Below are 107,583 nucleotides of genomic sequence, written 5' to 3' on the forward strand. Positions count from 1 at the left end.
TCGGATGGCTTGCATGGGTTCGGTTTCTTGTATTTGTGTGGTGCAAACCAAGTTGCCGACTCATGCAGGCCTCTTCAATATTCCAACTTCTTGATTTTCTGTAAGAAAAATCGGGGATCCCTCAGGGTCTGTCCCCATTTATCCGTTTTTATCTTCGTCAATTGCCTCGCGCCGAAACGGGCGCAAAATCGGGACAGACCAAGTGCCTCAGAATACTTTATAAATGTGGCCTGTCCCGTTTTCATCAGTTCCTTAGAAGATTTTATAAACGTTGTCTATTACCGCTCCCCTTTAACCCTCAATCTTTCTCGCACCTAGTAACGAATCCACTTTCCGGTCGGGATTAATTCCGGGCCATCAGGATCAAGTAAGTAAAGCCATTCTGGATCGTGCCCTACCGTACCGATTAAAACACCTAGTGAATTTGGATGCTCGGGCATCGCACCTGAATGTATGGCACCTATATAACTGCCTTTACCATAAGGATTATGCAATTGAAAACGTAATGCACCATCAGCATTGTAGATCGCAGCATTGTGAGGAACCCCGAAGAACCAAGGTGTTTCAGAAAAGTCAAACCTAGATGGCTCTTCATTAAACACGACCAGCACTCCAGTCCGATCTGGCAGTATGCATGGGATGCCTGCAGCAGAAAACAAAACTTCCGAACCGTTATCAGAAACTATGTATCTTCTTATCTTTACAACCTTACTCACACGCACATATTTAACTTGCGCCATTTCAACTTCAAACTCAGTCCTACGCCCATGCCAATCGTAAAAACTCTCAAAAATTGTTCCATCAGCATGCACCACTTCATTTCTTATACGCGCAACTAGATCAATCATTTCAACAGCCTCAAACTATCAATATCAATATTATAAAACTCAGGATTTGTACGAGGGGTTTTATCCATAAAATTAACTTGATGTGCTCCACCAGCGAGACGCTTCTCTTGCTTGGCATCCCACATATCACCCGCAGTCCCTTCACGAACGCCTACACCCGGTTTCACCGTAAATTCGACCTTGTACAAATTCCCGGTTTTAAATTCGGTAGAAATAGCCAGTTTATTTCTAACGTCTTCCATTGAGTTCACTGGAGAATCTGTTGCCCATCCGCCTAAGAAAGATGCAGGATTTTGCTCCTTTAATTCACTACTCTTTATAGCGTCGTATTGCCTTTGATCGATTACCATGGTCATCGTTCGTGGCTGATCCAAAACCTTATCGGTGACGACTGTCCCCTCCTTCCACGCCGGTCGTTGCGTTCCCCAGTATGGAGGATCTATTCCACCTGACTGCTGTTTCAGAAGCAGATCATTCGCAGTCTTCTCACCATCGACACGCGGAAGACCATCACGGTCTGTCACCTGTCCTGCGTTGATGTTCTCCGCACGATGCTCCATTCCCGGAACAAAGTCACGCTGCGCAGACAACCCAAAACCCTCCGCATCGCGGGTAGCATTTAGTTCAACGTCAGAGACTTTCGAGGTGTTTCCAGTGAGGCCGCTCTCCTTCTTACCGCTCGAAACCAGAACCGAAGCCCCTGTCCCCTCAAAGTATTTCCCCGCCCCCTTCAGCAGTGCAATTTCCATTGCCGTCTTAGCGGCTTCCGTTCCGTAGTCGCGAAGCGGGTTCACGTCGCCGGGGTAGGTCGCGCTGCTAAAAGAGTCAAGTACTTTGCTTCCCTGGGTGTAGTCATAGGGCGCAAACAACTGCCCCGTGGCCTGCCACCCATCAGCGAACGATGCTGCACCTCCCAGCCCGGACAACGCCGGAATCGCGCATCCAACAGCGGTTACACAAGCCGGGCTTGACGCTATGGCGCCTCCAAACCCTGCGGCAGCCCCTATGGCGCCCAGTACCGCTCGACTGGCATTTGCCGAGTGCCGGAGGTCCTTGTCGTTGCGCAACAAGTCGTCGTTGACCTGGTCCCACTTAGAATACTCGTCGAAGGCCCCGGTAGCGAAAAGCGTACTTTGTGCATCCTTGAAACCTTTCCCGTCCGCCTCCAATGCTTTGATGAATTTGTAATTCGGATCATCGGGGGGTACCGAGTCACTGCAATGAACCAAGGCACAAGCCGCTGCTTTAAATTCATAGGCTTTATCAGGGTTCTCTTTTTGCAGCTTCTCCAGTGCCAAGGTTTCTTTTTGATGAAGCTGGCGGTTGTACTCGTCAGCCATCAAAGCAACCCACGATGCCTTGTTGACGTCTCCGCCGGCCAGTCCTGCAGCTGTCAAACCGACAATCTGGGAAAATGCCTGGCGTAGCTGAGGTTGGGTGTCGAACGTGGAGTTGAGCACACCTGCCATCGCTTGACTCGCACCTGCAGCCATCGCGCCGGTTTTGAAATCCCCACCAGTTGCACTGGAAATCGCTCCCCCCATCAACGCATGCAACGCAGTGCGAGCGACACCCCCTTCGGCCCACATCGCCATTCCGGTCGTATCACCCGCATTGTGTGCTGCCTGCCAGTGATCTTGGGCGTAGCCCCCGACAAAGTTGAACGCGGTGGCGGCGGCCACATTGCCTGCCTGAGAAATCAGCCCATCCTTCAGGTTCTCACTGTAACTCCCCCCGCCAATTACTGTTTTTATGGCCCCGCCTGCGAGTCCCTGCGCACCCGCATGAACAGCGAAACCACCGATACCTTGGAGAGTGTTTAGGTCAAATCCTTTTGTTAGGTTGTTGAACGGTACCGTGTGGCCGCCGAGTTGTGGATCGATCACGCCTTGTGTAAAGCCGGTCGTAACACCCGCGATCGCAGCATTCTTCAGGCTGTCCTTACTGAAGGTCTCCTTGACAGCGGCGCCGAGATTTCCTTTGTTATTAATAGTGCTGACTGCTGCAGTGCTGGCCAAGGACGTCAATACGGCAGAGGCCATTACATTGCCTAATCCGGCGGCGACGGTTGAACCGACAGCAGCACCACCTGCCACCGCCGAAGCGGTTGCCGTACCTGCTGCGGCCATGGCAGTCCCTGATCCCGCTGTCGCACCTGCGACGCTTCCCACAGCCGCACTCGCGGCTCCAGCTGTCAGCACAGTGATGATGATAATGATCACCAACATCGCGCCCTGACCGAGACTTGAGTTGCTGTATTTGAACGACTCGTGAACCTCCTTCACTCGCCGCCAGTCAACAACCCCGCGCGCCTCAGCATCCTTCAACCACGCCAGTTGCGGATCAGCCTTGACCATAGCGTCGATGGTCTGGCTCACGGACTCCTGATTGACATCCTTGATATCAATCTTCAGCCCATCAACGGCCTTGATCACGATGTTGCCCTTGGCAATCATCTGGGTCTGGCGCAGGGTTTCGTCGGTATTGCCACGGCCTTTGGCTGACACCCACGCGGCGTTGTTGTTGGTCTTGGTATGGCTCTCATCATGCAGATCCTTCACCCCCTCAAAGGTGATGGCGCCGCCGCTGTCGAGAACGATGTCCTTGCCGCTGTCGAGCTTGGCCACTTGATAGAGCTGGTCACCCTTGCTGACGAGCGAAAGGTTGCCACCGGTCTTGATCTCGCTACCCACGTGGGTGACCTGGGTGACTTCGTCGCGCTTGAGTTTCAGGCTGCCGAAGCCGCCCTTCTCTTTCATGTCATAGAGGGTGTAGTCCTTGTTCTGCGCGGCCAGCAGGTTCAAATCATTGCCGGCGTAGACGTAGGCTTCATTGCCTGCGCTGATCTTGCTTGCGACCAGCGTGGTGTCGCGTCCGGAACTGGTTTTCACGTCGCCGCCCGCGATGAACTCGGCGGCGTTCTGGACGGTGTGGTTGTCTTCTTCGTGGACGCGTTTCTTGCCGTCCTTGCTGTGGGTTTCGACGTTGTTTTCGTCGCCGGCCGAGGACATGTAAATGTCGCGCTTGGCGTCAACGTTGAGGTTACCTTTGGCTTCGGCGGTGCTGGCGACGACGTTGATGTCGCGGCCGGCGTCGAGCTTCAAGTTGCCGCCGCTTTTCACCGTTGACGCAAGGTTTTCCACGGTGGTGGTGACGACCGAGCGATGGCCGCCATTGAACACTTCGTGGAGTTCGTTTTCGTTGCGCGTCGCCAGCAAGTTGATGTCACGGGTGGCGCTCAGGCTGGCGTCGCCGCCGCTGCTGATGGATGACGAGTTGACCAGATCCTGGCCGGACTTGATGGTCAGGCTGTCGCGCGCGGTGATGTTGCCGCCGTCATCGACCAGCGTGCGCATCCCGTTGCCGTCACGCACAGCGACAGCGGTTCGATCGTTGACGATGTCGCCCTTGAGGCTGGTGAGGCTGACCTGATTGCCGCGAATCTCGCCGGCCAAGGCATTGCGAATGCTGTCGGTGGCCATGAGCGTGATGCGCTCATTGGCTTCGACCAGACCGCCCTGATAGAGGCTGCCCTTGACGTCGACGGAGACGTCTTTGCTGGCGCTCAAGGTTCCGACGTTGACCAGGTCATTGCCGGCGAGCAGTTCCAGATCGCGGCCCTGAATCAGGCTGCCGCCGCGCACGTTGCGCGATTCGGCCTGTGCCAGATAGAGCACCGGCACCAGCACTTTCTGGCCGTCGACGATGCGTTCTTCCATCCAGACGATGTCGTGGGTCAGTGCGGCAACCTGCGCGGAGGTCAGGCTGACGCCGACCGACAGGTTCAGTTCGTTCTTGCTGGCGAGTGCGTTATCCATCAGATAACGGAATTGCTCGTAGTCGTTTTCCAGGCCGCCAGCGAGGAAACGCTGGCCCGTCTGGGCCATGACTGCGTCGCTGATCAAGCGCGATTCGTAGCGACCGTCGCCGAGGCGACGAGCTGCTTCATCTGTGCTGAAGTTGAGTTTGCCGAGCAGATAGTCGGAACTCATGAACGCCGCGGTCTGGGTCAGCTCCGGGTTGGTTTCGATCAGGTAACGGCTCTGCGGATTCGTGCTCTGCACGAACATGCCATATGGGCCTTTCGGCAGACGGAACGTCGAGGAAGCCGTCGGATCGACCGCCGCAAAAGGTACACCCTTAAAGTCGACCGGGACGAAGCTGATCTGCTTCACGCCGTCGGCATCGACACGTTCGATGCGGGTTACATTTTTCGCTGCCTGGGTGCTGGCGTCAGTGCTGTGCTTACCCAGATTGATGTTGATACCACCGACCACGGAGGTCTGATCGCTGGACAATGACCCGGTCAGTTGCCCATAGGTGTTTTCGTACAGCGTACCGTTCTGAATGCTGTTGGTGACATCCAGTTTGACTTTGCCACCAGCCTGAAGCACCGCCGAGTAGACGTTGTTGCCGTTTTCATTCCAGGTGGTGACGTCGCTGGTCTGAGCGAATCGGGAGTCGCTGGAGCGACTGACCAATTCTTCGAAACGCGCCTCGTCGAAATTGCCTGCCGCTGTGGCGGCATTGAACGCCGGGATGTCCATGAACTCCATCTGATCCCAGAGGCTGTTATCGATGTGTCCCGGCGTGCCGATCTGCACCACCCGATGGCCCGAGCGCGAGACCGCGCCCTGATTCAACAGGCTGTCGGCAGTCACCGTCAGGTCGCCGTTGGCCGCCAGCAGGCTGTAGCGGTTTTCCACTTGATTGGCGTGGATGTTGAAGTTTTTTCCGGCGACGAATCGTGCCGCGCGCGAGTCCTTGAGGACTTGATCGTTGAAGTCAGTGGTAATGGTGATATAGCCGCGTTTCCAGCCGTCATGGCCACCGCAATGCTGGGCGCACACCCAGCTCAAGCTGCCAGATGATTGCCCCGAGGTCATCTCGAATTCTGCCTTGGCGTTTTCCACCGAGACAGCATTGATGTCGATATCACCCTCACCTTCGACGGTGCCCGACAGGTTGCTGAACAACGCGGCACGACCGCCGCCCACAGCGTCGAAGCTCAGGTTGCCGCGGCTGTAGATGTCACCGTAGAAATTGTTGAGGCTGTTGCCGTGCAGCTTCATCGTGCCGCCGCTGAACAGCAGGGTGTCGGCGTCGTTGTAGATGCCGTTGGCAGCGGTGAACTCAAGATTGCCTTGGGCGCCGAGGGTGCCTTTGTTGTTGATGCGTGCTGCCGTCACCGTGAGGTTCTGGTTGGCGATCAGACGACCGAGGTTGTCGAGCGTGCCGCGCAGGGTCAGTGCGGTATCGCCCCCGCTGACCAGTCGCCCGTCCTGTTGAATCAAGTCGTTGGCGCTGATGGTGAGCTTCTTTTGCGCCGATACCCGACCACTGTTGAGCAGATTGCCCGTCAGGGTCAGCGTCAGATCGCCGTCGCTGAGCAGTTGTCCGGCGTTGGTCAGGTTGGCGACCTGAAGGCTCATTGCCGAAGCACTGGCGATGCGGTCACTGGCATTGAGGTTCAGATCCTGAGCGCTGGTGTAGGTCAGGCCGCCGTTGAGTTGCCAGGTGCCGACACCATTGACCGAACCGACATCCCACACGCCTTTGCCCAGTCCGGTGAGGCTGCCCTGGGTGCCGGTCAGATTGCTCAGATCCAGATCGAAGACACCCTGCGCGGCGTGACGCACGCTGCCGCTGAGGTTATTGAGTTGGCCGCCGGCGAGTGTCAGATCCTGGCTGCCGATCTCTATAACGCCGCTCTGGTTGTTCAGGTTGCCGGTCAGTTTGATCTGACTGGAGGCGCCGCCGAGTGCGCGAATCTGGCCGCCGGCACTGTTGTTCAACTGGCCGCTGGCGAGTTGCAGATGGGTCGCCGATTCGATCAGGCCACCCTGGTTGAGAATCTGGCTGACCGCTTCGAGCGCCAATCGATTGCCGCTGATCTCGCCGCCGGTGTTGTCCAGACTGTCGCCAACGAATACCAACTGATCCTTGGCGAACATCTTGCCGGCCCGGTTGGTCAGGCGAGTGACGGTCAATTTCAGATCACCCAACAGGCTGGAGATCAATCCGGCCTTGCCGTTAACCGCGCTGTTATCGAGGTCGGCGCTGGTGATCTCCAATGTGTCGGCTTGCAGCGTGCCGCCCTGGTTCTGAAGGGTTCCGCTACCCAGAGCCAGTTCGGCATGACTGCCATTGGCGAAGATCACGCCTTGCTGGTTCAGCAGGGTTTTGCCGGTAATTTTCAGGCCATCACTGCCCGCGATGATCTGGCCGGCAGCGTTGTTGTTGATCGAGATGCTGGTGATGTCCAGTCGCTTGCCGCGCAGGGTGCCGCCACGGTTATCCAGCTCGGTGAGCTGATCGAGCAGCAGACGCTGTTCAGCGGCATCGACCACGCCAGTGACGTTGCTGAAGACACCACTGATTTTCAGTGCGACATCACCGCCGTTGCCGACAATGCCACCGTTGTCATTGTTGTTCAGTTGCGTGGCAGTCACGTCGATGGCTTGGCCAAGCAGGACGCCGGCGCTGTTGTCGACGGCATCACTTTCGATGTGCAGGTCGGCATCGCTCTGGATCCGGCCTTTGACGTTGAGCAGTTGCGACTGGCCAGGAGCAGCTCGTTTGAGGATCAACCGCGCACCGTCAACACCTGCTGCCAACAGACCGTTATCGCTGTTATCGAGGCTGGCCGCGTGCAGGTCCAGACCATCACTGATCATGCGCCCGCCACGGTTGTCGACGTGGCCGTTTTCAGCCATCACCAGCAATTGCTGTGCGGCGACGACACCGCCACGGTTATCGAGCGAAGCGGCATGAATAGCCACATCACCCTGGCTGGCTTGCAACCGACCCAACGCGTTGTTCAGGTGCTGCTGGACCATCAGCGTAAGCTTGCCGCTTTGCGCGCTGAGGGTGCCGTCGTTGTTGCCGGTGAGGTTGGCCAGTTGCGCGTCAACTACGCCGCCCAGCAATTTGCCGGCCGAGTTCTGCAAATCGCGAGCGGTAACGTTCAGGCGATCATTGCCCTGAATCAGCCCCTGACTGTTGTCCAGGTCTTCGCTGGTGACCACGCTGTCATCGGACGAAAGGGTGCCTTGGGTATTGTCGAGTGTGCCGCGACTGTTCACTTCGAGGGTTTGGCCGATCAGGCTGGCATTACGATTATTGATGCTCTGAGCCGCGACGGTCAGGCGACCCGATGCCTGAATTTTGCCGTCGTGGTTATCCAGATCCTGCTCCAGTGTCAGCTCGGCAGCACCGTTTTCAGCACTGACGACACCTTTTTCGCTGTTATCCAGTCGTGCGGCAGTGACCAGAATCCGGTCAGCCGCGAGCGTTCCGCCATGGTTGAGCAATTCGCCGCCGGACACCGCCAGCGTGGTCTTCGCCTGGATTTTGCCTTGTGCGTTGTCCAGCCGCTCTCGGGCGACAACCTTGGCATCGCTCTGACCGGCGCCGATCAGACCACGGGTGTTGTCAACTTGCCGGGCATCGATATCCAGGCGTCCGGCAACGATTTTGCCGTCAGCGTTCTGCACATCCCGGGCATTGAGCTTGAGACTGCCGCCAGCGATTTCGATACGGCCCAGACGGTTGTCGAGGCTGTCGACCGACAGCGTCGCAGCCTGACCATCGGCAAAGCGGATCAGGCCCTTGAGATTGACGATGGCCGGCGCGCTGAGTGCCAGACGGGTTTCACCATAAATACGCGCGTTGACGCCCTGATTCACCAGCCGGGCAGCGCTCACCGTGACGTTTTTCGCCTGGACGATGCCATTCTGGTTATCCAATACACCGGTGGCCGCAGCGCTCAGGGAACGACTGGCCAACAGGCTGCCAGTGTTGCTCACCGCAGCACCATTGACGGTCAGATCACCTGTGGTATTGCGAGTGTTGTCGGCGTTCACCCCGGCTTCGATCGCACCACTGTTGGTCAGTTTGCCGCCGCTGCTCAGGCGTACAGAATCGCGGGCGACAAGGCTTTGGCGGTTGACCAGTTGTTCAGCGGTCTGCACCGCCAGTTGCGTTCCAGCGTAAACCGGCCCTTGGGCATCAAGACCTCTGGACTTGATATCAATGGCACTGCTGGCAGTGACTTTGGCCATGCTCAACTGACCGTTGGCATCGATCTGGATGTCACCGGCGCTGGCGGCAAGATCGCCCGCCAGCTTCACACCTACGCCCTGCTCCGTGCCCACCAGTTTGATCGCGCCGGCATACATGCCACCGAGCGCAGAAGAGTCGATGGCCAGTTGCGGCTTGGCGCTGCCATCGTCAGCCCGCGCGGTGGCGTTGAGAGTGTCGGCATTGACGTCATTGCGGCCGGTGGTGATGTTCAGGCGTTTGGCATGAATCTGCGCATTAATCCGCGCACTGCGGGTGATGATTTCAAAGCTGTCGACGTTGCTCGCATCCAGACCGGTGCCGTCGATGGACACACTGCCCTGGTCCACCTGAAAACGATCCAGTCGACCGTTATCAAGCACCGGTTTGCCGGTGGTCAGGGTCACCCGCGGCGTGTTGATGAACCCACAGCCGTTGCAACTGATGCCGTAAGGGTTGGCGACGATGACACGCGCCGACTGCCCTGCCACTTCGGTGTAACCGCGCAGTTGACTCGGGCTGCCACCGTTGACTTCGTTGAGGATGGTTTGTGCGGCAGCCCCGCGCAAATTCGGGTTGCCTAGAATGATGCCGCCCATTTGCGTCAGTTGTGTGCGCGCCGTGGCGTTGTTGAGGATGACGCCTTCAGCACCGACGTTGTAATCATGAAACTGGTTGTGCGACAGCCCCGTCGCATTGGGCGCGGCGATATTGACGATGGGCACGCCGTTGCCGGCACGATCAAGGGTTGTGCCAGGCGCGTTGACTACGATCCCATCCGCCTGCGCCCAGATCGGTTGCCAGAACATGACGTTTGCCAACAGGAACGCGAGGCCGCGCTTGGGCATGCCCAGAAAGCGTTCGTGGTGTTTTACGGCAGCAGAAGGCTGACCGGCCAGGTAGGCCAATTGACGGATGTCCATGTCAGAATCTCGGGGCGGGCGAAAATTAAAGGAAAAAATCCAGGCGGAAATAGATCGGTGCTTCACGCTCGGTCAGCACATCGGGGCGTTCCAGCGAGTGCGCAAACGTCACGCTGGCGGCGACGTGCTCGCCACGGGCGAACAGTTCCAGCGAGTTGCTCGACATGCGCCCGTGCTGATTACCGTTGTAGCGATCGCCGCGGATCACGCCCTGGTCATAACCCAGACTGGTGCCGTATTCAGCGAACACCGGGCGCAACCATTCGGCGGTCACCGGACGTGCCCAGCGCAAATCGTTACGCCAGTAACCGCCGCTGTCGCCCGACAAGGATTGATCCTTGTAACCACGGATCGACGACGAGCCGCCAAGGCTGGTGCGCTGGGAGCTGAACAGCACGTCTTCGCTGCGCTGGCCGGTCATCAGGCTGCTGAACGTTAAGGACTCGCCCCACACTTTGAAGGGCTGCAAGTAGCTCAGGGTGGCGGTGTATTTGCGGTAGCGCGCGTTCGGTTCGCCGGGGCCTGGATCGTGGCTGCCCTGCGCATCGAACGCGCCGATGCCTTCCTGCATGCCGGCGTCGAAGTTGACGAACGCACTGCCGACACGGCGGCCGTGGTTGAAGCCGAACTGCGCTTCGCTGATGCGGTTGCTGCTCAGCTTGAGCTTGCTGTCTTCGATGTAGGCGTTGGTGCGCAGGTAGGACAAACCGGCGTTGAGCGAGGTCTTGCTGACAGCGTCGCGGTGGATCACTCGCTCGGCGCGGATCTGATGGTTTTCGCTGTCACCGGTCTGCTTGAAGTTGTAGCCGTTGGCGGCGATCTGCGAGCGGTATTCGCTCTGGCTGTAGGTGTAACTGAAGTTCCACCAGCCCCATGGCAGGTTGTAATTGAGCACGGCGTTTCTGGAGGTGTGCTGGTGATCGGTCATCGCATCGTGACCGCCGCGCAGGCTCAACTGATCGGCCAGGCCCAACGGGCTGTCCCAGTCCAACGTCGTGCCCCACTGCTGTTCGCCAGTGCTGCGCTGGCCGTCGTTATTGCGCGACAGCCCGACACGCCAGGGTTTCTGCGGGGTGTTGGTCACCAGCACCGTGCTGCCACCCACGTTCTTGCCTGGCGCCAGTTCCATTTTTGCCTGATTGGACGGCAGGCGATTGAGCTGATCGACCATCTGCTCGATCTCGCGCAGGTTGACCAGTTCGCCCGACTTGCCGGGGAATGCCATGGCCAGTTCGCGCTCCGACAGCTTGCTGTTCTCGGCGCCCTTCATGCCTTCGAGCTTGCCTTCGACCACCAGCACCTTCAGATGGCCGCCGGACAGATCCTGTTGCGGCAGGTACGCGCGGCTGGTGACCAGACCTTTCTCAATGTAATGGTCAGTGATGACTTTGAGCAGCTCGTTGAGCTGTGGCACACCGAGGCATTCGCCGATGTAGGGGTTGAGCAGGCGTGCCTTGTCGCGCTCGGACAGGCTGTCGGCGCCCTTGAGTTCGACATCCTTGATCGGGAAACAACGGGTGTCTGTGGGCGCTGCGGGTTGGGCAGGTTTGGCGTCCTTGCCGGGCAGATCCTTGAGTTCTTCGAGACGCCGCTGCTGCTCTTCGAGCAGACGGTTCTGGCGGTCGCGGATCAGGTCGGTTTCACCGGGTGTGGGGGCAGCAAAAGCGGTTTGGAGCGCGGACAGGCACAGCAAAGCTACGCACAACCTCGCCGCGAGGGCGGGTGGGTACATGTTCGATCCCTCGAGACGGAAAGTGATATCAAAATAGTGGCGAGATGTTAGATGGCCATCATTTTGACGTCAAACATAAGTTGAAACAATTTTTCGGAGCTTGTCGCCGATCTGTCGGATTCGATAATCGAGCACTTGCGTACAAGTCCCCCTTGAGCTTTACGCCGATAGTGAACGCTGCCATCACGGCATCCATTCGCCACGTAAGGAGTTCCCATGAGCACATTCACCACGCAAGACGGCACCGCGATCTATTACAAGGACTGGGGCAGCGGCAAGCCTGTTCTGTTCAGCCACGGCTGGCCGCTGGATGCCGACATGTGGGAATACCAGATGGAATACCTGAGCAGCCGCGGCTACCGCACCATCGCCTTCGACCGCCGCGGTTTTGGCCGCTCGGATCAGCCATGGACCGGTTACGACTACGACACCTTCGCCGATGACATCGCGCAATTGATCAATCACCTCGATCTGCGTGAAGTCACGCTGGTGGGCTTCTCCATGGGCGGTGGCGATGTCAGTCGCTACATCGCCCGTCACGGCAGCGAGCGTGTTGCCGGCCTGGTGCTGCTGGGCGCGGTGACGCCGCTGTTCGGCCAGAAAGCCGATTTCCCGCAGGGCGTCGACAAGTCGGTATTTGACGGTATCAAGGCGGGCCTGCTGCAAGATCGCGCGCAGTTCATCGCCGATTTCGCCGCACCGTTCTATGGCACCAATCAAGGTCAGAACGTCTCTGACGGCGTGCTCACGCAAACCCTGAATGTCGCCCTGCTGGCCTCGCTCAAAGGCACCCTGGATTGCGTCACGGCGTTCTCGGAAACCGACTTCCGCCCAGACATGGCCAAGATCGATGTACCGACCTTGGTGATCCATGGCGACGGTGATCAGATCGTGCCATTCGACATCACCGGCAAACAGTCTGCCGCGCAAATCAAGGGTGCCGAACTGAAGGTCTACAAGGGTGCGCCGCATGGCTTTGCGGTGACTCATGCGCAAGCGTTGAACGAGGATCTGTTGGCGTTCCTGGGCCGCTGAGAGCCGGCCCGTCTGCCTTTCGCCAAGGCGTAAAAAAGCCCGCCAGACTTTTGCCTGGCGGGCTTTCAGTTGATCAGCGAGCGCTGAGTTCGATCCACTGCGGCTCAGTCGCTTCCATCTGGCGTTTAGCGCGGTACGTCAACGCCGACATCACTATGAAACCAAGCAGTATCAGGACCGGATACGCCATCAACAATTCAGAAAGAGAGTACTTCCAGGCCAGCGGACGCCCGACCCCCAGCATGGCGGCATACATCCATGACACTGCCGAGAGCGAGCCGCAGAACAGTGCGAGCATTCTTGCGCTGAACCCGAGATGGAGCAGCGAGCCAGCCTTCTGTAACGCCGGCAGCACCAGGCGATGCAACAAGACGCCGTTGTAGCTCAACATCACAACGATGATCACTTTGGCTTGCAGCTTTGGATTCATAAAGTAATCCATGCCTTTATCCAGATAATCGATACCGACGACCGCCATACCGGTCAGCCACAAGCCTATGAGGGCAAACACCACCGACTTCTGCAGTTTCTCCATATGAGCATTGTCATGTTCAGAGGGTATTTTTTGTTTTAACAGGTCACTCACCATCGCAACATCACTGGTCAACACAAGCCCCATTGCCACACAACACGCCACCAAATGAACATATATGACACCCAGGCGCAGAAACTCCATGAATTCTTTTTGCTCAAACAGGCTCATCATTGTATTTATTGTCACGATCATACTCTCCAACTTAATCAGCTGTTCAGGTCAGCCACAAAACAGACTAAATTCTGCCAATAACTTTCTAACTTCGCTCACACCAAACCCTTAGAATCGGCGGCATCAATCACCTATTCACTCAACTTACGCACCAATAGAACAACAACTATGCATCCTGAATTTCAGATAAAAAACCCCCATTTGCACTGAATGTACATGAGGTTCGGAGTCCACTTTTTTTTCTGCGATTGCAGCGGCCGCCAAGGGTGACGTCCTGAATAATCTGAGGTTCATAATGCTTGAATGTTCAATTTTCGGGCGAACTACCGACAAACGGCAGCATCACTTAACGACTCATTAATCAACAACTTCCCTGTAATGCCCACGCCAGCTAGCCTGCTTTATTCACACGCAACTTCTCAGGTTTTATTGGATCCATTCAGTGTTAACTTGACGAGACAATAGCAAGACATTCCCATTTACAACACTAACCCAATGAAATGGTCATACTTTTGAAGCGCGCAAATGAGCAATTTACAGCTATAAAAACGCCCCGATCCTGGCGGGGCGCTCTTATTACATGAATGAATCAAACCACGCCGATAAAGTCACTCGCTGTCAGCGCAACATGCCCGACCAGATCGATCTGGAAGTCAGCACCGTTGCCATTGTTGACATTGCCCTCCACATAAGTGTGATCAACACCGCTGACACTGACGTAGTGGTATTTCAATTGCGCCTGGTTGTTGAACTCACTGCCCGCGCCATTCCACTCACCGAGGAACGTGAAATCCTGGTTTCCACCAGATCCGCCGCCGGAGGTACGCGCATCTATTTGTGACAGGTCGATGTGATCCTCTCCCTGGGTAAAGTCGGTAATGACATCTCGACTCGAGATGGACGTCCCTGAATCGCCCGTAGAGGTGAACACAAACATGTCGTTACCGGTCCCGCCGGTCAAGGTGTCACGGTTCGCGCCGCCCACCAGGGTGTCGTTGCCACCACCGCCAACGAGCGTGTCGTTACCTCCAAGCCCCATCAGCACGTTGTTTGCGTTATCACCGATCAGGCTGTTGGAGCCGCTGCTGCCTGCAACGCCACCTGTTCGCCACACGCCGCGCCAGTCTGGCCGGTGAAATGGACATCCTGCGTGAGTCACTCAATTCCGCCGACGCCCAGGTCAAAGGATTGCAACGCGTCTACAACGCCCGCTCATCACAGATCGGTTTCCTCAATCAGGAACTGGTGGGCGTGCGCCAACTCGCCGCCGAAGGCTATGTACCGCGCAATCGCATGCTGGAACTGGAGCGCACCGGTTCCGACCTGAACGCCTCACAGGCCGATAACCTGAACAACATCGCCCGCGCTCGAGGCCAGGCCGCCGACATCAAGTTGCGCATCTTTCAGCGCGAGTACGACTACCGCAAAGAAGTGCAGTCGCTGCTGGCCGATGTGCAGAAGGAGAACAGCGCCCTCACCGATCGCTTGCAAGCCTTGGATTATCAAGTGCAACACACGGTCATTCGCTCGCCCATCGACGGCGTGGTTCAGGGCCTGAACGTGTCGACGGTCGGCGGGGTGATTGCGTCAGGCTTCAAGATCATGGAAATCGTCCCCGCCCATGAGCCGCTGCAAATCGACGCGATGATTCCGGTGCAAGCCATCGACCGCATGAACCCGGGGCTGCCGGTGATGATTTCGTTTCCCGCGTTCAACCATGTGCAGACGCCCAACATCCCGGGGAAGATGCTGACCATTTCTGCCGACCGCTTGATGAGCAAAGACAACAAACAACCCTATTACCTGGCGCAGATCGAAGTGACGGAGGCCGGGATGGCCATGCTGGGCAGCAATCACATTCGTGCGGGCATGCCCGCCTCGGTGACCATCAAGACCGGCGAGCGCAATATGCTGAGTTACCTGCTCAAGCCATTGCTCGACCGCGTCAATAGCGCATTCAAGGAGCAATGAAGTGGACGGCATCGGGCGGGTGATCGGGGTTGCTGCGCTGCTAGGACTGGCGCAATCGGCAACGGCACTGGACCTGCGCGAGTCGTGGAATCTGATGCAGTTTCAGGGCCCGACCTTCCTGTCTGCCGGTCACGAAAGGGATGCCGCCCAGGAAAACCGCGCCATCGGCAAATCCGGCCTGCTGCCGAAAATCGGCATCACCGCGTTCGACAACCACATCAACGGCACGTAAAAACAGCCGGACTTTTACGGCAACAGCCACACCAACGATCTGAACTACGCCTCGCGCGGTGCCACCCTGCAACTGCGCCAGCCACTGTTCAACAAACAGAAAATGGCCGAGTACCGCCAGGGCCAGTATCAGGCCGACTATGGCAACGCGGTGTTCGACAGCAAGGCACAGGATTCGGCGGTGCGCCTGGCCGGGCGTTACTTCGACGTGCTGCTGGCCCATGAAACCGCCAAACTGGCCAATGCCAAACTCAGCGCACTGAATGAGCAAGTGGCCTCGACTCAGCGCCGACGGCAGTTGGGGGACGGCACCGTGACCGATGTCGATGACGCGGTGGCCAGACGTGATCTCGCTCAGGCCGAACTGATCGAGGCCGAGGACAGCCTGGTCGTCGCCAGGCGCCAGTTGCAAGAGTACGTCGGTGAAGCACCCGACCAGATCGCCACATTGCAGGAGACCTTCCCCACCCCGCCGCTGCAGCCGGACAACCTGCAGGCGTGGATCATCCGCGCCGGCACCGACAACCCGTCGATCCGCGCCCGGCGCTTGAACGTCAACACCGCCGATGAAGAAGTGGCCAAAGCCAAGGCCGGTCACTGGCCAACCCTCGATCTGGTGCTGGGCTACACCGCCGCCGACAGCGAAACCCTGTCCACCCAGAATCAGCGCAACCGCTACACCTCGGCCGGAGTAGAGCTCAACATTCCGCTGTACAGCGGCGGATACGTCAGTGCCCGGGCCCGGCAAAGCGTCGCCACGCGAGACCAGGCGCAAGAGGATCTGAATGCAACACGCGAAGAAATCATCTCCGGCACAACCCGGGAATTTCGCGGTGTGCAAAGCGGTGAAGCGCGCATTCATGCATTGGAAAAAGCCGTCAGCTCCAGCGAGCGCTCGCTGCTGTCGTCAAAGAAAGGCTTCCTGGCAGGCAGCAGCACCAACATCGACATTCTCAACGCCCAGGAACAGATTTTCACCGCTCGTCGCGACCTGTTCGAAGCCAAGCTGCGCTACCTGCTGGCCAAGCTGCGTCTGGCGGCTGACGTCGGCGCATTGGGCGACGACGACATCGAAAGCGCCAACGCCTACCTGGGGCCTCGGCTGTCGTTCTGAACAACCCACGCCAGCCCCCGCCGCCCTCTGTTTTCGGCTGGCCGACGATTAGGCGTGGCACCACTGTTTGAGCCAACACCCCGGCTATTGACTGCGTGGTCGAAACGGTACGCCGTGACGAAAAGGGGTCAATCACTCCCCCGCACGTACCACACCGCGCTCCTCCAACAAGCGTACAAACATACTCAAACTGCGCGACACGGTGCCCCGTCGCCACACCAGCCAAGTGGTCAGGTAGCGAAAATCCGAGGCCAGCGGCCAGACACTGACCGTCGCGCTACCGGGCATGCTTTGCAGCATTTTGCGCGGCATCAGGGCCAGGCCGGCGCCGGCGCTGACGCAGGCGAGCATGCCGTGATAGGACTCCATCTCGAAGATCTTGCCGGGCACGGCAGCGTCGGTGCTGAACCATTTTTCGAAGTGATGGCGATAGGAGCAGTTGGATCGGAAGGCATAGATGTTCTCGCCATTCACATCCGCTGCGCGTTCGACCGGGGGGTGATTGAGCGGCGCAATGATGACCATTTCTTCCTCGAACGCGGGCACACCCTCCAGCGCGGGATGCAACACAGGGCCGTCGACAAAAGCGGCGGCGAGTCGACCGGACAGCACGCCTTCAATCATCGTCCCGGACGGGCCGGTGGACAGGTCCAGGTCGACTTTCGGATGAAGCTGGTTGTAGGCCGCGAGCAGTTCGGGGATTCGTACGGCGGCGGTGCTTTCCAGTGAGCCCAAGGGGAAAGCGCCCTGCGGTTCCTCACCGGCGACGGTGGCCCGTGCCTCTTGAACCAAATCAAGAATGCGCCGCGCATATTCGAGAAAACTCCACCCGGCCGGTGACAGGCGCAAGCGGCTTTTCTCGCGAATGAACAGATCAACGCCCAGATCCTGCTCAAGCTGCTTGATCCGCGTGGTCAGGTTCGACGGCACGCGATGAATCTGCGCAGCGGCGGCGCTGATGCTGCCGTGTTCGGCAACGGCTTTGAAGATTTCCAGCTGCACCAGATCCACAGTCATTCTCCAATCGTGAAAGAAACGATCTTTATTATTCAGTTTCCAGAAAACAAACACCACCCTACTCTAGGCCCATCCACTGAACACGCAGGACAACGCCATGAGCCAGATTTCCAGCCAGACCCACGCTATCTCGATCAACCCCGCCACCGGCGAGCAGATCGGCCATTACGCCTTTGAGTCCGCAGAAGCACTCGACGCCGCACTGACCCGCGCCGCTTACGGCTTCGGCAAGTGGAAACGCAAGCCACTGCAAGATCGCTCTCGCGCCCTGACCGCCCTGGCCGCTGCGCTGCGTGAAGGCGCCGAAGCCATGGCGACCATGATCACCCTGGAAATGGGCAAGCCTATCACCCAGGCCCGCGGTGAAATTGAAAAGTGCGCCAAGCTCTGCGAGTGGTACGCCGAACACGGCCCGGCCATGCTCGACGCTGAACCGACCCAGGTAGAAGGCGGCAAAGCGCGTATCGAATATCGCCCGCTCGGCCCGATCCTGGCGGTGATGCCATGGAACTTCCCGATCTGGCAAGTGCTGCGCGGCGCGGTACCGGCGCTGATCGCCGGCAACACTTATGTGCTCAAACATGCGCCGAACGTGATGGGCAGCGCCTATCTGTTGCGCGACGCTTTCACCCGTGCCGGATTTGCCGACGGCGTGTTTGAAGTGATCAACGTCACCCCCGAAGGCGTTTCCACCGCGATCGCCGACCCACGCATTGCCGCCGTCACCCTGACCGGCAGCGTCCGCGCCGGCATGGCCATCGGTGCTCAGGCCGGGGCCGCGTTGAAAAAATGCGTACTGGAACTGGGCGGCTCCGACCCGTTCATCGTGCTCAACGATGCGGATCTGGACGAAGCCGTACAAGCCGCCGTCATCGGTCGCTACCAGAACTCCGGCCAGGTCTGCGCCGCCGCCAAACGGCTGATCATCGAAGAAGGCGTCGTTGAAGAATTCACCCGCAAATTCGTCGAAGCCACACGCACGTTGAAGGTGGGCGATCCGTTGGCGGCTGACACGTACATCGGCCCGATGGCGCGATTCGATCTGCGCGACGAACTGGATCAACAAGTACGCGACACTCTCGAAGAAGGCGCGACGTTGCTGCTGGGCGGCGGCAAGTCTGAGGGTGTGGGCAACTATTACCAGCCCACCGTGCTGGCGGATGTCACCGACCGCATGACCTCGTTCAAACAGGAACTGTTCGGCCCGGTCGCCTCGATCATCACCGCCCGCGATTGTGCCCACGCCGTCGCTTTGGCGAACGACAGCGAGTTCGGCCTGACCGCTACGATCTACACCGCCAACGTACAACTGGCCCAGCAACTGACCAGCGAACTGGACACCGGCGGCGTGTTCATCAACGGTTACTCCGCCAGTGATCCACGCGTGACCTTCGGCGGCGTGAAGAAGAGTGGTTTCGGTCGCGAGCTGTCGCACTTCGGCGTGCGCGAGTTCTGCAATGCGCAGACCGTGTGGCTGGATCGCAAATAACCCGCCCCCTGCGCCGCAGTAACCTGTGGGAGCGGGTTTGCTCGCGAAGAGGCCGGTAAAGTCAGCGTAATACGTTGCTATTACGCCGACTCGCGCACCAGCAACACCCGCGTCACTCGCCGTTCCTCAACAGCCTTGACGGTCATCTGCCAGCCTTCATATTCCAGGCGATCACCAATCATCGGCAGCCGATCCAGCAAGCTCATCACCAAACCGGCAACCGTCTGATAATCCTCGGTCGGTTCGGCACCGAAACCGGTGCGCTGGCGCACGCGCGCCAGGTTCAATGCACCACTGACGATGAAGCCACCCTGCTCTTCCACCACATCTGGCCCTTCGACTTCGCTGGCATCAGGCAGCTCGCCGGCAATCGACTCGAGAATGTCGGTCATGGTCAACACCCCCACAAAATCGCCGAATTCGTTGACCACAAAGGCAATGTGGGTCGACGCGGCGCGCATCTGTTCCAGCGCATTGAGGATCGAATAGCTGTCGAGCAGGTTGATGGTCTTGCGCGCCAGGTGTTCCAGGTTTGGCTCAGTACCGGCCAGGTACTCCTTGAGCAGCTCCTTCTTGTGCACGAAGCCCAGCGGCTCATCCACCACGCCATCGCGGATCAGCGGCAGGCGCGAGTAGGACGAGTGCATCAACTTCGTGCGAATCGCATCGGCATCGTCGGCCAAATCAATGGTGTCAACGTCGGCGCGCACGGTCATCAGGCCACGGATCGGCCGTTCGGCCAATTGCAGCACGCCGCTGATCATCACCCGTTCACGTCGGTCGAACAGCTCGGCGCCTGGTGCGTCGCCATCGTCCAGCAGGTCAGAGATTTCCTCGCCGACCTCCTCCACCGCCAATTTACGTCCACCCAGCAAACGCAATACTGCATGCGCGGTGCGCTCACGCATCGGACGCAGCCCCTGCATCGAACGCTTGCGGCGAGCCCGTGCGATCTGGTTGAACACCTCGATCAGGATCGAGAAGCCAATGGCGGCGTACAGGTAGCCTTTCGGGATGTGGAAGCCCAGACCTTCAGCGGTCAAGGCAAAACCGATCATCATCAGAAAGCCCAGACACAGCATGATCACCGTCGGGTGTGCGTTGACGAAGCGTGTCAGCGGCTTGCTCGCAACAATCATCAGGCCGATGGAAATGATCACCGCGATCATCATCACCGCCAGCTCATCGACCATGCCCACCGCGGTAATCACCGCGTCCAGAGAGAACACCGCGTCGAGCACGACGATCTGCGCAACGATCGGCCAGAACAGCGCATAAGCAGTATTCGTCGAACGTTCGCCGACATGGCCTTCAAGACGCTCGTGCAACTCCATCGTGGCTTTGAACAACAGGAACACGCCACCGAACAGCATGATCAAGTCACGGCCGGAGAAGCTCTTGTCAAACACCTCGAACAACGGCTGCGTGAGCGTGACCAGCCAGGAAATACTCGCCAGCAAGCCCAGGCGCATGATCAACGCCAACGACAGACCAATAATGCGTGCACGATCACGCTGATGCGGCGGCAGTTTGTCCGCAAGGATTGCGATGAACACCAGGTTGTCGATACCCAGCACCAGTTCCAGCACGATCAAAGTCAACAAGCCTAACCAGGCCGTGGGATCCGCTAACCATTCCATAAAACGTCTCTGTCTCTCTTCAGTGAATTCAGGCTGCCGGACACGGCAAGGCGCAACGCGAAAGCTCAATGGCTGCGTTATCAACGATAGTCGGGAGTCGGAAGACTGGATACTGCGAGTGCGTCAAGACCGCGCCGTGGCGCGAGGGGAAGCTGTAACTGGGAGGTTCCGAGAGGGTGTTCATGTAAATCCTGCATGAAAAAAGGATTTGGAGCGTACAGCCTGGAGTCACTTTTCTTACAGCCTGAAATCATTTCAAAATCTGTATTTCTTGAAAAATACGTCGTTTCGAACGGCCTCAATAACAACGACTTAGCGCCCGGCAAATCGCAGGCGCGACAACTCACGCAAATCCCCTTGGACGTAATAATCGTTAGCCCAACTGTCATCCACCGCCAACGGCCGCACCTGCTTCAATGCCAGTTTCTTCGCGAAATAACGAAACCGGTAATGCTCGTAGAACCGCAGCAACTCCAACCCATAACGATCCGCCAGATTGGTATCGCCGCGAATGATCAGGTAGTTTTCGTCATTGCCGTTGCTGGCCGAGGCGCTGAGGTTATGGCTGCCGCTGATGAGGGTCGGCATGTCAGTGGTGAAGTCAGTCAACACCACTTTGGTGTGCACCAACAGATTGCCCTTCTGGCCTTTCATGTTTTCGCGTAGCCAACCCTCCAGACCGGTGTTGAGTAACGCCGTGGCGGCGAATTCGGCGCTACGATCGGCATGGAACCCGGTGATGCGGCTGGTCGTGTTTTGCAGGCCGAAGCGCAGGATGTCGTCATGGGGTTGGCCAAGCAAGGCATTGAGGATCGCGTCAGGCAACGCGAAGGCGGTGACGAACAACACGTCCTTCTTCGCCGACTCGATGATCTCGACGAACTCGCTCAAATCCGCACCGCCCGTGCGCGGCGAGAAACCGGTGAACAGCGGCTGCGTGGCGTCCATCGGGTTGTGTTCGGTGATCCACGCACGGGTCGCGCCGACATCTGCCGGTGTCGCCCAGACTTCCTCGAAGGTTTGCAGATAGCGGGTGCTGACCGCCACCTCATCGAGCACATGCACAACATTGGCCTGACGATAAACACCGTTGGCGGTGAAATTGGTGCTGCCGCACAGCACTGCCTGCGGCTGGCGTTGACCCGCGGCATCGACACGGCTGAGGACGATGAATTTGTTGTGAAAGATATTGTGGGTGACCCGCCCACGTTTACTCGTCGCCGGCAGCTTCGCAAGACTCGCCTCGTTGAGAGTGGTGTCGTCGTCATCGGGGCGGGCGTGATACAGCACTCGCACCCGCACGCCCCGTTCGAACGCAGCGTTCACGGCATCGACGATGGCTTGCAGTTGGTATTCATAAATCGCGATGTCCAGCGCCCACTCACCATCGGTGGCGCGCGCGATAAACCCCAGCAAGCGCCCGAGCAAGCCGTTTTCCAGCCATTGCCGTGCCGCATCGGGCCAGGCTTCGATGGGCATGTTCTTGTTAGCGCTAAGTTGCGCATCGAGATCGGGAAACTTGCGCTGGAAGGCCTGACTGGCGGCCACCGCGCGGTTGAAAATCACACGCTGGTTGGCCGGATGACCGTCGTCTGAAGTAATGGTCAACTCCAGCGACTCGCCCAGTTGCGGCGCATCCGGCGTGCCATAAGCCAGGTGAACGCGATAGTGAATCGTCATCCCCGGATTGACCGCGTAATCGGCCCAGCGAAATTTTTGCAGCGGCGCCTTATCGCTGGGGGTGGCGTGAAACTGCGCAAACGTGTGGGCTTTGCCGGGGAAGGTCAGGCTGTTGAAGAGAAACAGCCAAGGCTTGTCGCCCTGCTGCTTTTCGATGGCAAACCCGAGCAGGCCTTGGCGACGTGGCTCGGCGAGGTCCATTGCCAGCAGCACGCCGTTGGTGCCGGCGTAAGCCTTGACACGAAAATCGTCCTCAGGATTGGTGACCAGCATTCGCATCGCTCACTCCTTGTGATTGGGCTGGGTTGGAGCATAGAGCAGTGGTTCGAATTATGTCGGCAGATCTGAAGCCGAGTGGCCTTGTCAGCCGCTGCAGGTTTCAGAGGTCATCGATATGCCGATACTCCGCCCCCAGCGTCCCTGCCAGATCCTTCGCCCGGCCCAAACGGATCGGTCCGCGCTCGATATCGATCAACAGCCCCGGACAGTCCAGCGCCGGCAACCCGGTCCACGCCTTCAAACGCCCATCCGTCACCACCAGCAAACGCTGTTGCTCGACAGGAAAGCGCTTGCGCCGCACTGTCAGCCACTGCTGCGCCTGCGTCAACGCCGCGAGCAACGGCGTCCCGCCCCCCGCGCCCAACCCATCCAGCCAGACACGCAAACCGCTTGAGGCCTTCAACCCTTGTACCTGCCATTTGGGCACCGCACCACTGGCGGTCAGCAACGCCAGCCGCGCACGCTGGCGATAGGCGTCGTCGAACAGTTGCGCGAGCAGGCCCTTGGCATCGCTCAGTGCGTTATGACGGCGGGTCGAGGCCGAGGCATCGACGATCACCAGCCACAATTCCTGGGGTAAACGGGTGCGCAGTTGAAACAGCAGATCTTCACGTTTTTGCGGACGACCATTGAGCAACGTGCCCGGCCAGTTGACCGAGCCACTGCGAGCCGCATGACATTTACCTTGGCGTCCGTTGTCGAGTTGTCCGGCGCGGGGTCTGGCATTCGCCCCCGCGTCGGATCGGGGGCGAATGCCTACATCTTTTTTGGCCAGCTCGGCACTTCGCGACGGCTGCCGGTGGCGAGCGCTGGTGCCGGCATGTCGCCCCACTGGCCCTGCCCTTCGTCCGGGTTGGCCTGCGCGTTTGACGGCGATTGCGCGGCTTGTTGCTGAGAACTCGACGGGGCTTGTTCACGACGACGGTGGCGCAAGGCAAATTCCGCCACCGCGTCGATGTCCTCCTCGGCGATGGCCGTGGCGCCGCGCCATGCGGCATGGGCCCGGGCTGCGCGCAACCACACGAGGTCGGCACGCAGACCATCGACGCCAGCGACAAAGCAGCGCTCGGTGATTTGCGCCAGTGCCGCATCATCCAGAGGAATGCCGGCCAAGGTGCTGCGGGCGGTTTCACAGCGCTCGCGAAGGGCTTGCTGCGCGGTTTCCCACAGAGCGCAGAACGCGTGTGGGTCGCTGTCGAAATCCAGTCGCCGACGGATGATCTGACCGCGCTCGGTCGGTGCGGTGTGGCCGCTAAGGGCAACGTTCAAGCCGAAGCGGTCGAGCAGTTGCGGGCGCAACTCACCCTCCTCCGGGTTCATGGTGCCAATCAGGACGAACTTCGCCGAATGCCGATGGGAGATGCCGTCGCGCTCGATCAGGTTGGTGCCGCTGGCCGCGACGTCGAGCAGCAGATCCACCAAATGATCGGGCAAAAGGTTCACTTCATCGACGTACAGCACGCCGCCGTCAGCCTTGGCCAGCACCCCGGGGGAAAACTGAGCCCGGCCATCGCTCAGGGCCGCGTCGAGATCGAGAGTACCGACCAGACGTTCTTCGGTGGCGCCCAGCGGAAGCGTGATGAACTGGCCGCTGGCGAGCAGATCCGCAAGGCCACGGGCCAGGGTGGACTTGGCCATGCCGCGTGGGCCTTCGATCAGCACACCACCGATTTTCGGGTCGATGGCGGTGAGGCACAGGGCGAGTTTCAAATCATCGGCGCCGACCACGGCGGAGAGTGGGAAATGCGGGGTGTCGGTCATTATCAGTACTCGGTCATGGTCGGTGAAATGCTTCCACATTTGAAATGAGCTGCATCAGGTGTCTTCTTCTATGTCCAGCAGCAGATTTTCGAGAGCCTCTTTATAGGCGCCCGGCGCCTGCCACATCCCCCGCTGTTGCGCTTCGAGCATGCGCTCGGTCATGTCGCGCAGTGCGTGGGGATTATGCTCGCGAACAAAATCCCGGGTGGCCGGATCAAGCAGATAAGCATCGGCCAGCAATGCGTATTGATGATCGTCGATCAATTGCGTCGTCGCGTCGAAGGCAAACAGGTTATCCACGGTCGCCGCCATTTCAAACGCGCCTTTATAGCCGTGGCGTTTGACCCCGTCGATCCATTTCGGGTTCGCTGCCCGCGAGCGGATCACCCGGTTGAGCTCCTCCTTCAAGGTGCGGATCTTCGGCAGATCCGGCTGACTATGATCACCGTGATAACTCGCCGCTGCTTCGCCGCGCAGGCTTTCCACGGCAGCGAGCATGCCGCCCTGGAACTGGTAATAATCGTTGGAATCGAGCAAGTCGTGCTCGCGGTTGTCCTGGTTCTGCAATACCGCTTGCACCTGACTCAAACGCTGAACGAATTGTTCGCGAGCTGCGGTGCCTTCGTCGGAGCCACCATAGGCATAAGCCCCCCAGTTCACATAAACCTCGGCCAGATCCTCGCGGGTCTGCCACAGACGACCGTCGATGGCGCCCTGCACGCCTGCGCCGTAAGCGCCGGGCTTGGCCCCGAAAATACGCCAACCGGCCTGGCGCCGTGCAGCGTCTTCATCGAGGCCCGATTGCAACAGGGCTTCGCGTTCGGCGCGCACTTTGGCCGCCAAAGGATTGAGATCGTCCGGTTCATCCAGCGCTGCCACCGCTTGCACCGCCGCGTCGAACAAGCGGATCAGGTTGGCAAACGCATCGCGGAAAAACCCGGACACCCGCAGTGTCACGTCAACCCGAGGGCGATCCAGCAGACTCAGCGGCAGGATCTCGAAATCATCGACCCGCTGACTGCCCGTGGCCCACACCGGCCGCACCCCCATCAGCGCCATGGCCTGGGCGATGTCGTCGCCACCGGTACGCATGGTCGCGGTGCCCCACACCGACAGGCCGAGCTGACGCAGGTGGTCACCGTGATCCTGCAAATGTCGTTCGAGAATCAGTGTCGCGGACTGGAACCCGATGCGCCACGCGGTGGTGGTCGGCAGGTTGCGCACATCGACCGAGTAGAAGTTGCGCCCGGTCGGCAGCACGTCGAGCCGGCCTCGACTTGGCGCGCCGCTCGGGCCGGCGGGGACGAAGCGCCCGCTCAAGGCATCGAGCAGGCCGCGCATTTCCGCCGGGCCGCAGGCGTCCAGGCGCGGAGCGACCACTTCGTGCAGCGCCTGGATAATCGCATTCACGTCAGACCCACCCGGTCCCTGTGGGAGCGAGCTTGCTCGCCAAAGCGGTGTGTCAGTGCAAGCAGTGTTGGCCGACACGACACCTTCGCGAGCAAGCCCGCTCCAACAGGCGATTTGCAGTGTTTGGGAGATCAGTTCTGTGGCCAACAGTTCGAGGCGTTCGCGGGTATCGCCGGCGGTGCGCCAGACGTCATTGCTGACCTGTTGCAGTTGCTCTGGACGCGGACCAACCCACGGATCGGCCAATGCACAGTCCAACGGATCAAAACCCAGTTCAAATGCCTTGGCCAACGCCCGGAGCAGGCTCGACTGCGCACCTTTGCCGTCACCGCGTGGAATGCGCAGCAGCGCCAACAACGTATCGATGCGCAAACGCCCGGTTGGCGACTCGCCGAAGATGTGCAGGCCATCGCGGATCTGCGATTCCTTCAGATCGCACAAATAAGTGTCCAGACGCGGCAGCCAGATTGCCGCGTCGGCATCGCTGTCCAGCGCCGTGTCCAGTTGCAGTTCGCGATCAATTTGCGTGTCGCGCACCAATTGCAGAATGTCGCGCTGCAACTCACGGGCACGACGCGGATCGAGCAGTTGCGCCTCGTAATATTCGTCCGCCAACAGCTCCAGATTACGCAGCGGGCCATAGGTTTCGGCGCGGGTCAGCGGTGGCATCAGATGATCGATGATCACCGCTTGTGTACGCCGTTTGGCTTGAGCGCCCTCGCCCGGGTCATTGACGATAAACGGATAGATATTCGGCAGTGGCCCGAGCAACGCGTCCGGCCAGCAATTCTCCGAGAGCCCGACGCCTTTGCCCGGCAACCATTCGAGGTTGCCGTGCTTGCCGACGTGAATCACGCCGTGGGCGCTGTACGTGTTGCGCAGCCAGAAATAGAAGGCCAGATAACCGTGTGGCGGCACCAGATCCGGGTCGTGGTACACCGCACTCGGATCAACCTGATACCCCCGCGCCGGCTGGATGCCGATGAAGGTCAGGCCAAAGCGCAGGCCGGCGATCATCATTCGCCCGTCACGGCACATCGGGTCTTTTTGCGGCGCCCCCCAACGCTCAACCACCGCGGCACGATTGGCTTCGGGCAGCGCGTTGAACATTGTCATGTAATCGTCCATCGCCAGACTTTGCAGGCATGGACGCTGGTCAATCGTGTCGAGGTCATTGCTGACTCCACCGAGCAACTGCTGGATCAACTCAGTGCCGCTGTCCGGCAGCTCGGCGGTTATCGGATAACCCTCAGCCTGCAACGCTCGAAGAATATTCAGCGCGGCTGCCGGCGTGTCGAGGCCAACGCCGTTACCGATACGCCCGTCGCGGGTCGGGTAGTTGGCGAGGATCAGCGCAATGCGTTTCTCGGTGTTCGGTACCCGCGCGAGATCAATCCAGCGGCGCGCCAGTTCGGCGACAAAATCCATGCGCTCGGGTTGCGCCCGGTAGCAGACCACATCGGATTGGCTACGCTCGCTGCGCCAGGCCAGATCCTTGAAACTGATCGGGCGGCTGATGATGCGTCCGTCGAGTTCCGGCAACGCAATGTGCATTGCCAGGTCCCGTGGCCCGAGGCCTTGCTCGCTGTCGCGCCAGCCTGGTTCGTTGTCCTGGGCGCAGATCGCCTGGATCACCGGGATGTTGCGACGAAACGGCCGCAGATGCGGCGCTTCCGGGTTCGACTGAGCGAAACCGGTGGTGTTGAGAATCACCCCTGCCTCAACTTCATCCAGCCAATCCTCGACCATCGACAGGCAGCCGGGTTCTTTCAGACTGGCCACCGCTATAGGCAGCGGATTGAGTCCCGCTGCCTGCAAGCGCTGACAGAAAACATCGATGAACGCGGTGTTCGCCGCTTGCAAATGCGAGCGGTAAAACAGCACCGCCGCAACCGGTTGATCGGCCAGCCAATCGGCTTGTTGCCAGTCACTCAGTGCGGCGGCGTTTTTATGCGGATGGTAAATCGCTGTGCGCGGCAGGGGTTGCGGCTCGGCCCAGGCGTAATCGCGTGCGAGCCAGCGGTTGGCCAGACAATGAAAGAAATCCAGCGCATTGCCCATGCCGCCCTGTCGCAAGAACTGCCAGAGCCGGTCGCGGTCGACCGCGCCGACGGTGCTCAGCTCACTGAGTTCCGGGTCGGGGCGATCGCAGCCCGGCACCATAATCACCTGCACACCACGCTCGGCCAGCTCGACCAGACGCTCGACACCGTAGCGCCAATAGGCAATGCCACCGTGCAGCGAGATCAGAATCACCTTGGCATGGCGCAACACTTCATCGACATACAGATCGACCGAGGCGTGATTCTGCACCTGCATCGGGTTGGCCAGGCGCAGGCTCGGATAATCCTCGGGCAATTGCTGCGCCGCTTCGGCGAGCAACGCCAGGCTGGAGTCGCCGCTGCACAGGATCACCAGTTCGGCGGGGGTTTGCCCAAGGTCGGCAATGTTGTCATCCGACACGAAACCGCCGGGCTGGGTCCTGAGCAGGTGCATGGCTTAAACGCTGAGTGCGGCGCGAAGTTGCGCTTCGAGTTGAGTGGCGTCGAGTTCCTGACCGATCAGTACCAGACGGGTGACGCGCGCTTCATCGGCGCCCCACTGCCGGTCGAAATGCTTGTCGAAACGCGTGCCCACGCCTTGAATCAGCAAACGCATCGGTTTGTTCGGTATCGCCGCGAAACCCTTGACGCGCAGGATACCGTGCTGGACCACCAGTTGCGTCAGCGCATCGAGCAGCAGGCTTTCGTCGGCTTGCGGCAGTTCGATGGAGATCGAATCGAAGGCGTCGTGATCGTGGTCATCGTGGTCGTCATAACCGTCGTGGTGATGATCGTGATGGCTGTGGCGGCTGTCGATATGCTCTTCAGAGCCTGCCCCCAGACCGATCAGCACGTCCAACGGCACGCGACCGTTGCTGGCCTCGATGATCTTCACCGCTGGCGGCAGCTCTTCGGCGACTTCGAGGCGCACCCGGGCCAGATCTTCAGGGCTGGTCTGGTCGGCCTTGTTGAGGATCACCAGATCGGCGCTGGCCAGTTGGTCGGCGAACAGTTCGTGCAAGGGCGACTCGTGATCCAGGTTCGGATCGAGTTTGCGCTGGGCATCGACCTGATCCGGGAACGCAGCAAAAGTGCCAGCGGCCACGGCCGGGCTGTCGACCACGGTGATCACCGCATCAACGGTGCAGGCGCTGCGGATTTCCGGCCACTGAAAGGCTTGTACCAGCGGTTTTGGCAGGGCCAGGCCCGAAGTTTCGATGAGAATGTGGTCGAGGTCGCCGCGGCGGGCCACCAGTTCGCGCATCACCGGGAAAAACTCTTCCTGCACCGTGCAGCACAGGCAACCGTTGGCCAGTTCATAAACGCGGCCGGTGGCTTCTTCTTCGGTGCAGCCGATGGTGCACTGTTTGAGGATTTCACCGTCGATGCCCAACTCACCGAATTCATTGACGATCACCGCGATGCGACGGCCCTGTGCGTTGTCGAGCATGTGTCGCAACAACGTGGTTTTACCCGAACCGAGGAAGCCGGTGACGATGGTGACGGGGAGTTTGGCCAGTGTTTTCATCGATATGCCCTTTGGCAAGGTGGCGGGCATACGGGACGAGAACCGGCAACGCGCGTGCGCGCCGGAAGCGTTCGCCACCGGATCACCCCGCCCGGTTGTAGTGAGAAACTGTGACGAGGCAGGTCTCCTGGCTGACGGCGTTCAGGCGCTGGGCCTGGCATTCACTGCGCCTTCCCGCTGGCGCCTTGTGCAAGGGCTGGCAGTGGCGTGGCAGTGAACTTCACCGTTCACAGTTGCGGGGGCAGCCGCGGCATTGACCGCGTTCCCTTCTTAGCTTCGGCCAGTGCCGAAGAACCTCGAAAGCACAAGGCTACGCATGGCTTGCTGATGGGTCAATGTTTGGATTGGGATTGGGTTTGAGGGCATATCCAACCCATCCAATTGACTCAAATCCCCCACCCATGCTCTCCTACACAACTTGTTACGGGTGCCCTTCACAGGGTGAAACGGGAAACCGGTGAATCATGTGCTTTACTCAAGCCCATGTCAGTCCGGTGCTGCCCCCGCAACGGTAAGCGAGCGAAGCATCAGATCCACTGTGCCGATACGGCATGGGAAGGAGATGCTTGCAGGTCGGGCCCAGCGCCAACCCCTCGTGAGCCCGGAGACCGGCCCGCAACACACAGCACGCATACCTTTTGTGTCGCTGAACATAACAAACCCGCGGTGGGCGGGCGCTGTTCGAACCCCTGCGTACTCGCACGCCGGGGCTTCATGCGCTCGACTGCCTCGCTGACATTCCAGAGGGAAGCGCCATGTCGATCATCAGCAGCACCGGCAGCAACACGGACAAAATCTCCAGCACCACCACCCTGAGCCAACGCCTGACCGCCGCTGTTTTCGCGTCGATTGTGGGTGCGGGCCTCGTCTACTTCGCCGGTTTCTCGCACATCGAAGCCGTGCACAACGCCGCCCACGATACCCGCCACAGCGCTGCGTTCCCGTGCCACTGAGGCCTGCCGACATGATCAAGCGAATTGCACAAACGGCAGGTTTCAGCGGTCTGCTGGCCGCCCTGCTTCTCACTCTGCTGCAAAGCTTCTGGGTTTCGCCGCTGATTCTGCAGGCAGAAACCTTCGAGAAATCCGAACCGGTGGCACAAGTCCACGAACACGCCGCCGGCTCTGCTGCGCACACCCACGATAGCGAAGCCTGGGAGCCGGAAGATGGCTGGCAGCGCGTGGTCTCGACCACCGGCGGCAATCTGGTGGTCGCCGTGGGATTCGCCCTGATGCTCGCGGGGCTCTACACCCTGCGTGCGCCGACCAAAACCTCGCAAGGTCTGCTTTGGGGGCTGGCCGGTTACGCAACGTTCGTACTCGCCCCCACCCTTGGCCTACCGCCTGAGCTGCCGGGCACCGCTGCCGCAGATCTGGCCTCACGGCAGACGTGGTGGATCGGCACTGCCGCCTCTACTGCGGTCGGCCTCGCCCTGATAGCGTTCAGCCGTCACTGGCTGATGAAGATCCTCGGTGTGGCGATCCTTGCGGTGCCACATGTGATCGGCGCGCCACAACCACAAGTGCATTCGATGCTGGCCCCTGAAGCATTGGAAGCTCAGTTCAAAATCGCTTCGCATCTGACCAACGTGGCGTTCTGGCTGGCCCTTGGCCTGATCAGTGCGTGGTTGTTCCGCCGCAAAAGCGATGGCCAATACCACGCATGACCCGAGACAGTGCAGCGCCGACCTTAGTGGTCGGCCTGGGCTGCCAGCGCGGCTGCCCTGCCAGCACGCTGCGCGCGTTACTCGATCAGGCCTTGCAAGCGCATCGCATCGAGCTTGGAGCGGTCAAAGCCTTGGCCAGTATCGATTTGAAACGCGATGAACCCGGGCTGCAGGAACTTGCTGCACAATTGGCCTTGCCATTGCGCTACTTCAGCCGCGAAGAATTGGCCAATTACCAGCAACGGCTCAGTCACCATTCACAGATCGCCTACGAACGCACCGGTTGCTATGGAGTGGCAGAGAGCGCGGCTTTGGCGCTGGCTGAACAGTTGATTCAGGCACCGGCAAAACTGCTGATATCCCGGCAGAAATACGCTCAGGCAACATTGGCATTGGCTGGCGCTGCGTAAAATCCCGATAATCCTCGTCTTTGATCATGAGCAATCTTCATCTGAAGCATTGCCCCGCCGCGCTTTTCACAGGATTCCTACATGACCGTCTACTTCATCGGTGCCGGCCCCGGCGACCCGGAACTGATCACCGTCAAAGGCCAACGGCTGATCCGCAATTGCCCGGTGATCATCTATGCAGGTTCGTTGGTACCGGCAGCGGTGCTGGAAGGTCATCAGGCGCAGACGCTGGTCAACAGCGCTGAATTGCATCTGGAGCAGATCATCGAACTGATCAAAACCGCGCACGCCAAGGGCCAGGATGTCGCACGCGTGCATTCGGGAGATCCGAGCCTGTATGGCGCCATTGGCGAGCAGATTCGTTATTTGCGCGAGCTGGATATTCCCTTCGAGATCATCCCCGGCGTGACGGCCACCGCAGCATGCGCCGCGTTGTTAGGCGCAGAACTGACCCTGCCTGACGTGTCGCAAAGCGTCATACTGACCCGTTATGCCGACAAGACCGCCATGCCCGCAGGCGAAGAACTTGGAAGCCTGGCGCAACATGGCGCGACCATGGCGATCCATCTGGGGGTCAATCATCTGGAGAAAATCCTTGCTGAACTATTGCCGCATTACGGCGAAGACTGCCCGATAGCGGTAATTCACCGGGCGACATGGCCGGATCAGGACTGGGTGGTGGGAACGCTGGGGGATATTGCCCAGAAGGTCGCCGCCAAAGGGTTTCGGCGCACGGCGTTGATTCTGGTTGGGCGGGTGCTGGGCAGTGAGGTATTCAGTGAGTCCTCGCTGTATCGCGCCGGGCATGCGCACTTGTATCGCCCCTGAAGACATTCTTGAACATCACGCATAAAAAACGGCGCTCACGGGGCGCCGTTTTTCATGCTCGCAGCGAACACCTTAGTAATAGGCGTTTTCTTTCTGCGTATGGTCGGTCACGTCACGAACGCCTTTGAGCTCTGGAATGCGCTCGAGCAAGGTGCGCTCAATGCCTTCCTTCAGGGTGACGTCCGCTTGACCGCAACCCTGACAACCACCACCGAACTGCAGCACGGCGATGCCGTCTTCGACTACATCGATCAGGCTGACCTGACCGCCGTGGCTGGCCAGCCCCGGGTTGATCTCGGTTTGCAGGTAGTAATTGATACGTTCGTTGACCGGGCTGTCGGCGTTGACCATCGGCACTTTGGCGTTTGGCGCCTTGATGGTCAGTTGACCACCCATGCGGTCGGTGGCGTAGTCGACGACCGCGTCGTCCAGGAACGCTTCGCTGAACGAATCGATATAAGCGGTGAAGCTTTTGAGCCCCAGCGCCGTGTCTTCCGGCTTTTCTTCGCCCGGCTTGCAGTAGGCAATGCACGTTTCGGCGTACTGGGTGCCAGGCTGGGTGATGAAGACGCGGATGCCGATTCCCGGGGTGTTCTGCTTGGAGAGCAGATCGGCCAGGTAATCGTGGGCGGCGTCAGTAATGGTAATAGCGGTCATGGAAACTCCTCGCAGGCTTGGGCGCAGTTTACGCCAATCGTTGCGCCGGACAAAGTCCTAGTATTTTTGTCGGGAAAGATTCTCGACAGACTGACCTTCTGTCCGTGCCTTGAGCCAACGGTAGCCACGTTTTCCCAACCATGGGTAACTCAACCAGGAGCCGACGCCGATTACCAAAACACAGACGACAAACATCCGACAGGCATTGCGCCGCCGCTGAAGGTTGTGACAGCAGGCCCTTCTCAAAGGCAGATCAGAGATTCTCGTATCGATTCATGTCCAGCACCCCCTCTTCAACCGGATCGGTTTCGTGGAGGTACTGGCTCAAGTCGTGAAAATAGAACCAGAACTGCGGATGACTGCGGCGAATACCCCAGCGTTCGACGATTTTTTCGAAGCGGTTGGCGTCTTTGGCGTTTTCCATTGCATCGACAAACTCAGGCACTTGCTCGGCGGGAATATTGAAGATGAAGTTCGGATAACTGCTGAGCACGCCCGGGTAAAGAGTGATCGTGTCGAGGCCCGGCTGATAACGCAGCGACTCACCGAGCAAGAACGCCACGTTGCTGTGCGCGCGATTGCGCAACAGGCTATAGACCTCGCGTTTGCCACTGGCAGTTTCAATACGCAACATCGTCGCTTCCGGCAACTGGTCGATCACCTTCAACCCGGCGGCGGGGCGCGATGTCAGGCGACTGAGCGCCTGTTCGGCGTTTTGCAGCGCCGGATCGATATTCGGGCGTGAGCAATAGGCGCCCTCGCAACGGTTGATCGGGTCAGGTTGGGCGTCGAGGTCGCCATAACGCGCCAGCAACTGCATGGCGAAATCGTGTTTCGGGTCTTTCTTGTTGAGTTTCAGCGCGGTCGGCTTGTCGTCGTCGATGGACTCGTAATCCAGCCACATCTTGAACTGGCCACTGCTCTGATACCAATCGTCGAGGTAATCCTCACGGGAGTCGGCGGGCATCAGGCGCAGGAAGTTTTGCTCGGCGCCGTTACGGATCAGATCGAAATACAGGCGGGTTTGCGCCTGATGCGAAACGTTGCCGAACACATCGAAGTTGACCGCCAACTGGTAATAGGTGCGCTCCAGCAACGGATAGTCGAACAACCACATCGTCTGCGGCACCTCGCCGATCAGGCCTTTGGTGACTGAGGCGCTGTCGAAGTGGCGGAAGATGCTCAGCAACGCATTGTCGTTGCCCGCCCACAGCGTCGACCAGCTCGGCGCCGGCTGGTCGGCGTAACTGTCACGGCGCAGGGCTTCGTATTCGTTACGTTTGTTGCGGTAGTCGCGCCAGAGGCTCAGGACGCTGCCGACATCGTCGTTTTGCCCGGGCATGGCCAGCAACGGTGTGGCCTGACCACGATAGTTGGGATCGGTGATGTACAAGTCATGTTCCGGAGCCTGGAACAGCGCCCAGAAGTTGTCGCGTATAACGTCGGTCGCGATCTGCCCTCGGCACACCGGGCCACGTATAAAGGTGCGGACGAAATACTCGGCGTTATCGAGCATGAACTGATAGCGCGCCTGCGCCGGAATGGCCTCGAACGTGGCGAACGGATTGGCCCGGCTCTGCGGCCCGTAACCCGGCAAGGCGTTGACCTGCCAGTTGCCGCTGTAGAACAGGCTTTTGACCCGCGCCATTTTTGCCGCGCTCAGCGGGTAGGTGATGTGCGTTTTGTGAACGATCACGCCTTGGACCGGCCACAAGCGGTAATACACCTGAGTCCCCGGATCGTCATTCGGGCGACGAGTGGCAATCAGGTCGATGGGTTGTCCGGTTGGCGTGCGCGAACGCACCCACTGAAAGTAGTGCCCTGGCTCACCGTCCTTGAAATAGATGTGCGCCAGGAACCAGTGTTCGTACAGCCAGCGCCCGACCAGACTCTCCCGGGCTCCGGGCGTGTTGAGCAGATTTTCCCACTGGACAATCTGCATCGCTTCTTTGCTGCTGGGCGCCAGACCCTGTTCGTCAATGGGTGCGCCAGACGCCAGCCAGCGTTGCAGCGCTTGGTATTGCTGATCAGTCAGACCGGTGACCGCCAGCGGCATGCCTTCTTTCGGATGGGCACCGGCGTACGCCTCGAACTCGGCAGGCATGGTGCACATGTTTTCCCGGTTCAGGCCCAGGGCGATTTCTTCTGGCAGTCTGGCGTTCGGCGTCAACGGGGTTTTGTGCCCCAGCTCCAACATGCGGGCCATCAAAGCCGCCTGACTGCCCTGTGCATCAAGTACCGAATAGAAACCCTTTTGCTGCCAGGCGCGCTTGCCGAAAGCGTCGTAGAACAACCGGGTAGTTGGCGCCGCCTGAGTGCGCTCGCCGTCGTAGACCGGCATTTTGCTCGCGCCACGCCCGGCGCCTTCGCCGCTGCCCAGGTTGAGCTGACAAGCGGAGTCGTAGCACGCATGGCAGGCCACGCACTTCTCGGTGAAAATCGGCTGGATATCACGGGTATAAGAAAGCGCGGGATCTTGCGCCGCAGCGCCCCAGCTCAAGAACAGCAAAACGATGCTGATGACGCGGTACGACATGTCCCTGATCCCGATCCTGAAGAAAAACGCTGAGATTCTACAGTATGACGGTCGTACCAACATGAGCGATATTCATGCAAAACCGCCACATGCTCTAAAAGCGCACAGGTTTGTTATGATCCCGCTCCTTCGTAATGGTCTTTCCGAGTAGTCCAAATGTCCGATCGCAGCGTCCGCCTTCAAGCTCTCAAGCACGCCCTCAAAGAGCGCATCCTGATACTCGACGGCGGTATGGGCACGATGATCCAGAGCTACAAGCTCGAAGAGCAGGATTATCGCGGTAAACGCTTCGCGGACTGGCCGAGTGACGTCAAGGGCAACAACGACCTCTTGGTGATCACCCGTCCGGACGTCATCGGCGGCATCGAAAAGGCTTATCTGGATGCCGGCGCCGACATTCTGGAAACCAACACCTTCAACGCCACCCGCATCTCCATGGCCGACTACGGCATGGAAGAGCTGGCGTACGAACTAAACGTAGAGGGCGCGCGCCTGGCGCGCAAAGTCGCCGACGCCAAGACCCTGGAGAACCCGGACAAGCCGCGCTTCGTCGCTGGCGTGCTCGGCCCCACCAGCCGCACCTGTTCGCTGTCGCCTGACGTCAACAACCCTGGCTACCGCAACGTCACCTTTGATGAGCTGGTGGAGAACTACACCGAGGCCACCAAAGGCCTGATCGAGGGCGGCGCCGACCTGATCCTGATCGAAACCATCTTCGACACCCTCAACGCCAAAGCGGCGATCTTCGCCGTGCAAGGAGTGTTCGAAGAGTTGCACCTCGAACTGCCTATCATGATTTCCGGGACCATCACCGACGCCTCCGGGCGGACCTTGTCGGGCCAGACCACCGAAGCGTTCTGGAACTCCGTGGCCCACGCCAAGCCGATTTCGGTGGGCCTGAACTGCGCCCTTGGCGCCAGCGAATTGCGTCCGTATCTGGAAGAACTGTCGAACAAGGCCAGCACCCACGTTTCCGCGCACCCGAACGCCGGCCTGCCGAACGAATTCGGTGAGTACGACGAACTGCCGTCGCAAACCGCCAAAGTCATTGAAGAATTCGCCCAAAGCGGCTTCCTCAATATTGTCGGCGGCTGCTGCGGCACCACTCCGGGCCACATCGAAGCCATTGCCAACGCCGTGGCCGGTTACGCGCCGCGACAAATCCCGGATATTCCCAAGGCCTGCCGCCTCTCGGGCCTGGAGCCGTTCACCATCGATCGCAGCTCGTTGTTCGTCAACGTCGGCGAGCGGACCAACATCACAGGTTCGGCCAAGTTCGCCCGTCTGATCCGCGAAGACAACTACACCGAAGCCCTGGAAGTTGCCCTGCAGCAGGTCGAGGCCGGCGCGCAGGTGATCGACATCAACATGGACGAAGGGATGCTCGATTCGAAGAAGGCCATGGTGACCTTCCTCAATCTGATTGCCGGCGAGCCGGACATCTCCCGCGTACCGATCATGATCGACTCCTCGAAATGGGAAGTGATCGAAGCCGGCCTGAAATGCATTCAGGGCAAGGGCATCGTCAACTCGATCAGCATGAAAGAAGGCGTCGAGCAGTTCATCCATCACGCCAGGCTGTGCAAGCGCTACGGCGCCGCCGTGGTGGTGATGGCGTTCGACGAAGCCGGCCAGGCCGACACCGAAGCGCGCAAGAAAGAAATCTGCAAGCGCTCCTACGACATTCTGGTCAACGAAGTCGGCTTCCCGCCGGAAGACATCATCTTCGACCCGAACATCTTCGCCGTGGCCACCGGCATCGAAGAACACAACAACTACGCTGTGGACTTCATCAATGCCTGTGCCTACATCCGCGACGAACTGCCGTATGCCCTGAGCTCCGGCGGCGTGTCCAACGTGTCGTTCTCGTTCCGCGGCAACAACCCGGTGCGTGAGGCGATTCACTCGGTGTTCCTGCTGTACGCGATCCGCGCCGGCCTGACCATGGGCATCGTCAACGCCGGTCAGCTGGAAATCTACGACCAGATCCCGCAGGAACTGCGCGACGCGGTCGAAGACGTGGTGCTCAACCGCACACCGGAAGGCACCGACGCCCTCCTCGCCATCGCTGACAAATACAAGGGCGACGGCAGCGTCAAGGAAGCCGAGACCGAAGAGTGGCGCAACTGGGACGTCAACAAGCGCCTGGAACACGCACTCGTCAAGGGCATCACCACACACATCGTTGAAGACACCGAACAATCGCGCCAGTCATTCGCCCGCCCGATCGAAGTGATCGAAGGCCCGCTGATGTCGGGCATGAATATCGTCGGCGACCTGTTCGGTGCCGGCAAAATGTTCCTGCCGCAGGTGGTCAAATCCGCCCGTGTAATGAAGCAGGCCGTAGCGCACCTGATCCCGTTCATCGAACTGGAAAAAGGTGACAAACCTGAGGCCAAGGGCAAGATCCTCATGGCCACGGTGAAAGGCGACGTCCACGACATCGGCAAGAACATCGTTGGCGTGGTGCTTGGCTGCAACGGCTACGACATCGTCGACCTCGGCGTCATGGTCCCGGCGGAAAAGATCCTGCAAGTGGCCAAGGAGCAGAAGTGCGACATCATCGGGCTGTCTGGCCTGATCACCCCGTCGCTGGATGAGATGGTTCACGTTGCCCGTGAAATGCAGCGTCAGGACTTCCACTTGCCGTTGATGATCGGTGGCGCGACCACATCCAAAGCGCATACTGCCGTTAAGATCGAGCCCAAGTACAGCAACGACGCCGTGGTTTACGTGACCGACGCCTCCCGCGCGGTCGGCGTGGCAACGCAGTTGCTGTCCAAGGAATTGAAGGCCGGTTTCGTTGAAAAAACCCGAGCCGAATACGTCGAAGTGCGCGAACGTACCGCCAACCGCAGTGCCCGCACCGAACGTCTGAGCTACGCCGCCGCCATCGCGAAGAAACCGCAGTTCGACTGGGCCAATTACCAGCCGGTCAAACCGACCTTCACCGGCAGCAAAGTGCTGGAGAACATCGACCTCAAGGTACTGGCCGAGTACATCGACTGGACGCCGTTCTTCATCTCCTGGGATCTGGCCGGCAAGTTCCCGCGCATCCTCGAAGACGAAGTGGTCGGTGAAGCCGCCACAGCGTTGTACAAAGACGCTCAGGAAATGCTCGCCAAACTGATCGACGAGAAACTGATCAGTGCCCGTGCGGTGTTCGGCTTCTGGCCAGCCAATCAGGTGCATGACGACGACATCGAGCTGTACGGCGATGACGGCAAGCCATTGGCCAAGCTGCATCATCTGCGTCAGCAGATCATCAAGACCGACGGCAAACCGAACTTCTCGCTGGCCGACTTCGTGGCGCCCAAGGACAGCGAAGTGATCGACTATGTCGGTGGCTTCATCACCACCGCCGGTATCGGCGCCGAAGAAGTGGCCAAGGCTTATCAGGATGCCGGCGACGACTACAACTCGATCATGGTCAAGGCACTCGCCGACCGTTTGGCCGAGGCGTGCGCTGAATGGCTGCACCAGCAGGTACGTAAAGAACACTGGGGCTATGCCCGGGATGAAGTGCTCGACAACGAAGCGCTGATCAAAGAGCAATACTCCGGCATTCGTCCTGCGCCGGGTTATCCGGCGTGCCCGGATCACACCGAGAAAGCTGCATTGTTCGCCCTGCTCGACCCAGAAGCCGCCGAAATGCGCGCCGGGCGCAGCGGTGTATTCCTCACCGAGCACTACGCGATGTTCCCGGCGGCAGCGGTCAGCGGCTGGTATTTCGCCCACCCGCAGGCGCAGTACTTCGCCGTGGGCAAGGTCGACAAGGATCAGGTGCAGAGCTACACCTCGCGCAAAGGTCAGGAACTGAGCGTGACGGAGCGCTGGCTGGCGCCGAATCTGGGTTACGACAACTAATCCAGCTTCAACGCAATACTCTGTGGGAGCGAGCGGGCTCCCACAGTGGTTTTTGCGGTGCCCTTGAAACGGTTGGCTATGCTTGTCTGACACACATGGCAGACGAGGGATTTATGGACGATCCAGTCGACAACAAACCGCCGAGTTTCTGGCAGATGCTGCACAGCGTGATGGCAGCGGCGTTCGGCGTGCAGAGCGGCAAGAACCGGGCAAGGGACTTCACCCACGGCAAACCCAGTCATTTCGTGATATTGGGGATTGTGTTCACCGCAGTGTTTGCGCTGACGCTGTTTGCCATCGTCAAACTGGTCGTGCATTTCGCCGGCGTCTGACGTGCTTCAGTGCATCAAGGCCTGGAAAGTGAACGGGTAGCGGTACGAGGCTGGCCGCCCTTTGGCCGAGAGTTTGCGAAATCTCACGCCGTAGTCAGGCGAACTTCCCATGGCCAGCATTCGCCGGGCATGAGCCTTATCGATCAGTTGCAGCAAAGGCACCTGACGATCGCGGCCGCCATGCTGATCCAGATCCACGCCCTGCTCGTGGTCATGCAGTTCCACCAGCGCCCAGCCGCCCAAAGTGAAGTGTCCGCCCAACAGCACGCTCAAGCGCCCATCGACCAGAGCCTGCAGCGCCGCCGGTGACGTATTGACCGCACTGAACAAGGCGTCTTGCCCCGGGATTTTGCCGGTCTCGGAAAACGCGCGCATCGCGCCAAAGGCCATTTCATCGTTGGCCGACCACACCAGTGACACCTTCGGATAGCGCGCGAACAACTGTTTGGCCTGTTCATAGGCGCGCTGCTGCGTCCAGCCGCTGTAGACACGTTGGCGCAAACGTACTTGCGGATGTTCGGCCAGTGCGCGCTGCATGCCGTGCTCACGCAACTGCGCCGACGGCGTGATTTTCAAACCGGAGAACGCCAGCAATTCGATCTCCTCACCCCCGCTCACGGGCCGATGCATTCGAATCAACGCCTTCATCATCAGGTAGCCGCCCTCCTCATCGTTCGGCACCAGGTTGCCGACCCGATCCGTGCGCTCGCCGACCAGAGCTTGCTGGTCGGGGGTCAGTGCAGCGTTAACGATGAACAACTTCACGCCACTGTCTTGAGCCAGACGCAGGATCTGTGGCGCCACGTATTGCTCGTTGACGAACATCAGGTAATCGGGACGATTCGGCCCCTGCAACGCAAGACGCGCCTGAGCGAGTGTCAGTTCGGGTCGACGCAGGGAATAGAGAATGCGCAGATCAATGCCAAGATCCCGGGCGGCTGCCTGCATGAATTGCGAATAACTGACCCAGAACGTTTCCTCGGTCGAGCCGGGATTGAGAAACAGCACGGACTCCGCCCGCGCGCTGGACGCGAAAACCGCGCCAAACAATAGAAAGCTGATGTGAAAAAACCTGAACATGAAACAGCCGGGCCCAAGGAAAAACAGCCGCGATTATAGCCTTCGAAAACCGGCTGCTGGCGCCTGATTCCGTTTTTTGTCCGACAATCGTCGGACACGGGCCCGGAGGGGTCGCTTACTGATGACTGACCCAGAATACCGCCGTTCCTACGACCAGAATGATCAGGAACACAATCGCCCAGGCATCGACACTGCTATCGCTTTTCCTTGCTTTGGTTGGGTTGCTCATTGCATCGCCTCTTGTCGGTTTTATCGGTGATTGCAGAAAGACTCGACCACAGTTAAGACGATGATTGTCCGCACGACAAATGTGGGTTAGTTGACAGCCATTCTCGTTAGGCGATTTGGTTCTTTACATATACTCAAACATCACTTTTGCGCATAACTGCAAACGGGTATATTGCCCCGGCTCCGTTAGAGAGTGCGCGGCCGTGCGCGCAGAATTGCAGAGGCAACCTCGGACTCCAGCAAGCGAAAACCCAGCGTTTTCCGAGTAGCCCAAGCCTGAGAACAGGACTTATATGTACGTATACGACGAGTACGATCAGCGGATCATCGAGGACCGCGTCAAGCAGTTCCGTGATCAGACCCGACGCTATCTGGCAGGTGAGCTGAGCGAGGAAGAATTCCGTCCCCTGCGCCTGCAAAATGGCCTCTACATCCAGCGTTTCGCGCCGATGTTGCGAGTGGCAGTGCCTTACGGCCAACTGACTTCGCGTCAGACCCGCATGATGGCCAGGATTGCCCGCGACTACGACAAGGGCTACGCCCACATCAGCACACGACAGAACGTGCAGTTCAACTGGCCGGCGGTTGAAGATATCCCGGACATCCTGGCGGAACTGGCCACGGTGCAGATGCACGCGATCCAGACCAGCGGCAACTGCCTGCGCAACGTCACCACCGACCAGTTTGCCGGCGTCGCTGCCGACGAAGTGATCGACCCGCGCCCGTGGTGCGAGATCGTGCGTCAGTGGACCACGTTCCACCCTGAATTCGCTTACCTGCCACGCAAATTCAAGATCGCCGTCAACGGTTCGACCGCTGACCGCGCAGCCATTGAAGTGCATGACATTGGCCTGGAGCCAGTGCACAACGAAGCTGGCGAACTGGGCTTTCGCGTGCTGGTCGGTGGCGGCCTCGGTCGTACGCCGGTCGTCGGCGCGTTCATCAATGAGTTTCTGCCCTGGCAGGACCTGTTGAGCTACCTCGACGCCATCCTGCGGGTCTACAACCGTTACGGCCGTCGCGACAACAAATACAAGGCGCGGATCAAGATCCTCGTCAAAGCGCTGACCCCTGAAGTATTTGCGCAGAAAGTCGATGCCGAAATGGAACACCTGCGCGGTGGCCAGACTACGCTGACCGAAGCCGAACTGCATCGCGTCGCCAAGCACTTCGTTGACCCGGACTACAAGGCGCTGGACAACCAGTCTGCCGAACTGGCCGCGCTGGACAAAGAACACCCCGGGTTCGCTCGCTGGCGCACCCGCAACACCCTCGCGCACAAAAAGCCGGGTTATGTGGCCGTGACCCTGTCGCTGAAACCGACCGGCGTTGCCCCGGGCGATATCACCGACAAGCAACTCGATGCCGTCGCCGATCTGGCCGAGCGCTACAGCTTCGGTCAACTGCGCACCTCCCACGAGCAGAACATCATTCTGGCCGACGTCGAGCAGAGCCAGTTGTTCACCCTGTGGGGCGAGCTGCGTGAAGGTGGTTTCGCCACGCCGAACATCGGCCTGCTGACCGACATCATTTGCTGCCCTGGCGGTGATTTCTGCTCGCTGGCCAACGCCAAGTCGATCCCGATTGCCGAATCGATCCAGCGCCGTTTCGACGACCTCGATTACCTGTTCGACATCGGTGAACTGGACCTGAACATCTCCGGCTGCATGAACGCCTGCGGTCACCACCACGTCGGCCACATCGGCATCCTCGGGGTGGACAAGAAAGGTGAGGAGTTCTATCAGGTTTCCCTCGGCGGCAGCGCAAGCCGGGATGCGAGCCTGGGCAAGATCCTCGGCCCGTCCTTCGCTCAGGAAGCCATGCCTGACGTCATCTCGAAGCTGATCGACGTTTACGTTGAACAACGTACCGAAGACGAGCGCTTCATCGACACCTATCAGCGTATTGGCATCGACCTCTTCAAGGAACGCGTCTATGCAGCGAATCATTAAGAACAACGAAGTCGTCGACGAAACCTGGCACCTGTTGCCGAAGGACTTCAACATCGACGAGATCAGCAACTGCGACGATCTGATCGTTCCACTGCAACTGTGGCGCGAACACAGCCGCATGCTCAAGGCACGCGACGGCGGCCTGGGTGTATGGCTTGATGCCGACGAAGAGGCCGAGGAAATAGGTCCTGACGTGGCCGAGTTCCAGGTGATCGCGCTTAACTTCCCGGCGTTCACCGACGGGCGCAACTACTCCAACGCACGCCTGCTGCGTGACCGTTACGGTTTCAAAGGCGAACTGCGGGCAATTGGCGATGTGTTGCGTGACCAGTTGTTCTACATGCACCGCTGCGGTTTCGACGCCTTTGCCATACGCCCGGACAAAGACCCGTACGAAGCGCTTGAAGGCCTCAAGGATTTTTCGGTGACCTATCAGGCGGCCACTGACGAACCCCTGCCGCTATTCCGTCGTCGCTAAACCTGCGGGTTTGCCGCGGACACAAAAACGCCGGTCAATGACCGGCGTTTTTTTATGCGCGACTGTTTTACCAGAAACGTTGCTGGGTCAGACGACTCCACCAGCTCAACAGCACGCGATCCACCGAACCGCTGGCCGCCATGCCGATACGCTCTTGCAGGCTTTTACGCTCGGCGTAGTGCAGGTGGTAGACCTCGGCCTGTCTGGCCTTCTGCGCAAGGTATTCGTCGCTGGTCTTGAGTTCATCAACCAGTTGCTTGTCCAGCGCTGCAACACCAAGCCAGACTTCACCTGTGGCCACTTCATCGATCGCCAGTTGCGGACGATAGCGAGCGACAAAGTTCTTGAACAACTGATGGGTGATGTCCAGGTCTTCCTGAAACTTCTCGCGGCCCTTCTCGGTGTTTTCGCCGAACACGGTCAGGGTGCGTTTGTACTCACCGGCGGTCAGCACTTCAAAGTCGATATCGTGCTTTTTCAGCAAGCGGTTGACGTTGGGCAACTGCGCGACCACGCCAATGGAGCCAAGGATGGCGAACGGCGCACTGATGATCTTGTCGCCGATGCACGCCATCATGTAGCCGCCGCTGGCCGCGACCTTGTCGATACACACGGTCAACGGCACGCCGGCTTCACGAATACGGGCCAGTTGCGAGGAGGCCAGACCGTAGCTGTGGACCATGCCGCCACCGCTTTCCAAACGCAGGACGACTTCGTCCTTGGGTGTGGCGAGTGTCAGCAGCGCGGTGATTTCATGACGCAGGCTTTCGGTGGCCGAAGCCTTGATATCGCCGTCGAAATCCAGCACGAACACCCGTGGTTTGGCTTCGGGCTTTTTCTTCTGCTTCTTCTCGCTTTTCTCGGACTTGGCCTCACCCTTGCGCAAAGCCTTGAGTTGATCCTTGTCGAGCAGCGTTTGCTCAAGGCGCTCACGCAGGCCTTTATAGAAATCATTGAGCTTGCTGACCTGCAACTGACCTGCCGACTTGCGCCGCCCCTTGCTGCGCAACGCGGCAAAACTGGCGAGCACTACCAGAATGGCGATCACCAGCGTGACGGTCTTGGCCAGGAAACTGGCGTATTCGGTGAAAAACTCCACAGAGACTCCTTAAAACAATGCGCGGACGTGAAACACACGCGGGATGGCGCCAGCATACCCATGCGCCGGCTCCTCGACCAGCCGTGAAACCTCTGGCAACACGCCTGTAACGGGCATTTCAAACAAGCGTATGTTTTTTCATTGACAGCACCCCATCATCCTCATAACCTCGCCAAACCTTCAACGTACCGGGATGACGCGGACGTGGGCAGTATCTATTTGATTCGACATGGCCAGGCCTCCTTTGGTGCAGACGACTATGACGTCCTGTCACCGACCGGCGTGCGCCAGGCAGAAGTCCTCGGCCAGCACCTCGCTGAACTGGGTATCCGCTTTGACCGCTGCCTCGCGGGTGACCTGCGTCGCCAACAGCACACGGCCACCAGCGCGCTGGAACAATTCACCGCGCAAGGCCTGTCGGTACCGATGCTGGAAACCGATTGTGCCTTCAACGAATTCGACGCCGACGCCGTGATCCGCGCCCTGCTCCCGGCCATGTTGCCGGACGAACCGGAAGCGCTCGACATCCTGCGCAATGCCGCGCAAAACCGCGGCGAGTTCCAGCGCATTTTCGCCTTGATCATTGAGCGGTGGCTGGCCGGCACTTACGACCCGCCGGGGCTGGAGAGCTGGCTGGGCTTTGTCGAACGGGTTCAGGCCGGATTGCACCGAATCCTCGAACAAGCTGAAAAAAATCAGAAAATCGCCGTGTTCACCTCCGGCGGCACCATCACCGCACTGCTCCACCTCATTACGCAAATGCCTGCGAAACAGGCCTTTGAATTGAACTGGCAAATCGTCAACACCTCGCTCAACCTGCTGAAATTCCGCGGTCGCGAGGTGGCTTTGGCTTCCTTCAACAGTCATGCACACCTGCAACTGTTGAAGGCCCCGGAACTCATCACCTTCCGCTGAGTCCGGATTACTGTGAACCTTGCTGTAATCAACCTGCTCTTATTACCCAAGAAAGGATCGAACCATGACCTCCGTAGCTGATGCCGTACAAGCAATGAAAGCCAAGTTCAACCCAGCCGCTGCTGCCGGTCTGGACCTGGTCTTCGGTTTCCGCATCGACGAAACCAAGAACTTCTCGCTGATCGTCAAGGACAGCACCTGCGAGCTGCAAGAAGGCGAAAACCCGGACGCCCAGGTCACTCTGGTGATGGACGGCGAAACCCTGGAAGGCATCGTCGACGGTTCGACCGACGGCATGCAAGCATTCATGGGCGGCAAACTGCGCGCTGAAGGCGACATGATGCTGGCGATGAAACTGTCTGAGCTGTTCCCGTCGTAAGACTACGATTCGGAAAAAACAAATCCCGCCTTGGTGGCGGGATTTGTCGTTTCAGGGTCAATGGATGCCGGCGGCGTCCAGCGCCTTGAAGACCTGCCGATCAGCGACCTGGGGCCCACTGTCGGGGTACATCAACTGGACGCCGCCTCCGGGGAGGATTTCACCGGTTTGCGCATCACGCGCGAAGGTGATGACATACCGCTCCCCCTGATACTTCAAGTAGATATTGTAATAATCCTGCGGCTGATCCGGTGCTGCGAAAGCACTGTAACGAATGAACGCAGTGTTCACATTCAACTACCAGCCCTTAACGGCGCAGGCTCTGAGTCTCGTCCAGTTCCTTGAATATCCGCACGTAATGCGCATCGGATTCTTGGTTCGGATAAATCAGTTTTGCACTGTTTTTATCGATCAGCTCTCCCGTTTGCGCATCTCGGCTGAAGGTGATGACAAACCGTTGATTTCCCAGATTCAGGAACAGGTTATAGAGATCGACTGGCTTGTCCGGCTTGTCGAACTTGCTGATCCAGTACCTGACACGCCCAGTCAGATCCGGTGGGTCGTTGATAAGCGAGTCGGTATTGACCTGGGGAAAGTCATACTCAAGCGCCACCCCTGCGATGGCGACGAGGTCATCGTTCATGTTCGCCGTAACCGGCAGAGGTTTATTGCGCAGCATGCTTTCGGCGCTTGCTTGGGCCGGGGTTCCCATGAGACGGCGGCTGTACATTCCGCTTGTAAACCAGCGAGTGGCGTCGAAACGATTATCGTCTGGACTCCAGATGCCGTAATACATCATTACTTTCGAGGACATTTCGTCTTCCTTGCCAACGAGATATAGACCCATCAAAACCGCGACGGCCAATAGCCCGATCGCACGAAAAACCGTTGTTTTTTTTATAGTTGAGGTCATTTGGCTGGTTTGTATTCGCACAGCTTTTTGGGAACGCCATCCGGTGTATTGCCAGATCGTACGCCATGGACAGCCCCTTCAGCGTCCAGGGGATATCCGAGTGTGTCGTTGTAATGTTCCCGTCCTTGAGCTTGTTTCAACAGCGCGGCATCTTTCTCGCTCAATGTTTTGACAGGCGGCACAGGCGCCCGCTCATTCGGCAACTGAGCGGCGGGATCTTTGCTGGTGGTGCGGTGGGCTGTCAACCGACGCTGGTAATCACTGAGATTCTTGCGGTAGGCACGGCTGGCGGCCTTGTCCGCTTCCTGCTTGGTCGGTGCCTGCTCCACCGCGGCACGATCTTCGTGGGTGCCATAGGTCTGGTCATACAGACTGCGCCGAGGAAATGCCCACACGGTTGTTCCAGTGGCATCAGCCATTATTTGCGCGAGACTGAGTTCAAAGTGCGGGTCTTCATTTTCCGCTACTTTCACGCTCGCGTTGATCCCTAATCCGGTTCGGCATGCGTAGGAATAGATCTTCGCGCCATAGGCGAACGCGTCAGGCGTAAACATGCGAGCCTGGGCATCACGTAATCGGTAGCTGTCACGTTTGTCCAGCTCGTACCCCAGTTCTATGCTGCCTACAACGCCGTGGGAAAAGAAATCCATTTGCTTGATTTCCCGACTTCTGCGTTTTCGACTCGCGACAAAATCAACCAACTGCGAAATTGAATCGTACTCGCGATACTCGGCACCATAACCCTCGGTCACGATCTTTTTGACTTCAGCCAACAGATTTGGGTCGTACTCATCCTTGAAGATCAGAAATGCCCGTTGAATAGAGTAACTCGGCGTAGACGGTGGATAGCTTTTGAGCTGACGTATGCCCTGGTTGATGAAGTTCATCATGTTGCCCCGCTGGCCACGAATATTCGCGATAAAACCCAGGTAGGACGCTCCCACTACCGTCACATAGTCCTGCGCCAGAGTCCCCTTCACTTGCGTCGTCGCGTGCTGATCGTTCGTCTGGCCCTGATTTTTTTTTGGAGTTGCCACGTAAAACCTTCCTTAGTAAGCGATACCCAGAGCATCCAGGTGGGCGGCGGCTTCCTTACCCCATTGCACGACAATGGAGGTCGGATCGGCAGTGAACACGCGTACGGCGTTGCCGTGGTTGTCAGTGTGGCCGACAAGGCGTTGGCCGTCTCCGGTTTCGATGCAATAGAGCATATCGGGAATCGCCTCGCCGGTGGTTTCATCAACCAGTTGGAAGCGTTCGCTGTGTTTGGGCACAGTCACGATAGGAGTGAAGGGTGCGGCGCCGACTTGAGTGCCCACGAACACGTCGCCAGAGCCGGTGATGATCATACCGCCATGGGCGGTGCCACTGCCGAGAAACGCAATGGGTTGGCCATTGATCAGGATGTTGCCGATTCCTTCGGTGACCGAATCACCGCACGCCGTTGTGTCTCCGACACGCAGCACCGGCATGCCGTTGATATTCACGTTGGGCGAACCGCTGGTGCTTGGGTTGGTACCGTGACCGGTCACCGGACAGGCATTGAGATCGCTGAGTCGAGCGGCTGGTTTTGCCATCGTCTACTTCCTTGTATTGGCTAGGGCGCGGGGAATGTACCGGATCTATACCAGGGATAAAAGTCTGTCGCCGCGTATAAAGGCCGAATCTGGCGTAGCGAAGGATGCCGCCAGCAACTCACGGGTATAGGGATGGGCCCGGCAATCGCGTCCGAACCTTAGATCCTCGAGCCGCCGCTGCTGAGGATTTCGTTACGCTCAATCACCGCCCCGGTCAACGCACTGCCATCGTCCAAAGTGAAATCACGTCGTTCAGCAGTATCGGTCACCAACTCCCCTGCATCCGGCAACCCGCCGTAACGCCGCCCGAGCAACCCGGCCAGCAGCACAATACCGAGCACACTCAAACTGCCGCTGATAAATCCACGACTGCTCGACGCCGCATTGAGGCTCTGCAGCAGACGGTTGCACGGCAACCAACGCAAAGTCGGATCGCACAGCAGGACCAGACTTGCGCCCATTTGTTCGATGACATGCGGATGCTAAGGATCGGCGGTACGCAAGACATCGAATGCAGCGCGCCAGGCTCACGAATGGGAGGCCGGTAGTGCCAGGCCCCGTAAAAAGAAGACGCTTCGTCGCCTCGCAAAAGATTGGCTGACAGAACGTTGACCTCGATCACTGGCGCACGGGTGAGACTGATTAATCTTCCGGCTCCATCGAAGGCCAGGGAAGGCTCACCGGGAGCCTGCGGCTGATCCCATTCAAGGAAGAACTCTCATGCGACCACTCAACATCATTCTGCTGTCGTCGGCATTCAACGGTTTGACTCAACGCGCCTGGCTGGAACTGCGTCAGGCCGGACATTCGCCCAGCGTCGTGGTGTTTACCGACGACGCTTCGGTGTGTGAACAGATCGAACGCAGCGGCGCGGATCTGGTGATCTGTCCGTTCCTCAAGGACCGCGTGCCGCCAGCGCTTTGGCGTAACACCGAACGTCCGGTGGTGATCATTCATCCGGGCATCGTCGGCGATCGTGGCGCCAGTGCGCTGGACTGGGCGATCACCCATGAGCTGTCGAGCTGGGGCGTGACCGCGTTGCAAGCGGTTGAAGAGATGGACGCCGGCCCGGTCTGGGCGACCTGCGAATTCAATCTGCCGTCGGGCTTGCGCAAGTCCGAGCTGTACAACGGTCGGGTCAGCGATGCGGCGATTCGTTGCATTCGCGAGGTAATCGAAAAATTCGTCGAAGGTTATGCGCCAGTGCCGCTGGATTACACCGACCCCAAAGTGCGTGGGCGTTTGCAGCCGAACATGAAACAGATCGACCGAAGCTTCAACTGGCACGACTGCGCGCGCTTCATCAAGCGCTGCATCGACGCGGCGGACGGCCAGCCCGGCGTACTGGCAAGCCTGGCGGGAGGTCAGTATTACGTGTACGACGCGCACCTGGATTCGCGCACGGGTCTGCCCGGCGAAATCCTCGCCGTGCAGGACGATGCCGTGCTGGTCGCGACCGGCGATCAGAGCCTGTGGATCGGCTCGCTGCGGCGCAAACCGCAGCCTGGCGAAGAAACTTTCAAGCAACCGGCGCGGCATGTGCTGGCCGGGCAATTGGCCGATGTGCCGACGCTCGACAGCTCGATTGCCACCCAGCCATTCAGCGACGCGGCCTATCAACCGATTCGGTACCGCGAATCCGGGCATGTCGGCGAACTGACCTTCGAGTTCTACAACGGTGCCATGAGCACCGAGCAATGCCAACGCTTGGTCCAAGCGCTGCGCTGGGCCAAGTCCCGCGACACTCAGGTGTTATTGATCAAGGGCGGACGCGGGAGTTTTTCCAACGGTGTGCATTTGAACGTGATTCAGGCCGCGCAGGATCCGGGGGCTGAAGCCTGGGCGAATATTCAGGCAATCGATGATGTCTGTGAGCAATTACTGACGGCGCGGCAACTGGTGGTCAGCGGCGTAACGGGCAGTGCTGGCGCCGGTGGCGTGATGCTCGCGTTGACGGCCGATATCGTCTTTGCCCGGGCCGATATCGTGCTCAATCCGCATTACAAAAGCATGGGGTTGTACGGCTCCGAATACTGGACTTACAGCCTGCCCCGCGCCGTTGGCCCGGCGATGGCCGAGCAACTGACTCAAGCCTGCCTGCCGGTCAGTGCCCACCAGGCCCTGCAACTGGGTATGGTTCAGGAGATCGGCCCGCGTTGCCCGGATGAGTTTTCGCTGTGGCTGCTGCAACGGGCCAACAGCGTTTTGAGCGACCCGACCTATGCCGCTGTGCGTGAACGCAAGGCCCGGGTTGATCAGGTGCTGATCCAGCAATGCCGTGAAAGCGAGCTGCAGGAGATGCAGGAAGACATGCTCTACAACCGCAGTGGTTTCGCCGAGAAATGCGCCCATTTTGTTTACAAGCGCAAGGCGTGTGGCACGCCGGCGCGGCTGATCGCGGATTGGGCACGGGGGCGTGAAGTTGAGTTGACGGACTGATCGTCACCGCCCGCCACGGCCTCATCGCCGGCAAGCGAGCGCTCACAGATATCAAACCGTGGCCGCGACCCTAATGGCGATTGAACGATGACGCAGTGTAGAGGCTGCACATACAATGCGCCCACCTCAAACACTGGCCCCCCCATGGACATCGACCTCGCCCGCACCTTTCTGGAAATCGTCCGCCACGGCAGCCTCGCCGCGGCGGCGCAGAAGCTGTTCGTCACACAAACGGCAATCACCGCCAGGGTGCAGAAACTCGAAAGCCAGTTGGGCAGCACCCTGTTCGTGCGTAATCGGGCCGGGGCGAAACTGACGCCCAACGGCGAGGCCTTTGTGGTCTACGCCAATCAACTGGTGCAGACCTGGGAGGCCGCGCGCCGCGACTTGCCGCTGCCCGAGGGTTATCACAACGTGCTGCACATCGGCGGAGAAGTCAGCCTGTGCAATCCGTTGATGCTCAGTTGGGCTGCCGAACTGCGCGAGAAAATTCCCGGGCATGCGTTGCGCATGGAAATCCGCGACGGCGAAAACCTGCTGCGCCAACTTGAACTCGGTGTGCTCGACGCGGCGCTGGTCTATCAGCCCGAATACTGGCCGGGGTTGCAGGTCGAGCAGGTGCTGGAAGAAAAGCTGATCCTGGTGCGCGCGCCTGATCGCCCGGATCCCTACGTCTACATCGACTGGGGCCCGGATTTTCGCCGCCAGCACGATGCCGCTCTGCCGGAAAAAGCCAAAGCCGCGCTGAGTTTCAACCTCGGCCCTCTGGCCCTGCAATACATCCTCGAACACGGTGGCAGCGGCTACTTCCGCACTCGCGTCGTGCGCACCTACCTGGAGAGCGGCGCCCTGGAGCCGGTGACCAAAGCCCCTGAATTCGGTTACCCGACCTATCTGGTGTACTCGCGCGATCGCGACTCGGCGACGCTGCAACAAGCCTTCAATCTGCTGCGCGAAGTGATTCGCAACGATGACGACTGGTCGCAACGCTGGAACCCACTGAGCTGAGGCGGCCGCTTTACAGCCGATCATGGCGCATGTGCCCCAAGGTCTGGCCTGCATAAACGAGCGGATCGGCTAATCTGCCGGGTATGACAACGATCCCCGCAGGTGACGCAGTGAGGCAGACCACCGAGGCATTTCGCAGTCGCTACCGTGCGGCGATCCATCCGCTTTACAACCCGTGGTTGCATGGCGCCTTCGTGCTGCTGTTCGGCGTACTGGCCATCGGCATGTTCTGGAGCAATGTGCAGCAGGTGCAACCGCTGCAATGGCTGACCGTGCCGCTGACCCTGCTGTTCTTCAATTTCGGCGTGTACAGCGTGCATCGCCATCTCGGCCACCATAAAAAAGCCTTCGCGAAAATGTTCTACGCCCGACATGCGGGCGATCATCACAGTTTCTTCACCCCCGGCCACATGACCTACGACAGTGCCCGCGACTGGCGGGTGATTCTGTTCCCGGCCTGGCTGATCGTCATTCACACGCTGTTCATCACCCTGCCGGGGTGGTGGCTGCTCGTGCAGGCCAATGTCAACGTTGCCGGGCTGTTCGGCGGCTGCATGGTGTTCGGTTATCTTGCCTACGAGGTGTTTCACGCCTGCGAGCATCTGCCGCCGGACAATCCGTTGACCCGGCTGCCGTGGATCCGCCAGATGCGTCGCCTGCACGAATTGCATCACCGCCGCGAGCGCATGCAGGAATGCAACTTCAACATTGTCTTGCCCTTGATGGACTACTTGTTCGGCACCCTTTACTGGGAGCCGGAAACCGCCCCTTTGAGCCATTCGAGAATGCCCATGACGCGCCTGCAACACCCGATCGATATCGCCGGTGAACCGATTGCCGTGCTGGCCTACGCTGCCAGCGTCAGCCGCTGGCCAGAGTGGCACCCGTCTTCGCTGAAAATCAACGGCCCACAGGGCCCCCTGCATGCGGGTTCGCACTTCGAGGAGGATATTCATGCGGGTGGGCGGCCAGGTCACTTGAGCTGGGAAGTCACGGAGTATCTGCCCGGTCGGCGCTGGTGCGCGCAGGCGCACGGTGATCACGGGTTGTCATTGTTGCTCACTTACGAATGCTCGACCGAAGGCAGCGGCACACGGTTTGTGCGCACCCTGGAGTATCGCTTCGAGGGTCTGGGCATGCGCATCGCCAATCAGTTGCTGCTCAAACGCCGTATTGGTCGCGAGTCGGCTGCGTCGATGCTCGCGTTACGCGACATGGCCACGCAATACATTGCATCGGCGAGGGCAAGCGCATGAAGTTGGGACATGGGTTGATGCTGCTGATCATTCTCGTTTTCGCGTTTTTGTTGCTGATGCCCACCCGGGTTGAGCCGGTTGCCTGGAAACCACAGGCCGCGCCATCGCTGACCAACGGAATCTACGCCGAAAACCAAAAACTCAAAGGCGTTGCACAGGTTGGCCCGAGTGACATCGAAGGGCCAGAGGCGCTGCTGCTGGAAGGTGACTTTTTGATCACTGGATTGCATGACGGTCGGCTGATTCGCAGCAGTCTCGACGGTCAGGAACGCCAAGTGCTCGCAGATACCGGCGGACGCCCCTTGGGTCTGGCCCGACATCCCAACGGTTTGCTGGTGATTGCCGACGGCGTCAAAGGTTTGCTCTCGCTCGATGCACAAGGGCGCTTGATTGCCCTGGCGACAGCCGCCAATGGCCTGGCGTTCGGTTTCACCGACGATGTGGCCATCGACCAATCCGGGCATTACGCCTACTTCAGTGATGCCTCCAGCCGTTGGGGTTATGGCCATGACGGCGAGGCGATTATCGAGCATGGCGGTGACGGACGTCTGTTGCGCTATGACTTTCAGACCGGCAAAACCAGCGTACTGCTGGACAAACTGGAGTTCGCCAACGGCGTGACCCTCGGCCCAGATGACGCCTATGTATTGGTCAACGAAACCGGCGCTTACCGCATCAGCCGCTACTGGCTGACCGGGCCCAAGGCCGGCACCCATGACCTGTTCATCGACAATTTGCCGGGGCTGCCGGACAACCTCGCCTTCAACGGCAGCGACCGGTTTTGGGTGGCGCTGTACGCACCGCGCAATCCCTTGCTCGATGGCACTGCCGGGTATCCGCTCGTACGCAAGATGATCGTGCGAGCGCTGACCGTGTTGCCCAAACCGGTGGAAAAGCGCGGGTTTGTGCTGGGGCTGGATCTGGACGGCAAGGTGATTGCCAATCTGCAGGATGCCAGCAGCGGTAATTACTCACCGATAACGACGGCGCGCGAGTATGGGCCGTGGTTGTATTTCGGGTCGTTGAAGGCTTCGCATATGGCGCGTTTGCCCTTGGCAGATGCGCTCAAATGAGCCCGCATTAAAGGCACTGGACTGACTGACGCTATCGCTGGCAAGCCTGCTCCCACGCGGTTTGTGAAACATCGAAAATCATTCGATAACCACAAACCTGTGGGATCGGTCATGGGGCACCTCGCAAGGAGTCGATGAATTCGGACTCTGAACATTCGAGGTGCCGGGCGTGGTTGTCGTTCCAGTCAATCTACAACCGTAGGTCGGCGGATCAGGACGGGGGCTGCAAATGGCTGACGATCTCGTCCTTGACCTTCAGGCGCTTCTCTTTGAGTTTTTTCAGTTCATCGTCGCTGGGGGCATCCGAGGTGGCCGTTTCGGCCTTGACCACATCGGCATCAGCCTGGGAATACTTGTTGATCAGTGAATCCAGTCGTGGATCCTGGGTGCGTTTTTGCTGGATCTCTTCCTTCGTGCAACTCAAGTCCTGAAACAGGTCATGGGGAACCGGCATGGAACACCTCCATCAGTTGATCGGGAGGCCAGCGCGACCGATTGCGCTGACCCGTTATCAGAATGGCCTTGGTTGAACGCTTCTGTCGACCACCTGTCAGACCAGCGGCGCCCGTTCGTCGCCCTGTCGCTATTGCGATAAAGCCTTTGCTCGTTGCGCGCCCTCAATCGCCTGTCGCTCAAAAAACTGTGGCCGGTGGCCTGAAGCGATGAGGCCATTGGAGACGATACATTTAACGACTCATGGCGCGGGCAAGGAATGGCGCAGTCCGGCTCTTCTTGCTCGCCGCGACTTTCTGCGGCGTACCCGCCGCAACAATCTTGCCGCCCATATCCCCCGCCCCCGGGCCGATGTCGATCACCCAGTCGCTCTGCGCGACCACGCGCATTTCATGTTCGACCACGATCACCGTGTGCCCCGCCGTCACCAGCGCATCCAACTGCTCCAGCAACCGATCGACATCGCGCGGGTGCAATCCGGTGGTCGGTTCATCCAGCACATACAAGGTGGCGCCACGCTGGTTACGCTGCAACTCGGTGGCCAGTTTGATCCGCTGCGCCTCACCGCCGGACAGTTCCGTGGCTGGCTGCCCCAGGCGCAAATAACCCAGACCGATGTCGCGCAGCACCTCCAGTGAACGCCGAATGCCCGGTTGCTCGATGAACACGCTCACCGCCTCGTCGACAGTCAGTTGCAACACCTGAGCGATGCTCAAGCCTTGCCACATTATCGCCAGCGTCTGCGGGTTGTACCGTGCGCCATGACAGGTCGGGCACGGTGCATACACGCTGGGCATGAACAGCAATTCGACACTGACAAAGCCTTCCCCCTCGCACGTCGCGCAACGACCCTTGGCGACGTTGAAGGAAAACTGCCCGGCGTCATAACCCGCCGCCCGCGCCTGGGGTGTCGCGGCGAACAGCTTGCGCACGTTGTCGAATAACCCGGTGTAGGTCGCCAGATTGGAGCGTGGCGTGCGACCGATGGGTTTCTGATCGACTTGCACCAGTCGCTTGATCGAATCCAGTCCGGCGCTGACGTGTCCGCCGCTGACCTGCGGTGCGTCGTCTTCGAGGGTGAGTGCTTCCGACTCGTGATCAACCGTCGGCCGCCCCAGTTGCGCGCCGACCAGTTCCAGCAACGCCTGACTGACCAGACTCGATTTTCCGGAACCGGACACGCCCGTCACCGAAGTGAAGCAACCCAAGGGAAACTCGGCGCTGAGATTGGTCAGGTTGTTGCGGGTGATACCGTCGAGTTTCAGCCACGCTGTCGGCTTGCGCGCCGTCCGCGTCTGCCCTTGCGCTTGCGCTTGCGCTTGGGCAAACAGATAGGCGCGCGTCTGCGAATGCTCAATGGCGGCCAACCCCGCCGGCGGGCCGCTGTACAACACTTGACCACCCTGCTCTCCCGCCGCCGGCCCGACGTCAATCAACCAGTCGGCTCGGCGCATGGTTTCCAGATCATGCTCGACCACAAACAGCGTGTTGCCCTCGGCTTTCAAGCGCTGCAAGGCTTCGAACAAGGCCTCGCCGTCCGCCGGGTGCAAACCGGCGGACGGTTCGTCGAGCACGTAAATCACGCCGAACAATTGCGAGCCCAGTTGCGTGGCCAGTCTCAGGCGCTGCAACTCCCCGGACGACAAGGTCGGCGTGCTGCGCTCCAGCGCCAGATAACCGAGGCCCAAATCGGTCAGGGTACTGACCCGCTCGAGCAAGTCCTCGGCAATACGCTGCGCTGCCAGGCGTTTTTCCAGGGACAGGTTCGGGGTGTGCCGCACATCCGGCGCGCTAGTGTGTCCGCTGGCGCCGTGGGCTACACGCTGCTGACGGGCCTCGCGAGTCTGCGCATGGCTCAGGGTTTCGCCGCGCTCTTCAGCGCGATCCAGATAGCTGGCTGCCGCCACCGGTTTCAGCACCTCGGCCACCTTCAACAACGGCATCTGCGACAACTCGCCGATGTCATACCCGGCGAACGTCACCGACAACGCCTCGCGCTTGAGGCGTTTGCCCTCACACAGAGGACAAGGACTGCCGAGCATAAACTGCGAAACACGCTTCTTCATCAGCGCACTTTGCGAGTGGGTAAAGGTGTGCAGAATGTAGCGCCGGGCGCCGGTGAACGTGCCTTGGTAACTCGGCTCTTTCTTGTGCTTGAGGGCGAACCGGGTTTCTTCCGGGGTCAGCCCGGCGTACACCGGAACGGTTGGGGTCTGTTCGGTAAACAGAATCCAGTCGCGCTGCTTTTTCGGCAGTTTGCGCCACGGGATATCGACGTCGATGCCCAGGGTCACGAGGATGTCGCGCAGGTTCTGGCCTTGCCACGCCAAGGGCCAGGAAGCCACCGCGCGCTGGCGAATGGTCAGGCCAGGATCAGGCACCATCAAGGCTTCGGTGACTTCATACACCCGGCCGAGCCCATGGCACTCGGGGCACGCGCCCTGTGGCGTATTGGGCGAAAAATCCTCGGCATACAGCATCGCCTGCCCCGGCGGATAACTGCCGGCACGCGAATACAGCATACGGATCAGGCTCGACAACGTGGTGACGCTGCCCACCGATGAACGCGTGCTCGGTGTACCGCGTTGTTGTTGCAGCGCCACGGCAGGTGGCAGGCCTTCGATGGAGTCGACATCCGGCACGCCGACCTGATCGATCAGGCGCCGCGCATACGGCGCCACTGATTCGAAATAACGCCGCTGGGCTTCGGCATACAACGTCGAGAACGCCAGCGATGACTTGCCCGACCCCGATACTCCGGTGAACACCACCAAGGCATCGCGGGGAATGTCGACGTCAACGTTCTTCAGATTGTGTTCACGAGCACCGCGCACCCGAACCATGCCGGTGGTTGCCTTGGAGGTACGCTTGGAAGTCATCAGCCTGCCTTGGTAATGGAATGTTCAAGCTCAGCCACTGAGCACGTCACGAATCATCTGCAACAATGCGTCCGGGCTGTAAGGCTTGCTGAGCAAATGCGTGTCGGGGCTCAATTGGTGATTGCGCGAAATGATGTCGCGGGTATGCCCCGAGGCGAACAACACCGCGACCGGTGGCGTCTGCACCTTGGACCAGGCAAACAGATCGGAGCTTTTGATCAGCCCCGGCATGACCACGTCGGTGAAAATCAAGTCCACGTCGCAGCCTTCGAGCAACATCTGCATCGCCACGTCGCCATTACCGGCGGTCAGCACGCGATAACCTTCCTCGCGCAGCAACTCGACCGCCGAAGCACGCACAGCCTCGTTATCCTCGACCACCAGAATCGTCTCGTGACCACCCCTCAGCTGACTTTCGATGTTCGGCGCTTCTTCGCGGATCGGTCGCAGGCTGCGCGCAAAGTACAACTGCACGCATGTCCCCTCACCTGGCGTACTGTCGATCTCGACATGCCCGCCACTCTGTTTGACGAAACCGAAAACCATGCTCAGGCCCAGCCCCGTGCCCTGACCGTCAGCCTTGGTGGTAAAAAACGGCTCGAACACTTGCTCCAGCATCTGTGGCGGGATGCCGGGCCCCATGTCGCTGACCGCGACCCGGACAAAGTCACCGGGGGTGATGCCCTTACCGACACAGAACTCGCCATCGAGAGCAACGTTGGACGCACTGAGCACAATGGTGCCCTCACCCTTCATCGCATCCCGTGCGTTGATGGCCAGATTGAGAATGGCGTTTTCCAATTGATTGCGGTCGACATTGATGTGCCACGGTGCTTGCGGCAGTTGCACATCAATCTGAATGGTTTCGCCCAGCGCCCGCTGGAGTAATTCACCGACACCTTCGAAAATCTGCTGCAGGTTGCACACCGCCGGTGACAACGGCTGACGCCGGGCAAACGCGAGCAATTGCGAAGACAATTTGGCCCCGCGCTCGACCGCCGCCAACGAAGCGCTGACCCGACGCTGCACGTTGGCGTTATTGGGCTCATGGCGAGCCAGCAAATGCAGATTGCCGGCGATCACCTGCAACAGGTTATTGAAGTCGTGAGCGACGCCGCCGGTCAGCCCGCCGATGGATTCCAGTTTCTGTGACTGGCGCAACTGCTCCTCGGCGGCCAGTCGCGCACCGACTTCATCGGCGACACGCTGCTCGAGGTTGCGGGTGAATTTGAGCAGGGATTCCTCGGCAATCTTGCGTTCATGAATATCGATCAACACGCCAGGGAAGCGAAACGGCTCACCCTGCTCGTTGAATTCGCAGGCTCCACTGGCCAGTACCCACATATAACTGCCGTCCGGACGCAAAACCCGGTATTCGGCGTTGTACGGCTCACCGGTCTGCAATACCTGATTGACCCGCTCCTGCACCCAGGCCAGGTCATCAGGGTGAATCCTGGCATTGGTGAGCGCCTGAGGCACATCGGTCAGATCCTGATCCGCCGGGTACGAGAACGTCCGAGCGAAACGCTCATCCGCCGATAACACATCATTGCGCACATCCCAGACAAACGAGCCGAGCAAGGCACCGGCATTGAGCGCCAGACGCACCCGCTCATTATCAGCGCGGTAAGCGTCTTCAGCGGCCTGGCGCAAACGCTCGGAACGCATGAACTCCGTGGTATCAACCACTATCGCCATGACCCCGGACGGCACCCCTTCATCGTTGGCGACAGGGCTGTAATACAAATCCAGGCAGACTTCTTCGGGAATGCCATCACGCAGCAGCACCATGTCCTTATTGCGAAACGACAAGGTGCCACCGGCCAGACAGGTATCGACGACATGGCGGTTGAACTCGGCGACTTCCGGCCAGCCCAGCTCCACCGGTGAGCCCAACAAAAATGGATGGCGGCCACCGGCAAACGTCGAATAGGCGTCGTTGTAGATCATGTAGCCAGCACGGCCCCAGAGCATGACCAACGGCAACGGCGACGCCAGCATCATTTGCACGGTGCTGCACAGGCTGGCGGGCCATGTCTCCAGCGGCCCCAGTTCGGTTTGACGCCAGTCGAACGCGCAAATGCGTCCGGCCATTTCGCCTTTCCAACCTTCACAACCGTGGCTATCGGATAAAAACTGCATCGCCTGACTCGGTGTCCTGTGGTGGTTGCCCGATCAATCACTACGCCCAAACGACGCGGCGTCCTTGTGTTTCGAGCATCGCAGGTCGTATTGGTTTCATAAGAGGTATAGCCGGTTTCATAGCCTGCTCAGGTTCAAACCCCGATCAGATGTTTCAGCGGGTGATAGCCCGTTTTCATCTTGGCGGCAACGTCGAGAATCGCTTTCTCGATACCGTTCAGGTGCACGCACGTCAACTCGATCGCGGCGCTCTGATCGCCGGCCTCGATGTACTCGATCAGGCGCAGGTGTTCGTTGTCGCGGCAGGCTTCGTGGCTGTCGTCGTCCAATGCGGCGATGTACAGGGAGGCACGGGAAATCAGCTTCTGAAACCAGTCGAGCAGTACCGGGTTATTCAGGCTGCGTGCAAGTTTGAGGTGGAACTCACCAAGCAGATGAATCAACCGCTCGTGGTCGCCGCCTTCATGGGCTTGATCTTCCAGCAACAGGTGATCGCGCAGCACCTGCATCGCCGCAGCGTCCTTGCGTCGACACAGCTCGGTGACAATACCGATCTCGATCAGGCGGCGGGTTTCGAACAGCGAGCGAATTTCTTCGTTGCTGGGCAACGACACCGATGCCCCTTTGTTGGGTTCGGTGGTCACCAGGCCCTCGGCTTCCAACTGCTTGAGCGCGGCCCGCACTGAGGTGCGGCTGACATTAAATAATTGCGCGAGCGAGGCCTCGCCCAGTTTCATTCCCGGACGCAGTGAGCGCTTGCAGATCGCCTCGTAAACCCCTTGGTAGACGCGGTCGACCGTGGTTTCCAGTTTCTTTTCGGTCACTCCAAAGCTCCTTCATTGCTGGCAACGCTGCCGTGGCGCATGAACCGTGGCGCAGAATATCGCCTTCGGCCCCAAGATGCAGGCTCTTGATGGCAAGTCGTGACCGGGGTGGCTCGAGAAATGTCCGGGCAAAAAAAATCGCAGCCTGCGGCAGTGGCTTGGAAAAGTCATCCCAAGGCGTTGCCGCAAGCTGCGATCTTTTGACGTTCGCGGTTAATCCGTGCCGTATTTCGGCGAACGTGGGCCGTACAGCAGGCCTGCCGGGTGCCCGGCTGACAACAGACGATTGCTCGCCACACCGGCAATCGGGTAACCGGCATCGGTCGAGCTCTTGATGATCTGCTTCACTGCCGCCGTGATCAGCATGCCGATCAGGCCACCGCCGCCGTTATTGTTGCCCTCTTCGCTCGACGCCCGAGCGGAGCCGGTCCACAGTGTGATGCCGGATTTCAAGTCGACCAGTTTCGCCGTCGCAGTGACTGCGGTTTCGCTGCTGATCACCATGTAACGCGTACCGTACTCGGTCACGGTGATGTACAGCGCCGCATCCGCACCAAAGATTTCCTTGAGCTTGTTGGGCGGTGCCTGATGGATATCGTCTGGCGTGGTCAGGCCGTTCTGACGGAACGTCTCATCAACCAGCGCGATCGGCAGTACGTAGTAACCGGCTTCCGCCAGCGGGAACGTCACTTGCGACAACAGGCTGTACGACGCCTTGACGTCCGGCGAGGTGTTCAGCGGCGGCAGCACCAGAATGCTCTTCGGGCGCGCTTGTTTGTACGCCGAATAATCCACGGTCTTGGGTTTTACACAGCCACCAAGCATGCTCAGCGCCAGCACGCCCACCAGCAGCTTCACCGCACGCGGGATCATTTCGCATCTCCGGTCTTGGCGTTTTTAAGCAGGAAATCCATGTACGTGCCGGACTCTGGGAACAGGGTCTTTTCGGTACGGAACTGCTGCACCATCTGATCGTCTTTGCCCATGCTCAGGTACAGCAGACCGAGGTGCGCGTGGTATCCCGGTGGCACGGCCTTACCCGTGGAACGGATCTTCTGCAAATCGGCTTCCAGTGCTTCTGCCTGGGCTTCTTTCGGTGTTTCGCTCTTGAAGTACTCGTAGACCTGGGGTTCGTAGCCTTCCCACTGGTACAGGGTTTGCGGGCTGCTGCAACCGGCCAGCAGAGCGCTGGCGGCCAGCGTCAGGGCCATCAGCGACCGCGACAAAGTCAAATTCATTGGATGTTGCTCCTTGCAGTGGGCGTCAATCAGTTGCCCGGTTTCCAGGCACCGGCGTTCATGCCATCAACCAGACGATTGATCGCCTCGCGCATGGCCAGATCCAGGACTTTGCCGTTGAGGGTGGAGTCATAAGCAGCGGTGCCGCCGAAACCGATGATTTCGCGGTTGGACAAGGCGTACTCGCCGGCGCCCTGGGTCGAATAGACCACTTCGGAGGTGCTGATGTTGACGATATTGAGGTTGACCTTGGCGTAAGCGATCTGGGTCTTGCCACGACCAAGAATGCCGAACAACTGGTGGTCGCCAATCTCTTTGCGACCGAATTCGGTGACGTCACCGGTGACCACATAATCGGCGCCTTTGAGACGCTGAGCCTGGCCCTTGATCGCGGCTTCCTGCTGGATTTCGCCCATGTTGTCGCGATCGAGCACGGAGAAACGGTTGGTCTGCTGCAAATGCGTGATCAGGATGGTCTTGGCCTGACCGCCGAGACGGTCGACACCGTCGGAGAAGATCCCGCGCATGTAGCTGGAGCGATTATCAAACTTGCCCACCGCCATCGGCACGCGAACGCCAGTCCAGACTTGAGTGGCGCTTTCTACCTTGGCCACCGGCAGCGCGCGGGAGCTTTCGGTGGCGCAACCGGCCAGCGTGCCGGCGATGGTGCCAAGCACGGCGATTGCAACGCCTGAGACCAGCATCCGGGAGATCATTCTCACTGAATATTCCTTCTTGAAAAACGGTATGTCCCGGCACGGTAACGTGATGGGGCGCGGAAAAGGGGCCGCATTATGACAAAGTGCCATCATTGATGACAGATTTTTTTGACGCCAATGGATTGGCCAATCCCCGCATACCAAAACAACTGTGGGAGCGTGCTTGCTCGCGTATATGGAGTACCCGATGAATACTCTCTGGCTGGCAGATTGCTTTCGCGTGCAAGCTCGCTCCCAAAGGGTTTGTGTTGATCAGGGGTTTAGTGGAAGTCGCGGCTCTGCACGCGGATGCCCTTGAGCAACGGGCTCAGGTCGCTCAGGCGGCCGGCGATCAGGTGGCGCACTTCGCCCTCGCGCTCCCAGCGGCCATCAACCTTGAGCAATTGCGAGCCGACCAGTACCTGGCGTTGACGCTCGGCCAGATCGCGCCAAACCACCACGTTGACGTTGCCGAACTCGTCTTCCAGGGTCACAAACGTCACGCCGCTGGCGGTGCCTGGTCGTTGGCGTCCGGTCACCAACCCGGCAACGCTGACCGGGCGCCCGTGTTCGATTTCGAGCAACTCCTGCGAACTGCGGCAACGCCGCGCCTTCAGCTCGCCTCGTAACAACGCCAGCGGATGCGGCCCCAATGTGGTGCCAACGGTCGTGTAATCGGCGTGCAGATCCTCGCCGACGCTGGGTTTGGGCAGCACCACGCCGGGCTCTTCCTGACTCGGTAGCCCGGCGAACAGCCCGAGTTGCTTCTGCACCCCGGCCACTTCCCAGCGCGCCCGATGCCGATGACCGGCCAAGCCGCGCAACGCCCCGGAATCGGCCAGCAAGGCTTGCGCTCGACTGTCGAGCCCGGCCCGTTCCCCCAGATCGGCAACATCGGCGAACGCCCCACGCACTCTTGCGGCTTCGATGCGCCGGGCATCGTCCTCGCGAAACCCCTTGATCATGCGCAGGCCCATGCGAATCGCCGGTTGTGCGCCAGTGATGGGTTCCAGGCTGCAATCCCAGTCACTGGCACGCACATCCACCGCACGGATCTGCAACTGATGCCGACGGGCGTCCTGGAGAATCTGGTCCGGGCTGTAGAAGCCCATCGGCCAACTGTTGATCAGCGCACAAGCGAACGCCGCCGGTTCGTGGTACTTGAGCCAGCAACTGGCATACGTCAACAAGGCGAAACTGGCAGCGTGGGACTCAGGAAAGCCGTAACTGCCGAAACCTTTGATCTGCTCGAAAATCTGCGCGGCGAATTCCGGCGTGTAACCGTTTTTCTTCATGCCGGCGGCGAGTCTTTCCTTGTGTGGCTCCAGCCCACCATGACGCTTCCACGCGGCCATGGAGCGGCGCAACTGATCGGCTTCACCGGGGCTGTAATCGGCGGCGACAATGGCGATCTGCATCACCTGCTCCTGAAACAGCGGTACGCCAAGGGTGCGTTTGAGCACCACTTCCAGTTCCGGCGACGGGTAGGTCTCCTCCTCTTCCTTGTTTCGGCGGCGCAGGTACGGATGCACCATTCCACCCTGGATCGGCCCCGGCCGGACGATAGCCACTTCAATCACCAGATCGTAGAACTTCGCCGGTTTCAGGCGTGGCAGCATCGACATCTGCGCCCGGGACTCGATCTGGAATACGCCGATGGTGTCGGCGCGGCTGATCATGTCGTAGGTGGGTTTGTCCTCGGGCGGAATCGTCGCCAGGCTCAGATCCAGATGGCGATGACGGCGCAGCAAATCGAAACAGCGGCGGATCGCACTGAGCATACCGAGGGCGAGGATATCGACCTTGAGCAGCCCGACCGCGTCGAGATCGTCCTTGTCCCACTGAATGATCGTACGGTCGGCCATCGCCGCGTTCTCCACCGGCACCAGACTGTCCAGGGGCTGTTCGGAAATCACGAAACCGCCGGGGTGCTGCGACAGATGCCGGGGGAAACCGATCAGTTGCCCGGTCAGGCTCAGCACCCGGCGCAACACCGGGCTGTCAGGGTCGAACCCGCCTTCGAGCAAACGCGCCAGCGGCGGCGTTTCATCGCTCCAGTGGCCGCAGCAATCGGCCAGTGCGTTTATCTGATCCGGCGGCAGGCCCAAGGCCTTGGCCACATCGCGCACCGCGCCGGCGGCGTGATAGGTGCTGACCACCGCCGTCAGTGCCGCACGATGTCGGCCGTAGCGGCGGAACACGTATTGCAGGACTTCTTCACGGCGTTCGTGCTCGAAGTCGACGTCGATGTCCGGCGGCTCGTTGCGCTCCCTGGACATGAAGCGTTCGAACAGCAGCGTGGTGCGATCCGGGTCGATTTCCGTAATGCCCAGGGCAAAGCACACCGCCGAATTGGCCGCCGAACCACGGCCCTGACAAAGAATTTTTTGCTCGCGGGCGAAGCGCACCACGTCGTGCACAGTGAGGAAGTAGCTTTCGTAGCCGAGTTCGGCGATCAGTTCCAGCTCATCGTCGATCTGCTTGAGCACTTTGGGCTGTGGCCCTTTCGGCCAGCGCCAGGCGATGCCCTCTTCGGTCAGGTGACGCAACCAGGTACTGGCGCTATACCCCTCAGGCACCAGGTCCTTGGGGTATTGATAACGCAACTGGCCCAGGTCGAAAGTGCAGCGTCGGGCCAGGCTCACCGAGGCCTGCAGCAAGGCCGGCGGGTAGACCTCGCGCAGCACCTCGACGCTGCGCAAATGCCGCTCGCCATTGGGGTGCAGGCGTAAACCGGCCTCAGCCACCGGAACGTGATGACGGATCGCGGTCATGGTGTCCTGCAAGGCGCGCCGGCCACGGGCGTGCATGTGTACATCGCCGCTGGCCACCGGCGTGATTCCCAGCTCAGCGGCCAGACTCGACAACGCCGCCAGCCGCCGCTGATCGTCCTGCCCGCGGTGCAACTGCACCGCCAGCCACAGCCGCTCGCCGAAGGTTTGCTTCAACCAGCGACCCTCTTCCCTGTCATCCACCGAGTCCGGCACCCACAACACCAGCAACCCGGGCAGCGCTTGGCTGAAATCCTCGCGCAGCACCTGGTACTGGCCTTTCTGCGTGCGCCGCCGGGCACGGGTGATCAAACCGCACAACGCCTGATAACCCTCGAGGTTCTCCACCAGCAGGACCAGTTTCGGGCCGTTGTCGATGCGCACTTCACTGCCGATGATCAGCGGCAGTTCAACGGATTTCGCCGCTTGCCAGGCACGCACAATTGCGGCCAGCGTGCATTCGTCGGTGATCGCCAGTGCCTGATAGCCGTGTTGTTTCGCCCGCTGGAACAGTTCCAGCGCACTGGACGCACCACGCTGGAAACTGAAGTTCGACAGGCAGTGCAATTCGGCATAACCATCGCTCATGCAAACCAGCCTTGCAGCCACAACGGCCCACCCTCGCCCACGGTTCGATAAGCCCAGCCTTGCTGACCGGCGCGGTTCTGGATCAGGTAATAGTCGCGGCGCACATCGTCACCGTCCCACCAGCCTGACTCGATACGCTCCGGGCCCATGAGAATCCGCGCCGAACCTTGCGGCACGCTCTGCGGTTCGCCCAGCAACCAGCCCGGACGATAGACACTGGGCAAACCTGCACAGCGTTGTTTGTCGACGCCGTTCTGCCAGGCGCATTCGGGCCGGTGATCGGCCTGAAAGCGCAGCCCTTGCACCGCATCATCGCCCAGTCGTGCGCGCAGACGTTCGCGCAATTGCTCCCAGGGCAAGGTCTGCTGTGGGCGGTCGTCGAACAGTTCCTGACATTGCGGCACAAAACTCGGCAGATCTTCGGCGCGCAAACGAAAACCGCGTACCGGCGCTTCGACCTGCACTTGTTCCAGTCGCCCACGGGCCAGTTCGAAGAGCATCGCCGGATCGCGCTCGGCGCTGAGCAAGCCGACTTTGATCACTGTGTCCGGCAACCCGGCGTGTTCAAGATGCAAATCGAACCGCTGCACGCCGCTGTCGCGTCCACAAAGGAATGCCGACAGGTCAGCGGTCAGACGTCGTAACGGGAACAGCAGCGCCTGATGGGATTGCACGTCGAAATTGAGTTCAATACGTACATCGAAACGGTCCGGTGGCAGGTAGAACGCCAGCGCGAGTGGACGTGCGCCGGACAAGGTGTCGAGGTGCTTGAGCATTTGCGCCTCGAAACGCCGGGCCAGCGCCTGACGCGGCAAGCTTTGCACCTGACTGAGGTTGCGCAGGCCCATACGCGACAACGCCGTGGCTACAGCCGGCTCCAAGCCAACGCGATCGACGGGCAATTGCCCAAGGTGATGCTGCAAGGCTTCGTCGTCCGGTACCACCAGGCCGTCATAAGCATTGGCCAACACCCGCGCCGCCACCGGGTTTGGCGCGGCGACGATACGGTGACGAAAACCCAGATCCGTCAGTTCCTTGCGCAATCGCGCCTCGAACTGCGCCCAGGACCCGAACAGGCCCAGGCTCGACTCGATCTCGAACACCACAGTACGCGGGTAATGCACGCTGACTTGCGCACTGAAACGGTAGGCCCATGCGGCCAGAAACTGCTGCCAGTGCTCGACGTCGGCAACATCATAATCCGCCGTGGCAAAGCCCTTGCTCAAGGCTTGCGCGGCGGTCATTGACTGACCGGGCCGCAGCCCGAGTTGGCGCGCCGCCGGGTTGACCGCTTGCAGCACCCGGCGCTGGGCCGGACCGCTGAGCAGCACCAATGGCTCGTCGGGATCGGGACGCTGACGCAGCACCGCGTCCAACGCCAATTGCGCAAACACAATACACACCCAGCGCATGACGGCCTCAGTGCCCCACGGCAAAAGCAATCGGTGCCGGGCGCGCCAGTCCGCCACGGCACTTGAGGATACGTAATTGCGCGGGTTTGGCGTCGATGGCAATCCGTAAGGCAGCGGGCGAAGGGTTGATCGCTTCGCTCAACGGCCGCCACGCAAATGCCAGGGTCTGGCCCGTTTCCGCCGCTACCTGCAAACGCCGCAACGCGCGGTCATCCGCCTTGTGCGGCCAGCACAGCACCGCACCACAACTGCCTGAGCGCAGGCATTGCTCCGCCGCCCACAAGGCATCGCGCTCACTGGCCTGAATGACCGACAACTGGCGAAGATCGACCCCGGCGTTTTCCCACGCCTGGGGGTACGGCACGAAGGGCGGTGCAACCAGCACGATGCGTTCACCTGCCGCCGATAACCGCGCCAATGTCGGCCAGACCAGTTGCAGTTCGCCGACACCGGGGCCGGCCAACAGGATTTCGCTCAACGCGGCTTCCGGCCAGCCACCGCTGGGCAGCGCCGCATCCAGTGCCGCATGCCCGGTGGGTTGCGGACTGGCGGCCGGTGGCGCAGGCCGGCCCTTCCAGACCTGGCCGCCATTGAACAGCGTATCCAGCGCAATGACGGCGCCCATCAGCCTTGCCTCACCAGACCGCAGAACACCCCTTCGATGGCCAGATCCTGATCATCGCCCACGACAATCGGCCGGTACGCCGGGTTGCGCGGCAACAACCGCACCCCATCGCCGACACGTTCGAAGCGTTTGATGGTGACTTCACCGTCGAGGCGCGCCACGACGATCTGGCCATTCAGCGCCTCGGGATGGCGTCGCACGCCGACCAGATCACCGTCGAGAATGCCGTCTTCGATCATTGAGTCGCCCTGCACCCGCAGCATGTAATCCGGTGTGCGAGAGAACAGCGCCGGGTCGAGCATCAAGCGGCTATGAATCTCGGCATCGGCGCCAATCGGCGCACCGGCGGCCACACGACCAAGCACCGGGATATCGAGCCACTCCGGGCGCGCCGGTTGCCCGAGCAAGCGAATGCCCCGGGCCTGATGCGGGTTGACCTCGATAAACCCGGCTTCGGTGAGCGCCAGCACATGCTTGCGCGCCACGCTACGGGAGGCAAAACCAAAAGCCTCGCTGATTTCAGCGAGGCTTGGGGGCTGACCGTGTTCGGCGATGCGTTCGCGGATAAAGGTCAGGATGGCGGTGCGGCGGGGAGTCAGATTGGTCATGGAGTACATTTGTACTCCTGTAGGATTTTCCTGACAAGCACCATCAGTCAGGTGGGTGTCGCGACAGAAAAATGTGAAACATGTGACAGGATGTTTACGATTTTTTTACTAATGTTCTTCTACAGTTACACACGTTACTGCGTGTGTTTTCTATTCATGTAGAGGAAGGTTTGACATGGCTTTGGGCAACGGACTGCGTTCACCGTCCATCACTTCTACGCGACTGGTGTTGCTGTTTCCCTGGCGCTGGTGGCGTTGTACAACCTGGCGACCTGGAAGGCGCTGGGCACACTGATCACCCTGCAAGGCGCGTACAAACTGGCATTTTTCGCCTCTTTCGGGCTGTTTTTATGGTCCGCAATCACTCTGCTGCTGACCCTGGTGTCGTTCCGCTGGACGCTGAAACCGGTGCTGACCGTGGTCGCCCTGCTCTCGGCTTGCGCCGCGTATTTCATGAACGAATACGGGATCACCATCGACACGGTGATGATCCAGAACGTGTTCGAAACCAACCCCGGTGAAGCCACCGCGCTGTTGAGCGGCAAGCTGATGGCCTATGTGCTAGTGCTCGGCGTACTGCCGGCGGCGCTGATCTGGCGTTGGCCGGTGAGCTATCGACCGTTCTTTCGCGGCCTGCTGAACAAGATTCTGGTGATCATCGCCTGCGTGCTGGTGATCGCGGCCTCGGTGGGCACGTTCTATTCGACCTACGCGCCGATCTTTCGCGAAGAAGACAAACTCACCCACTTCATCAACCCGACCAACTACATCTACGCGATCAGCAAATACACCAAGCAACGCCTGGGCATCAAAAAGCACTTCGTGGTGCAGGCTGTCGGCGAAGACGCAGTGATGAGCGCCAAGGCTGCCAGCCGCGAGAAGAAATCGCTGATGGTGTTCGTGGTCGGTGAAACCGCCCGCGCCGATCACTTTTCGTTGAACGGTTATGAGCGTGAGACCAATCCAGAGCTGAGCAAACTGGACATCCTCAACTTCACCCAGGTGCATTCCTGCGGCACGTCGACAGCGGTGTCGGTGCCGTGCATGTTCTCGATGTTCCCCCGCGAGGATTACAGCGACAAGAAAGGCAAAACCTACGAAGGCCTGCTGGACATCCTCCAGCGCGCCGGCGTGCAAGTGCTGTGGCTGGACAACAACAGCGACTGCAAAGGCACCTGCCTGCGCGTACCGCATCGCGATATTTCGAAGAACCAGCCGGGACCGTTCTGTGACGGCAACAACTGCCTCGACGAAGCCTTGCTGGCCGATCTGCAAAGCTACATCGACAGCCTCAAGGGCCACGCGATCATTGTTCTGCATGCCGATGGCAGCCATGGCCCGGAATACTACGAGCGCTATCCGAAGGACATGGAGCGTTTCAAACCAATCTGCCACACCAACCAATTGGGCAGTTGCAGCCGTGATGAGCTGGTGAACGTCTACGACAACACCATCCTCTACACCGACCATTTCCTGGCCAAGGTGATCGAGTTGCTCAAGCGCAATCAGGATGCACTGGATACATCGATGGTTTACGTCTCTGATCACGGGGAATCGTTGGGGGAAAACGGGTTGTATCTGCATGCAGCGCCTTATGCACTGGCACCCGAGGCACAGACCCATGTGCCGATGGTGATGTGGTTTGGCAACAACACCTTGGCCAGCGAAGGCATCGACCGGGGCTGCCTGCAAGGCAAGACCGGCCAGGCGGATCTGAGCCATGACAACCTGTTTCATTCGGTGCTGGGGTTGTTCGGGGTGAAGACCTCGCTGTATCAGCCGGGGCTGGATATTTTCCACGGCTGCCGCCCGTCCATGACCGCCGCACAATAACCCGCCCCCACAACCCCCTTGTGGGAGCGGGCTTGCTCCTACAGGGGATGGTGTGTCGCTTGAGAGGTCATTGACGCTTGAGGATCTGGTCCATGACCCAGTCGGTTTTCAGGGCCTGTTCGGCCATCGCCGGGTGTTGCGAATCACCGCGAATGTGGGCGTTCATGCCCAAGACGTGGTGCCATTGGATGTGTTCGTGATGGGGGATGTCCAGGCTGACGGTTTGATCGGTATGCAATTGAACGGGATGTTCATCAAACACCGAAAAGCTGATTCGCCCCTGGCTGCCGATGATCTCGACCCGATCCTCGCGCCGATCGGCAACAAAGCTCCAGCACCCCATGCCCAACGCTCCGCTGGCGAAGCGCCAACTGGCGCTGACCGCATCTTCCGCCGCGTACAACCCGGCCTGATGCGCGGTGAAACCAGCGACATCAATGATGTCGCCGAGCAAATACTGGAACAGGTCAATGCCATGGCTGGCCAGATCGGCGAAGTAACCGCCACCGGCGACCGCCGGATCCGTACGCCAGTTGTGACGCCCATCCAGGTCTGCGGAGGACGGCGCTTTGGTCAGTGTCCAGCTCAGGTGCCGCACCGCGCCGATACGCCCCTGCTCCAGCCATTGCCGCACTTGCGCAAAGCGCGGCAACGAACGCCGATAGTAGGAAACGAACAGGTGCAACCCGGCGTCGGCAAACGCCTGCTGCATCTCACGGCTTTGCCCGGCATTGAGCGACATGGGTTTTTCCACGCAGCCATGTTTACCGGCGGCAGCGACTTTCAGGCTGTAGGCGTGGTGACTGTCGGGAGGCGTGGCGATGTACACCGCGTCCACCTCGGGATCGTTGATCAGCGCATCGACATCGGTGTAGACCCGTTCGATGCCGTGGCGCGCGGCGTAATCGCTCACCGCCTCAAGACGTCGTCCCATCACCGCCACCAGCGCCGAACCGGGAGCCTTGTAAAAGGCCGGCCCGCTCTTGCGCTCGGCGACGCTGCCACAACCGATCATGCCCCAACGCACCACGTCCATTGTTGCCTCCCTGTGTCTTGACGATCAGCCGATACGCAAGGCACGCAGATCGAGGCGCCCGTCCTTGAGCGGCGGGCACCAGTAGTAGCCGCCGGTGATCGGCCGGCTGATGCGATACAGACCATCGGTGATGCCATCTTCCAGACCGCTCATGCGGCGCAGTTGCGCTTCGAAGGCATCCAGCGAAAAACCGAACGCGAGGAACATCAAACCGGCGCGATGACCCTCGATCCACGGCATCGAGCGACGCACGACAAACGCCTCAGGGGCGAAGCTTTCCTGCGCCGTGCGTTTGACGTGGGCGGAAATGGGTGCGTCGTCGATTTCTTCGTTGTCGCTCAAGCGACGGCCCATGATGTTGTCCTTGTCTTCGGCGGACAATGTGTGAAAAACCTTGAGGTCATGCTGCCACTGCTGGATCGCCGCGAAGCTGCCACCAACCAGGCCTTCAGCGCCCTCTGCTAGCAACGCAGCGGCAATAGCCGCTTCATCGTGCGGGTTTTCAGTACCGTCTTCGTAGCCCGTCAGGTCATGACCTTCCTTGTGGCGGAAGGCTTCCTGGGCCTCTACCAGACACAAGGCCGGCGCCAGAGCGGCTTCAAAAGCATTGCAACGATTGAGCAGTTCACCACGGTCGACACCGTGCAGCCAGACCCACAGCGCGTGCTGGGTCGACGGGTTTTCCACGCCGACGCCGGTCATGGCCGGGAAACTGCGCAGGCCGTCGATTTCTACGTTGAGGGCCCTGGTCAGGGATTCACCGAAACCGACCACCACCGACTTGCCATCCACCAGATTCATCAGGTTGTCGATCGCCTGCGGCAGTGCTGCAACCGACTCAAGGGCGAAGAACAGATGACGTGCTTGCGCAGGAACAGGGGTGGCGAGAATGCCCGGCTGGTAGTAACTCATGTGAACTCCTTGGGAAAGTGCGCGGGAGTTTACCCCTGGCCAGAGGATTTGTGTGGGTTCAGATGCCGCAAAACCCTCACCCTAGTCTTGTCTCAGAGACGAAGGGCCGTTCTCAATACGCCACGCACTCGGGCTCATCCCTGTCCAGCGTTTGAACGCCCGGCGAAAGCTGCGCACATCGCTATAACCGGCCTCTTCGGTGATGCGCTCGATAGACATATCCGGATTGGCCAGCAGACTCAGGGTGCGCGCCTGCCGCACTTGCTCCTGTAAAGCTTCAAACGTCAGCGAATGCTCGGTCAAACGCCGGCGCAAGGTGCGGCTGCTCATGTTCAGGTCGCAAGCAATCTTCTCGATATGAGTGCCACAAGCAAGATCCCGAGCTATCGCCCGCTCCACGGCCTGAATCAGATCGAGCTTCTGATGCACCTGCGCGGCTTCAAGCTCCAGCAAGGCCACCGCCTGACGCAACGCCAGCGCATGATGATTGGGCAGCTTGACGTCCAGCCATTGCACATCGATCAGCATACGGTTGTGCAGGCAACCAAAGCGCACGTCCGGCCCAAGCAGGCGGTGGTACTCGCTCAGGTAGCCTGGCGCGGCATGGACAAATTGCACGGCGATCGGCTTGAAATCCGCCCCGGCCAACGCCCGACCGTACACCAGGAGGCTGGCGAAAAACTCCTCGACCGCAAACACCTGCACATCGGCGAACGGCAAGCGACATTCGGCATCGAGATGCACTCGGTCACCCACCACATCGACGCTGGACACCACAATCGCGCCGGAGGTGTGCTGATGGCGAATCCCTACGGAAAACGCATCACGCAAGGTTCTGCACAGCGATAGCACATGTCCGAGCAAACCGAGCGTGCCAAGCACGTTCTGCGCCCCGACCCACAGGCCGAGCCCCTGATTGGGCAGCACTTTGAGCGCACGCTGAATCATTGCCACAGCCTGGCGATAGGAAATCCGTTGCGCCGGATCCTGCAGGTCTTCGAGAGTAAAACCCAGACCACGGCACAGGCTCTCGGGCTCGACGCCGTTGATTTGCGCGACTTCAGCCAGGGTTTGCAGGAGGAACGGCGACACCAGCGCCAGTTCGAAGGTCGGGTCTTGGACTTTTACGTTCATGAGCGGCTGACATTCCGGATTACGCTTGATTGTTATTTTTGTTACCGGTTATGTCGAAGAAAGTTAGCACAGGGTTTATCGACTGTCCGCAGAAGCCCCCCTACGTGTCCGCCAATACCCTGCCCCGTCAGGCTCCAAGCGCTTATTTCTAGAGTGCCGGGCGTCCTGCGTGCCGGCGTTTCGCCCAAACACAATAATAATGAGGACGGATATGTACCCGAACCGCGCGACATCCCCCTTGCGCCTGGCCCTGACATTGCTGGGCTGCACCGCGACCCTGCCGGCGCTCGCCACCGAAGCCGGCGTCGACAACATCGGCCCGGGCACCGATGGCTTCTTCATGCTGCCGCTGGAGGTCGACAGCCTTGCGCAGAACATGGTCGCGTTCAACCTCTACTACAACCATTACAAGTCGACCCGACTCAACATCAGTTCACTGGGCGGCAAAGTGCAGAATGTCGAAATCGAATCCACCGCGGTGATTCCGCGTCTCGATTATTTAAGCCCGGTACGGGTGTTCGGCGGGCGCCTGGCCGGTTACATCGCCCAGCCGTGGTTGAAGCAGGAAGTCTCGGTGTTCGGCTTGAGCGACACCCGTGAAGGCATGGGCGATACCACCATCGCACCGATCATTCTGTGGGACATGGGCAAGCATCTGACCCTCGGCGCCGCCCTGGAAATCACTGTGCCCACCGGTGAATACAGCGTCGACCGGCTGGCCAACACCAGCAACAATTTCTACACCTACAAACCCATGTTCTCCTTCACCTGGCTGCCGACCGACAACACCGAAGTCTCGATGAAGACCAGCTACAGTTTCAACGAGAAGAACAAGGACACCGACTACAAATCCGGGCAGATCTTTCACTTCGATTATTCGGCCAGCTACAAGATTACCGACGACCTGATGCTCGGCATCAACGGCTACTACCTCAAGCAGACCACAGACGACAAACAGTTCGGCCGCACCGTGCAGTTCGCCGGGCAGGATGTGGATGACGGCGTGCGCGGCAAGGTGTTCGCAATCGGGCCGGCACTGCACTTCACCTTTCTCAAGTACGCCAGTGCGGAGATTCGCTGGGCCAAGGAATTTGACGTGGAGAACCGGCCGGAGGGGGAAATGTTGTGGGCGAAGGTGAGTATTCCGTACGCCTTCTGACCCTGCCAGATTGCGCTCAGATGCGAACAGTACTCAGACGGGCGCCCAATAAACAGACTCATCCCGCACCAGACCGTCCGTCTGAAAACCGCTTACCCCTGTCAGATCTGACAGTAGTCAATGAACAATCAATGGGACTAAAAGGGAATCACTCGTTTTTCCCTTTCAGGCGGCGTTGCTCATGACTTCTTTCAGATTATTTCGGCTTCCCCCGCGAAGAGATTTATCCGTCACACCGTTGCAAATCTATCCGGTGTACATCGCTGACATGACTCAGCCGGTTGCGAATGGCGACGGCGGTATCAACCTGGCAACGTTCGAAAATTCCGAGGCCGGCATATTCAGTATTATCGACCCTTACCCCGGGATGGGGGCTGGCGATGAAATCGAGGTTTTCTGGAACGACAACGTCATCTTCGAACTGAAAATAAAGCCCGAAGATGTCGGTAAAAGATTGTTCTTCTTTCTCCCGACCACTGAAATCGCCCCCGGCTACTCCGAGTGTTATTGCCAGGTGACCCGTTCAGGCGAACCGCTGCCGGATAATCCCTCCCCCGTATTGACGCTGTTGGTCAAATTGAATTTGCCCGCCGGCAAGGATGAGGAGCAGCATCTTCCCTGGCACTCACACCTCGACATTGTCGGGTTGCCGCAGGATGTCATCGACAATGGTGTCAGCAAAGAATGGTCGAGCAAGGGCGTGCCCATGACCATCAAGCGCTATCGAGAGATGACGGTGCGCGATGTCATCTGGGTGCGCTGGGGCAGTGTTCCTCTGCCCCCCCACGTAGTAACAGAAGCCGAGGTCGAAGGCACGCAAGAAATTGTCATCACCGCGTCGCCCGGTGACATCCTGACCGCCGGCGATGGCAATTCGTTGCCGATCAGGTACGAAATCCATGATGAGGTCTGGAACTGGTGCGAGAAATGGTCGAAGGAGACTACGGTTCAGGTGGATGCCGGTGCCGCTCGCCTGGATCCGGCCATTTTCGAAGATGCCGATGATCGCGAGCTCCATCTCGACCAACTGGACCATCAGGCGACCAATCTGCTGATCCGCCTCGAAATCAATAAAGAATTCACCACGGGCGACACGATAATAATCAATGTCGCCGGTGTCGGGGGCACCGGAACAGCGCCTCGCACGCTGACCGAAGAAGTCACCGTCGGCAAGCTGCCCTACATTCTCGAGTTCCCGATCCCTTTCGCATTTGTCAGTCTCTTCGCCACCGGGACGCTTGATGGCTCCTATGTACTGCACAAAAAAAGCGATGGCTCGAAGCTCTACTCCAAACGCACCTTCGTCAAAGTGATCGGCAACCCGGCGCTGTTGCCGGCGCCGATTATCGAAGAGGTTATCGGTGCCATTTTGCCCGCCGACAGCAAAACAGCGACCGTCAGACTTGCTTATCCGAGCCTTAAAGTCGGCGACTCAATCAACGTGATCTGGGAAGGCAAGAAACCAGATGGCAGCGCCTATGAGTATGAGGAAGCGTATGACGTCAGCAATAATGATGAGCAGGCAGGCTTTACGTACATCTATGTGATGAACGAGCACATTCTCCCGTTGAACAACGGCAGCCTCAAACTCTATTACCGGGTGTACAACGATGATCCTGCCGACTATGGACTCAGTGAGTCTGACTTTCTGCGGGTCGAGGTGCGCGCAGTTCCCGCCACTCTGCCGGCCCCCGATGTAGAAGAAGCAAAAGATGGCGTGATCGACCCGACGCTGGTTTATACCCAGGCTCATGTGCTGGTCAAACCGGTCAATTGGATGAAGGGCGACACGCTGACGTATCACTGGATCGGACTCTCCGCCTTCAGCTCAACCAAAGGCAGCAGACCCATCACTGAGTTGTCGATCGACAAGAACGCGCGCTTTCGGGTGGATGTCAAATACGTCTCGGCCAATATCGGCTATACGGTCACTGTCCGTTACACCCTGCTGCATGCCGCGACGGGAAAGTACAGCTATTCGGCGCCCTTCGAGGTGATGGTTGGCATCCCCGTGGGGCTTTTGCCTGCGCCTACCGTTTTACAAGCACCCAACGGTTCGCTGAACCCGATGGATGCGCTCAACGGTGTCGATATCGAGTGCAGTTATCTCAGCATGGACGAAGCACTCGACACCCTCGCTCTGAAATGGCGGGGGACGCCCGGGGCCGGCACTTCGGAGGACCTGGAACAACCCGCTGAACCTTCCGGCATCGTCACCTTTCACCTGCCCTCCTCGTTTGTGGGTGCCAACATTCGGCGCTCGGTTGACGTCAACTATGACGTACAGCGCTATGGCTTGTGGACGCCCTCCGAAGCGCTGCCGCTGGACATCCTCGACTTCCAGGATCCGGAAAACGATCTGCCCACTCCGCATGTACCTCAGGCAGACAAGGCGGTTCTGGACTTGATGGAGTTTGTCGGCGATGCGAGGGTGCTGGTGAACGTATGGCCATTTATTGCCAAGGGCCAGCGCACGTGGCTCTATGTCGAGGGCGAAACCAGCACCGGCAGCTACCGGATCGATGTACTGAGAGATCATCAAATCAGTGACCAGCAAGTGGCTGGAGGCCTCGACGAACCCTTGCTCAGAAGTGAAATCCTGAAATTGCGGCACAGTTCTCCCGCCGTGGTGAAATGCAAAGTGATTTTCGACAACAGCACGGAAGAGACCGCTGCAATCGAGTTCCCTGCCCTGCCGCTGACTATCCGCACACGTTACGACTACGTGACCCCGGCCATCACCAGAATCCTCAATCCGCAAGGCCAGGAAATTCCCGAAGCCGGGTTGACCTACGACAAGCGCGTGACGATCCATGGCACGGCGACGCGCGGTGAAAAGGTCGAGATCAGGGTCAATGGTGTTCCCAAAGGCACACCGCAAGCCACGGATCTGTGGGAGTGGGAATCTCCTGCAGACGGCCTCGTCGAAGGCCTGCAAACCATTACCGTGAAAGCCTTGTACGACGCCGATGTACCGGACGGCAATCCACGCACATTTACCATCGGCATTGCCACCAAACCCAGTATCACGGCAGTCAATGACTCCAAAGGATCGGTCGCGCACAACGGCATAACTTACGACAGAGAAATCACCGTTGCCGTAATGGCAGATCCCGACCAGCGTGTGCAGCTTTATGACGAAAACGCTCCCATCGGCGACCCTGTCACTCTGGATGGTGAGGGCAACGGCTCGACAAAACTATCGACGCTGGCCCTGAAATCCTACGCCATCAAGGTACGAGCCCTTTATGGTGAACAACTGGAATCCCCCGCCCACAACTTTACGGTCACCCCCCACAAGGCCGTGACGCTGACATCGGTAAGGCACTCGGGAGGCGAGTTGAGTAACGGGGGACCTACTGTCGATACGTCGGTTGTTTTGACGGGCGGGGTCACGCCTTTGTATCAAGTGCAGATTTATGATTTGGGTGCAGCCACACATATCATCGTGTCCGCCGATGCCAAAGGAATCTGGACGACCCCCTTTGCAATCGCCCTTGGTGAACATTCGGTGTACGCCAAAGCATTGAGTACCGAGCAGATCTCCACAACGCGAACATTTCGCAGAATCCATCCAATGAGCTTCAACGAAAATCCGGTCACATTGGGTGGCAAGACCTATATTTGTGCGGGCTACCCTAACCTGTTCCCCACTCCGAATTCAGGTAACTCGATATTGCGATCAGCCACCGGGGGAACAGGAACCATCACTTACAGCACCAGCAACTCAGCGGTGGCAGCAGTTGATTCCAGAGGTTTTGTCACCGCCAGGGGGAGAGGCACAGCGACTATCACGGCCACAGACACTGCCCAGCAATCCAAAAGCTTTACCGTAACAGTGACGAACGTCATTCTCTGTTTTGGCGGTGGGAATGGTGGCTGGAACATGGCCAACAGGAACGTCGCCGCAGTTGGGGCACGTATTCCCAGCATGGGGGAATTGAACGAAATACACGCCGCGTATGGCGCATCATGGCCCATGGGAAATCACCATTATTGGTCTACCGATAGGGGCAGCGATTGGTGGCCATTCAAAAGTAGAAGAACCAAGTATCTGGTTTGGGGCGGCTATGGCGACGCGAAAGAATTCGGGCATGCCTCGAATATTGTCGGGATTCGCTGACTCGCGGAGTGAAATACGCTATTAAAATCGCGATTGCCCTGCTTGATGTCAAACCGTGAAATCCGTTCTCTACGTCAGAGAATGGATTTCCGGTCACGAACTGAAAAGCAACGATACCGTTCGTCTGAATTCAACGTACACCTGTCAGACCTGACAGGTGCGCATTCCCCGGTTTTATCCCCTAATCACTCCATCGCCCCACCTTCGGCAGGAGTGCCCCGCGATGCTCGTCCAACCGCGCAAACCAATCTCCGTCCTGGCCTTGCTCGATCCGGAAATCCCCGGCGGCCGGATGCTGGATGACGGCTCCAGGGGCATCAACCTCGCCGCCGCACGACTCAACTACCCCGACAAGGGGTTGAAAGTCCAGATTCCCGCCTGGAACGACATGAGCAAGAGCGATAACTGCAAGGTGTACCTGGGCACCACCATGGTCGCGCAAAAGACCATCACCGAAGACATCGAGGTGGACAAGCACGTCACTCTGTTCATCGAGCCGCCGCGCTTGCCCAGCGGCGACTGGGAGCTGTCTTACCAGATCACGCGTTTCGGGCAGAGGCCCGAGCCAGGACCGATGATCAAGCTCTTCGTCAAACTCGAACTGCCCGGTGGCCAGGATATTAATCCCGACTATGGCCACTCCGAACTGACCATGGCCTTCGATCCGCCGGATGTGGTGCGCGACGGTGTCGACAAGGCCACCGCCGAGGCAGGCGTGCTGATCTACGCAAAACCCAAGCCCGGCGATGGCTGGCTCTACCTGAACTGCGCCGTCGGTGACGTGCTCATCCTGGCCTGGGCCGGGAAAACCGTGGAGTCCGAGCCCGTCACCCAGGAACAAATCGACGATCCGGAGGGTAATCCCATCGTGGTGCTGGCCGACCAGGCCACCATCCTCTCAGCCGGAGACTCCGACGGCGTGTCGGTCAGCTACAAGATCCGCGACCGCGTGTACAACGAGTCCGAAGACTGGTGCGAGGCCGTGCGTATTGTCGTCGACACCCAGGGCTTGCGCCTGGGTGCGCCCATCCTCAAACACGCCGACGGTCTCATCGTCGATCTGGAGGTGCTGGGGGACGAACCGCCGCTGGTGGAAGTCTGGGCGGAGGACGTGAACATCTTCAAAAAGTACGACGAGATCTACCTCAGCGTCTTCGGTACCGACGACGAAGGTAAAGAGATCAGCGAAGTGGTGATCCAGCGTATTGAAAGCACGCCGCCAGTGCGGGTCTCGATCGCGCACAAGAACAGCACCCTGCGTACCTTGGCCAAACGCACGGTGGTGTACTCCTATCATGTACGCCGCGGCGGCACCGTGGTCGACAATTCCATATCCAAGTCCCGCGCCTACAGCGTTATCGGTGAACCGACACGCCTGGCCGCGCCCATCGCAATCGACCAGATCAGTGGCGCGCTCGACCCCGACGCGCCCGAATACCGCATCTGCATTCCCCCCGATCCACTGATCACCCCGGAGAACGCGATCGAACTGAAATGGTTCGGCACCCGGCCCGACCTGACCACCTACGACCCGGACCTGGACTGGTATTCCCCCAGCGAAGACGAGGCCAATGCCCCCGAAGGGTTCATCGTCACCGTCGCCGGCGAACACGGCAAAACCATCGAGGGCGGCACGCTGCGTCTGTGGTACAACCTGCTGACCGATGAAGACGGCACCATCACCCGTCGCGCGTCCCTGAACGCCTCGCTGTTGAACATTGGCGAAGCGCAACGCGAACTGGTGAAACCCATCGTGCAGGGGGAAAAGGATGGCGTGCTGGACCCCAAAGACCTGCCCGGTGGTGTCAGCAAAATCACCGCGCCACGGCCGGTGGCTGTTCCGAGCGAGGCCAACGATATCGTGAAGTATTTCTGGATCGTTGAAGGCAATGAGCCTGTTACCGACTTTAAAAAACTCAATGCACTGTCCAAGGACAGGGACGTGGCTTTCCCGCTGAACGCGGCGTTTGTGGCCCAGCACATCGAACCTAATCGCGGGAAAAAAGTGCAGGTGCACTACGAAATCTTCCGGGCGGCGAGCAACACGACCAGTTATTCGAATGTGCTGGAGTTTGTCATCGGCGAGCCGGTGGCACTCGATCCGCCGACCATCGACTCGGTCAAGGGCTCGCCAAGCGGCAAGGACATTGTCGAGGGTGGCACCACCGTTGAAACCAGCGTGGTGCTGAGCGGCACGGGCGCCAAGGGCAAGAACGTTGAAATACGCAATGGCGCCACCGTCGTTGATGAGGTCACGGCCGATCCGGTCTCTGGAATCTGGACATGCACCGTGTCGGGGCTGACTGTGACGAAACACAGTTTTACCGCGACAGGAAAGTATGGTGCCGAACCTGCCTCCGCTGCCTACACCCTCACCGTCACGGCCGTCATTGTGCCGACGCTGAGCAACGTGCTGGACGACCGCAACAACGAAGTGCCGGAGGGTAAAACCACCTTCAGTACATCGCTGACACTCAAAGGCACCGCCAGCAAGGGTCAGGATGTCGAGGTTTACGATGGCAGCGGTTCAGGCGCAGTGCTCAAGGGAACCGCGACCGCGGATACGATCACAGGCCTGTGGCAATGCACGATCACGGTTGTAGTCGGCGCGCGCCGGTTGTATGCCAAATCCCTTTATCACCCCACATCGACCTATTCCAATGTGCGACTCCTGACGGTGGAAGCCCTCAGGGCGCCGACGTTATCGTCCGTCAAAGGCTCGCTGAGCGACAACGAGATCCCCGAGAATGGCTTCACCGTGGAAACGGCCGTCATCTTGAGCGGCGTTGCCGCAGCCGGGCGAGACGTTGAAGTGCTCGACGGTACGGATATCAAAGGTAAAGAGCCCGCCGATGGAGTAACCGGCATCTGGCGTCTGTCCGTTTCAGACCTGAGTAAAGCCAAACACAGTTTTACGGCCAGAGATCTGGAGCAACCGAGCCTCGTGTCCGCAGCCAGAACGCTGACGGTGACAGACGACATGGCACCGACATTAACGTCAATCAAAGGCTCCCCGAGTGGCGCCGACATCGGCAACGGCGAAAATACAGTAGAGACCGCAGTAAAGCTGAAAGGGGCTGCTGCTTTGGGGCAGAAGGTCGAAGTTTTTGATGGCAAGCATTCGGAAGGGCAAGCAGAAGCCGATGTATTAACCGGTGTGTGGACACACACCGTTTCCGACCTGGAACTAGGCCCGCATAGTTTCACCGTCAAAGGACTGTATGGCACCGGGCAGGAATCACAGCCTCCGTATGACCTGACTGTGACAAAAGAAGATATTGTTATCGACCAGTTCGGAGCAGGCGCCTTTTCAAATGGCGAAACCCGTGACATAGGAAATGCCACCATCACTTACAGAGTTATTAGCGGAAATCCTACCATGTACGCCAACAACGCCAAAGAGTTACTAATTCAGAATACATTTATTAATAATCAAGTAGGCCAACACAAAGCAATTTTTGACTTGAAAAACAAATCTCGAAAAACGATAACAGTAGTACTAAAAAGCTATAAAGTTATGGACCCTGCTACCGAAGTCATTGGCTATTTTAATTTTATAGGACCACAAGGTGTATTTCATACTCAATCAATACTCAGCGATGCAGGCGAATACGTTATACGTGAGTACACAATGCCTGGAGAACAGTCATATAGCGGCTTTGAGATAGTGCAACTAGCATCTACGAAGCCTCCCTACGGACATGTACAGATTTGGATCAAAAAAATAACTTGCAAAAACTAGCTTGATCGAGATTTTTCTGCTGACCGGGATGGCCCTTTCGCGAGCAAGCTCGCCCACAGGGAAATGCATTGCAAATGTGTGCGAGCTTGCTCGCGAAGGGGCCAGTGAAGTCAGCGCAAATGGACCTTTAAACTCAGGTGTTTAAAAGACACCTTCAGGCACGCCTTCGAGGCTACAAATCCTTGCGCCTTTGCCTACAGCCAAGCCAGAATCCGCCGGCTTGCGCGCCTTGGGTGCGGGTTCAATTGTGGGTCGGTCAATGACGAATCAGCGACTGCTGCCCTGGACGTACGCTGTCCGCTGTACAGAATGGAATAAGGCATGCAAAAAAAGGGCGACCCACCGGCCGCCCAAACGTACTGCACGAGAGTCTTTTACAACGTCAGTTGCCCACGTTCCTCCTCGGTCAACTGCTGCTTCGCCTGTTCATCCAGCGCCCCGGCACCCAACACCTGCACCGGGCTGTTCGGGTTGTAACCCGGCGCCGATGCACGGCTCGCGCCATCGCGAGAAGGCGCGAGCTGTTCGTTGCCGAAGCTCAGCACCTGCACGGTGAACACCGAGGCCTGGTTCTGCCGCGACGCTGCCTGCTGCTGACGGGCGACGTCTTCTGCCGCTTGCGTGGCAGATGATGCGGCGGAGCTGGCCGAAGTGATCGCCCCGGTATTCACCGCCGATACCACCGGCCCCCCCGTCGCCTTGCCCTGAACCGAAATGTTGGCGGCGTTGACCACCGTCAGCGCAGCGATGTTGACGTTGCCCGACACCCGAATCCCCGCCTCGCCCGCATCGATGGTGCCCAGCGGCGCGATCAGGTCGATATCGCCCGGCACCACTTCGGCAATCGGGTTGAGCGTGGCGATACCGGCGCCGGTACTCGGTACCGATGGCGACAGGCTCACGTTGCCCCAGGTGTCGTAAATGCGTTTTGGCGGCGTGTAGACCACGGTGGTTTTCGAACCACGACCGGCGTTGATGTCGCCCTCGGCCGACCAGCCGAGGATCGACCCGCCGAACGTGGTCATGATCCGGCTCTGGCCCAGCAGAATACTGCCCTGGGAGTAGAGCTGAATATTGCCTGAACCCTGAGTGATGATCCCCGCCGTCGATGGCGGCACCGCGCCTTCGATGCCGAACACCTGACCACCGCCCGGGGTGAGCATCTGAATGTCGCCGCCGAACAGGGTCTTGACCCCTGCTCCGCCATACATCGTGATGTCGCCGTCGTAACGGATCGGATTGCCGGCCACGTCGGTAGTCGGGAACAGCGCCGCGATGGCGTTGCGACCGCGCAAATAACTGCCCTGACGCGGGCCGTCGACATCGTTGTACTCCAGGCCGCCGGCACGCAGTTCGGCGAAGTACACCTGCCGCGCGAAAATCGCCTGCTGGGCACTTGGCAGCGCGGCGTAGAACGCTTGCGCCTGTTCGGCGTTGCCACTGAAGCCGTAGCCGAGGGTCAGCCAGCTCTGCAGTTCGTCAAGGTAGGTCTTGACCACTTTGCCCGGTTGCCCGGTAAGGGACCTTTCCGGATTGGCGAGATTCTGCCGGCTCAGATAGCGCGCGATGAACTGCGCATAATCCGGGCCTTGCGCCCCCGCGCCGGCCTGCAGCACCACACTGGCACCCGCACGATTATCCCCCGCCACCAACGACCCGAGGCTGGTGATGCTGGCACGGTTTTCCATGAGAATGTTGCGTCCGGCGTTGATATCCAGAACACCCGGCCCGGCGATATCGAAACTGCTATAGAGGATGTCGCGACCTGCCGAAACCCGTGAAACGTCTCGCGGATTATTGTGGATGAACAGGTTGCCAGCGGAGGTGATGAGCTCTCGCCCGACACCCATTTCATCCGACTGGACTTGAGTGGGCTGGCCCAGATTGGTCCCGGACGCCACGATGTCGCGACCGGCAATCATCCACACCGGCCCCGCCGCCTCATACCAAGTACGTTTGGACGTAGTGAAATTCAGAGTTTCGCCGTTGCGTACGCCCACCAGATCGCCAGTTAATGCATAGAAGCGTGCGGGCCCCTGCACTCCGCTGAGACCCGAATACGTGTTGGGGCCAAATGCGAACAACGGATAACGCAAGTTGCCGTCCGATGCGACGCCGTCACTGCTGTAATTGGTGGCGACGGGGCTGACTTGCGCGTTGTTGTCAAAGCGGTTGAACGCCGGATTGAACGGCGTGGCAATGGACGCTGGACTCGCTCCGGACTGATTGATCGCATAGCCGCCGGCGTAGATGGAATCGCCCGCCAGCATTTCCAGCTGGCCAGCTGTCGACGGCGCCAAGAGCAATGAGTAGGCGGACAGCGGGAAATCGTTCCTTTTTACCGATGCTGAAGGCCCGGCATAAATCGATCCCTGACCCGCCACTGCGCGCAAAATCGACGGATAGACGAATCGACCGTCTGTAGGCGATGTGTTTCGCCCCAGCGGTAAACTGAAGTTGTTGAACTCATTAAACTCTGCCATTTGGGTAGAAGGCGTAAGGTTTCCCCCGGCCGAAAACAAGTCGATGGCGGTGTGCTCGGTCCACAATGAAAACCCACTGAGGATCCCGCCTCTCTGGATGTCACCATTGGCGTCGAAGACCGGGGTAGCGTTCTGCAGGCTGACGCGTCCCGGGTCGCTTGCTCCGCCCAGCACCAGATCGCCACGGGTGCTGAGGCTCATCCCCGAGTCACCGGGGATCAATACCAGACCACCAGAGGCTGTGCTTGTAGTTGATGTAAACGGGTCAAGCGCGCGGGTTTCCCTGATGTCATGCGAACGTGACGCGGCGCCGTACTGCAGATCGATACCGCCCAAGGCGCCGCCAGTCAATTGCACCGCGCCGCGCAGGTTGACCAACGCACCTTGCAGGTCGTGAAACGGCCGCGCCCCGCCGGTATCGCCAGCCCGGGCCTGCAGTGACGGGTTGAGCTGGCCGCCAATGCGGATATCCATGTCACCGCCACCCGTCATTTGCACGCGGCCATCGCTGCCGACCCTGCCGGTGCTGCCGACTGCAACGTTGAGCCCCTGGCTGCGCAGGTAACTCGTCGCGTCTCCCAGCGGCTTCAACATGCCCGCATCGGCCCCGGCGCGCAGACTGATGTTGCCGCCACCCAACGTACCAAAGCCGGTGAAACCCACCAGGTACGGCTCGGTACTCATATTGCTGTCGGGTATCGGTTGAGTGATGTAGCTGCCGAAATTGATCCACCAGGCCGTTGGAACATCGGCATTCCCCGTGCCTTGACGCCACAGCCAGTTGCCAACGGCAACACTGGCTATCTGCTCACGAGTACCGCCCGACTTCTGCTCTTTACGCCCCACCGAATCGCCGGAGATCGAGCCACCGGCATTGATGCTGAGGTTACCGCCCAGTTGCGGATACCAGGCCTGATAGAGGCTGTCAGTGCCGCCGTTGACCCATTTTTCGTAATCGGCTCCCGTGCTGCCTAAAACCGAGTTTGTATCGGACAGGTGCCCGCGCATCTGGTTGTAGAGCGGGTCGACATTGGCCGACTGCGTCCCTGCGGTGTACACGCCGAAAGGCGAATCCATACTCAGATTGCCGGCCGCCATCAAGTCGAGATCGCCCGTGCCGGTTCGCAGCACGCTGAACATCTGGGTGTGCACCTTGGCGGATTTTTGCGGGTTGTTTTCCAGACACAGGTCCGGCTGCAGTTCGCAGAGGATCAGATAATCATCAGGAACCGGCTCGTAATCAGCGCCCATGCCGCTACCCGGCGCCCAGACCCAACGCGCCATCGGCGCACAATCGCTTGGGCCGATTTCACAAAGAATCAGATACTCGTCGGGGATGGGTTCGTAGGGCGGGAAGCCATACTGATTGTCTACGGCCCAGACCAGTTTCGCTACGCCCTGCGTAATCGTCGCACCATAGTGAGTGTCCGCCAGCCGCAGATGACCTCCGCTGGTCAACGGCTGGACCGTGCGATTATCCGCCGCGTCAAGATCAGCGCCGGCCACCACACGCATCGACCACGAGGCAGTGCCTGCAGGCAGCATGCTCGCCACCGCCCAGTTCTTGCCCTGCTGGGTGCCGTTGAACGACCGCAATTCGATAATCGTTGTCCCATCAGCCAACTTCACGTCCGTCATGGACGGGATGAGTGACCCGCGCAGCAATGCCAGTGAACCGCTCAATTTCACCCCGGAAACGGTTCCCACATCCACATCGTATACGGCCGGCAGCGGCACGCCTTTTGGCCAGGTCATAGCTTGCAGCGACGTGGCGTCGTTCAGGCGAATCCCCGCCCCCAGGCGCGTTGACGCCGGCAACGTCACACTCTCGGAGAGCAAGGTGCCGGCGGCAAACAACAGATTGCCATTGCCGTCATGAATCGCCGCCGCCAGCACGGTGCCAGCGCCAAAGGTATAGGCCTGGGCCAATACCGCTTGAGTCGGCAGCAAGGTGCCGCTGGCCAATACCGCGCCTTGAATCATCACGTCGTAATTAAGCACGGCCCCCACCGGAAACTGCGTGCCTTCGGCCAGTGAAACGCCAGTGCCCGGCACGATAAGATCGCCACCGAACGGCTGCACACCGGTGATCAGCTTCCAACCGGCGTCATCCTGGGTTTGCGGTGGCGGCGCAAAGCCGTCGTTGATGCTGCCGTAAATATCGAGGTTGCCGCCGGCGCGGATGACCAGACTGCCGGCCTCACCCGAGCCGTAAACCGACGGGTCCAGTCGCGTATGCGGATTGAGGCTCGCGTAGCGATAGCCAGACAAGTCCAGATCACCCTCCACCACCAGGTCGCCGTCGGCAGTCTTGCTGGCAATCTCTACGCCCGGGCGCAGATGGAACGCATCGGCATAGGTGGCGTTGTTCAGCCCGGCGAGTTTGCGTTGCAACAGATCATTGTTGCCCAGAGCGGCGTTGATGAAGTTGTTGCTGTCACCGTGAATGCGATCGAGCATGGCCTGATCGATCACTTGATACGGGCGGCCAGTGACGGCCTGATCGGTGCCATCGCGAGCATCGGTGTAGCGACGCACGCCATTGAGACCGATGGAACGTGCGCCCTGAATGGTCAACGCACCACTGGCATCAATGGCGATGTCATTGCTGCCCAGCCGCGGCGCGTTCAGCTCCAGCGTGCCACGCAGCATTCCATCGTTTTGCCCCGCGAGAATGCCTGGTACCACATCAGTGCCGTGACGCAGATCGATCCGCGCACCAGAAGCCAGGGTGAGCAGACCATCACCGGAATTGAGCTCGACCGTCGCCCGGTTCGGCGCATCGATGATCTTGCCGTAGCTGTCGACCCGCAGCACACGACCATGGGCATCGAGCACGCTATTGCCGGTCAGGGTCAGAGCGTTTTTCGCCGACAGACGAATACTGCCGACACGCTCGCCGCTGGCGTCGATCAGACCGGCCACCGTCAGACTGCCATTGTCCACCGAGACATTGACCTCGCCAGCCTTGAGGCCGTCGCCGATGAGCAGGTTGCCTTGCTTGAGCTGCAAGCTGCGGCTGCCGAAGACCTGCCCGGCATTCAAACGCTGGTTGAGCGCGGCGAACTGTTCAGTGGCATCCCCCCCCAGACGCTGCGCGCGAATGTCAACGCCGCCGGCCTTGTACGGCACCAACGTGCCCCCGGCGTCGTAGTAACCGCTGCTGCCACCAAGGATCTCGCCTTGCAGATCGACCATACCGGCCGCCTCGGCCAACGCGACGACGCTGAGATTGCCGGCCTGGTTGTTCTTCGCCGACAGATCGATTCGCGAGCCCGCCGCCTGACGAATATTGCCGTTGGCGCTGTACAGCGATATGTCACCGCCCCAGCTGTACTTGCTGACATCGTTGAACGGCAAGGTACGCCCGGTCAGATCCAGCACGGCGGCGTTGCCAAGGCTTAAATCATCTTCGGACTTCACGGTCAGTTTGCCGCTGGCCAAGGCGATACGGCTATCGAGAACGATGTTGCGAGCCTCAAGGTTGAGTTCCGCACCCAAGGCATCCGCCATCCCATAAGCCCCGCCACTGCTGAGCGTCAGGCTGTTGCCGGCCTTGAGCAAACTGACCGATGCTGCTTCACCGGTGAGCAGCGGCGTGCGCAGGTTCAGATTGCCGCCGCTGTAGCTGTAGCCCTTGACCGGGTCGTAAGCGCCCTGCTCCTGATACACCGCCAGACTGCCCTTGTGGTTGGCGGTGATGCGTTCGCTGGCCGTCAGGTTGACGTTGGCAAAACCCAGCGCCAGACGATTGTTCTGATCCAGGCCGCTGGGCTGTGGCATCGGGCCGTAACCCAGTTCGATGCGTTGCGCCTGGATATCCAGCGTGCCGCTGCCCGTGCCGGCGCCGCCAGTGATGACGCTGCCGGGTGTTTGGGTGGCGCCGTTCCAGACCAGGTTGGCGGTGCGGATGGTCGCCACATCGTTGGCATCGCCCAGACCGTAGATCGCCGGAGTGATGAGCACCAGGTTCTGCAGTTTGCTTTGGCCGGTCTGCGGATCAAGCGTATCGAGGCTTACACTGCCGTAGAAATTGAAAGCATCGCGGGTAGTCAGGCTCAAGGTTTCCAGTGCCGGAGCGCCAAATTGGGTATCGCCGCGCAACAGTCGATCAAGCACATTCTGGTTGAGGGTCAAACCTGCCGGTACGCGATTGCCTGCCGCCGCCAGCGCCTCGGCACTGCCGGCATTCACCGAACCGACCGACAACGCCAGATGACGCGTGCCGAAGCGCACGGCTTCACCGAGCTCAAACTGGTTATCCGTGGCAGCGGTGATGCTGCCGTTCGAATAAAGCAGCGCCGGATTACTGCATGAATCAGCCGCACAGGTGCCAATTCGGATACTGCCGGCACCACTCAGATTTGAGCCCGCTTGTGGCGCCAGCACGTGGGTCCAGCCGTTCGACACGAGCAACAGGCTTGATGCCCCCGGCTGATATATGAAGCCCGCCGTTGAATCGTAAGGTACGTTGCCGCGACCGAGCGTGTTGATCCCGGCACCCGCCTCGACCGTAATACCGCCAGTGGTCAAGGTGGTGCGCAGCAAGACTTCCGGCGCAGAAAGGACGGCCCCCTCACGCAACACGATATTGGCGGTGGTGCCGAGGAAGCTGATGATATTGCCTGACGTGTTGTACACAACGTCCGGCATTGCACCGAGGGTCAAACGCCCGGCGTTGAGGTTATTCAGCGTGTCGGCATACAACGACACACCAGCGACGTGCGCGGTCGGCGCCTGCCCGGTTCCGAGGATTTCCAGGTCACTGCCGGCATAACCACCGCGCACCACCGCCGTCCCGGTCAACCCACCCTCGGCGGGGTTGAACAGCGCGCGCCCGTTGAACTGCAAAGCAATGTCTTGCTGACCACCGGTACTCAAACGCAGATCCAGGGTCTTGCCGTCCATAGGCGCCAATGCACGGGGCAGCCCGCGCCTGGCGGCATCATTGCGGATGAATGGGGTAAGCCCGGTTTCGTTGTACTGCGAGTAACGGCGCAGCACGTCCGCCGACGTCAGGATGACCTGACTGGCCAGGCTGTCGCGCAGGCCGGTATTGGCAATCGACATCTGCCCGCTGCTGGTCCACGAACCATTGCGCAGTTGCAGCGCCGCCGTCGTCGCAGTCGGTGTTGCCTGACCGTTGACTTCGACCCGGAACGCCCCCGGCAACAAGGCAAAGGTGGATGGCAACAGCGTGTAAGTTCCCGCCGCCAACCCCGGGACACCGGCGCCAATGGTGATTTGCTGGCCCACGCGCGGATCGACCGCGCCCGCTTCCGCCAGCACTGGCGCATAGCGGCTCTGATTGCCCGGAACGATGGCATAGACCGGGTTGCTCGTCAGCCCCGGCAAGCTGAAAGTGCCGTCGGTGGCATTGCGCACCAGCGGATTGAAACGCGCATCGGTAGAACCGCCGCGCCCGGAGATGAAACCAGCGCCGCGAAGATCGCCACCACCGGACAGATCAATCAGGGCACCGCTCTGCACATCAACGTATTGCCCACCGATTGCCACACCGTTTTTTTCGCCAGTGATGCCGTTCAACACCACGGATTTGCCGTTGTAGAGATAATCGATGCCGTCGGTAGTGCCGCCGTAGGGCATGACCAGACCGGCACCGCTCACCGACGTTGTACTGCCAGAAAGCAGGCGTACCTCGTGGCTGGTAGTCAGCAAATCGTCGCCCAGGACAATCTTGCCCAACGGTGCCCGCACAACACCGCCCTGCTCGATGTACGCAGCGGAAAAGCTCAGATTGCCGAAAACCGAGTACGGCACCTCAGCGGGCGCCGCGCCGTGGCCGCTGATGCGCAGGGTGTGGTCGGATTCCGCAACGGCGCCCTGATAACCGACCCGCACTTCAGCCTGGACGCCAGTGCCCGGATAGATCTGCGCAGCACCAAGATTCAAGTCACCCGGCGTCCACAGCCGGGTTTTCTCGGCACCATCGTTTGGCGCGAGGAAACGCAGGTCGCCACGGCTGTCAAGTGACACCACACCGAACGCCCGGCGGCTGTACTCAACAGCCGGGGCATTGAGTTGCAGAATCGAACCCTGCGTGCCGACGGAAAGGCCATTACCCACGTCCAGCAAGTCTGCCGACGCATTGAATGTCGCGTCCGACAGTTGAGCCGTCGGGTTATTGGTCAACCGCGGCCGGATCCTGTTAACGCCCGCGAAGTAGCTGCCCACACCGGACAAACGCAAGTACGGAGCGCTCAAGTCGACACGTGTCGTTTCCCTGGACGTTTCGGCCAGCGACAACGCTGCGGCGTACAGATTGAGGCTCTGGTTCATGTGCAGATTGACGTCGCCGTCAAACGACAGCAGGCCGTTGCTCAACAGCCCCAGGTTATCGAAACCGCCCGCCATCAAGCCGTCGGCACTCAGACGAGCCTGGCCATAGCGCAAGCCTTCGGCGCCCTGGCCCGGTCGCAGATTGACGGCCAGCGATTCCTCACCTGCGCCTTGGCCGATGATGATCTCCCTCGGCGCCCGCACCGCATTGCTTGCCGAGTCAGCGTAAAGCGGCGTCTCAAGGGCGATGTCCAGACGACCGCCGGCAGCGCCGACACCGCCCGCCGCCGCACGCAAGTGACCATCAATGAACAGGCCGTTGTAGGAACCCAGGCTGACGCGACCGCCATCTGTCGCAACGCGGGTTGGCCCCTGACCGGCGACATCCAGAATCGCCTCGGTGCCAGAGGCATCAAGCCGCGCGCCCGGACGCACAATCACGTAGGCGTCGGCAGCCGTGGCAGTCGCGCGTTTCGAATCGATTTCACCGCCGATGATGATGCTGCCACCCTTGCCGACCTGCCCGTAGGTTCGACCCAAGGCATCGAGCGCGGTGTTGGCGCGTCCAGCGACATCCAGCACCGCCTGCTCGCCGATCCAGATAGAACGGTTATGCGCAGTCGGATCGGCCAATTGAATCGACGTATCCGGTTTGATCGAGCCGAACTGTTGCTGGCGGATATCAACCGTGCCGCCCCAGGCATTGAGCTCACCTTCAACCGTGATCTGCCCGGCACCGCGCAGCTTGATGCTCTGCCCCGGATCGACGCTGACGCGCGAACCACGGCCAAGCGTCAACGCACTGTTGGCCGCGTCGATCAGACCGACCAGACTGGCCCCGCCCTGCAATGTCAGGCTGGCTCCGGCACGTTGGGTCAGCACTCCCTTGATCGGGTTTTCCTGGAAGAGCATTGGCGTCCACAGTTCCAGTGCCGATTGCGGATCAACACCGCTGACCTGATCCGGCGCGGCTTCGGCAAAGCGGTACACCGGCATGCTCACGTCAATCGCCGTGTCTTCGGCAACGTCGAGCCCGCTCAGACCGATCAGGTTGTAAGCGCTGAAGCCCTTGTTGAACAGGTCGGCGGACAACTGCAGGGTGTTGTCGGCCAGCACCTTGTCAGCCTGCCCGATGAGTAGCTTGTTAGCCTGCACGGTCAGGGTGCCGCCGCCCGTCACACCGTAGCCACGCACTTCGCCAGCAAGGTTCAAATGCGATTGGCCCGGTGCGCTAATGGCGCTGGATTCCAGCGTCAAATCACCGCCCTTGCCGCCCCGGGTCTTGCCGTTGGCGAGCAGCGCGCCGCCAGAAGACACATCGAGCAGACTGCCGGCGTCGATATCGATATCGCCACTGCTGCGAATCGACACCAGCCCCCCGTTGAGATACGCCAGGCTCGCGCCATCATCCGGATTGGTGCGCAGGTTGCTCCACACACCGCGAGTATCCAGTCGCACGCCTTCGGCAACCACTACCTGTGCCGCGTTGCCGGGTTTCGCCGTGAGTTGCGTGTCGGTGGTTGTCGAGCCGTTGAACTGATTGAGCACGTTACCCAGCCGCACACTGCCACCGCGAGCCGTCAGGTCGGCGCCCATTTGCACATCCGGGGCATACAGGGTGATGTCGCCACCGGCATCGACCGCGAGCGCGCCATCCACGGCGACTTGATCCTTGGCCGAAACCTTGAGCGCGCCGAGGCGAAAACCATTGAGTTGACCGTTATCCAGAAACAGCTTGCCCTTGCGCGAATCGGATACCGCGCCGGCCAGATCCAGATCACTGCCGGCCACCGGACGCTCGCCGCCAATCTGCACCTGATCCAGCAACGGATTGAGCGTGTAGAGCAATCCACTCGCCGCCGCCACATACGCCGGGTCATAACTGCCGACAATCAATTGCGCACGACGTGCCAGCGCCGTCTGGCTTTGTTCGTAGCCATCAAGCAACGGTTTCGGCGCCTGATTCTGCCGCTCGCCCTGATACACCTGGCCAATCATCTGCCCCTCGAGCACGGCGTTGGCGGTGGCGATCACCAGTTGCCCGGCACCACGCCCCACGGTGTACCCCGACTCGAAACGTGCGCGCGGCGCAATCAGCGGATTGTAGAAGTAGCTCGTCTGGCCCCAGCGCTCGCTGTTGTCTTCATAACCTTTGTACAGCCCGGTATAGAGCAGATCCCCCGGAGCACGGGAAACTTCATACAAGCGCCCATCCGCGCCACGCAACCAGCTCTGGCGGATCTGCCCGCTCTGCACATCCAGGGTGCCGCCGGACAGGTTGATCAGCGAGCCCTTTTCAGTGACCACATCGTTGCCGGCAAAACTCACCGTGCCGCCCTGCGCCATCCACTCGCCAACGCGGTGGCCCTGAGTGCCTAAGTAGCCGCCGACTTCAAGCAAACCGCCCGCCGTGTACCAACGATCCGTGGCATAGCCGTTGGTGCCGGCCGGCACGTAGACCAGCTCGCGCACATCGACCCAGATGTCATTGCTGTTGAGCGCACCTTTCTCACGGTTGACCGAGGCATCGCGCTGCTCGTTGCCCTGCACATTGATCTTGATGTTGTTGTTTTCCATCGCCACTTTGACGCCAAGAGCACCGGACACATCGATCATCGCGCCGTCACGCACCAGACTGCGGCGCTGGGCATTGACCGCAACCTGACCACCAGTGGCCAGGGTGATCGAGCCGTTCTGGAACTCGACGCTGGCGCCACTCTGGATTTCGATGCGCGACTGATCGCCACGAATCCGGTTGTTGGCGCTGACGGCGGTCAGGGCCGCGTCGCGCTGACTGTCGAGGGCCGTGAGTTCACTGCTGTCGAGCATGATCGCCGTGGCACTGCCCTGCCCCAGCGTGACGCTACCGCTGGTGTCGGTGATCGGGTTCGTCAGGTGAATCGTGCCGCGTGTCGCCACTGAAGTGCTGGCGAGCAACACGCCGTTCTGCACCACTTCATGACCGGTCAGGGTGATGTCGCCGGTGGCGGATTGAATCAACCCATTGTTAGTGACTTTGCCCGCCACAGCCCCGGCCTTGAAGCCCGGAATGACTTCGTTACCGAAGGTGGTGGACAGCGCATTGCCTTCGGTGCCCGAACCTTTACGGATGTAGAAACGGTCACCGGCCGCTAATACCGTCTGGCCCTTGATGGTGCTAATGCTGCCGTCGTTCTGCACTTCGTTGCCGAGCAGTAACGCGTACCCCCCGGCATCGGTGGAGGCCACAGGTTTATGCGTCGCGATGGAGGCGCCGCGCTCCACCAGCACCTTGCCGGCGGCATCAGTGAAGGTCGGCGCTGTGCCGGTGCTGTCGAAGTACAGGCCACGATCACGGAACTGGATATCGGTGATATTCGCTGCCGCCGCCACCAGGTTGCGCACGTTGACCTGGCTGCTGCCACTGAAGACGATGCCGTTGCGGTTGATCAGCATCACCGTGCCGTCACCCTTGATCTGACCCTGGATCTGGCTGGCGCGTGCGTTAGGATCATTGACGCGGTTGAGCACTGCCCAGTTCGCTTGTTGGGCGAACTCGACCGAGGTGTTACGACCGACGTTGAAAGTTTCCCAGTTGAGAATCGCCTTGTCGGCGGTCTGCTCGATCTTCACCGTGGTCTTGCCGTCGGCCAGGGTCTGTTGCGGCCCCTTGGCGTTCTGCCAACCTTGCGCAAGGCTGTTATCGACCTTCAAACCGCCCTCGCCCAGACCGTCCGGGACAAACTGCACCGAACCCAGCGCCGTTGCGCGCCCGGCCGCCTGCGCCGCTTGCTGTGCTGCAATCGCGGCAACGGTGTTGTTCAAGGTCTGGATCGACCGCTGCAACTGCTGATTGGCCCTCTGTTGCTGAGCCAATGGCGGCGTCATCCCCGGCAAACCACCGACGCTCGGCCGCGCTGCCGCGGCTTGCTGCGCGGCGCCCTTGGCAGCGAACCAGCTCGAACTGAAGGCCGTCTGCGCGTGCGCGCTGCCCGCCACCAGACACAACGCCACCGCTTGCGCCAACGGCTTGAGCAGCCACAGCGCCGGGTCCACGGCATCACGCTTGAAGGACTGAACGTTGGTACGACGACGGGATGGGCGAGCGAGCATCACTACGAGATCCTTTTTGATTGCCACACTTGGGTTGCCACGCAAGGCCGCAGGCGTGCAAAAACCTGCTGTTACGACATAGGCCGTTGGCGAGAGTCACGACCGAACGGATGTCACACAAACTTCATGTTCGGGGTGTATTCGAGCAAAAAAATGGCGGCAACCCGAAGGTTGCCGCCATTTCGATTACGCCAGCTTGAGCTTACAAAGGACGACCGATAGCGTTGCAGACGCTGGCGTTGTTGATGTCCAGGTTGTAGCCCGACGTGTTGGTGATGAAGTTGGCGGTTACAGCGGTTTTCCAGGCGTTAGGCACAGCGACGAATTTGTGAGCCTGAGTCGCGGTGTTGTTACCCGGGTTGCTGTAGTGAGTGGTCAGGAAGGCTTTGACGTCAGCGGCCACCGCTGCATCCTTGTAGCACTGGCCGAAGATGAAGTTGGTGTAGGCAGCCAGTTTGTAACCCACGGCAGGGTTAGGTACCACGGGCGACCAGTTGGCTGGGTTGGCAGCCTGAGTAGCGGTAGACGGAGCAGCAACAGCGGCCAGTGCCAGGTTGACGTTAGCCGAAGTCGGCTGAACACCGTTCACACGAGCAACGACCGCGTTGCTGGTCGCATCAACGCCGTCCGGGCCGACATAACCGATGGAACCGTCAACCGCGTTCACGGCAGTGGCGACTTCAGAAGTGCTGGCGACGCCGACCCAGTTCGAAGGCAGGGTCGAACCGGCTGGCAGACGAGCGTTGGTGAAGGTGGTGCTGGTGGTGAACTGAGCCGGGCAGACCGAAGTCAGGTGGCGGGTCAGGATTTCCGAAGTGCCGCTGGAGACGTTGCGATAAACAATGCGGATCTTGGTGGAGTCGGAAGTACCCAGCAGCGCGCCCCAAGTGGTTTTTGCGCCAGAGAAAGCATCGCACAGCTGAGCACTGGTCAGGTTCAGAGCAGTCTGGCCGGCTTTTTTGTACGGAATGACAACCGAAGTGGCAACCGATGGCAGTTGGATCAGCGGGCCGTACGAAGCACCGAAGTTGGTGTTGTAGGTGTTGATTTCCGAAGCGCTGAGAATCGAGTCGCTACCGGCGAAGTGCACAGTGCCGGTGGTGCCGAAACCGGCTGGGTTGTTGGTCAGGAAAGCCGTCTTGCCACCGCCGCTACCGATGGCGGCGTAACTGAAGTTGGCTGGCAGGATGCTGTCGGCAGAACCTTTGTACAGAGCGGCTGGCAGAGTTGCGCCACCACCGGTAACGGCCATGGCTTGAGCGGAGGCCAGAGCGGCGACGGTCAGGGAAGCGGCGATCAGAGTGCGCTTGAACATGAAGAATCTCCTTTTCAACTAGGGTGTGAACACAGGTTTTCAGGGGGCTGCATGACACTTGAAAGACTCACCTGGCCCTCGCAGGCGTTGGCCCGGGTTAAGTCGCACTGAGAAATTCGCAGGTTCCGGTGACAGATAAAGGAAAAAACCTCGGGAGGTGCGCGGTGATTTTTGCGCGATTTTCTCGGGTGTTTGCAGTGGCTGGCGGGGTGTCTGGATCAGGGTTTTGGCTGAATCGGGCTGGAGCCGTTGACGGGTCGTTGCAGATGACAGAAAGGAGAACCCGAGGATGGTTGAGTCAACGGTCGGGTGATGCTGAAGTCCTGGGAAAAAATCTGGATTATTTATTGCCCTGACTGGCCTCTTCGCGAGCAAGCCCGCTCCCACAGTTGAAATGCGTTCCTCCTGTGGGAGCGGGCTTGCTCGCGAAGAGGCCCGATCAGACACCATCAAAACCCGCTACTGCACCAACTGATTGATCTCAATGATCGGCAACAACACTGCCATCACAATCACCAGCACCACCGCGCCCATCACCACAATCATCAAGGGCTCAAGCAGCGCGGTCATGCCCATCGCCCGCCGCTCGATATCCCGGGACAGGGTCAGCGCCGCCCGTTCGAGCATCGGTGGCAGCGAACCGGTTTTCTCGCCGCTGGCGATCAGGTGAATCAGCACTGGCGGAAACACGTTCTCCACCCGCAACGCCGCCGCGAGGTTCACGCCCTCGCGCACCTTGGCCGTGGCGTCGCTGACACTCAGGCTCAAGCGGTCGTTGGACAAGGTCTGCCGCGCCGCTTCCAGTGCGCGCAGCAGCGGTACCCCGGCGCCGCCGAGAATCGCCAGGGTCGAGGCGAATCGGGCGGTGTTCAGGCCGAGGATGAAGCGCCCGATCAGCGGCAGTTTCAGCACCCGATGATGCCAACTCAAACGCGCCGCCGGGTTGCGCAGATACAGGCGCCAGCTCCAGAAGCTTGCGGCCATGATCCCCGCGCACAGCCAGCCCCAACTGCGGATGAAATCACTCGCGTTAAGCATCGCCAGGGTTAAACCCGGCAGATCCTGTCGCGCCTGAGAAAACGCACTGACCACCTGCGGCACCACATAACTGAGCAGGAAAATCACAATGCCGATCGACACCAGCCCGACCACGCCCGGATAGATAAACGCGGTGAGAATCTTGCCCCGCAAATTGTTGCGCTCCTCGATGTAATCCGCGAGCCGCTCCATGACCTGCGCCAGATCACCGGACTCCTCCCCCGCCGCGATCAGCGCCCGGTAGATCTCGGGAAAATCCCGTGGTCGCGACGCCAGCGATTCGGCCAGACGCATGCCACTGCGCACGTCGGCGCGCACCGCGCTGAGGGTGTGGGCGATGTGCTTTTTCTCGGCCTGCTCGACCGTGGCACTCAACGCCGCTTCCAGCGGCAAACTGGCGCCGAGCAGGCTCGCCAGTTGCCGGGTGGCCCAGGCCAGGTCGTTGTCCGAGAGCTTGGCACTGAACAATCCACCACCGCCCTGATGGGCGACGTTGCTTTCCTTTTGCACCGACAACGCGGTCAAGCCGCGCCCACGCAAGGCACTGAACGCGGCGGTTTGACTGTCCGCTTCCAGGTGCCCGGATTCGATTTTGCCGCTGGCGTCGGCGGCTTCAAAACGATAGCGATTCATCAGGCGTCCCGTGTCACACGCAGGATTTCTTCGGGGGCGGTGGCACCGCTGCGAATCCAGCGCTCACCGTCCTCGCGCAAGCTGAACATGCCGGCCTTGGCTGCCGAAGCGCGCAAGGCTTGCTCCCCTGCCCCTTGGTGAATCAAGGTGCGAATGTCGTCGTCGATGCAGAACAATTCGTGAATGCCGGTGCGGCCGCTGTAGCCGGTTTGATTACACGCCGGGCAACCGATGGGGCGCCAGGTGCCGGGGGCTGCCGGGTCTTCCTGTTTGCACTGATTGCACAGGCGCCGCACCAAGCGCTGCGCCAGCACGCCGAGCATCGACGAGGCCAGCAGAAACGGCTCGACGCCCATGTCGATCAAGCGGTTGACCGCCGACACCGCGTCGTTGGTGTGCAATGTCGCCAACACCAGGTGACCGGTCAGCGAAGCCTGTACAGCGATTTGCGCGGTTTCCAGATCGCGGATCTCGCCGATCATGATGATGTCCGGGTCCTGGCGCAGAATTGCCCGCAGCGCGAGGGCGAAGGTCATGTCGATCTTGGCGTTGACCTGGATCTGGCTGATCCCCGGCAGGTCGTATTCCACCGGGTCTTCGACGGTGAGGATGTTGCTGGTGCTGGCATCGAGTCGCGCCAGCGCCGCGTAAAGGCTGGTGGTCTTGCCACTGCCGGTGGGGCCGGTGACCAGGACGATGCCGTGGGGCTGGCGGATCAGGTGGTCGAGTTTGGCCAGCACCTGCGCGTCCATGCCGAGGGTTTCCAGATGCAGACGCCCGGCCTGTTTGTCGAGCAAACGCATCACCACGCGTTCGCCATGGCCGGTGGGCACCGTTGAAACGCGAATGTCGATCGGTCGCCCGGCCACGCGCAGCGCGATACGACCGTCCTGCGGCAGGCGTTTTTCGGCGATGTCGAGCTGGGCCATGATCTTGATCCGCGACACCAATGCACCGTGCAACGCCTTGCGCGGCGAGACCACGTCACGCAGGGTGCCGTCGACCCGATAGCGCACCACCGAATGGGTTTCGAACGGTTCGATGTGAATATCGCTGGCCTCATCGCGAGCGGCCTGGGTGAGCAGCGCGTTGATCATGCGGATCACCGGCGCGCCGTCCTGGGTGTCCAGCAGGTCGGTGATTTCCGGCATGTCCTGCATCAGACGATCAAGGTCGACTTCGTTTTCAGCAGCGCCGACCACCGCCGCGGCGCTGCCCGTGTCGGCGTAGGCGGCGGCGAGCAAACCGTCGAGTTCGTCATCGCGCACCCGCGCAACTTTTGCCGCGCCGAACTGGCGTCGCACCTCGCTGATCGACCAGCCGGGCGTTGACGGGCACACCGTCAGCACGCCGTCACACAACAGAATGCGTTGAGCCTTGGCCCAGGCGTAAGGCAAGACGCTCATTGCAAAGGCACTGCTTTAATCGTGGCGCGCGGCCCCGACGTCGGCCTGCTCACCGGAACGCCTTGCGCCGCCGTGGGTAATTGCGGCGCCTGCATGTCCGGCATCGCCCAACTGCGCTCCGGTTGCAAACCGCCCTGTGCGCGGCGCATGAAGTCATAACGGTTCAGTGTGATGCTGCGTCCCGCTTCGCTGTCGCGAATGATGTACGGGCGCAGGAACACCATCAGGTTGGTCTTGCTGATCGCCCGGCGCTCGTTGCGAAACAGCGCGCCAATTCCGGGGATGGTCGACAGCCACGGCACCGCGTCATTGCTCTGGCTGTAGCCATCCTGCAGCAAGCCGCCGAGCACCATGATCTGTCCGTCATCGAGCAGGATGCTGGTGTCGATCGCACGTTTGTTGGTGACAATGCCCGCCGCTCTCGCGCTGTTGGACGCGCGCTCGTCAATGCTGCTGACTTCCTGATAGATGTCGAGTTTGACCGTACCGCCCTCGGAAATCTGCGGGCGCACGTTGAGTTTCAACCCCACTTCTTCACGCGTCACGGTCTGGAACGGGTTGTTGCTGGTGCCCCCGCCGCCGGTGACGTAGCTGCCGCTGACAAACGGGATGGTCTGGCCGACGAAAATGCTCGCCGCTTCGTTGTCCAGCGTCAGCAGGTTCGGTGTCGACAGCACGTTGGTACCGCCCTTGCTCTTCAGCGCTCGCGCCAACACTTTCAGATCGAGAATCTTGCCGATGCCGGGGATGTCGACGGTGCCGTTGACGTAACCGAGGTTCAAGCCTTGCGGCAACACGTCAAGGCTGGTCTTGCCGCTAAGGTTGATCCCGGAACCACCGAGATTCGCCCCGCCGATCACGCCATTGCCGCCCAGGTTGCCAGTCTGCCACTGCACGCCGAACTCACTGGCATCGTCCTCGCCGACTTCAACGATCAGGCTTTCGATCACCACTTGCGCGCGGCGCTGGTCGAGCAGATCAATGACTTCGCGCAGGTTGCGGTAGAGCGGCTCCGGCGCCGAAATCAGCAAGGTGTTAGTGGTCGCGTCCGCCTGAATCGTCACGCCACCCGCGCTGAACGCAACGTTCTGTTCGGTGCTTTGGGCGCTGCCGCTGGTGGCGCTGCTGCCCTGGGCATAACTGCCGCCAGTGCTACCGTTGCTGGAAGTGGTCGAAGTAGTGCCGCTGGTTTGCGTACCACTCTGAGCGCTCGAGCCACCATTACTGCCGCTGCTGCCCATGGCACTGAGCACCGAACGCGCGCTGTCACTGGTGCCGCTGTCGCTTTCGCCAGTGAGCAAACCACGTAACGCCTGTGCCAGTTTCGACGCCTGCGCATTGCGCAGATACACCACATGCAGATTGCTCGGATTGCTCTGCGCGTTATCCAGTTTGTAGATCAGATTACGCGCCAGTTCCGTGCGCTCCGGACTGCCGGCGCGAATGATGATGGTGTTCGAACGCGGATCGCCAATCACCGCGATTTTCTGCGTCGGATCATTGCCCGGCGTGTCGAGTAAATCAGCGACCATCGGCGCGATGTCAGCAGCGATGCCGTTCTGGATCTGTACCACGTCGGTGTCGATGGCGCTTGGCGTGTCGATACTGGCGATCAACTGCGCGACGCGGGTCAGGTTGTCGGCGTAATCGGTGATGACCACGGTGTTGTTGCCGGGATAGGCGTTGATCGGATTATTCGGCGAGACAATCGGCCGCAACACCGGAATCAGGTTCACCGCGTTCTCGTATTGCAGTCGAAACGTGCGGGTGAGCATGCCGTTGCCGGCAGGCTTGTCGGCGCTGTAGATCGGCCCGCCGAGCAGTTTGGCATCGGCCTCAGGCACGACGTGGGCGACCCCGCCGACATCGACCACGGCAAAGCCTTGCATGCGCAGAGCCGACAGCAGCATGTCGTAGGCCTGGTGCGCCGGCACCTGCCCTTGCGAAACCAGCGTCAGAGTGCCCTTGACCCGCGGATCGACCAGAAACTGCTGACCGGTCGAACGTGACAAGGCGCGCACCACCGCCTGAATATCGGCCTCGACAAAATTCAGCGTCACCGGTTGATCACCCAGCGGATTGCTCGGCACGGCGCTGCCCCGTGAGGCGGCGCTACCACGAGCGCGCTGGGTGATGTTGTGCAATTGCTTGGGCGCGGGCCTGACTTGCGCCTGAGCCCGCTCGCGATCAAGCACCGCATCACCGCTGCGCTGAGTGTTGGCCAACGGCCGGCCGAGTTCGCTGTCGACCAGCAACGGCGGCGGATTTGGCGGTGTAGAGGTGTTGCTGCACGCGCTCAATGCCATCAGCAGCATCGGCAATGCCATGCGTGCCGGTTTGGATCCTGACCCCTTCATGAAGCTTCCTTAGCGCCCAGCGCCTGATCCATGCGAACGGTGCCTGACAGAGTGCCGGCAGTAACCTCGGTCGAGGTGTTGTCGGTGCGTTGCAAACGGGCCTCGACCACTTGCAGAGAACGTTGCGACGGCTGGCTCAGCAGCCAGTCGAGCACCGCGTCGGCCGGTGCGGCGTCGAAGGTCAGTTGCCATGAACCGGCGCCTGCGGCGTGTAATTGGTAGTGTCCGGCCAGACCACTGGCCTGCAGGGTTTGCTCCAGTGACTGGCCGACGCTTTGCCCGTCCGGGCGCACGTTGACCTCGCGCAGCAGCACTTGCAGCGCCTCGGTCTGGGCGCGCAGTTTTGGCGTTTCGGCTTGCCAATAGGCGATTTTCTTCAGCGGTGGCTGGATCAGCGCCACCCAGACCAGCAACCCGAACAGCGCGATGGCCATCCCCGCGACCATACGTTTCTCGCGCAACGCCAACGGCTGCCAACGCGCCTGCAACTGACGATTGAAGCCCTGCCAGCGGGCGCGGTACACCACAAACGCAGCCTTATTCATCGTCTGCCTCGCTGCTGTTGTCTTCGGTTTCATGGGTGCTGGCTTCAGCGGCCGGGCGCAACGTCCAGCCCTCGTCGTCGGCTGTCACGCTGGTCCCGGCCTGGGCCAGGGCGCTTTGCCAATCCTTGTCATTGCCGCTGCGGCGAGCGTCGGTCAGCAGAGTCAATTGCAACGTCCCGTCGACATAGGCCAGACGCTCGACGCTGCCGGCCATGAACGGCATGCCAGTGCCGGCCTGCAGCACCAGGCGATTGAAGGTTTGCGCCGGATCATCCGCCGCGCCTTTGCGCCGCGCCGCCAATTGCTGACGAGCCTGTTGCAGCGGATTGAGGATCACCGGTAACTGCGGGAAAGCCTGTTTTACCCGCTGACTCATTTGTGCCTTGAGTTGCTGGCCCTGGCTCGCTTCGCGGGCGGCATAGAGGTTCAAACCGATTACCCACACCGCCACGGCCAACGCGCAAAAACCAACCGCCCGCCCCCAGCCGCGATGTTCATGGCTTTGTTGTTGCACCGCGCCGTGCAAGCCCCACCCCGGTACCGGCCCGGTCCAGCGCTGGGCTTCGCTCATGGGCAGTTCGGCACCGGGTGGCGGCGCAGCGCCGATCCAGTGCAGCGTAACGCCCGGCTCCCACAGCGAGTTGTCGACGCCTTCATCAAACAACGGTTGCACCCGTGCCGATTGCAGACTTTCGCGCAGCAACAGATGGCCGTCCTGCACGTACGCGACAAGGCCCGGCAGCACCGGCAAGCTGTAGACCGCCGGGTACAGACCGCGCAGGTTCAGGCCGGAATGCTTGAGGAGATGCGCAAGGTGCAGCAGGCGTTGACGCGACGCCCACGCGATTTGCACCCGCCCCGCCTCGTCACGCGGACTGTGGGCGATGTGCATTTCGCTGCTGTCGCCGAGCATCAGCGCCTGCGCCGCGCACTGCACCGCCGCTGCGGTCTTGTTTGCGGGCAGCGGCGGCAGATCGATACTCGCCAACAGACTGTCCCCCGGGTGCAGAAAACACAGCAGTGGCGGCAGTTTCGGCAGCTGAATCAACTGCGCCAACGTCAGCCAGTCTTCACGGCTGACCTGGCCCTGACGATCCAGCCATGCGCAATTCAGCGTGCTGTCCAAGTCCAGTTCCGCCAATGGCGGCAGCGCAACCCTTAACTGAGTCATACGCCCACCCGCGACCAGATCACCTGCGGCAAACGGTCCTGGCTACGATGCAACAACGCATCAAGGCTGACCCGGCGCCGCTCGCGTCGCGCTTCACCGCGCAGGCGAAACCAGTCGCTGGTGATGCCGACCTTGACGCTGCTGACTTCCAGATTCGGCATGCGCAAGCGGTTAACGAAGTCGCCCCGGTTGATGAACCAGCGTCCGGCGTCACGCTCATTGATCAACGCCTGCGCGCGCGCCAGCGACAGCCCCGGCACATACGCCGCCAGCACCGGCGCAGTGGCGGTGTTGCCGTTAATCCAGGTGGTCGCGGGAATCACCGTGAGGTACGGCGCCAGTTTGCCAATCACCGCGTCATTCACACCGTCAACACTGCGCAAATCATCGATGCTGCGCAGCATCGGCAGCGTCGGATTTTGTGGTTTGCGCGAGGCGTTAGGCGATGTGGCGCGACCGCTGTCGAAGCCGTTGTTGTTCTCGGCAATCTGCACATTCAACAGGCGCGGGTACGACTCGATCACCCGCTGACGGATACGCTGATTCAAAGCGGCACTGACCCCGATCAACTCGCACAAACGCTCAAACGCCTGCACCTGCGCCTCATCGACACGTTCGTTGGCCACCAGATTGCGCAGGTTGAACTTGCCTTGTTCGTCTTCCAGTCGCCCCTCGAAACCCTGCGCCACCAAGCGCTGTGCCCACGGCTGATCGAGCCGGGTCAACGGATCGCGCTGGCGGGCATCCCAAAGAATTTGGCGGCTGATCTCCACGCCGCCCTGCACCATCCAGCGCCCCTGCACCCGCTGCTGATCGGCCTCCAGCGCACGGGTGGCAACGCTCTGGCGCGTCAACATGCCCGCCGCAATCACCGCCACCACGGCGGCAATCAGCAACGCGCTGATGATCGCCATGCCCTGTTGCTTCGCCCCATTAGGCGAACGTCTGTTCATGGCCGGCCTTAAAGCTGCCAGGAACCGATATCGGCATTGACGCCGTCGCCGTCCGGCTGACCGTCGGCACCGAGCGAGAAAATGTCGATCTCGCCGTTGGCACCCGGATTGAGGTACTGATAAGGACGGCCCCACGGATCATTCGGCAAACGCTCCAGGTACGAACGCCAGTTGCTGTTCTTCGCATCCGCCGGCCGCTCTACCAGCACTTTCAAGCCCTGATTCATGCTCGGATAAGTGCCGTGATCGAGACGATACAGCTTCAAGGCCTGCATCAACCCGCCAATGTCCTGCTTCGCCGCCGTCGCCCGCGCCTGATCCGGACGGTCGAGCACCTTGGGCACCACCATCGCAGCCAGAATCCCCAAAATCACCACCACCACCATGATCTCGATCAGGGTAAAACCCTGCTGCCCACGGGGCTTGCGCGGCGACTGTTCAGGCGGTGTGCACGGTGCGATATCCATCTCGACATTCCTTTGGCTTGATTCGATTCGACGCGCAGTGTTGCAAGAAGATATGTCAGGGATGTTGAAAAACCTCGGGAGTTTTCGTCGTCAAGCCGTCAAGGACGGGGGTTAGCGTCGAGGGCTGTGCTTTGGTTTTGGGCCATTTATGCGTGCGCGTTCGCAAGAAGCGGGGTTCACCCTGATTGAAGTGCTGGTGGCGCTGGCGATTATTGCCATGGCGATGTCAGCGGCTGCGCGCGTGGCGGGGTTGATGACGCAGAGCAATGGGGTGTTGCGGGATCGGTCGGTGGCGATGATTGCGGCGCAGAGTCGGATGGCGGAGTTGCAATTGGAAGGTCAATTACCGATAGGACTAAAGGCGCAGGACTGTGACCAAGGAAGTCTGCTACTCCGCTGCGAACAAGCCATAGCAACAGCCGAAAACGGCCGATTGCTCAAAGTCGGCATCCAGGTCTTCGACCGCAACCAGGACGCCCCCCCGTTGGCCCGACTAGAAACCCTACTAAGCCGCCCCCTGTAGGAGCTGCCGAAAGCTGCGATCTTTTGACTTTGACTTTGACTTTTAAACGTTGGCGTTTATCGCGCCCACAAAGGTGTCCCCTCTGTCCTGCAGCATTTAATCGCGGGGGGCTGGGCGATTATTTAGAAAGTGGTGTTATGCCGTCAGCGCGGCGGCGAAGGTATTGGGAGGGAATTTGTTCAAAGCGGAGTGATGCAAATAACCAGGCAGACATGGCATCATAAGGCCATCATTCAAACGCTGAGACTGAAGATGGAACTGATAAGTCAAGAAAAGATAATGCAGGTACTTGATTGGGCCTACGAAAGATCTGTGAATGGGTTCTCCGGTCTTGATTCCGCCGAGGAGCTCGCAGCCAGCTACGCCAAGGAAGAAAGCCCTGCTTACGATCAAGCTAACTCCCTGATTCGCTGGCAGAACACCAAATCGGCCACCTCAGGCTTCATTACCGGCCTGGGTGGATTAATTACACTGCCCGTAGCGTTGCCCGCCAACATCACAAGTGTGCTTTTCGTACAAATTCGCATGATCGCTGCCATCGCCCACCTAGGTGGTTACGATGTGAAGGATGACAAGGTAAAGACCCTCGTTTTCGCCTGTCTCACAGCCAACTCCGCCAAAGAAGTGCTGAAAGACATCGGTATTGCCGTGGGCAACAAACTCGCGATGAACGCCGTGAAGTCGATTTCCGGTAAGACTTTGATAGAGATAAACAAAAAGGTCGGCTTCAAGCTGTTCACCAAGTTTGGTGAAAAAGGCGTGATCAATCTTGGCAAAGCCGTGCCGCTGCTGGGAGGTCTGATTGGCGGAAGTTTCGATGCCTACACGACCAACACCATCGGTAATGTAGCGCGCGATACATTTACACCAAAAGACGTGGCGACTGCATAACGGGCCACCTTAGCGGTAGCTGCATTTCCCCGTGTTCAAGGAAATGCAGAGCCAAAAACAGCAAACGCGACAGAGGGGACGGATTTATTTTTCGAACATGAATCCGTCCCCTCTGTCCTTGGCTCCCACCGGTTTCAGCGTCTTACACAAAATCTGCAATCAGCATAAAACCCAGCGAGCTTGCTCGCGAAGGCGCCAGAATGAACACCCGATCAATCACCAGGTGATCCCGGCACCCGCATCACCCCGGCACTTGCAAATTATCCAACGCCCGATTCACCGCCAACTCCCCGAGCATGATCAACTGCGCAATCCCCAACAACGCCCGACGCTGCGATGCCGGCAACAGACTGGCGACGTTCTGCGCGATGGTTTGCGCCGAAGCGAGTGTTTCACTGGCATCGATCAGCAGTTCTTCGTTTTTGTTGTCCGCCGTCACGGCGTACATCCCGCGGGTTTTGCGTGGCGGCGGCGTGGAACCGGGCGGACAGAGGTAATGGTCGAGCGCGCGGTCGGCGGCTTCGTGGAGTTTTTTTGAGTCGAGGGATTCGTAGGGGGAAACCGAGTCGGTTTCGGGCGGGTTGGGTGTGGGTTTGATCACGGTGAAGCTCCATTTTTATACCTGGTGGAACCACCGACACCTGTCGCTAAACAAGTAAGGGTGGCAGCTGTACGCGGGTTAGCGAACCGAGAGGTATAAGACCCGGCAGACCCGAAGGTCTCCCACGCACAGCCACCATATCGTCGTCGCAAACGTCTGCGACAAACTGGAGCGTCGTTGCACTTATACCTGGTCGGGTCGCTAAACCCGGTCGCTGGGTTGCCAGCGACACGTAGACGATAAAGACCAGGTACAAAGCGCACAAGCCGGCGGATTCTGGCGTAGCTGTCGGCGTTTTTCAAGGTTGTTGTCGCGTCGCCGTCTAACTATGCCGCTCTTTTCTTGGTCTGCTGCTGCCGATCCGGGTTCAACATCACAGTGCCCATCGGCTCCCAGTTTCTTGTCTGGCCAGACCAGCGTTCCGGGCATTTCTCCCGAGCTTGCTCGTACAGCTCATGACGCCGAGCCAGG

66 protein-coding genes, 3 pseudogenes and 2 riboswitches are annotated in these 107,583 nt (G+C 59.8%); of the genes and pseudogenes, 24 read left to right on the top strand and 45 right to left on the bottom strand.

The window, feature by feature from the left end; genetic code table 11:
* Window positions 1-314 precede the first annotated feature (314 nt).
* Genes AACY50_RS18345 through AACY50_RS18355 form a run of 3 tightly spaced genes read right to left on the bottom strand, consistent with a single transcriptional unit; the run spans window position 315 to window position 11,564 of the window.
* On the bottom strand, window positions 315-848 hold the full coding sequence (locus tag AACY50_RS18345; protein ID WP_339434234.1) for a hypothetical protein: 534 nt from the start codon (window positions 846-848) through the stop codon (window positions 315-317).
* Complete coding sequence (locus tag AACY50_RS18350; protein ID WP_339538955.1) at window positions 845-9,832, bottom strand: two-partner secretion domain-containing protein; 8,988 nt, start codon at window positions 9,830-9,832, stop codon at window positions 845-847. Before AACY50_RS18350 ends, AACY50_RS18345 begins: the two co-directional genes overlap by 4 nt.
* 25 nt (window positions 9,833-9,857) lie before the next feature.
* Window positions 9,858-11,564, bottom strand: a complete 1,707-nt coding sequence (locus AACY50_RS18355; RefSeq protein WP_339538956.1) for a ShlB/FhaC/HecB family hemolysin secretion/activation protein — start codon at window positions 11,562-11,564, stop codon at window positions 9,858-9,860.
* Window positions 11,565-11,780: 216 nt separating this feature from the next.
* Here AACY50_RS18355 and AACY50_RS18360 point away from each other — a divergent pair, with 216 nt between their 5' ends.
* Complete coding sequence (locus AACY50_RS18360; RefSeq protein ID WP_339538957.1) at window positions 11,781-12,599, top strand: alpha/beta fold hydrolase; 819 nt, start codon at window positions 11,781-11,783, stop codon at window positions 12,597-12,599.
* A gap of 73 nt (window positions 12,600-12,672) precedes the next feature.
* Here AACY50_RS18360 and AACY50_RS18365 read toward each other — a convergent pair whose 3' ends face one another.
* Both AACY50_RS18365 and AACY50_RS18370 read right to left on the bottom strand, forming a co-directional pair.
* Window positions 12,673-13,320 (bottom strand): hypothetical protein, encoded by a 648-nt coding sequence (locus AACY50_RS18365; RefSeq protein WP_339464507.1) that lies wholly within the window; start codon window positions 13,318-13,320, stop codon window positions 12,673-12,675.
* A 574-nt stretch (window positions 13,321-13,894) separates the two neighbouring features.
* Window positions 13,895-14,464, bottom strand: coding sequence for a M10 family metallopeptidase C-terminal domain-containing protein (locus AACY50_RS18370; RefSeq protein ID WP_445261494.1), 570 nt, complete (start codon window positions 14,462-14,464; stop codon window positions 13,895-13,897).
* Between AACY50_RS18370 and AACY50_RS18375 the strand changes: the two are divergent.
* Together AACY50_RS18375 and AACY50_RS18380 are read left to right on the top strand one after the other, a co-directional pair.
* A pseudogene (locus tag AACY50_RS18375) lies at window positions 14,395-15,276 on the top strand (HlyD family type I secretion periplasmic adaptor subunit); the annotation flags it as partial. The gene AACY50_RS18370 and the pseudogene AACY50_RS18375 sit on opposite strands and share 70 nt — an antisense overlap.
* Window positions 15,277-15,286: 10 nt before the next feature.
* Window positions 15,287-16,621: pseudogene (locus tag AACY50_RS18380) on the top strand (TolC family outer membrane protein).
* Between the two features lie 132 nt (window positions 16,622-16,753).
* On the opposite strand, the gene ptrR reads toward AACY50_RS18380, so the two are convergent.
* Window positions 16,754-17,632 (bottom strand): putrescine utilization regulator PtrR, encoded by an 879-nt coding sequence (ptrR, locus tag AACY50_RS18385; RefSeq protein ID WP_339538984.1) that lies wholly within the window; start codon window positions 17,630-17,632, stop codon window positions 16,754-16,756.
* Between the two features lie 103 nt (window positions 17,633-17,735).
* On the opposite strand from ptrR, the gene AACY50_RS18390 reads away from it, so the two are divergent.
* Window positions 17,736-19,127: an aldehyde dehydrogenase family protein gene (locus AACY50_RS18390; RefSeq protein ID WP_339538958.1), complete on the top strand. Its 1,392-nt coding sequence runs from the start codon at window positions 17,736-17,738 to the stop codon at window positions 19,125-19,127.
* Window positions 19,128-19,207: 80 nt separating this feature from the next.
* On the opposite strand, the gene AACY50_RS18395 is transcribed toward AACY50_RS18390, so the two are convergent.
* The 6 genes from AACY50_RS18395 to cobW all read right to left on the bottom strand — a co-directional run bounded on the left by AACY50_RS18395 (window position 19,208) and on the right by cobW (window position 29,467).
* Window positions 19,208-20,767, bottom strand: coding sequence for a TerC family protein (locus AACY50_RS18395; protein WP_339432935.1), 1,560 nt, complete (start codon window positions 20,765-20,767; stop codon window positions 19,208-19,210).
* Between the two features lie 312 nt (window positions 20,768-21,079).
* The gene (locus tag AACY50_RS18400) at window positions 21,080-22,726 is read right to left on the bottom strand and encodes a phospholipase D-like domain-containing protein (protein ID WP_339538959.1); all 1,647 of its coding nucleotides are present in this window, start codon (window positions 22,724-22,726) and stop codon (window positions 21,080-21,082) included.
* A 100-nt stretch (window positions 22,727-22,826) separates the two neighbouring features.
* A complete protein-coding gene (locus AACY50_RS18405) occupies window positions 22,827-23,558 on the bottom strand; it encodes a vWA domain-containing protein (protein WP_339538960.1) in 732 nt (243 codons plus the stop codon).
* Entirely contained in the window at window positions 23,483-24,487 is a 1,005-nt protein-coding gene (locus AACY50_RS18410) for an ATP-binding protein (protein WP_339538961.1), read from the bottom strand. Before AACY50_RS18410 ends, AACY50_RS18405 begins: the two co-directional genes overlap by 76 nt.
* A 54-nt stretch (window positions 24,488-24,541) precedes the next feature.
* Window positions 24,542-28,393, bottom strand: coding sequence for a cobaltochelatase subunit CobN (cobN, locus tag AACY50_RS18415; protein WP_339538962.1), 3,852 nt, complete (start codon window positions 28,391-28,393; stop codon window positions 24,542-24,544).
* 3 nt (window positions 28,394-28,396) lie between these two features.
* A complete protein-coding gene (gene cobW / locus AACY50_RS18420) occupies window positions 28,397-29,467 on the bottom strand; it encodes a cobalamin biosynthesis protein CobW (protein WP_339538963.1) in 1,071 nt (356 codons plus the stop codon).
* A gap of 100 nt (window positions 29,468-29,567) precedes the next feature.
* Window positions 29,568-29,781, bottom strand: a riboswitch (cobalamin riboswitch).
* A gap of 94 nt (window positions 29,782-29,875) precedes the next feature.
* Window positions 29,876-30,098, top strand: a riboswitch (cobalamin riboswitch).
* Between the two features lie 124 nt (window positions 30,099-30,222).
* Here cobW and AACY50_RS18425 point away from each other — a divergent pair.
* From AACY50_RS18425 to cobM, 4 genes are all read left to right on the top strand, one after another.
* A complete protein-coding gene (locus AACY50_RS18425; RefSeq protein ID WP_339432929.1) occupies window positions 30,223-30,420 on the top strand; it encodes a CbtB domain-containing protein in 198 nt (65 codons plus the stop codon).
* Between the two features lie 11 nt (window positions 30,421-30,431).
* Entirely contained in the window at window positions 30,432-31,133 is a 702-nt protein-coding gene (locus tag AACY50_RS18430; protein ID WP_339538964.1) for a CbtA family protein, read from the top strand.
* The gene (locus AACY50_RS18435; protein WP_339432927.1) at window positions 31,130-31,543 is read left to right on the top strand and encodes a cobalamin biosynthesis protein; all 414 of its coding nucleotides are present in this window, start codon (window positions 31,130-31,132) and stop codon (window positions 31,541-31,543) included. Before AACY50_RS18430 ends, AACY50_RS18435 begins: the two co-directional genes overlap by 4 nt.
* 81 nt (window positions 31,544-31,624) lie before the next feature.
* Window positions 31,625-32,371 (top strand): precorrin-4 C(11)-methyltransferase, encoded by a 747-nt coding sequence (cobM, locus tag AACY50_RS18440; RefSeq protein WP_339432926.1) that lies wholly within the window; start codon window positions 31,625-31,627, stop codon window positions 32,369-32,371.
* A gap of 72 nt (window positions 32,372-32,443) precedes the next feature.
* Here cobM and nfuA read toward each other — a convergent pair whose 3' ends face one another.
* On the bottom strand, window positions 32,444-33,028 hold the full coding sequence (nfuA, locus tag AACY50_RS18445) for a Fe-S biogenesis protein NfuA (RefSeq protein WP_003225494.1): 585 nt from the start codon (window positions 33,026-33,028) through the stop codon (window positions 32,444-32,446).
* A gap of 253 nt (window positions 33,029-33,281) precedes the next feature.
* A complete protein-coding gene (locus AACY50_RS18450) occupies window positions 33,282-35,564 on the bottom strand; it encodes a fatty acid cis/trans isomerase (protein WP_339538965.1) in 2,283 nt (760 codons plus the stop codon).
* A 156-nt stretch (window positions 35,565-35,720) separates the two neighbouring features.
* Between AACY50_RS18450 and metH the strand changes: the two genes are divergently transcribed.
* Window positions 35,721-39,431: a methionine synthase gene (metH, locus tag AACY50_RS18455; RefSeq protein ID WP_339432924.1), complete on the top strand. Its 3,711-nt coding sequence runs from the start codon at window positions 35,721-35,723 to the stop codon at window positions 39,429-39,431.
* A gap of 113 nt (window positions 39,432-39,544) precedes the next feature.
* Window positions 39,545-39,763 carry a DUF2970 domain-containing protein gene (locus tag AACY50_RS18460; protein WP_221732738.1) on the top strand — a complete coding sequence of 73 codons (219 nt, stop codon included), beginning with the start codon at window positions 39,545-39,547 and terminating at the stop codon, window positions 39,761-39,763.
* Between the two features lie 6 nt (window positions 39,764-39,769).
* On the opposite strand, the gene AACY50_RS18465 is transcribed toward AACY50_RS18460, so the two are convergent.
* Complete coding sequence (locus tag AACY50_RS18465; protein WP_339432923.1) at window positions 39,770-40,843, bottom strand: ABC transporter substrate-binding protein; 1,074 nt, start codon at window positions 40,841-40,843, stop codon at window positions 39,770-39,772.
* Between the two features lie 521 nt (window positions 40,844-41,364).
* Here AACY50_RS18465 and AACY50_RS18470 point away from each other — a divergent pair.
* Window positions 41,365-43,023 carry a nitrite/sulfite reductase gene (locus tag AACY50_RS18470; RefSeq protein ID WP_339432922.1) on the top strand — a complete coding sequence of 553 codons (1,659 nt, stop codon included), beginning with the start codon at window positions 41,365-41,367 and terminating at the stop codon, window positions 43,021-43,023.
* Entirely contained in the window at window positions 43,007-43,501 is a 495-nt protein-coding gene (locus tag AACY50_RS18475; protein WP_339432921.1) for a DUF934 domain-containing protein, read from the top strand. The genes AACY50_RS18470 and AACY50_RS18475 overlap by 17 nt, the downstream gene beginning before the upstream one ends.
* 67 nt (window positions 43,502-43,568) lie before the next feature.
* On the opposite strand, the gene sohB is transcribed toward AACY50_RS18475, so the two are convergent.
* Window positions 43,569-44,600, bottom strand: coding sequence for a protease SohB (gene sohB, locus AACY50_RS18480; protein WP_339432920.1), 1,032 nt, complete (start codon window positions 44,598-44,600; stop codon window positions 43,569-43,571).
* 204 nt (window positions 44,601-44,804) lie between these two features.
* On the opposite strand from sohB, the gene AACY50_RS18485 reads away from it, so the two are divergent.
* Both AACY50_RS18485 and AACY50_RS18490 read left to right on the top strand, forming a co-directional pair.
* Window positions 44,805-45,515, top strand: coding sequence for a histidine phosphatase family protein (locus tag AACY50_RS18485; protein ID WP_339432919.1), 711 nt, complete (start codon window positions 44,805-44,807; stop codon window positions 45,513-45,515).
* Between the two features lie 64 nt (window positions 45,516-45,579).
* Window positions 45,580-45,894, top strand: a complete 315-nt coding sequence (locus AACY50_RS18490; protein WP_103302367.1) for an SCP2 sterol-binding domain-containing protein — start codon at window positions 45,580-45,582, stop codon at window positions 45,892-45,894.
* A 57-nt stretch (window positions 45,895-45,951) separates the two neighbouring features.
* Here AACY50_RS18490 and AACY50_RS18495 read toward each other — a convergent pair whose 3' ends face one another.
* From AACY50_RS18495 to AACY50_RS18515, 5 genes are all read right to left on the bottom strand, one after another.
* The gene (locus tag AACY50_RS18495) at window positions 45,952-46,185 is read right to left on the bottom strand and encodes a hypothetical protein (protein ID WP_339464514.1); all 234 of its coding nucleotides are present in this window, start codon (window positions 46,183-46,185) and stop codon (window positions 45,952-45,954) included.
* A 16-nt stretch (window positions 46,186-46,201) separates the two neighbouring features.
* The gene (locus AACY50_RS18500; protein ID WP_339432918.1) at window positions 46,202-46,708 is read right to left on the bottom strand and encodes a hypothetical protein; all 507 of its coding nucleotides are present in this window, start codon (window positions 46,706-46,708) and stop codon (window positions 46,202-46,204) included.
* A gap of 95 nt (window positions 46,709-46,803) precedes the next feature.
* The gene (locus tag AACY50_RS18505; RefSeq protein WP_339464516.1) at window positions 46,804-47,844 is read right to left on the bottom strand and encodes a hypothetical protein; all 1,041 of its coding nucleotides are present in this window, start codon (window positions 47,842-47,844) and stop codon (window positions 46,804-46,806) included.
* A gap of 12 nt (window positions 47,845-47,856) precedes the next feature.
* Window positions 47,857-48,384, bottom strand: coding sequence for a PAAR domain-containing protein (locus AACY50_RS18510; protein WP_339432916.1), 528 nt, complete (start codon window positions 48,382-48,384; stop codon window positions 47,857-47,859).
* Window positions 48,385-48,542: 158 nt separating this feature from the next.
* Complete coding sequence (locus AACY50_RS18515) at window positions 48,543-48,845, bottom strand: hypothetical protein (protein ID WP_339495550.1); 303 nt, start codon at window positions 48,843-48,845, stop codon at window positions 48,543-48,545.
* A gap of 259 nt (window positions 48,846-49,104) precedes the next feature.
* On the opposite strand from AACY50_RS18515, the gene AACY50_RS18520 reads away from it, so the two are divergent.
* From AACY50_RS18520 to AACY50_RS18535, 4 genes are all read left to right on the top strand, one after another.
* A complete protein-coding gene (locus AACY50_RS18520) occupies window positions 49,105-50,823 on the top strand; it encodes a hydrogenase maturation protein (protein WP_339495551.1) in 1,719 nt (572 codons plus the stop codon).
* A 144-nt stretch (window positions 50,824-50,967) separates the two neighbouring features.
* Window positions 50,968-51,831, top strand: a complete 864-nt coding sequence (locus tag AACY50_RS18525) for a LysR family transcriptional regulator (RefSeq protein ID WP_339432913.1) — start codon at window positions 50,968-50,970, stop codon at window positions 51,829-51,831.
* Between the two features lie 110 nt (window positions 51,832-51,941).
* The gene (locus AACY50_RS18530; RefSeq protein ID WP_339432912.1) at window positions 51,942-53,087 is read left to right on the top strand and encodes a sterol desaturase/SRPBCC family protein; all 1,146 of its coding nucleotides are present in this window, start codon (window positions 51,942-51,944) and stop codon (window positions 53,085-53,087) included.
* Window positions 53,084-54,160, top strand: coding sequence for an SMP-30/gluconolactonase/LRE family protein (locus AACY50_RS18535; RefSeq protein WP_339432911.1), 1,077 nt, complete (start codon window positions 53,084-53,086; stop codon window positions 54,158-54,160). Before AACY50_RS18530 ends, AACY50_RS18535 begins: the two co-directional genes overlap by 4 nt.
* Before the next feature lie 211 nt (window positions 54,161-54,371).
* On the opposite strand, the gene AACY50_RS18540 is transcribed toward AACY50_RS18535, so the two are convergent.
* From AACY50_RS18540 to lexA, 11 genes are all read right to left on the bottom strand, one after another.
* Window positions 54,372-54,614 (bottom strand): DUF465 domain-containing protein, encoded by a 243-nt coding sequence (locus AACY50_RS18540; RefSeq protein ID WP_221732752.1) that lies wholly within the window; start codon window positions 54,612-54,614, stop codon window positions 54,372-54,374.
* A gap of 232 nt (window positions 54,615-54,846) precedes the next feature.
* Window positions 54,847-57,492, bottom strand: a complete 2,646-nt coding sequence (locus tag AACY50_RS18545) for an excinuclease ABC subunit UvrA (RefSeq protein WP_339538967.1) — start codon at window positions 57,490-57,492, stop codon at window positions 54,847-54,849.
* 30 nt (window positions 57,493-57,522) lie between these two features.
* Window positions 57,523-59,634 carry a hybrid sensor histidine kinase/response regulator gene (locus AACY50_RS18550; protein ID WP_339464524.1) on the bottom strand — a complete coding sequence of 704 codons (2,112 nt, stop codon included), beginning with the start codon at window positions 59,632-59,634 and terminating at the stop codon, window positions 57,523-57,525.
* Between the two features lie 134 nt (window positions 59,635-59,768).
* The gene (locus AACY50_RS18555) at window positions 59,769-60,458 is read right to left on the bottom strand and encodes a GntR family transcriptional regulator (protein WP_339538969.1); all 690 of its coding nucleotides are present in this window, start codon (window positions 60,456-60,458) and stop codon (window positions 59,769-59,771) included.
* 213 nt (window positions 60,459-60,671) lie between these two features.
* Window positions 60,672-61,331: a DUF799 domain-containing protein gene (locus AACY50_RS18560; RefSeq protein ID WP_339538970.1), complete on the bottom strand. Its 660-nt coding sequence runs from the start codon at window positions 61,329-61,331 to the stop codon at window positions 60,672-60,674.
* Complete coding sequence (locus tag AACY50_RS18565) at window positions 61,328-61,696, bottom strand: DUF4810 domain-containing protein (protein WP_339432907.1); 369 nt, start codon at window positions 61,694-61,696, stop codon at window positions 61,328-61,330. Before AACY50_RS18565 ends, AACY50_RS18560 begins: the two co-directional genes overlap by 4 nt.
* A 29-nt stretch (window positions 61,697-61,725) precedes the next feature.
* Entirely contained in the window at window positions 61,726-62,412 is a 687-nt protein-coding gene (locus AACY50_RS18570; RefSeq protein WP_221732772.1) for a CsgG/HfaB family protein, read from the bottom strand.
* A gap of 263 nt (window positions 62,413-62,675) precedes the next feature.
* Complete coding sequence (locus tag AACY50_RS18575; RefSeq protein WP_339538971.1) at window positions 62,676-65,774, bottom strand: error-prone DNA polymerase; 3,099 nt, start codon at window positions 65,772-65,774, stop codon at window positions 62,676-62,678.
* Window positions 65,750-67,165, bottom strand: coding sequence for a Y-family DNA polymerase (locus tag AACY50_RS18580; protein WP_339432905.1), 1,416 nt, complete (start codon window positions 67,163-67,165; stop codon window positions 65,750-65,752). Before AACY50_RS18580 ends, AACY50_RS18575 begins: the two co-directional genes overlap by 25 nt.
* A 7-nt stretch (window positions 67,166-67,172) precedes the next feature.
* Window positions 67,173-67,790: a translesion DNA synthesis-associated protein ImuA gene (imuA, locus tag AACY50_RS18585; RefSeq protein WP_221732761.1), complete on the bottom strand. Its 618-nt coding sequence runs from the start codon at window positions 67,788-67,790 to the stop codon at window positions 67,173-67,175.
* A complete protein-coding gene (lexA, locus tag AACY50_RS18590) occupies window positions 67,790-68,407 on the bottom strand; it encodes a transcriptional repressor LexA (RefSeq protein WP_339432904.1) in 618 nt (205 codons plus the stop codon). The genes imuA and lexA overlap by 1 nt, the downstream gene beginning before the upstream one ends.
* Window positions 68,408-68,573: 166 nt before the next feature.
* On the opposite strand from lexA, the pseudogene AACY50_RS18595 reads away from it, so the two are divergent.
* Window positions 68,574-70,231 (top strand): annotated as a pseudogene (locus AACY50_RS18595) (phosphoethanolamine transferase).
* Window positions 70,232-70,298: 67 nt separating this feature from the next.
* On the opposite strand, the gene AACY50_RS18600 reads toward AACY50_RS18595, so the two are convergent.
* The 3 genes from AACY50_RS18600 to AACY50_RS18610 all read right to left on the bottom strand — a co-directional run bounded on the left by AACY50_RS18600 (window position 70,299) and on the right by AACY50_RS18610 (window position 73,313).
* The gene (locus tag AACY50_RS18600) at window positions 70,299-71,267 is read right to left on the bottom strand and encodes a Gfo/Idh/MocA family protein (protein ID WP_339432903.1); all 969 of its coding nucleotides are present in this window, start codon (window positions 71,265-71,267) and stop codon (window positions 70,299-70,301) included.
* Window positions 71,268-71,291: 24 nt separating this feature from the next.
* A complete protein-coding gene (locus tag AACY50_RS18605) occupies window positions 71,292-72,179 on the bottom strand; it encodes a Dyp-type peroxidase (RefSeq protein ID WP_339538972.1) in 888 nt (295 codons plus the stop codon).
* Window positions 72,180-72,260: 81 nt separating this feature from the next.
* A complete protein-coding gene (locus AACY50_RS18610; RefSeq protein WP_339432901.1) occupies window positions 72,261-73,313 on the bottom strand; it encodes an AraC family transcriptional regulator in 1,053 nt (350 codons plus the stop codon).
* 211 nt (window positions 73,314-73,524) lie between these two features.
* Between AACY50_RS18610 and AACY50_RS18615 the strand changes: the two genes are divergently transcribed.
* From AACY50_RS18615 to AACY50_RS18625, 3 genes are all read left to right on the top strand, one after another.
* On the top strand, window positions 73,525-74,472 hold the full coding sequence (locus AACY50_RS18615; protein WP_339538973.1) for a SphA family protein: 948 nt from the start codon (window positions 73,525-73,527) through the stop codon (window positions 74,470-74,472).
* Between the two features lie 181 nt (window positions 74,473-74,653).
* A complete protein-coding gene (locus AACY50_RS18620; protein ID WP_339538974.1) occupies window positions 74,654-78,595 on the top strand; it encodes an Ig-like domain-containing protein in 3,942 nt (1,313 codons plus the stop codon).
* Window positions 78,596-78,818: 223 nt separating this feature from the next.
* On the top strand, window positions 78,819-82,337 hold the full coding sequence (locus tag AACY50_RS18625) for a hypothetical protein (RefSeq protein ID WP_339538975.1): 3,519 nt from the start codon (window positions 78,819-78,821) through the stop codon (window positions 82,335-82,337).
* 374 nt (window positions 82,338-82,711) lie between these two features.
* Here the strand turns inward: AACY50_RS18625 and AACY50_RS18630 are convergent, their stop codons facing one another.
* From AACY50_RS18630 to gspG, 9 genes are all read right to left on the bottom strand, one after another.
* Window positions 82,712-95,212, bottom strand: a complete 12,501-nt coding sequence (locus tag AACY50_RS18630) for a filamentous haemagglutinin family protein (RefSeq protein WP_339538976.1) — start codon at window positions 95,210-95,212, stop codon at window positions 82,712-82,714.
* A 202-nt stretch (window positions 95,213-95,414) separates the two neighbouring features.
* Window positions 95,415-96,527 (bottom strand): substrate-binding domain-containing protein, encoded by a 1,113-nt coding sequence (locus tag AACY50_RS18635; protein WP_339432896.1) that lies wholly within the window; start codon window positions 96,525-96,527, stop codon window positions 95,415-95,417.
* A gap of 459 nt (window positions 96,528-96,986) precedes the next feature.
* Window positions 96,987-98,198 carry a type II secretion system inner membrane protein GspF gene (gene gspF / locus AACY50_RS18640; RefSeq protein ID WP_339432895.1) on the bottom strand — a complete coding sequence of 404 codons (1,212 nt, stop codon included), beginning with the start codon at window positions 98,196-98,198 and terminating at the stop codon, window positions 96,987-96,989.
* Window positions 98,198-99,604, bottom strand: a complete 1,407-nt coding sequence (gene gspE / locus AACY50_RS18645) for a type II secretion system ATPase GspE (protein WP_339432894.1) — start codon at window positions 99,602-99,604, stop codon at window positions 98,198-98,200. Before gspE ends, gspF begins: the two co-directional genes overlap by 1 nt.
* Window positions 99,601-101,961: a type II secretion system secretin GspD gene (gspD, locus tag AACY50_RS18650; RefSeq protein ID WP_339538978.1), complete on the bottom strand. Its 2,361-nt coding sequence runs from the start codon at window positions 101,959-101,961 to the stop codon at window positions 99,601-99,603. Before gspD ends, gspE begins: the two co-directional genes overlap by 4 nt.
* Complete coding sequence (gene gspM / locus AACY50_RS18655; RefSeq protein ID WP_339432892.1) at window positions 101,958-102,506, bottom strand: type II secretion system protein GspM; 549 nt, start codon at window positions 102,504-102,506, stop codon at window positions 101,958-101,960. The genes gspD and gspM overlap by 4 nt, the downstream gene beginning before the upstream one ends.
* The gene (gene gspL, locus AACY50_RS18660) at window positions 102,499-103,677 is read right to left on the bottom strand and encodes a type II secretion system protein GspL (protein ID WP_339538980.1); all 1,179 of its coding nucleotides are present in this window, start codon (window positions 103,675-103,677) and stop codon (window positions 102,499-102,501) included. The genes gspM and gspL overlap by 8 nt, the downstream gene beginning before the upstream one ends.
* Entirely contained in the window at window positions 103,674-104,630 is a 957-nt protein-coding gene (gene gspK, locus AACY50_RS18665) for a type II secretion system minor pseudopilin GspK (protein ID WP_339538981.1), read from the bottom strand. The genes gspL and gspK overlap by 4 nt, the downstream gene beginning before the upstream one ends.
* Before the next feature lie 8 nt (window positions 104,631-104,638).
* Window positions 104,639-105,097: a type II secretion system major pseudopilin GspG gene (gene gspG / locus AACY50_RS18670; RefSeq protein ID WP_123533611.1), complete on the bottom strand. Its 459-nt coding sequence runs from the start codon at window positions 105,095-105,097 to the stop codon at window positions 104,639-104,641.
* A gap of 148 nt (window positions 105,098-105,245) precedes the next feature.
* On the opposite strand from gspG, the gene gspI reads away from it, so the two are divergent.
* Both gspI and AACY50_RS18680 read left to right on the top strand, forming a co-directional pair.
* The gene (gspI, locus tag AACY50_RS18675; protein ID WP_339538982.1) at window positions 105,246-105,620 is read left to right on the top strand and encodes a type II secretion system minor pseudopilin GspI; all 375 of its coding nucleotides are present in this window, start codon (window positions 105,246-105,248) and stop codon (window positions 105,618-105,620) included.
* Window positions 105,621-105,872: 252 nt separating this feature from the next.
* The gene (locus tag AACY50_RS18680) at window positions 105,873-106,511 is read left to right on the top strand and encodes an EcsC family protein (protein ID WP_305438237.1); all 639 of its coding nucleotides are present in this window, start codon (window positions 105,873-105,875) and stop codon (window positions 106,509-106,511) included.
* Window positions 106,512-106,752: 241 nt separating this feature from the next.
* Here the strand turns inward: AACY50_RS18680 and AACY50_RS18685 are convergent, their stop codons facing one another.
* A complete protein-coding gene (locus AACY50_RS18685) occupies window positions 106,753-107,112 on the bottom strand; it encodes a DUF6124 family protein (RefSeq protein ID WP_339432888.1) in 360 nt (119 codons plus the stop codon).
* Between the last annotated feature and the right edge of the window lie 471 nt (window positions 107,113-107,583).

Source organism: Pseudomonas sp. RA_15y_Pfl2_54, from assembly GCF_963971015.1.
In the GTDB taxonomy this organism is placed as follows: Bacteria; Pseudomonadota; Gammaproteobacteria; order Pseudomonadales; family Pseudomonadaceae; genus Aquipseudomonas; species Aquipseudomonas baetica_A.

Coding starts and splice junctions, on each gene's coding strand:
- AACY50_RS18345 (WP_339434234.1), bottom strand. CDS start 848: ATGATTGATCTAGTTGCGCGTATAAGAAATGAAGTGGTGCATGCTGAT.
- AACY50_RS18350 (WP_339538955.1), bottom strand. CDS start 9,832: ATGGACATCCGTCAATTGGCCTACCTGGCCGGTCAGCCTTCTGCTGCC.
- AACY50_RS18355 (WP_339538956.1), bottom strand. CDS start 11,564: ATGTACCCACCCGCCCTCGCGGCGAGGTTGTGCGTAGCTTTGCTGTGC.
- AACY50_RS18360 (WP_339538957.1), top strand. CDS start 11,781: ATGAGCACATTCACCACGCAAGACGGCACCGCGATCTATTACAAGGAC.
- AACY50_RS18390 (WP_339538958.1), top strand. CDS start 17,736: ATGAGCCAGATTTCCAGCCAGACCCACGCTATCTCGATCAACCCCGCC.
- AACY50_RS18395 (WP_339432935.1), bottom strand. CDS start 20,767: ATGGAATGGTTAGCGGATCCCACGGCCTGGTTAGGCTTGTTGACTTTG.
- AACY50_RS18400 (WP_339538959.1), bottom strand. CDS start 22,726: ATGCGAATGCTGGTCACCAATCCTGAGGACGATTTTCGTGTCAAGGCT.
- AACY50_RS18410 (WP_339538961.1), bottom strand. CDS start 24,487: ATGACCGACACCCCGCATTTCCCACTCTCCGCCGTGGTCGGCGCCGAT.
- cobN (WP_339538962.1), bottom strand. CDS start 28,393: ATGCACCTGCTCAGGACCCAGCCCGGCGGTTTCGTGTCGGATGACAAC.
- cobW (WP_339538963.1), bottom strand. CDS start 29,467: ATGAAAACACTGGCCAAACTCCCCGTCACCATCGTCACCGGCTTCCTC.
- AACY50_RS18425 (WP_339432929.1), top strand. CDS start 30,223: ATGTCGATCATCAGCAGCACCGGCAGCAACACGGACAAAATCTCCAGC.
- AACY50_RS18430 (WP_339538964.1), top strand. CDS start 30,432: ATGATCAAGCGAATTGCACAAACGGCAGGTTTCAGCGGTCTGCTGGCC.
- AACY50_RS18435 (WP_339432927.1), top strand. CDS start 31,130: ATGACCCGAGACAGTGCAGCGCCGACCTTAGTGGTCGGCCTGGGCTGC.
- cobM (WP_339432926.1), top strand. CDS start 31,625: ATGACCGTCTACTTCATCGGTGCCGGCCCCGGCGACCCGGAACTGATC.
- nfuA (WP_003225494.1), bottom strand. CDS start 33,028: ATGACCGCTATTACCATTACTGACGCCGCCCACGATTACCTGGCCGAT.
- AACY50_RS18450 (WP_339538965.1), bottom strand. CDS start 35,564: ATGTCGTACCGCGTCATCAGCATCGTTTTGCTGTTCTTGAGCTGGGGC.
- metH (WP_339432924.1), top strand. CDS start 35,721: ATGTCCGATCGCAGCGTCCGCCTTCAAGCTCTCAAGCACGCCCTCAAA.
- AACY50_RS18460 (WP_221732738.1), top strand. CDS start 39,545: ATGGACGATCCAGTCGACAACAAACCGCCGAGTTTCTGGCAGATGCTG.
- AACY50_RS18465 (WP_339432923.1), bottom strand. CDS start 40,843: ATGTTCAGGTTTTTTCACATCAGCTTTCTATTGTTTGGCGCGGTTTTC.
- AACY50_RS18470 (WP_339432922.1), top strand. CDS start 41,365: ATGTACGTATACGACGAGTACGATCAGCGGATCATCGAGGACCGCGTC.
- AACY50_RS18475 (WP_339432921.1), top strand. CDS start 43,007: ATGCAGCGAATCATTAAGAACAACGAAGTCGTCGACGAAACCTGGCAC.
- AACY50_RS18490 (WP_103302367.1), top strand. CDS start 45,580: ATGACCTCCGTAGCTGATGCCGTACAAGCAATGAAAGCCAAGTTCAAC.
- AACY50_RS18500 (WP_339432918.1), bottom strand. CDS start 46,708: ATGTCCTCGAAAGTAATGATGTATTACGGCATCTGGAGTCCAGACGAT.
- AACY50_RS18510 (WP_339432916.1), bottom strand. CDS start 48,384: ATGGCAAAACCAGCCGCTCGACTCAGCGATCTCAATGCCTGTCCGGTG.
- AACY50_RS18515 (WP_339495550.1), bottom strand. CDS start 48,845: ATGGGCGCAAGTCTGGTCCTGCTGTGCGATCCGACTTTGCGTTGGTTG.
- AACY50_RS18520 (WP_339495551.1), top strand. CDS start 49,105: ATGCGACCACTCAACATCATTCTGCTGTCGTCGGCATTCAACGGTTTG.
- AACY50_RS18525 (WP_339432913.1), top strand. CDS start 50,968: ATGGACATCGACCTCGCCCGCACCTTTCTGGAAATCGTCCGCCACGGC.
- AACY50_RS18535 (WP_339432911.1), top strand. CDS start 53,084: ATGAAGTTGGGACATGGGTTGATGCTGCTGATCATTCTCGTTTTCGCG.
- AACY50_RS18540 (WP_221732752.1), bottom strand. CDS start 54,614: ATGCCGGTTCCCCATGACCTGTTTCAGGACTTGAGTTGCACGAAGGAA.
- AACY50_RS18545 (WP_339538967.1), bottom strand. CDS start 57,492: ATGACTTCCAAGCGTACCTCCAAGGCAACCACCGGCATGGTTCGGGTG.
- AACY50_RS18550 (WP_339464524.1), bottom strand. CDS start 59,634: ATGCAGTTTTTATCCGATAGCCACGGTTGTGAAGGTTGGAAAGGCGAA.
- AACY50_RS18560 (WP_339538970.1), bottom strand. CDS start 61,331: ATGATCCCGCGTGCGGTGAAGCTGCTGGTGGGCGTGCTGGCGCTGAGC.
- AACY50_RS18565 (WP_339432907.1), bottom strand. CDS start 61,696: ATGAATTTGACTTTGTCGCGGTCGCTGATGGCCCTGACGCTGGCCGCC.
- AACY50_RS18570 (WP_221732772.1), bottom strand. CDS start 62,412: ATGATCTCCCGGATGCTGGTCTCAGGCGTTGCAATCGCCGTGCTTGGC.
- AACY50_RS18580 (WP_339432905.1), bottom strand. CDS start 67,165: ATGCGCTGGGTGTGTATTGTGTTTGCGCAATTGGCGTTGGACGCGGTG.
- imuA (WP_221732761.1), bottom strand. CDS start 67,790: ATGGGCGCCGTCATTGCGCTGGATACGCTGTTCAATGGCGGCCAGGTC.
- lexA (WP_339432904.1), bottom strand. CDS start 68,407: ATGTACTCCATGACCAATCTGACTCCCCGCCGCACCGCCATCCTGACC.
- AACY50_RS18600 (WP_339432903.1), bottom strand. CDS start 71,267: ATGGACGTGGTGCGTTGGGGCATGATCGGTTGTGGCAGCGTCGCCGAG.
- AACY50_RS18605 (WP_339538972.1), bottom strand. CDS start 72,179: ATGAGTTACTACCAGCCGGGCATTCTCGCCACCCCTGTTCCTGCGCAA.
- AACY50_RS18610 (WP_339432901.1), bottom strand. CDS start 73,313: ATGAACGTAAAAGTCCAAGACCCGACCTTCGAACTGGCGCTGGTGTCG.
- AACY50_RS18615 (WP_339538973.1), top strand. CDS start 73,525: ATGTACCCGAACCGCGCGACATCCCCCTTGCGCCTGGCCCTGACATTG.
- AACY50_RS18620 (WP_339538974.1), top strand. CDS start 74,654: ATGACTTCTTTCAGATTATTTCGGCTTCCCCCGCGAAGAGATTTATCC.
- AACY50_RS18625 (WP_339538975.1), top strand. CDS start 78,819: ATGCTCGTCCAACCGCGCAAACCAATCTCCGTCCTGGCCTTGCTCGAT.
- AACY50_RS18630 (WP_339538976.1), bottom strand. CDS start 95,212: ATGCTCGCTCGCCCATCCCGTCGTCGTACCAACGTTCAGTCCTTCAAG.
- AACY50_RS18635 (WP_339432896.1), bottom strand. CDS start 96,527: ATGTTCAAGCGCACTCTGATCGCCGCTTCCCTGACCGTCGCCGCTCTG.
- gspF (WP_339432895.1), bottom strand. CDS start 98,198: ATGAATCGCTATCGTTTTGAAGCCGCCGACGCCAGCGGCAAAATCGAA.
- gspE (WP_339432894.1), bottom strand. CDS start 99,604: ATGAGCGTCTTGCCTTACGCCTGGGCCAAGGCTCAACGCATTCTGTTG.
- gspD (WP_339538978.1), bottom strand. CDS start 101,961: ATGAAGGGGTCAGGATCCAAACCGGCACGCATGGCATTGCCGATGCTG.
- gspM (WP_339432892.1), bottom strand. CDS start 102,506: ATGAATAAGGCTGCGTTTGTGGTGTACCGCGCCCGCTGGCAGGGCTTC.
- gspL (WP_339538980.1), bottom strand. CDS start 103,677: ATGACTCAGTTAAGGGTTGCGCTGCCGCCATTGGCGGAACTGGACTTG.
- gspK (WP_339538981.1), bottom strand. CDS start 104,630: ATGAACAGACGTTCGCCTAATGGGGCGAAGCAACAGGGCATGGCGATC.
- gspG (WP_123533611.1), bottom strand. CDS start 105,097: ATGGATATCGCACCGTGCACACCGCCTGAACAGTCGCCGCGCAAGCCC.
- gspI (WP_339538982.1), top strand. CDS start 105,246: ATGCGTGCGCGTTCGCAAGAAGCGGGGTTCACCCTGATTGAAGTGCTG.
- AACY50_RS18680 (WP_305438237.1), top strand. CDS start 105,873: ATGGAACTGATAAGTCAAGAAAAGATAATGCAGGTACTTGATTGGGCC.